The following is a 108,924-nucleotide window of genomic DNA, read 5'->3' as shown; positions in this document are numbered from 1 at the left end:
TTTTCAATGAGATAATAACTGTCATTGCGAGAAGGAACGACGAAGCAATCGCATGGAGTAGCTCTTAGTTGAAGATTTTGCGATTGCTTCGCTTCACTTTGTTTCGCTCGCAATGACATGCAAAAAAGTGGGATGCTCCCCACAGGGTAATAGTAGGAGATAAACTATTCTGTTAATCTAGTCGGATGATTGTTGTTACCTCACTAGACATTTCTGAGGCAGAGAATTAATTACACACATTATTTTCTTATTCACTGTTTCCTGGCTTCACCAAGTAAGTGAGTTTTGTCCAATTATTTAATACTTTACAAATTTCTTCTAAAATTTAATTTTGCATGAAAAATTAAGTTTTGATGTTCAATAAAACTTCCTAATGGGAATTATTAATTATTATAGTCTTTGAGACCAATTGTCGAGATGAGGTCAGTATAAATGATGGGTCTGGATTTGGCACTTGTGATAGAAGGATACCAAGTTGTTGAGCAACTATACTTTAGTTCTAGAACTGTTGTCTATCGAGGCATTCGCAATCTAGACCAGCAACCTGTAATCATCAAATACCTGAACCGCGATTACCCAAGCTTTAGCGAACTGTTGCAGTTCCGAAATCAGTACGCGATCGCTAAAAATCTTGACTTACCAGGTGTGGTTCAACCATACAGTTTGGAAACGTATCGCAATAGCTACGCACTAGTGATGGAAGATTTTGGCGGCGTTTCCCTGCAAGAATATACTAAAGCACGTTCGCTAGAACTCAGTGAATTTTTGGCGATCGCTCTTGAACTAGCTGACATTATTAACGGACTTTATCAGCATCGGGTAATCCACAAAGATATCAAGCCAGCCAATATTGTTATTCATCCCGACACCAAACAAATCAAACTCATTGACTTTAGCGTTGCTTCTCTACTGCCGAGAGAAACCCAAGAGATTAAAAATCCCCAAGTTTTGGAAGGTACCCTCGCTTACCTTTCCCCCGAACAAACTGGAAGAATGAACCGAGGTATTGACTATCGCAGCGATCTCTATTCGTTAGGAGTGACTTTTTTTGAATTACTTACGGGTCAACTTCCTTTCCAATCTAATGACCCAATGGAGTTGGTTCATTGTCACATTGCCAAACAACCTCCACTGTTAGAAGGTAGAAGGCAGACGGCAGAAGGCAGATGGCAGGAGGACAGCAGTTGCTCCACTTGGGGAGACCCCAAGACCGCACTGCCTCTAGAAGGCAGGAGGCAAGAGGCAGAAGAAATACCGCAAGTATTGTACGATATTGTGATGAAACTGATGGCGAAAAATGCTGAAGACCGCTATCAGAGTGCATTAGGATTGAAATTTGATTTACAAAATTGCTTAGAGCAACTCAAGACAACAGGCAAAATTGCAGACTTTCCAATTGCAAGTCAGGATGTATGCGATCGCTTCCTGATTCCAGAAAAACTCTATGGTCGTGAAACCGAAGTTGTAACCCTTCTACAAGCGTTTGACCGTAGCAGCGCTGGTAGTACAGAAATCATGCTAGTAGCGGGTTTCTCCGGTATCGGCAAAACAGCAGTTGTCAACGAAGTCCACAAGCCGATTGTACGGCAGCGGGGTTATTTCATCAAAGGTAAATTTGACCAGTATCAGCGCAATATCCCATTTTCGGGGTTTGTTTGGGCATTACGGGACTTAATGGGACAACTGCTTGCTGAAACAGACACCCAACTGAAGCAATGGCAGACGAAAATTCTCTCTGCCTTGGGCGAGAATGGGCAGGTGATTATTGAGGTGATTCCGGAACTCGAAGGAATTATTGGCAAACAACCTCCTGCTGTGGAACTTGCTGGCGGTGCCGCTCAAAATCGCTTTCATCTGCTGTTTGTGAAGTTTATTCAGGTACTCACAACCTCAGAACATCCCCTCGTGATTTTTCTGGACGATTTGCAATGGGCAGATTCTGCATCGCTACAACTGATGCAATTACTAATGAGTGAGACAGAAACTGGCTATCTCCTACTGATTGGTGCCTACCGAGATAATGAAGTTACCCCTGCCCATCCTCTGATGCTGGCAATCAGCGACATTAGTAAAACAGCAGCGATTGTTAACACTATCACTCTAAATCCCCTCCAGCCATCCGACCTTAACCATTTGATTGCTGATACTCTCAGTTGTTCGCCGACACTAGCAGCACCATTAACTGAATTGGTATATCGGAAAACCAAGGGTAATCCCTTTTTTGTCACCCAATTTCTCAAGGCATTGTATGAAGAGGGATGGATTACCTTTGATTCTCAAAGAGGGTATTGGCAAGGAGATATTGCTCAAATTCAAGCACTAACACTCACCAATGATGTTGTTGAGTTCATGGTGCGTCAAATCCAGAAGTTGCCCGCCACTGCCCAATCTGTTTTAAAACTAGCTGCTTGTATTGGTAACTCTTTCGACTTGGCAACCTTGGCCATTGTTTACGAAAAATCCCTAGCTGATACTGCCGTAGACTTGTGGAAAGCGCTGCAAGAGGGATTGATTTTACCAACCAGTGAAGTTTATAAGTTTTTCCATAACTCTGGTAATAGCGGTGAATCATGCCAATTACCGATGAACAGCGAGCAATTGCCTAATTATAAGTTTTTGCACGATCGCGTCCAACAGGCTGCCTACTCTCTAATCCCCAAGGAGCAAAAACAAGCAACTCACGTGCAAATTGGGCAACTATTGCTGAGTCATACAACCGTTGCCCAGCAAGACGAAAAAATATTTGAGATTGTCAACCAATTAAATATTGGTAAAAATCTCATTAGCGAACAAACACAACAGACTGAACTCGCCCAACTTAATCTCAAAGCCGGACACAAAGCCAGAACTGCTACTGCATATACAGCAGCGTTTGAGTATTTCCACACAGGCATTGCTTTGTTGCCACCAAAGCCGTGGCAAACACAGTATGAGCTAACCTTGGCACTCTACGAAGCTGCTACTGAGGCTGCTTATTTGAGCGGCAATTTCGAGCAGATGTCACAATTCGCGGCGGTTATTTTAGAACAAGCTAGCACCTTGTTGGATAAGGTCAAAGTCTATGAAATTAAAATTCAAGCAGCCCAAGCCCAACATCAATTTCTAGAGGCAGTGCAGATTGCCTTGGAAATTTTAGAATATCTAGGAATCAGTTTTCCCCAGCAACCCAGCGAATCGGATATTGCTCAGGCATGTGCGGCAACTAACTCGATTCTGGCAGGTAAGCAAGCGTTAGATTTAATTGCTCTACCTCAGATGAAGGAGCCGGAAAAGTTAGCTGCGATTCGGATTCTCACTGGTGTCTCTTCTGCTGCCTATGTTGTCGCTCCAACTCTTTTACCATTTATTATTCTTGAGCAAGTAAATTTATCAGTTCAGTATGGCAATACTTCATACTCGGCAAATGGTTATGCCTACTACGGACTGATGTTATGTGGGGTAATGGGAGAAATTGAGCGTGGCTATCAATTTGGACAGCTGGCACATTTGTTGCTCGAACAACTGAATGCCAAAGAAACGATCGCTAGAGCCTACGTAGGAGTTCACTGTAGCGTCTGGCATTGGAAACAGCCACTGAGGAACACCTTACCATTTCTCCGCAAAGGCTATCAAAGTGGATTGGAAACGGGAGATTTAGAATCAGCGACTATTTGTGCATTTGTTTACGTCATGCACTCTTGGTTTATCGGCAAAGAACTGGGCGATTTAAGCCAGGAGAGTGCTGCCTTCCATGCTCAACTAACTCAACTCAAACAGGAAGGACTTCTCAGCCATCTGACTATTTTTCAGCAAGCGATTTTAAATTTAATCGGCGATTCCCCTAAAGCATGGCAACTAGTTGGCAATGCTTTCGATCAAGAGCAAATGCTTCCCAGCATCCAGCGAGCGGGCGATCAAACGGCACTGTGCTATTTCTATATCAGCAAACTTTTACTCTGTTATGCGTTTGCTCAGTTCGATTTAGCAGTAGAAGCAGCGATCGCCATTGAAAATTACTTGGCTGGTGCTACAGGATTATTTTTGGTGCCAGTTTTTCACACCTATGACTCTCTAGCACATTTAGCTATTTATTCTGAGGTTTCAGAGGCGGAAAAACAAAGCATTTACCAGCGGGTAATCGCCAACCAAGAAAAGATGAAAAACTGGGCTGGTCATGTCCCAGAAAATCACTTGCACAAATATTATTTAGTGGAAGCAGAACGGCAGCGAATTCTCGGCAACAAAGCTGAGGCGATTGAGTATTATGACCTTGCCATTACTTTCGCTCAGAAAAATCACTACCTCAATGAAGAAGCTTTGGCTAACGAACTCGCCGGTCGCTTTTACTTGGGATGGGGCAAAGAGCAACTTGCTCGGGATTATTTGCTGAAAGCCTACTATGCCTATGCTCGTTGGGGAGCGAAAGCCAAGGTTGAGGATTTAGAACAACATTATCCCCAATTATTAGCTCCCGTGCTGCAACAAAATAGAACCCAGTTGATGCCTAATGTCACAATCAATCCGGCTGATAATGTCACTTTATCTCACCTAAGTTCTGGCAACTCCACGACTTGTAGCAACACTAGTGTGTCAGTTGCACTCGATTTGACAACACTTTTCAAAGCCTCACAGACACTCTCTAGTGAAATTCATTTTGATCGGCTGCTGGCCACATTGCTGTATGTATTGATTGAAAATGCTGGTGCAGATAAATGTGCATTCCTACTACTCAAAGAGGAAAGGTTGCTGATTGAAGCAATAACAACAGTTGGCAAGTCAGCAACAGTCACGCGATCGCTGCCTCTGGAAGATTCGCTGGATTTGCCTATTTCATTAATTAACAGTGTTAAACGCACCCTGCAACCTTTAACGATTGACAATGCCATTACCCATGCTTCAGGTATGGCTGATGCCTACATCATCCATCAACAACCCAAGAGTTTGTTTTGCACGCCGATTAATTATCAAGGCAAACTATTGGGAATTTTGTATCTAGAAAACAAGCTGACTGCGGGGGTGTTTACAAGCGATCGCATTGAAATCATCAATTTGCTCTGCACCCAAGCGGCGATCGCCTTAGAAAATGCCCGTCTCTTTCAACAAGCTCAGACTTACGCTCAACAATTGGAGCGATCGCTGGCCCAACAAAAGACTTTATTTCATGTTGTCAGCCAGATGCGAGAGTCTTTAGATTTGGATGCGATTTTCTGTGCAGTCACCCAAAATATTCGTCGCATTCTGAATGCAGATCGAGTTGGTATCTATCATTTTAATCTCGAATCGAAGTACCAATACGGCGAATTCATTGCTGAAGATGTCCTACCAGCATTTCCTTCTGCTCTAGCTATTAAAATTCAAGATCATTGTTTTGGTGAGGACTATGCAACTCTGTATAAAAACGGTCGTTTCTGTGCAATAGCTGATATCCAAACCGCTGATGTGCTGGACTGCCATCGAGCGATTTTGCAGCAATTTCAGATCAGAGCATCATTAGTGGTGGCGATTATGCAAGATCGGGATCTTTGGGGTTTGTTGTGCATTCACCAATGCGACCAACCCCGTCACTGGCAATCTTCTGAGATTCAATTTGCCAAGCAAGTTGCTGCCCAAATGGGGGTTGCACTCAAGCAGACAGAGTTGCTGATCGAAACTCGCCAGCAGGCAACCCAGCTAGAACAAACACTCCAGCATCTCCAACAAACCCAACTTCAGTTAGTGCAGAATGAGAAGATGTCAGCACTAGGGAATCTTGTGGCTGGTGTGGCTCACGAAATTAACAATCCCCTGAGTTTCATTATGGGGAACCTGGAGCCAGCCAAAAACTATGTCCGAGATATATTTGGATTAATTAATTTATATCAACAGAAGTTGCCAAATCCCGATCGGGAAATTGAGAAAGAAATTGCAGCAATTGACTTGGACTATCTCCAGGAAGATTTGCCGAAGTTACTAGATTCAATGACACTCGGTATTGACCGAATTCGCAATATCAGCATTAGTTTGCGAACTTTTTCTAGGGCTGACAAAGATTACAAAGTGCCATTTAATATTCATGAAGGCATCGACAGCACGATTCTGATTCTCAAGCACCGATTGAAAGCTAACCAAAACCGTCCGGAAATCGAGGTAGTCAAAGACTACGACCGATTGCCTTTGATAGAGTGTTTTGCCGGACAACTCAATCAAGTGTTCATGAATTTGCTGGCGAATGCGATCGATGCATTAGAGGAGTCAAATCAGGGACGCAGTTTTGCCAATATCCAAGCAAATTCCAATCAAATTAGAATTCAAACTCGTCTGGCAGAAGACGAACAGCATATTTTGATTCGGATTGCGGACAATGGTGTAGGAATGCTGGAAGCAGTGAAGCAACAGATATTTGATTATTTGTTCACCACTAAGCCAGTAGGTCAGGGAACAGGATTAGGGCTAGCGATCGCTCGCCAAATTGTCGTTGAGCGACATGGGGGAACGCTGAAAGTGGATTCTGTTCTAGGACAAGGAACAGAGTTTACGATCGTGCTTCCTGTGTTTTGCCACAAGTAGAACCTCAATGACCAAATAATTACTAATGATATTTTCCTAACAGAGCAATCGCTTTTTATCAAACTTGGATATTTCTGTGAAAATATCTATCCTATTGTCAAATTGGTATTAACAACAACAATTTTGCAATTAAAACCTTTTTAGGTTTGCAAAGATTTTGGGGTCTTGTCAGCTTTTGGCGATCAATAGTGGGCTGGTTTAGGCAGCTATGCTGAGGGCAGAGGGCAGAAGGTAAAAGACAAGAAGAAAACTCCATAAATCCTTGTGGTGCAAGGGTTACAGAACATCTGTATCAGAATCTTGTCTTGAAGTTGGATTTGAGCCTTTGTCACCAGTTCCACAAAGACAGGCACTCAGGTTTAAAACCCTTCTGCCAACTGAGCCTCCTCCTTTTGCCTTAAAGCGCGTAACCTTCCATCATCACCAAAAGTTGCCAATAACCAGATTTTGAGCTTATTTGGTTATAAATTCTCGTTCATTCATTATCGGGATTGATGTTATACCCTCTCTCAACTCGATTAATCGATCGGCATGAAGCATCGCTCTGCTGATAGCTTGATCCATGTCATAGTACTTATACTCGCCTAAACGTCCGCAGAATAAAACGTTTGGGCATGAAGCTGTACGCGCATAATAACGCTTGTATAGTAAATTATTCTTAGAATCAGGAAATGGATATTCATAAGCATCAGTATGGTCAGGACTATAAGGTGTCTCCGAAGTGATTACTGTACCTTTTATTCGCTGACTGTCCTGCTTTAGCATCATGTGTTTCCACTCAATATAGCGAATTTGCGAACCAAGCCTGTGAGATGGTGTATTGATTTGTCCTTTCGGATAGATAAATTTTGACTCAGGATAATAGATGTGTTCTCGGATTTGTCCTCTGTATGCTAACTTGCCAATATCAAATCCAAAATATTCATCAATGGGGCCAGTAAAAACTGTCTGAAATTTGGGAATAAAAGTATTGCGATGATTGAGATAGTCAAAATTCAAAATCAGAGGAATACCTTGAAGTAAATTAGTCATAAGACCTGTGTAACCATCAACTGGAATGCCTTGGTAGGACACATTCTTCAGTCGTGTGTCGTTGTCAGCATGAACAGTAAAACGTCCAGCTAGTTCGCTAGATAGGGTATGACTAGGGGCACCCCACTGCTTCTCAGTGTAGTTTTTTACAAAATTCATATAGACTACACGAGGCATTTTGGCTAGACAGGCTTCTTCAAAGTTGCTTGGTATTCCTGTGAATTCAGGCTTCCAATTAGCACCGCAATGCTCGTTAATGTATGTCTGGATAATTGGCCAATGTTCAAATTTGCTATCAATGAGAGTTAGAATTTCTGCCTCATATTTATAGAACTTTGAGAATCGGTTGACAAATTCCCACAGGCGTTTTGAGGTAGTTCGGAAGTAGTGGGGGCCGTAAGTATTAATCCTGATACCTGAGTGATGGAGGCGATCGTAAACATTTCCACCCAAATGAGAACGACGATCGACGACTAGAACCTTGAAGCCTTTGTCATGAAGTAATCTGGCGATAGTAGTGCCAGTAAGTCCTGAACCGACAATCAAGAAGTCTATTTGCATACAAATAACTATGTATAAGTTGCATTACCTGAAGCAGCTTTTAGCAAAAATATTTACATTCTCAGTTATTGTAAAAATACTTAGGAGTTAATTACAATTTTTATTGCTACTTTACATAAACTTTAAAAATATAAGTAAATTTGACTTTTAATTGTGAATATTAAGTAAAATATTCAATAAAAATTACTTAATCTTAATATATCTAGTATTTTATATACAGCTATTAAATGTACGACTTATTCAATCAAAGGGGGATAGTACTGAAATAAAACAGTACTAATACGGTACATATGATAGTTCGTTTTCTTTTACCACAAACAGTAATACTCAGGTTAGGGTTGTTAGTTGCTTGATAAAAAAGTTACAAATACTATATTTTCTCTAAATCTCTACATATTGTTATGTTTGACAGTAAATATATTGATGCACATAACAGTTTGCTATTTGAATATATCTCCTAAAAAGTGTTTTTTATAGCGTTAAAGATGACAAAAACTATTTACTTAATCCTGCTTTTAAAAAGTTATATAAAAGTTTAAAAACACTTGTTCAGTAGAAATAGACAAATAAAGTGGATAAATACTTCTTAAGTATGTGTTAAAGAAAACAACTAGGAAATATCATAGTATGCCATCTATAAATGAAGAAACATTACTCTTAGAATCTCGTTATGTCTTGGGTATGCGTGTAGATGCAACTAGCTATGAAGATGCAACTCAAAGAATTTTAGCTTGGTCGCAAAAGAGAGAAAGCAAATGTGTTTGTGCAGCAAATGTCCACATGACAATGGAAACCTATGACAATGTAAGATTTGCTCGAATAGTCAACAGTGCTGATTTGGTTACACCTGATGGAATGCCTCTGGTATGGGCTTTACGCTACTTTGGTTTCAAAAATGTATCAAGAGTTTACGGGCCAACTCTCACCTTACATGTGTGTAAAAAAGCAGCAATGAGAGGTATTCCTATTGCTCTCTATGGCGGTACACCAGAAAGTTTAGCTTCATTAGTCAAGTTTCTAGAACAACATTTTCCTGGTATCAAAATTGTCTGTAAAATTTCCCCACCTTTTCGTCAATTAACATTTGATGAAGATGCAACTTATACTAACCAAATTATTGAATCAGGAGCGCAAATTTTGTTTGTGGGTATTGGTTGTCCCAAACAAGAATTTTGGATTGCAGAACATAAAGATCGGATTCCAGTAGTGATGTTAGGTGTTGGGGCAGCTTTTGATTTTTATTCTGGTCGTATTAAGCAAGCACCAAGTTGGATGCAGGAAATAGGTTTAGAATGGTTATTTAGACTATTAATGGAACCAAAACGCTTGTGGAAGCGCTATTTAAAGCACAATCCTCGTTTTATAGTGTTTTTTCTTAGACAATTATTAGCTCAAAAACCTGTTTGGTAATTTGGCGAAATTGGCTTTTTAGAGACTCAAACTGTTCCTATAAATGTAGGAAACAGCAAACTATATTAGCGTATTGCAGTGGTTAACGTTGTCAGAAATTATTGCTTGCACAACACTTTATATATTTAATATGAATGTATAGTTGATGTCTTATCAAACAAGTTCAGTGTACTTGCTAATTAGAATGCCCCACGCATTGATAAAACAGCAGGAATAGTTTTTATAAGAATTTTAATGTCTAGCCAAAAGCTATATTGATTAACATATTCAAAGTCATGTTCGATCATGTAGCAAGCGTTATTGTTATGGCGGCGATCGCGAATTTGCCATAAACCCGTGATTCCCGGCTTGACTAAATGTCTGACTTTAGAAAAATTAGGGTATGGTTCAAGCATATGAATCATCAGTGGTCGAGGGCCAACTAAGCTCATTGAGCCTTCTAAAACATTCAAAAGTTGTGGTAACTCGTCAATACTTAGTTGACGTAGGCATCTACCTAAAGGTGTTACTCGTGGATCGTTGACTTTTTTCAGGAGGTTACCCGTAATAGCAGAATTAACTGCTAGATCCTGGGGACGTTGTGCTGCCCAATTTGTGTACATGGAACGGAATTTAAGGAAGTTAAATAAACTCTGTTTATACCCAAGACGTTGCTGAACAAAAAAAGCTGGGCCTTGAGAACTAATTTCTACACCAATTACAACAATAATTAAGAGCGGTGATAGCAGTAATATCAGCAGACTGGATACTGTAATATCAAAACAGCGCTTCAATAAAAGCTGAGACTTACAGTTTTTAATGTGATGTATTGCTGTTATCAAATCTGATTCACTAAGATCGGCAAGCTGGATGTCAGCAGTATTGATAGTTTCGGGATCAAACTTCATTACTTATCCTTATTTTTGATGTTGAGCAAACAAAACCTTAACTATATGTAGTAATAACTTAGTTTTTTAATATACAACAATTTTATAAACATAAACACTAGTTTTATTAAAAATTAAAAATAACTATGTATGCTGCCACTCATATAGCAATCTCATTCTTTCTCTGTAGTCAAAGCATTATTTGAGTTAGCAATCAATGGTCAAATTTTGGACTTTCCTAAGCTCAAAGAGTACGTTAATTTCTCACGAATGATTTAGGACTGCTATATCCCTCTTTTATCATTTTCGGGAGAGAATAATCTAGAATCCTTACAGCATAGGATTTTTACCAAAAATCTTGATTTCAGCCATTGTGTTAGAAAATAAATGCTCAAATGCTCGCTCTATCTACAGTTGAAAAATTGGCTACTATTTTTATTTTCCCAGAGTGACTAAAGAGGGATATCAATCTATGTTTCCTTGTTCTTGAAAGTGATTAGCTGCTTTTTGGAAATCGGCGATCGCACATCTAAAATTTATTTATTTAATTTTTAATAGATATAATTTCATAAGAATTCACGAAATTACAGTTCAAATAATTCTCTCCAGTTTCCACTATCTACTTTTGAATTTTTTAATTAACTCCAACAATTGTTGGTAATTATCTGTTTTTCCTTGTTCTAAATTGAAGTTATCTGCTTTTTGCAAATTTTTAAGCAGATCGCTCATTGCAAGACTCCTAAGATAGATCCTTTCATCTAATCAAAAGTAGTAGGTACAGCGCCAGATTAATGCTCAGAGATACCACATTTAATTAGATGGTAGGTTATTGAGAATCAGATAATGGATAATTTTACTGTCCTACGAATCCCTATATATCTAAAAAAATAGCTATTTTCAGCTTTTACCAAAGCATTGTCTGTTTTTGCAACACAACCTGAAAACAAGTTTCTACCTTAGGAAAGAGGTTCAATTATTTCAAGTCTAGGAGAATCTAAATAACTTAATAAATTTACAAAAAATTGTATTTTTCAATATTTATTTACAAATTTGAAAAATACAATTTTTATGAAAATCATTCACAGTAATTTGGAACATACCAGGAACCATGACTATGAAGCATTTCAATTTATCTAAATCTGTTTGGGCTAGTATTTTTACCATGAGTTTTACTGCTGTTGCTTTAACTGTGCCTGTTTCTGCTCAAACTAGTGGCTCTGGCACTGGCACAACAGGTACTGGTAGCACAGGAACTGGCACAACAGGCACTGGCACAACAGGCACTGGCACAACAGGTACTGGTACTACGGGCACAGGTACTACAGGAACTGGCACTACGGGTACTGGTACCACAGGAACTGGTACTTATGGTACGGGCACAGGTACTACAGGAACTGGCACTACGGGTACTGGCACAACAGGAACTGGTACTTATGGTACGGGCACAGGTACTACAGGAACTGGCACTACGGGTACTGGTACAACAGGCACTGATACCACAGGAACTGGTACTTATGGCACGGGCACAGGTACTACAGGAACTGGCACTACGGGTACTGGCACAACAGGAACTGGTACTTATGGCACGGGCACAGGTACTACAGGAACTGGCACTACGGGTACTGGCACAACAGGAACTGGCACTACGGGTACTGGCACAACAGGAACTGGTACTTATGGCACGGGCACAGGTACTACAGGAACTGGCACTACAGGCACTGATACCACAGGAACTGGCACAATAGACACTGATACCACAGGAACTGGTACTACAGGCACTGACGCGACTACAAGTGACCCCTCTTATCGAGGAACTAGCGAAGTGAGAAGCGATCGCAGCTTTGATTGGGGTTGGCTAGGTTTGCTAGGTTTACTAGGTTTAGCAGGTCTGGCTCGTAAGCGCGAAGAACCCAAAGCTTATCGCGATCCTAATGAAGTGACAAGTTCTAGATCTAGATACTAGATATTAGAATACCGAAGTTTTTTGATTAGCCTATTTATTTGCGCCGATCTACTTATCAAAGACTTATTGAAGCTTTTTAATTAACTCCAAAAGTTGTTGGTAATCATCTGTTTTGCCTTGTTCTAGATTGAGGTTGGCTGCTTTTTGTAAATCAGCGATCGCTCCTTTTTTATCTCCCAATTGATAGCGAGTAATTCCGCGAACTGTGTAGGTTGGGGCAAAGTTAGGATTAATTTTCAGGGCTTGGTTATAATCGGCAATTGCCCCTTGCTTATCTCCCAAGTCAGACTTAGCTACCCCGCGACCAGTATAAGCTGTAGCCAGTTTGGGATTAATTCGCAAAGCTTGGTTATAGTCGTTAATTGCTCCTTGCTGATCTTTCAATTGATAGCGGGCAAGACCCCGACCAGCATAGGCTTCGGCATAGTTGGGATTAATTTTTATGGCTTGGTTGAAATCTGCGATCGCCCCTTGGTTGTCATCCAGGTTATTCCGAGCAATTCCTCGGTTGTTGTAGGCTAAGGCATATTTGGGATTAAACCGCAAGGCTTGACTGTAATCTGCAAGTGCGCCTTTCTTATCGCCCAAGTTATAGCGGGCAAGACCTCGGTTATTGTAGCCATCGATATCACTGGAGTCAAGCTTGAGGACTTGGTTAAAATCAATAATTGCTCCCTGGTTATCTCCTAACAAATAGCGGGCAAGACCTCGGTTATTGTAAGCTTTGAGATAGTTGGGATTGAGTTTAATTGCTTGGGTATAATCTGCGATCGCTCCTTGAAAGTCTCCTTTATCGTACTTATCCCCAGCTTGAATATAGTAGTTGTCAGCTTTTGGTACTGCGGCTGTTGAAGTGCTGGGAGGACTAACGCCCATATCTACCCCAACTTGGGCTGATAGTCGCAAAAAGGTATTAATGGGAATGCCCAAATTAAAACCTGATTTGACATAAGCAACTGTGGGATTAATAGTAGAAGTTTCGATGTCTGCTTCATCTGCTCTACCATGAACTCCTACCAGTTCGCCTTTTTCATTCAACACCGGGCCGCCGCTCATCCCTGGTAACGTATTGTTAGTGTAGACCAAGGCATAACCATCACGCAGAGGTTTTGAGGCATTAGCAGTAATCCGTCCATCGGTGAAATTGTAAATCGTGTTGGAAATTGCTGCCGTCGCTTGGGGAAAACCTGCGACATAAGTGGTTGTACCTTCTGCGGATTCATTAGAGTTGCCAATCTTAGCAACAGAGTATCTTCGGCGACTGGTAAACTGCACAACAGCTAAGTCTACTTCTGGTAACTTTTTCACCGTACTGGAGATGAGCGGATGACGCTCACCATCTGGGGTGATGATTTGATATTTAGCTTGAGTATCGATTACATGTTTAGCTGTAAGGACAGTGTAAAAGTCGCCCTCTTCCTTAATAATTACCCCAGTTCCAGAGCCATTTTGATTGTCAATCTGCACGGTAATATCTTTAGCAACCTTTGCGACTTCAGCAGAGGAAAGCGCTACAGCAATTTGTGGTTGTACAAAGGCAATAGATACACCTATGATTGCTGGTGTCAGTGCATAATTAAATTTCATAATTCAATTTATTAAAAGCTTAGGGATTCTCTGAAGAAAGGCAGGAGTTAGAAGAGACGCGATTAATCGCGTCTGTACAGGAGTTGGGAGTCAGTTATTATTCTCTGTCTCCCTTGTCCACCTTGTCCCCCTCGTCTCCCTCGTCTCTACTTAGACCCAGTACAAGAACTATTAAAACTATAGGCTTCTTGCCAACGTCTAACATTTCCTTTGCCTATGGGGAAGACTTTGGTATCACCGTTAGCAAAAGTTAAACGTGCCCGAATTTCTTTCTCTGGTGCGGTTCTGAGCATATTAGCGGCATCGGGACTGATGGCAAATGACGTGTCTGTCATATACCAAGTACTAGAGCGTGTATATTTCGTATTGTTTTCGTATACGGTGTATGTGTATTTTCCGGAAAACCCTCTGGGTTTGGTAGCTTGGCTTTGAGTGAGTTGGAGAATTTGATCTCCAATGCCTAATTCTATGAATTTGGGAACGAGGTCTTCTAAATCGGCTTGACCATCAGGTGGAGCTGATTGGACGATCATTTTGACAAAGCACCCTTCGATTTTGCTGCCCCACAAGGAAACTAATACAAACCTGCCGGGGCGGGGACTATCAAAGGGACTTTTGAATAGACCTCCAGATCGATCTTCTCCGTGGCGATCTAGTACTACTTTCCCTAAAGCGGAATTGACAAGACTATCTTTGATATTGACAACTTCATCAAAAGGTAAACCACTACCAGCCCAACGCATTCCATCAACAGTATCTAGCCGATCTTCATCGATTGAGGTTTCGGCGATCGCACTTCCAACACACAAGTTAAGCAATGCTGGAGCCAATAATAAAGCGAAAAGGCTGGATTTTAAAAACTTTTGCAACATTGTATTTACACTCAAAATATAAAAGTTTGATATTTAACAACGTCTGCCAGGACAACCAAATCCGGCAGTTCCCTCTGAACCATCAATTGTGCGCGGTCTTCCGATTAGGGGAACATTAGAAGACGGGTCTGTAAAGCTTTTTGGTGGAACTTGTGTTATTGGCGGATTTTGAGTTGTCACTCCCAAATTGCTGCCTGTTTTGGAAGCAGTAAAGATTTTGATGGGAATTCCAAGATTAAAACCTACCTTTTGACCGTCATTATCTCTTGCGCCCCTGCCATGAATGCCAATTAAATGCCCATTTTCATCCAGTACGGGGCCGCCACTCATGCCCCGATGAGTATTGTTGTTGTAAATTAGGACGTAACCTTCCTGGGGCTGGGAATTTGTACCGACAATCTCTCCCCTGAGAACCAGCACGGTACGGGCTTCGATTCCTTGCACTGGTTCCGGTGCACCAGAGACATAAACGGTTGTGCCTTCGGTCGCTGCATCTGAATTACCGATGGTAGCAATGTTATATTTTTTACTACTAGTAAACTTTAATACTGCTAAGTCCACTCCTGGCAGTCGCTGAACGAGATTCGATTTAACTTCATATGTGCTGCGATCGCGAGTCTGAACTGTATAGGTTCCTGCTTCATCGACAACATGTCCATTGGTAAGAACGCTGTAAGTGTCACCTTGTTGGTGAATTATCACCCCAGAGCCAAGCTTGGGGCCACTAATTACGACTGTAATTTGTTTCGCAATATTACTGACATCTTGAGCAGTTAATGTGACAGCTATTTCTGGCTGCCCAAATGCGATCGCTATGCCAATAATTACTGATGTTATGCCACGGTCGAGCCTCATTATCTGACCTCTAATCAGCCTAATGTAATACACGAGATTCTTTGGTTTTTACGGATTTTGGCATTAACTGCACTACCTTCTCTATCGGCACAGCCCAACTCAGTCCAATAATCATCTGATGTAATCGTTCGGTTACGTTGGAGCCATCCTGAAATACAGAAGGAGCATCCCACAAAGGATAAGCGTGCATTCCATTCACACCCACCACCTCACCCCGATAATTCAAGAGTGGCCCGCCACTCATGCCGTTTTCGATATTATTGGTGTAGCCTAATTGATAGCCCCCCTCCAAAGGTTTGGATAGCACTAACGAAACCTTACCTGTAGTCAAGACCAAGCTTGTTTCCTGAGATTCCTCTTCAGTAGCGGGAAACCCCGCAGCGAACACTTCATCCCCAACTGCTGGACGAGAACCTAGGGCTGCCGCAGTATAGATAGTGCTTGGACTTTGGAATTGCAATAATGCCAAATCATTTTTCCCAAAGTTCCAGTCTTGAGGTAAATTAGCGGTATAAATGCTGCCATCCGGTGTTTGCACGCGATAGGGAGAGTCCCCTGCTTGCAGCACATGAGCGCTGGTTAATACTGTGTAAAATACACCTTGTTTTTGCAGTATAATCCCTGAGCCTAAGAAATCTACTGACAACACTTTGACAGTGATGGACTGAGCCTGGAGGTGAAGTTTTCTTGACTGAGAAATTTTGCAACCAGAGGTTGTGCATGGGGCAGAAACACTAACAACTGGTGCCGATGCCGATAGTATCATTGATAAACTGCCAATCAAGACAATCGGTGCCAATCTATGCCAATCCATCTGAGTTTATGGGTAATCCAAGGCTGCGAAAGCATCAGAGGGTATTACCCTAATCTTGAATGGAATCACTACTTGGCTCCTCTGTGGCATTATTTATGTACCGATCGAATTCAACATTCAGCGTGTCGCCACCACCACTTTCATTGAGGACATTTCCAGCCACTAAGCCACGACGATTCAATAGTCTTCGTACAGTATCTTTGGCACTACTGCCACGCTTGAGAGTAAATAACAAATTGTTATCCGTACAAGCAGCGTTGTAACTATTGGCAGCGCACACCACTGGTTCACCTCTGAGCGTCCCAGTTCTGATGTACTTGAGCGTACCGTTATCATAACTCCTTTGAAATCTACGAGATACCTCTTGACAGCGGCGTTCAACTGGCCAATCTCGGGAAAAGTAATCCTGGGAAATCCATTTAATCATCGGCACTTTCCGCCCATCTTGGGTACGAGCAAATGTTATCGGTATGCCCTTGCTCTTTGCACAGAAAAAGGTAGTGCCTCCCGCATAGCTAGGCTGATTGATGGTTGCACTTGTGGTAAATATAGTCAGAGAAGCTATTGCAACCCCTGTCAATCCTTGACTAGAGAACCTCAATCTCATAGTTAATGCCCAAATTCCTAAAAAATATTGAGTTTATTACTGAAACAGCCAAATTTAATTGACGGTCAATACTAAGTATTTGCTCCAGGAAACTGCCATAATAGGTTACATAGATACTGTACTACTAATTGTGTTACTTTGAGGTATAAGCAACTCTTCATGTGAAGGCTGTATGTTACATCTAAGTCAATATAATTTTTCATTTATTGATTGACATTCATCAGATAAAATGTTAAGTAAATAACGAGAAAACGCTTCAGCATCTCCAAACATAAAGTTTATAAGTATAAAAAGTAATGTATTTATATAGTAGTTGTACAATCTACACAAGATTGAAATAAACTGATTTCCTAATATATTCAATCATTTTTTACAAACTCTGTAGCTGTGAATATTTACTAGTCCATCACAGCGGAATAGGGAACTTTCAAAGAAAAATATCTTTTTGTAATTGTTGTTTGTTGAATGTTAACTGTTAACTGTTCGCAGTTAACAATTTCAAGCTAGATAATTAAGAAAATAGAGGTAAAATAATTAATATTGGTCAGTTTTAAATTGTACGAACAATGAACCAATGGTTTTCAGAAACGCCAGAAAGAGCTTTATTAAAAGCATACAAGGCTGCTCAGACAATTAAAAATATTGAAACAGAACATTTTGGTAACCAAAAAATATCTGCTGAGTCAGCAAATTATACCGAAAATGTCATGTCTTATTGGCAAGGATGTCTGGAGCAAAACTTAATTATTATTAAATTGAGGTTAGCAGAATTTCAATTTAGTCGTTCCATACTCAATCTTTCTAATCCAGCTTTGTTAGAAAAATTAAAATTTATTGATGAAGTCATAGATAAGTATACTTTTAGAAATGAGCCAGTTAACAATACTTCAGTTTCGGAAGATGTAAACGTTAACCAGGATGAAGCTAATAAACAATCAGATTCGTCTAATCTGACTAAAGTTCAGCCTATCTCTCAAAAAACGGGAGCATTTCCTCGATCTATTGGTAGAACGATTAATAAAATTAAGTCAGATTTTACTCCTCAAGCGGAAGAGCAATTTGTTAAGAATTATCAGATATCGAGAAATCGTACCAGAATTGCTTTAAAATTTTTGTTAACTTTAGTTATCGTACCTCTTTTAACGCAGCAGTTATCTAAACAAATTTTGATAAATCCGATAGTAGAACGTGTTAGAGGTCATGCTGAAACTCAAATTTTTATCAATTCGGAAATGGAAGAAAAAGCTCTTGGGGAGTTAAAGAGTTTTCAAGTAAAACTCAGGTTGGAAAGCTTAATTAACCAAGAATCGCCACTGTCTGTAGATGCAACTGAAGCAAGTTTGAAACAAAAAGCAATTGAAATAGCTGAGGTGTTTCGTCATAAAAGTAGTGAGGCTATTAGCAATGTGTTTGCTGATATACTCTCATTGATTGCTTTTAGCATAGTAATTGCTAATAGTAAAAGAGAAATTGTAATTGTGAAGTCTTTCATAGATGATACAGTCTATGGTCTGAGTGATAGCGCCAAAGCTTTTTTAATTATTTTATTTACAGATATATTTGTAGGATTCCACTCACCACATGGATGGGAGGTAATTCTCGAAGGGCTGGCAGAACATTTGGGACTTTCAGCAAGTAGAAATGTAATATTTATGTTTATTGCTACATTTCCTGTGATTTTAGATACTATATTTAAATATTGGATATTCCGCTATCTTAGTAGGTTATCTCCTTCAGCACTAGCCACATTAAAAGAAATGGACGAGTGATCGGGAATATTTGCGATCGCAATATGTAGCTAATCACCAGAGGTGCAAAGCTTGGATGATACAATCACAGAACCAACATGCGATCGCTTACTCACGCGTTATTCATCTCAGTCATGTAATTGACACGGCTATTCCTCAATGGCCTGGCGACCCTCCAGTAGAATTTACAACCGTTGCAAAATTGCCAGAGAATGGTTATTACTTGCGGTGTTTTTCTTTAGGAGAACATAGCGCTACTCATATCAATGCTCCTAACAGTTTTCACAGTTTCGGTGTGGGAATTGACCAATACTCTGCTCAATCACTGGTTGTACCTGCAATAGTCATAGATATCCATGAAGCCGCAGCAGTTTATCCTGACTATGCCCTCACTATTGCCGATATTCTGGTCTGGGAAGAAAAATACGGCAAGATTTCTCCTGATAGCTTAGTGCTACTTAATACTGGCTGGCAAGATAAGTGGTTGGATAAAAATGCATTCTTCAACCGAGATGCTCAAGGAATTATGCATTTTCCAGGGTTTGGCAGTGACGCTACCCGTTTCCTACTTCACGAACGGCAAATTGCTGGCATAGGAATTGATACTCATGGTGTAGACCCGGGACAGGATGATAGTTTTACCACTAACCGCCTGGTATTGGAACAACCGCGCATTGTGCTAGAAAATCTTACAAATTTACATCAGTTGCCACCTCAAGGTACTACCTTAGTTATTGGTATTCTTCGGTTGCGGGACGGTTCGGGTTCTCCTGCTGCTGTTTTGGCATTAGTGCCTTGATTTATCAGCCCTTTGGGCAAGGCAGTCCTAATGAAAAAATTTCACCGCTATGCATGAAAAAGGGAGAAGGGAGAAATTCCCCCTACACTCTCTTTCAAGTCAGATGGCAGAAAGCAAAGACAAAGAGATAGTATTTGTTTTTTGGTGATTCCCAGGATTGAGCCAAGAGGCCGACAATCTTGCCTCCTGCCTTTCTTCAAGTGTGGCAGTTCTCATTTAGATTGAGCTACAATGCACTCCACTAGGGCAGTGTAGGGTCTACTTAATACTCAGTTAGTAATGTTGCCTTATGAAGCAGCAGTAGTTCTGCACTATCCCTTTTAAGAAATTGGAATTTGATTATGACTTTGCTAACTTGCTGCAATTATATCGATGGTCAATGGTTGAGTGCCGCAGCAGGAACCATCCTAGAAAGCCGCAACCCCGCTTTAGTGCATGAAGTCGTTGCTACCTTTCCCCGTTCCCAAGCTGATGATGTGGATACAGCGGTGGCCGCAGCCCGCAAAGCTTACCACAGTTGGCGAAAAGTTCCTGCCCCAGCTAGGGCAGAGTACGTTTTTCGCGTCGGGGAACTATTACTCCAGCATAAAGAAGAACTTGCCCAGTTAATCAGTCGGGAAATGGGTAAACCCTTGACAGAAGCAAGGGGAGATATTCAAGAAGGCATTGACTGCGCTTTTTATAGTGCTGGTGAAGGGCGGCGACTATTCGGGCAAACTACGCCTTCGGAAATGCCTAACAAATTTGCGATGACGGTACGGATGCCTATAGGAGTTTGTGCCTTAATTACTCCTTGGAATTTCCCTGTGGCAATTCCTTGCTGGAAAGCCATGCCAGCTTTAGTCTGTGGTAATACGGTGATTCTCAAACCGGCGGAAGATACCCCAGCCTGTGCGACTAAATTGATTGAAATTTTTGCTGGCGCAGGTTTGCCACCCGGAGTAATTAACTTGGTGCATGGCGTAGGTGAAGAAGTAGGAAAAGCTTTAGTTGAGCATCCCGATGTTGATTTGGTGTCTTTTACTGGTTCTTCCCAAACAGGTGCTTATGTTGGTGCGACTTGCGGACGCACTCACAAGCGTGTCTGTCTAGAGATGGGCGGCAAAAATGCCCAAGTGGTGATGGAAGATGCTGACTTGGAATTAGCACTAGACGGTGCTATTTGGGGAGCTTTTGGTACTACCGGTCAGCGGTGTACGGCTACTAGTCGCTTGATTTTGCATCGCGACATCAAAGAAAAATTTACTACCATGCTCCACGAGCGTACTACTAAGTTACGCTTGGGTGCTGGCAATGACTCTGATACGGATATCGGCCCGATAATCAACGAAAGACAACTCCAACGGGTGAGCCAATATATGGATATTGCCCGTGAGGAAGGAGCAAAGGTATTAATTGGTGGGGAAATTGCCAGTGATGGCTCCCTCAAACATGGTTACTTCTTTCAACCGACCATTTTAGATTGTGTCACTCCCGATATGCGCGTCGCCCGTGAAGAGATATTTGGGCCAGTAGTAGCATTAATTGAGGTTAACTCTTTTGAAGAAGCGATCGCCATCCTCAACGATAGCAAGTATGGTCTTTCTTCCTCAGTGTATACCCGCGATATCAACCGAGCTTTTACTGCCATGCGCGATATCGAGGCAGGTATCACCTACATTAACGGCCCTACTATTGGTGCTGAGGTACACTTGCCCTTTGGTGGTGTTAAACAAACGGGTAACGGACACCGCGAAGCTGGAACTACAGCTTTAGATGTTTTCACAGAATGGAAGAGTGTTTATGTTGACTTTTCAGGAAGTTTGCAACGCGCCCAGATTGACAATCGTGGCTAATACCGTTCACGGTTTGAAAGATTACTAAAATATGAACCTTGACAATTAAATAAAGATTTTTCATGTTAAGTGATGTTATCTGAGCGGGTCATGCGATTGCTAAAATCCTGATTCTGTCGTTGGCCCTCTCAGATAGCTTACTGTGTAAGGTTTTAAAAAGATAAGTAAGATAGAAGAAAACTACACCAACGCTAATCAAAAACGTTCTTTTGATCGACTCTAATAAAGAGTTGATTTGACTACTACCCTAATGGGAACAAGAGGTGTAACGTGACAATTACCCTAAATCACACTATAGTGCCAGCATACGACAAAGAAGCATCGGCACGATTCTTTGCGCAAATCTTTGGTCTAAAGGTTGAAGCCCCTGTCGGTCACTTTGCTGCTGTGCATGTCAACGACCAGCTGACATTAGACTTTGCCGACAGAGAAGAATTCGAGTCGCATCATTATGCATTCTATGTCAGTGATGAAGAATTTGATGCCATCTTCGCACGGGTTAAAGATGCAGGTTTGGAATATAGTAGCGATCCCATGCATCAAAATAAAGGTCAAATTAATTATAGAAACGGAGGTCGTGGCTTTTATTTCTACGATCTTGATGGTCATAATTTAGAAATTTTGACCCGTGTGTAGAGATTTCACTTGAGTTCAATAGTGCTTAGTGAGAAATTAATCTAAATGAGTCACCACATAATTCGTAGTAATACTGTTCCTTTGTGAACCCGTACCAAACTGTCTTAAATCTCTGATTTTTTGGCACGGCAGTTGCTACAACAAATAGGCAGCCGCCCATGCGGCTGCCTCAACACGAGACCGGCTCTGCAACGCACTGGCTCGTTCTTAGCGGTTCGTTTTTGATAAACGAAAAATGGCTAATAGCTATTCGACAGTTAACGATTAGCTATTAGCCATTAGCAATAATTCAGCCTACAACCCTTTTGATTGTTCAGTAGCGATTGCGCTGACTTGAGTGCTATTAATTGTTGTTGCTTGCAAAATTGCGGTGTGGGAGATAGACGCGTTAGCCAGTTTAAACAGGGGATTTGACAAAATCCCTGCTATGGAAGTGGCGATTAAAGTAACTATCAGCCCCACCTGCAAAGGTCTGAACCCAGGCAAATTCCAACGCACTTCGGGATAATTCTTCACTACGTCGGACATTTCGTGTGGTTCTTTGACTACCATCATTTTGACTACGCGAATGTAGTAGTAGATGGAGACAACACTGGTAACTAAGCCCAGTAAAACTAATCCGTAAAGACCAGCTTGCCAACCAGCCCAGAATAAGTAAATCTTGCCGAAAAACCCAGCTAGTGGCGGAATACCACCTAAGGAAAGTAGGGAGATACTTAACCCCAGTGTTAAGAGTGGGTCTTTTTGATATAAACCTGAGTATTCGGCAATCTGATCCGTTCCAGTCCGCAGAGAGAACAGAATGATGCAGGTAAAACCGCACAGGTTCATGAACAAATAAACCAGCAGGTAAAATATCATGCTGGCATATCCTGCTTCAGTACCAGCAATCAAGCCAATCATCACAAACCCAGCTTGAGCAATGGATGAATAAGCTAGCATCCGTTTCATGCTGGTTTGGGCGAGGGCGACAACATTACCCAGGATCATACTGAGAACCGCAAGGGCGGTGAAGACAAATCTCCACTCATCAGCAACGAGGGAAAAGGTTGTCGTTAGTAAGCGGATGGCTAGAGCAAAACCGGCTGCTTTGGAACCAACAGATAAAAAGGCAATCACTGGAGTGGGTGCGCCTTCATAAACGTCTGGTGTCCACTGGTGGAATGGTGCAGCAGAGATTTTAAAGCCAATACCTGCAATGACAAAAACCAGGGCAATTACCAAACCTAAAGATTGACCAACGTTAGCATTAGCAATGCCATCAGCGATCGCCCTCAGTTCCGTTTGTCCGCCTGATAGTCCGTACAGCAGGGAAACGCCGTATAAAAATACTGCTGTACTAGAAGCTCCAATTAACAGGTATTTTAACGCCGCTTCATTGGAACGGGGATCGCGCTTGGTATAACCTGTTAGCAAATAAGAGGAAATACTCAGGGTTTCTAGAGAGATGAATATCATCACCAACTCACTAGCCCCGGATAAAAACATCCCTCCTAGGGTAGCAGTCATCAAAATGGCGATGAATTCTGCTAAAGCGGTGCCACTCTGCTCAACGTAGCGAATTGACATCAATATAGTCACAACGGCAGACAACGCCACGATCCCGCGAAAGATAATACTGAGGTCGTCACTGTTAAACTCACCGCTAAAGGAGATGGGATTGGGATTATCCCATTGAAAATACAGGGCGACAATCGAAGCAAGTAAACCTGCGATCGCTAAATATCCAATCCAACGTGAGGATGTCCGCCCCAAAATCAAATCAACAATCAAAACCCCTAAGAGGGTGACAATTACAATTCCCTCTGGCAAAATCGTTCCAGCATTTAACTGGGATGCAAGATTAGCAAAATCCATGAGATGTATAGGTTTTGGCGATTAGACATTAAGGCTAGCTGAGTTAATTCTATCTATTGTTCTTGGCCAAAGTTGCATTCAATTTTATATGTGAGCGTACAGACACGATTTCGTAAAAGCGACTGATCGCAGATGAAATGGCGCATCTGACCAGACATCGATACTATCTCTACTATCCTTACTATCAGATTAAATTATGCTAAAGTTTAGAACCGGAAAACTACATTTCAATAAATAAATCACTCTTTTTGGTTGTTGACGCATAATGGATTACAGATAATTATCAAAGAGTGATTTTCACACAAATAAGCAGGCCAGTTATTTACTGAACTGCTTATATACAAATATGCAGGCCAGTTATTTACTGAACTGCTGATTTTAAAATAATTTGCGCTTGGCAAATGCTTTTTATGCCTTTGCCTTGCTGAATGGTCTCAAGACTTAATACTGTCGCGAGTATCCACCACTATTTTTTCCCCAGCCACCACTACCGGAGCGAGTAGTTTTCTCCTCCCTTGGTCTAGCTTTATTTACTTTCATTACACGCCCCATCCATTCGGCACCGTCCAGAGCTTGAATGGCAGCATCTTCTGCGGCTGATGATTCCATTTCTACGAAACCAAAGCCCCTAACGCGACCCGTTTCCCTATCTGTAGGTAGTTGAACTCGCGTTACAGTGCCGTACTCGGAAAATACCTGAGTCAGTTCTTCTTGTGTGACGTTGTAGGATAGGTTCCCTACGTAGATTGACATGAAACTCTCCAGAATCCATTGATGCAGAGATGTTCATCCGGAGAGCCGCTTGCAATTATTACTAAAAACAAGAACCGTATCACCGAACTTAACTTCTCCAAATGTATGCTAGCACAACTTTTATAATTACCAAACTTGATTGTGTTCAGCTGTTCCTATATGTGGTAGGTGGTGTCCTTTTTAACTATATTTACTATTGATTAAACTTATTATTCAATTGAAAAATTAGGTTTGTATAGAAAATCCCTCTGGAGCAATTCCCCAATTTACCCAGCAAATCGCCTCCTGTGCTGATTTCGTATCAGGTGGAACTCGCAAAACATGAATAAATCCCATGCTAGGACAAGTCATTTTTAATAGATAAATTGGTTCTTCATCAACATCGGCATTGATTTTCAATAATGTATATTCAGCCCAAGTATCTAATTCTATTGCCTGTAATTCTTGGCAAATTCGAGCGTAACCAATACCTTGAATTAACACTCGCCGCAGTTCGGCATTTTTCTCTGTTAAAAGCCATTGAGTTTGCCATTGATGCGGTTGGATTTTGCCGTATTTTTCCGGCAAGGTAACACCATGATAAGAGTACAGGCTAAATCCATCGGTAAATTCAATGGCTGGTTCGCCTTCTGCGTGGAGGCGATTTTGGTTGTCGAAACGGAGTTGAAGCGGGCGATCGCATATAATTGCCACTTTCTCAAAAGCAAAAATCCAGCCACATTCTGTAATTAATGATTCAAAAAACTGAAATTTTGTTACATCACAATCAAAATTTAACACTTTAAAACTAAAATCATGTACGCTAGCTCCTATAGTTTTTTGATTTGGTTGCCAGCAGTATAAATAAAAATTCTCTACATGAGATTCTAAACGTTTTTTTAGAGAAAAGCATAATCGATTTCCAATCCGACTCTGTAATTTTCTCCAGGGTTTATTTAGTAGTTTTTCATGAATTTTAATAAGTAATTTGGGCTTGAGATGTCTATAGAATAGTCTATGTCCATCATTCCAACCGTTACTATGTAGCTCCAAATAAAGATGCTCGTATATTGTAGTATCTGCTATTCTCTGAAATATTGGTGATTTTATTAATTCGTCATGAAAACATATTTGCTTTCCTATCAGTTCTGGTAGTGGCTGAAAAAATTGTTGTTGCTTTTTTATTCGGCTTCTAGAGAATTTATTTAATCTACTAATAGTTGAAAATTCAAATTTCTGCTTCAACCGATCGATTTTATCCAGAAATATCTCACTAAAAGCAGCATACGGACTATCACAAAAAATAATGTCAGGCTCTTGGAAACCAAAGGCATTATAAGCAATTTTTAAAGCTTGAGAGGCTTTCTCTCGATCAATCCGCTCAGTTGAAAGTGCTACTTTTCGCCACTTCTCCCGATAAACTGGAATCAAAGCTTCTTGCTCAGGTGTAAGTTTATCAATCAGCGACATATCGCCAACCTTCAGGCTCGTATTCTCGCTGAATTTTCACCATCCAATGACCTTGAGGAATTGCAATGGCTTTATGTTCTTCATGAGTTAGCAACGCATTTGGTGAAAATACACGCAGATACAGCGTGCCATCTTTTTCTGATAATTCTGCTTGACCTTCAGAAATACTATGTTTGTGTCCCGTAACTTCGCCTTCTGCCAAAATTAAATGATGTATCTTTTGTCCTTCAACCTGCTGCACAGGCAATAAGATGACATCACCTTGACGAATTGCTTGCATAGTTTTCCCTCCAAGATAGGTATAAACTCCACTTCGCTTTTATTCTCAAGTTTGGTTTAATTTTGGCACAGCCTTTGTGGAAATGGGGACTAAGGACTGGGAACTAGGAAAATTACTTCCTCATCTCCCTCCTGTCTCCCCTCCTCCCCTGCTCCCCTGCTCTCTCACTTGCCAATCATAGAAGGTAACACCGTATTACACTTGCGGGGTATTTTAAAAACTGTAGTCGCCAATTATGACCCAGATAAGTTAAAGATTGAAATAGTTGGCAATTCAAACCCAGCGTTTCTCTAAGAAAGACTGCGCCGTAAGTAAGCGCGAATTTTCGCCCTAGCGAGCAGTTTGTGTAAGGATTAAATCACAGCCCTAAGCTTGATTGAAAAAGGATGAAGATGAAACAAGAAAGCGGTATTAGTCCCACAAAAGGATAAAGAATGGAAAATTTCATAATTCATAGTCTGGGTGCAACACCTTGCGCCTTTCATACTTCACCTTTTAGTTGACGTTTTATCTTGACATTTCGCCTAAATTGCCTCAATTTGACTGTTTAGCTTAGCAGCTACTCTTTTTCCTAAAATTTCCATGTCAACTCTCGTCATCGTCGAATCTCCAACCAAAGCTCGTACCATTCGCAACTACCTGCCAAAAGGCTATCGGGTGGAAGCGTCTATGGGTCATGTGCGTGACCTCCCGCAATCGGCTAGTGAAATTCCCGCCGCTGTCAAAGCAGAAAAATGGGCGCAGCTGGGGGTAAATGTGGATGCCGACTTTGAACCGGTATATGTAATCCCAAAAGATAAAAAGAAAGTTGTCACCCAACTCAAAGATGCGCTCAAAGATGCAGAAGAATTGATCCTGGCAACGGACGAAGACCGGGAAGGTGAAAGCATTAGTTGGCATTTGTACCAGTTGCTGAAGCCAAAAGTTCCCACAAAGCGGATGGTGTTTCACGAAATTACCCAAGACGCTATCAAAAAAGCTTTGAAAAACTGCCGTAACATCGATGAGCAGCTAGTTCGTGCCCAAGAAACGCGGCGAATTTTGGATCGATTGGTTGGCTATACTCTGTCTCCGCTGTTGTGGAAGAAAATTGCCTGGGGATTATCCGCTGGGCGGGTGCAATCTGTGGCCGTGCGACTTTTGGTAAATAAGGAACGCCAACGCCGTGCTTTCCATGAAGGTACTTATTGGGATTTGAAAGCTTACTTAGAGCAGCAAAAAAATCCCTTTACTGCTCAGTTGGTGACAGTGGCAGGCACGAAAGTGGCAACTGGCAGCGATTTCGACCCAGCAACTGGTAAAATCGCCGCTGGCCGCAATGTAGTATTGCTTTCCGAAGAGGATGCCGTAGCCCTCAAAGAACGCCTGACTGATAAACCTTGGAGTGTCACGGATGTAGAGGAACGCCCAGTAACGCGCAAACCCGCACCACCGTTTACTACTTCCACACTGCAACAAGAATCCAACCGCAAACTGCGCCTTTCAGCGCGAGACACCATGCGGATTGCCCAGAATTTGTATGAGCAAGGATATATTACCTACATGCGTACAGATTCGGTGCATTTGTCAGATCAGGCGATCGCCGCTGCTCGTAGCTGTGTAGAACAACTTTACGGCAAACAATACCTCAGCCCCCAACCCAGGCAATATACCACCAAATCCAAAGGCGCTCAAGAAGCACACGAAGCCATTCGTCCGGCGGGTAGCACTTTCCGCACTCCCCAAGAAACTGGTTTGAGCGGTCGGGAATTTGCTGTCTACGACTTGATTTGGAAGCGCACTGTTGCCTGCCAAATGGCTGACTCTCGACAAACTCAAATTACCGTACTCCTGCAAGTTGAAGATGCAGGTTTCCGTTCTTCTGGCAAGCGCATCGACTTTCCTGGATACTTACGCGCTTATGTCGAAGGTTCAGACGATCCCGAAGCAGCATTAGAAGATCAAGAAGTAATTTTGCCCAGCATGAAAGTTGGCGATCGTCCAGATTGTAAAGATCTAGAAGCAGTTGGTCATGAAACCCAACCGCCAGCTAGATACACCGAAGCTACTCTAGTAAAAACCCTAGAAAGTGAAGGCATCGGTCGTCCCAGCACCTACGCCAGCATCATCGGCACAATTATTGACAAGGGTTATACCCAATTGGTGAATAACGCTCTCATTCCGACTTTCACGGCTTTTGCCGTTACTGACCTATTGGAAAAACATTTCCCGGATATCGTCGATCCCAGCTTTACTTCTAAGATGGAGCAAACCTTGGATGACATTGCTGAAGGTCAAGTCGCCTGGCTACCTTACTTGCGGGACTTTTATTTGGGAGACAAAGGTTTAGAAACTCTGGTTAGAGAACAAGAAAATCAAATTGATGCCACTAAAGCTAGAACGGTAGAACTGGAAAATTTAGCAGCTAAAGTCCGTATCGGTAAGTATGGACCTTACATCGAAGTCGAAAATGGAGATGGTGTCGTCACTGCCTCCATTCCTAAAGACTTGACCCCAGCTGACCTTGACCCCAAACAGGTAGAAGTAATACTACGCCAAAAAACTACTGGACCTGACCAAGTTGGTCGCCATCCCGAAACTGGCGAACCAATTTACGTGAAAATTGGCACGTATGGTCCATACGTTCAGTTGGGTGATAAGTCCGATGAAAATCCCAAACCAAAACAAGCTTCCCTACCCAAAGGTGTCACCCCAGAAACTGTTACCTTAGAAATGGCTGTTGGTCTTTTGGCACTACCCCGAACATTGGGTGTACATCCCGTCACTGGTGGCAAAATCCAAGCAAGTTTAGGACGCTTTGGCCCTTATGTAGTTCATGACCAGGGTAAAGAAGGAAAAGACTATCGCTCCTTAAAAGCTGCCGATGATGTTTTGACAATTTCTCTAGAGCGGGCATTAGAATTATTATCCGAACCGAAAAAGGGACGTAACTCCAGTAATGGCAAGTCTAAGGCAGCCTTACGCGAATTGGGCGCACATCCTGATGATGGGTCACCAGTAAATATCTATGATGGCCCCTACGGCCCTTACATTAAGCATGAAAAAACTAATGTCAGTATCCCAGAAGGTCAATCGGTTGAAGACATAACGCTGTCTACAGCACTAGAATTGTTGGCGGCTAAAGCATCGACAACAAAATCTACTCGCAAAACTAGTAAATCAACAAGTTCGAGAACCAAGTCAACCGCTAAGTCATCAACGACCACTGCAAGAAAAAAAGATACAAAAGGTTAGCTCGTGTCAGTTGTTATTTGTGAGGCAGTGCCTTGGGGAGATATTGCGTTGGTGTTAGCCTAGCGGTAGCTACGTAGGAGCGTCGGCAGCCCCGTCTTGGCGGTTTCCGTCGTTAGCGCAGCTTCATAAAGAATTGGTATGAGACGCTAAAAGCGAACGAGCGTTACGAGCATCTGGGGGACTGCCGCAAGGGTTTCCAAGGCACTCCGTTGAAGTAACTGCCGTTGGCTTTGCCGACTTGTAGATGCTTCTGCGGCTACTCTACTTTTCTCCTAAGGTTGACGCTCTTGCTAGCTAGCTTGCTTAAGAGCAGGGGTACTAGAACGGCTTTGCCGAATGAGTTCTCCGAACGACTACCCGCAGGCTAGCAACTGCCTAAGCCGGAGGGTCAGTTGTTTTTTCCTATTGACTACTGACCACTAACGACTGAACTAATGACTATTGACTATTAATACAAAATACCCATCCTTGGTAGGATGGTGTCTTGTAGGTTGCTAATGTGATACTCTAAAAAGTAAGGGAAATCACAACACCAAATTTTTAGAAGTGGCTTATGCTCAAAATTAAGGTGTGTATAGCCCGCTTGCAAGCCAGAGGTGCAAAAATACGCTAGTTTTTGCGTAGCTGTTAACTAAAATTTGAGGTAGTATCTCAGGAGCAGTCAGTTCAATGGACTATATAGAAAAGGTGCTGGAAAAGCTTAAGGAATTGGCACGCAAGCTGATTGAGGCTCTACTCGGGCCAGAGGCTGAGCCGGAACCGGAACTGATTCCGATTCCTGTGAACGATCGCTCGCGTCGCCGCTAAAAGCTAAAAGGTACTGAACTTGACATTGCCACCCTTGAGCATTTTGGCGCTGCACGGGCCAAATCTGAATATGCTTGGACACCGAGAACCAGGAATCTATGGTTCTTTGAGTTTGTCTGAAATTAATCGTCTGTTAGAAGAAGAAGCATCAAAATTACAGGCGAGTATTATTTCAATGCAGTCAAATCATGAAGGGGTTTTAGTAGATACTATTCACGAGGCATTAGAGAAACACCAGGGGATTTTGATTAATGCTGGGGCTTACACACATACTAGTGTAGCGTTACGGGATGCGATCGCGGCTGTTAACTTACCTACAGTAGAAGTGCATCTCAGCAACATTTACCGCCGTGAAGAATTCCGCCATCATTCTTACATATCTCCAGTAGCTATCGGACAAATCAGCGGTTTTGGCGTTCAAAGCTACTTGTTGGGTTTACAGGCATTAGTGCATCATTTAAGAGAGAAAAGTTAGGAGTTAAGAATTAGGAGTTGAGAGTTAGCTGTCTTTCATTAATTTTTCACTTCTCACTTCTCACTCTTAACTCTATATAATTTATGCGCCACTCACTTGTAAGTCGGTTTAGAGGTACTTTACTGGGGGTATTACTGGGGCAAAGTTTAGCAAAAGACTACGAGTCTCAAAGTTGCTTTAGTTTAAGTAAAGTGGCGGTTTTGGGTACCGAGAGTTTGATTACTCTGGGCAAACTAGATTTAAATGATTGGCTAGAGCGTCAGCAACAAAAATCTCTTCATTTAGATACAAATGATGATGTCTCGCCACAAGCTATACTTGCCACAATACCAGTGGCACTTTTTTTTCACGAAAATAAAATCAAGCTGCGACAAAACTTGCTACGTGTGTTAAAAATCTGGGCGAATGACCCAGTTATTCAGGATGCAACACTAGCTGTAGGGTATGCGATCGCTCAATCTCTCACTGAAAACCTCGAACCTCGAACCCTGATCCCACAAATAATTTCTTTTCTCGGAGAAACGTCGACACCATTACCAGAGCAATTATTAAAAGTCAATGATTTGTTAGAGCAAGGAGCTGGTTTAGAAAGGGTGCAAGCCGAGTTAAGTCAAGAAGAAAAGTGGAGTAATGCTATTGCTATGGCATTTTACTGCTTTCTGAGTACCTTAGAAGACTTCCGTCTAGCAGTTTTGCGGGCTACTGACAATGGCGATGTTTGGAGGCAAGACGCTTGGCCTTTACGCTCGCAGATTATAGGTGCAATTACAGGAGCTTTATCAGGAGCTTACAACAGCACTGCGGGTATTCCCGTCAAGTGGCAGGTTTCGCTCTCGCCAGCCAATTCAACAGCTTGGGAACTGACAAGTTTTTCTCAGATGCTAAAATTGGCAGATGCACTTGTGGCTGTATGGTCAGGAGTGTATAGTATTGCTCCATATTCAAGCGAGTTTCAAAAAGAGGGATTTGTGATGTCTGAAGAACAAGCTCTGCTCTGTGTTTATGCAGCTCCTCGCGTTATCCGATCGCGTTAATGTTATTATCACCGTTTAATAGTATAGGTGCGAAATACTGAGTGTTACCAAACCAGTCACTGTCAAACTACAATTTCAAATCACCCTTAACCAATTCCGAACACTGAAACCTCGAACGCACCGCCACCCCTTAGAACTTTTCTTAGGATTGTCTTGTTTTGAGTTATCAAAGTAAGCAGCCAAAGGTAATGAAAACGCAGCGATTTTTTCAGTCTTTCAGCGAGCAATTGACTTACTGGCGACGACAGTATGAAGCACTACGCCGTAAAAGAAAGTTGCTTGGGACGCTGAGAAGTGAAAGTGGCAACAACCGACGTAGAGGACTTAAAAGGGATATTTTCAGTTATATAATTTTATTTTTATTAAAAATTAGTGGCAACAGCGAACACCAAAAACGAGAAATAGCGCTCGGATCGATGGCAAAATCAGTCAAAAATCACGGTGGGATTGATACATCAGGTTTAGGCTGGATTCATGAACAGCGCTCTTCCGTTGTTTTGGCGATCGCAATCGTATCTCTCACAGGCGTTATGGGGCACAAGTTGTACAACCAACCCCAACTGAAAGTCGGGACTCCCGCACCACAGACAATTAAAGCGCCCTATACTGATACCATAGAAGACAAAAAAGAAACTGACGCTCAGCGCAAAGCCGTTAGTAAAAGTTCTATGCCAGTTTTGATGATTGATACGCAAGTCACTGAAAAAATCAACCAAAATTTGCAACAACTTTTAGCTCGGGGCAACGAAATTCGTACTACTGCTGGGTCTTTTCCCTTTTTTGACACTTCTGTTTTGTCTGTATATATTCAGCATTATCTACGCTCTTGTTCTGTCTCGGAATGGCAAGCACTACTGGCGGCTGTAGAAAATACCAGCAAACAAAAGCTAAGATTGTCACTTCCCAAGCAGAAGATTAGAGGATTACAAAATTCTCCAAACTCCGTACTCCCCACTCGGAGTGCTGACTTTACTCAAGCATTAGCAGAACTAGAAGCTTACCGCGTTACGACTTCAGAGCAAAATTTGTCCTCTGTGATTATCCAAATTTCCCAAGCACGCCAAGCATACGCCCAAGCCAGCGTCCAATTTTTACAACAAGAGATTACCAACTCGGAATCAGAGACAATATATAACGAAACTATCCTTCTAGACTTGTTAGATGACGATTGGGCAAAAACACAAACGGGAATTCGCCAGAGTGCAGAACGGATTCTCACCCAAGGCATTCCCTACGGACTACCGCCAAGTATTTTACAAAATGCAGTAAGTTTACAAGTACAAGCACTTGTACCAAAAAACGCCGAACCATTGGCAACTAAATTGTTGTTGGCTGTGCTGCAACCAAATTTGAAGAAAGATGAAGAACAAACTAAACAACATGCACTACAGGCGGCTGCTGGAGTGACACCAGTGATGGTGGAAGTGCGGCAAGGCGAGGTAATTGTCACCAAAGGAAAGCTGATTACTGCCTGGCGCTTTGATGTCCTGGAGCATTATCAACTGATTCGCCGAGAGAATAACTGGCTAGGGTTGGCGAAGTTGGCAGGATTTGTGACGGTTGCAATTGGTATTTTTGTCTGGGTAGAAAAACGGTTTAAGTGCCAAGTGCGACAACGCGATCGCTTGTTGGTGCTGCTGCTTACACTAAGTACGCCAGGAGTGCTAGCGATGGGTATACCATATACAACCTGGAGTGCCGTAGGTTTGTTGTTGGGTAGCTTTTACAGACCGACTTTGGGTGTAACCGTTGTAGTATTAATGTTTCTATTACTACCAGTAAGTTTGGAAGTCAGCACGATCGCGCTTTTGGCTGGTGCGGCCGGAGGAATATTGGGCAGTTGCATAGCACAAAGACTGCGAACGCGTGAAGAACTGGCATTATTGGGTATTGCCATAGCTTTAACTCAGGGTGGTGTTTACCTAATTGCTAAGCTGATGGTTGGTGCAGCATTTGGAGTTGGTTGGTATCTCGTACTTCAAGAAGCGGGGTTATTTGCTCTGTCCGGTTTGATCTGGAGTATTGTGGCGTTGGGCTTAAGTCCTTATTTGGAAAAGCTATTTGATTTGGTTACCCCCATTCGATTAGCGGAACTAGCAAATCCTAATCGCCCCTTGTTAAAACGACTAGCCACTGAAACGCCTGGCACTTTTCAACATACCCTCTTTGTATCTACCCTTGCCGAAGCTGCTGCGAAAAAATTAGGATGTAATGTCGAACTCGTCAGGGCTGGGACACTGTACCATGATATCGGCAAAATGCATGACCCTCTTGGCTTTATTGAAAATCAAATGGGGGGGCCGAATAAACACGAAACAGAGATTAAAGACCCTTGGAAGAGTGCAGAACTGATCAAAAAGCACGTCACTGAAGGGTTAGTGATGGCACGAAAACACCTTCTGCCTACAGCAATTCAAGCTTTTATTCCCGAACATCAGGGAACGATGGCGATCGCCTATTTCTATCACCAAGCACAACAAATGGCCCAGGCAGATCCCAGCATCACAGTAAACGAAGCAGATTTTCGCTACGATGGGCCAATTCCGCAATCGCGAGAGACAGCAATTGTCATGCTGGCAGATTCTTGCGAAGCAGCGCTGCGGTCGCTCAAAGACACGACACCAGAACAAGCATTGACAATGCTCAATAATATCCTGCGTGCCCGCTGGCAAGACAATCAAATGGTTGATTCTGGACTAACGCGGGAAGAAATGACAGAAATTGCCCAAATTTTTGTAGAAGTCTGGCAGCAATTTCATCATAAACGTATTGCTTATCCCAAGTTGAAGCCTAGTAATGAGAAATTGGCTAAAGGCTAAGAATTGGGGACTGGAGATTGGAAAGAGACAAGGTAGAGTGGGAAGACAAGGGAGAGGTTTCTTGAATAATTCTTCCTTGTCCCCCCTTGTCCCTCCGAAGTTCGTCGTCCCTAATCCTCAATGTTTCGTACACCAGCCAAAATAAATTTAACCGCTTCTTGAGTATGCTGCTCAATCATTTCTGGACTCAGCAGCTGCAAATCGAGTCTAGTATGCTTGATATTTTCGTAAGCGTTGAAGTATAAATTACAAACCCCCACAATATGGAGGGTGGTAAGAAATGGATCGAGTTGACGAAAGCAACCTTCTGCCATCCCCCGTTCTAAAATCTCGATCAGATAGGCAAAATTTTCTTGCCAATTCCCCTGTTTGAAATACTTTCCCTGATTTTGGTTTGCTTCTTGAAACCAAAGCATCCCTCGGTGCGGGTGTGCAGCTTCGTAAGCGATCGCTTCCTTAACTAGCACCTTCAACGCCTCCTCCGGTGGGAACTGATCCAGATTTAGCTGTTGGAACCCTTCATGCATTTCCACTGCCGGACGTTGCAGAACAGCTTGATATAGCCCTTCCTTGCTCTGGAAATAGTAGTAGATCATCGCTGTGGTTACCCCTGCACCTTTGGCGATCGCTTCTGTCCGCGCCCCACTGAGTCCATGTCTAGCGAACTCTGCTTCTGCCGCATCGAGAATCTGCTTTTTTGTAGCCTCTGCATCCCGCACTTGACGCGGTTTTTTTAATGGGAGTTTTGACTGCGTTGAACGACCCACGGTTCTCTATCCGAATCACCAAAACATCTTAACTAAAAAATTGATTAGTAGTTGACATAGAAGATAGAATTTATTACATTATTAATTAACTAATTTTTTAGTTAGTTATTTTCTCAAAATTCAATAGCGTAGTGACCGAAATTGGCTGAACAATAACCCGTTAGCTTGGTTTTGCTCATCTGATTATCGGTGAAACATCAAAACTATCTTCAACAGCAGAGATAGAGACTTTGAAATAGTACAGAAATCAACAACATTTTAAATACGTTAGAGGCAACATGGAACCGATTCTACCTGGTGCGCCTTGGTTGATTGCTCACAGATCGATGCTAGGAGTGAATAAACCCCATAAAATCACCTTAAACACTCATGATTATGTCATTTGGCAAAATCAAAAAGGAGAAATATTTGCCATTGATAACATCTGTCCGCATATGCAAGCACCTCTATCAGATGGTTGGATATGTCAAGAGAGAGATACTATTACTTGCCCTTTTCATGCACTAGAATTTGATGGACAAGGCAGACTTTACAGAGAAGATAAAAAGGACACTCAGCCAATCACCAAGCCATTAGAGCTAATAATTAGCAACGATTGCATTTGGACGTATGCTGGATTTGAGCCAAAATTGCCCATTCCAGATTTGCATCAGAGAATAGTAGATGAATACGAATTTATTGGAGTATCTGGAGAAAAAAGTATTAAAGGTGACTTTTTGAGTAACATAATGGTTAACTATGACTATAACCACCAAAATGGTACTCATAAAGAACTATTTAAAATTACATCCTGTAATGTTACTTATTTTGAAGAAAAAGGATACTATGCCCAAGTCAAGCAAGAGCTAATAAGAGATAACAACACATTAGGAGAATTGCTCAAAAATCCTATTTTGGGAATTTTACCCAAAATCCTCACTAACACACTAGAATACGCTTTTCCTTCAACTACAGTTTTATTTGCAAAAACGCCTATTGGTAATATTGCTCAAATTCACATCCTTTACCCTGAAGTAGAAAAAAGAACTAAGACATTTATTTTGATGTATGTTCAGGTCGTCAATCCTTTAATGAAGTTCCTGTTTCAAAATTCAGTTTTACAAGCAGCAGCTACAGTTATTGAACAGGATACAGGTGCAGTAGAAAGTTTGTATCCCAAGCAAAAACCAAAAATTAGATTACCAAATGAAGAGATTATGTTTTATGCAGAAAAACTCTACCGGAATTGGTAATTATGAAGGATAAAATTTTATCCTTCATTCTTCATCTTTTTAGGGAACTAGAAAAAATAAATTATCCAATTCCTGCATCCAACACAAGTATCAAATTCTTCTCCCCTTGCTCTCCCTGCTCCTATCTTGGAGGATAATATTGTGGATTGATGGCTGGCGACTGATAGCCCGTTGCAGGCATAGTGCTTCCCATGTTATTGGGTATAGGAGTACTTATAACTGGAGGCTGATAACCGTTCAGAGGTATGGTACTTGTAGTGCTGTTGGGTACAGGAGTATTGATGATTGGAGACTGATAACCATTTGGGGGAACAGTGGTTGTATTATTGCTGGGTATAACAGGATTTTGGCCGAATTGCTGGTAGGCAGCACGAGAAATCGAGCTAATTAGTTTTTCAGCACGAGGATCGTTATTAGGGCGTTGTACCATCACAGCAGCTATGTACCGCTTGCCTGTGGGGGTGTCAACCAAACCAACATCAGCCAGCATTGTGCCAATATCGCCTGTTTTATGGTATATTCTCGCACCTGTTCCCAAACCAGATGGAAGTAAATTGTCTCTCTGTGTGCGACGCATAATATCGAGCATCAAATCCCGCGATCGCATACTTACGAAATTCCCCTGATTTACCATAGCCATCAAATTTGCCAATTCTCTGGGGCTAGTAGTATTTGTCCCTTGCAAATCCGGAAGTGCATTGCGAATCATTGTGGTTGTCAATCCCCAACTGCGGAAACGCTGATTTAGCGCATCCATACCTCCCAGCCGGGCAATCAGCATATTTGTAGCCGTATTATCGCTGATTGTAATCATTTTTGTGGCGACTTCCAGAGCGTTATACTGGGTTCCCAGTGGTTTGTATTGCAGTTGTCCAGAACCACCAGCTACCGTATCTTGTTGCATGGTTAGCATTTCATCCAGCCGAACTTTCCCAGCATCTACATCCTGGAAAAAAGCAACTAGAATTGGTACTTTAATCGTGCTGGCGGCAGGAAAACTGGTGCTACTATTCACGTCTACGTATCCACCAGTATCTAAATCAACTAAGAAAACCCCAGGTGACAGACTTGGGTTTGTTGTCGCCAAATTCTGTACCGCATCTTTTAAAGAGGTAACTTCCTGAGATAAGTATAAACTTGTACCCGTGGCTGGCGTACTTGGGGTAGGTTGTGGTTGAGCTTGACCAACATTATTGGTATTGGGTGCAGCAGGAGCTGGGGTCATGCGAGTAGCAGGGTCTAAAACTGACAATAGCGTACCGACAATTGCGCCCATCCCCACACCTACAATTAACAATCTCAGGGCATACAACAGAGTTCTTGCCATGGGCTTTAACCGCGTCTTTCGCGAAACTCGTCTGCCTATCTTTTGCAGGGGCTGCTTCTGTACTCGCACTGTTTTCATCTGCACAGTGCTGGGGTTTGCAGGTGGAATTTTGCCTTTCACATGAGGGATTGGTTTCACCGCAGTTGGCATAATTACCCCCACTTTTGCCCTACGGACTCCAGCAGCAACTGGGGGAGGCATAACATTATTGTTTAGGCGTGCTAGTGCTGTTTCCCCTACAGCAGCTCTTTGCTGCTTAGGAACTTTCACTTTTTTCGGTTCCGCTTTTTGGACTTTTTGCGATCGCTCGCGGCGGTTTAAGGGTTGACGCCGCGGGAAAGCTCTTAGTTTGTCACCTGACTCTGACACTATTACTCCTTGTGACCCACTCGACTTTTTTCCGGCAGACTCCCGACCCAAAACTCACTCCTGAAGCAGCTTGATGCGGAAATCACCTTTTGCTACTTGGTAGCATTTTCGTGTTTAGTTTAAGCTATATTATCTAGTTTGGGGAGATGATTGCGTAAAATATTAAACTATGATTAGAATTTTTTCTCATTCTGGGTTGTGAGTACTGAGTCAGTTGTCAGTTGTCAGTTGTTTTTATCTTCTTCTGCTTCTCTGCCCCTGTGCTCCTCTGCCCCCTTGCCCTCTTGGCTTTCTTCCAGTGCCCATTCTAACTGCCGCAAAATTCCTCGCAGCATAGCAACCTCTTGAGTTTGTAGTTGAGCGCGATTATAGAGTTGCCGGAATTTTTCCATGCGACTTGCTGCGGTATGTGGATAGAGATAACCAATTTTCAGTAGTAGTGATTCTAATTGCTGGTAGTATACCTCCACAAGTTCCAAAGGTGCGAATTCAGTTTGACTTGGGATTGGTGTTTCCGGTTGTTCTGTATTTTGTGATAGTTCATAGCAACAGATTGCCACAGCAGTAGCCAAATTCAAGGATGGATAATTTTCACTGGTAGGAATGCGAACAAACCGCTGGGCATAATTTAATTCTTCATTGCTTAATCCCCGGTCTTCTCTGCCAAAAATTAACGCTGCGGGTAGATCTGGGATTTCTAGTAACCAAGGTAGTGCTGTGCGGGGGTTTTCTAGAGGTGTTTGCCAATCACGCACACGGGCAGTGGTGGCGATCGCTCGGATGCATCCCTGCAATGCTGCTGGTAATGTATCTACTATGACCGCAGATTCTAGAATATCTTTGGCGTGAACTGCCATTCTCAGAGCTTCCTTTGATAGTAGATCGCATTGCGGGTTGACCAATACTAATTGATGTAACCCGAAATTTTTCATTGCCCGAGCGATCGCGCCAACATTAATAGGGCCAGCTGGTTCCACTAATATAATTCTTACCCCAGCCAATGCCATTATTTGCCTCCTAAAATTATTTCGAGAAATACTTTGAGGCTGATTTTCAGCATGGTACTTTTTGCCAAAAGTTGCCTTTTAAATCATTGTAGCTGTGCGATGATGGATAGCTGACACGTAGCGATCGCTTTACCAACTCACTCTAATAAAATTGTATGAATATTGCTGCTGTGCAGGCGAGCCGAAACAAATGTTCAGACAACGCCAAAGCACAGCGTTTTCAATTACAAATTATTCTGCAACCTTAGATGAGGACAACAACTGACGGCGACGCAGATAAGCTAACCCAGCTCCTGCAAGCAGTGTACTGCCTATTGTCATCGGTTCTGGTACAGCTTCGCCAGACCTAGGAGTTAACAAAAGAGCGCGTGTCTGACCGCTTTGATTGATTCCTGTACCGGCAATTTGTCCTTTTTCATTAATAGCGCTTGCCTCTATTAGTTTCCAATCCTGACTAGGGTTAATTACGGTGTTGAGATAAATTATGCCATTGCTACTACTCCACACAATAGGACTACCATCAAATGACCCCACCACTTGGCCAGAATCGTTGATATCAGTGGGGTAAAAGTAATACCCAATGTCAGTCATACCACTGGTAATACTCCACAAAAAAGTACTGTTATCAATCAGATTAAATTCGTCATCAAGGTTATATGAAGTCCCTACTACCTGACCGACGTTATTGATGAGACTGGCACCACTGAAATCTCTTCCTGGAAGAGTGCCAATTTCAGTTATACTGCCATCTATACTGCTTAAAAAAGCGCGCTCCCCAGGTGGATAGTATTTACCGATACTTCCTACCAACTGACCATTGTCATTTAGATCGTTAGCATATAAGTATTCATAATCACCTAGTAAATCATTGAGGTTGAGATAGTTTTCGCCTGTGCTTTGGCTCCAAACAAAGCTCATAGAGGTCAAACCACCCTGTACATTACCCAAAACCTGACCAGAATTGTTGATGGCTTTGCCAAAACCATCTTTGTAGTTACTACTTAATGCAAGACCAACCATGCCAGTGTCTTGGCTCCAAAAGAAGGGTCTAGATCCAGAAAGTATATATTCAGCAAAGTAACCATCAACGGTTCCTACCACTTGACCAGCATTATTGATATCAGAGGCGGAACTAGTAGGATACTCTGTTTGCAAGAAACCAAGGTCTTTCATACCAGTGCTTTCGCTCCACAAAAAGCCGCGCTGATAGCGATCGCCATATGCAGTACCCACTACCTGACCTAAATCATTAAGACCACTGGCATAAGTACGAGTCGCGCTCGGTAAGATACCGAGATCGGTAATATCATAGAGGATTGCAGCCATTGCTTTGGCGTTCATCCCCAGTGTCATCAGTGCAGCTATGCCACAAACAACAGGTAGCTTTTTAATTGCTGTTTCTAAAGTGTTCATTAGCGCCACGCAACTTGCTCCTCACAAAATGTCAACTTGGAATTTAAAGCCCAACTTTAGGTTTGAATATTAACAAAAAATAGACTACTACCTATTTAGGGCATTTTTCTATACCTTTTTGAGTGTTGTTTTTGTGCTAGCCTAGCGATCGCTATGTTAATTCATGCAAATTAAATGATGCAGAAGAAGATGTCCAACTGGATCAACCGTACATTCACAAACTAAATGTTGCTAATTTTAAACTACAAAAACCTTGTACAGCAAAGGTTTTTGTAGTTTATATGAGTATGCAAAAGTGACTAAAGCTTTTCACTGGTTTCACAAAATTGAGGTCGCAAAACCAAAGTTTTACATTTTAAGAGTCGTTTATTTTATTCAGTGAGAAAGTGTGCTATCAAAAGACTTCACGAATTAAATATCACATTATCGATAGCGACAATGTATTTACTTATGTAAGGCGTAAAATCCGATTAATGGTGGTATAGGCTGCATCAGTGTTGCAAAATTAATTGCGCTAGTCTGTTTCAGTGTATAACTAAAAAAATTAGCTACTAATCTTACATAATGAGGTTTTAGTTGTGGCGTTTGAGCCTGAAGACATTCTGGAGGGTGGCTGTACAATTGCCAAATTATTTGTCTGCGTTGACAACATTTATTTGTTAAAGCCAGCAGTCGGATTTGAACCGACGACCTTCCGATTACAAGTCGGATGCACTACCACTGTGCTATGCTGGCAAACTTGATTATTTCTTTTAAGCACTAACCAATTTCTCATTGTACCACAAGTGCGCTATTTGTCTAGCGATGAGTAAATCTCTTTCTGAAGTTGGGCTAGAATAACTGGAAATCTTGACTATTTTACTAATTTTTAGCTTCTAAATAGTTTCATCGCCCGAAAAAATTTAGGATTTTAATTACTGATAAAGTTGATAAATTAATATTCATAGCAAAAGCTAATTCAAATCCTGGGCTGAGTATACAGCTGTAAAGCTGTATTTTTTTGACACAGGTGAATAAAGGAACAGAAATATATAATTGTTCTTTACCGACTTAGAAGCATGGCAGCATTGATCGGACGAGATTTATTAAGTTTGGCTGACCTCAGTCCAACAGAACTTCAAGAACTCCTGCAATTAGCGACGCAATTGAAATCACAACAGTTGCAATTGCAGTGTAATAAGGTATTGGGTTTGTTGTTCTCTAAAGCTTCAACTCGCACACGAGTCAGTTTTACTGTGGCGATGTACCAATTGGGTGGACAAGTAATTGACCTGAACCCGAATGTCACTCAAGTTAGTCGGGGAGAACCCGTACAAGATACAGCACGGGTATTGGATCGATATCTCGATATTTTGGCAATTCGGACTTTCGCACAGCAGGAATTGGAAACTTTTGCTAACTATGCCCAGATTCCTGTAATTAATGCGCTTACCGATTTAGAACATCCTTGTCAGGTATTGGCTGATTTATTGACAATTCAAGAATGCTTTGGCACTCTTGCTGGCTTAACTTTGACTTATGTGGGCGATGGTAATAATGTCGCCAATTCTCTAATGTTGGGCTGTGCTTTGGTGGGAATGAATGTTAAAATAGCCACCCCTAGTGGATATGAGCCAAATGCTAGCATTGTTGAACAAGCACGAGCGAGCGCTAACAATAAAACTGAAGTAATTCTTACTCATGACCCAGAATTCGCAGCCAAAGGAGCTGCGGTACTCTACACTGATGTTTGGGCAAGTATGGGGCAAGAAACGGAAGTGGACGATCGCTTACCAATTTTTCAACCTTATCAAATTTCCGAGCCGTTATTGAGCCTTGCTGACCCAAAGGCGATTGTTTTACACTGCTTACCAGCCCATCGTGGTGAAGAAATTACTGAGGCAGTCCTTGAAGGTTCTCAGTCCCGAGTTTGGCAACAAGCAGAAAATCGCTTGCACGCCCAAAAAGCTTTACTAGCCAGTATCTTAGGGGCAAAATGAGGGACAAAAAATCAAGAATGAAAAACGATCAAAAATTAAATTTCATACTTTATTCTTCCAACTTCAAATTTTTATCTTGTTATGGGAGTTTTTTTGTAGTACTAATGTTCTAGAGACTATTTATATTTACCTCCCGACAAATTTATGGAACGTTTAACCGAAGCTCAACAAGAATTGTATGAATGGCTGGCAGAATACATCAGAATGCATCAGCATTCGCCTTCCATTCGGCAGATGATGCAGGCGATGAATCTGAAGTCGCCTGCACCAATTCAAAGCCGTTTAGAACATTTACGCACCAAAGGATATATCGAATGGACTGAAGGTAAAGCACGAACCATAAGAGTTTTGCGTGCTGTAAAACAAGGCGTACCAATTTTGGGCACAATTGCTGCTGGTGGTTTAATTGAACCCTTTACAGATGCTGTAGATCATTTAGACTTTTCTAATTTCTCATTGCCTCCCCAAACCTACGCTTTGCGAGTAACTGGCGATAGCATGATTGAAGATTTAATTGCTGATGGAGATTTAGTCTTTCTCCGTCCAGTACCAGAACCGGAACATCTAAAAAATGGCACCATCGTCGCCGCCAGAGTTGAAGGATACGGTACTACATTAAAGCACTTTTATCGACAGAGCGATCGCGTTACCCTCAAACCTGCAAATCCTAAATACAACCCTATTGAAGTTCCTGCTATGCAAGTGCAAGTGCAAGGTACTCTTGTCGGCGTTTGGCGAGGTTACAACTGAAGTATTAGAGACTGGAGACTAGGGACAGTTCAAAATTCCCCAATCACTAATCGCCCAATTTTTAGGGTTCATCACCTTTGTGTTTGACTTTTTATGTACCTGACGCAAAATCCAGTGCAGCAACTGCCCTTTTTTCGACTGCGAATACCATTTGTAGGCGAAAGTAAGGGCAGGTATCAAACTCAGCAACCATTACCAGGATGTCCAAAAGTTCCTTCATCTCTGCAATTGCGGCAGTATCAGCAACAAGCTATCACTAACTGGTTTGCCAACAATGGTAGAGGAACGCTAAAAATGGCTACTGGTAGTGGTAAAACTATCACAGCACTAGCGATCGCTTGTGAATTATATCAGCAGATTAATCTACAAGTCTTGTTGGTGGTGTGTCCTTACCGCCATCTCGTCACCCAATGGGCGCGAGAATGTGAAAAATTTAATTTACAGCCGATTTTAGCTTTTGATAATTTTCGTACTTGGCAAAGTCAACTTTCCACCCAAATTTATAATTTGCGTTCCGGTTCTCAAAAGTTTGTCACGGTAATTACTACTAACTCCACATTAATCGGAGATGGGTTTCAATCTCAACTCAAGTACTTTCCTCATAAGACTTTAATTATTGGCGATGAAGCGCATAATTTAGGCGCACCTAAGTTAGAAGAAAGCTTACCAAGGCGGGTGGGTTTGCGATTGGCTTTATCTGCCACACCGGAGAGGTATTTTGATGATGGTGGGACGCAATCTTTATTTGATTATTTTGGCCCAGTTCTTCAACCAGAGTTTACCTTGAATCATGCGATCGCTCAAGGTGCTTTGGTGCATTATCTGTATTATCCAATCCTTGTTGAGTTAACTGAAGCTGAAAGTATTGCTTATTTAAAATTAACCAAAAAGATTGGGCGATCGCTACTGTATCGAGAACGAGAAACTGGAGAATCACCAAATTTTGAAGACCATGAAGATTTAAAACCGTTGTTAATGCAACGTGCCAGATTAATTGGTGCGGCGGAAAATAAATTAACTGCTTTGCGAGATTTAATGGCAACTCGGCGCGAAACGACTCACACACTTTTTTATTGCAGTGATGGTTCGCAAGAGGCGGGACAACGTTCATCCTTACGCCAACTCAAAGCCGTTGCTAAAATTCTTGGGGTGGAACTAGGGTATAGAGTCAGCACCTACACTGCCCAAACTCCTTTAAAAGAAAGAGAAGTTCTACGGCGGCAATTTGAAAGTGGCGAGTTGCAAGGTTTAGTAGCAATTCGCTGTTTGGATGAAGGAGTCGATATTCCAGCAATTCAAACTGCGGTGATTTTATCAAGTTCCGGTAATCCCCGTCAGTTTATTCAGCGACGGGGGCGAGTTTTGCGCCCTCATCCAGATAAGGAACGCGCCACCATATTCGATATGATAGTGTTGCCACCAGACTTAGATAGAGAAACTATAGAAGTTGAGCGTAATTTGTTAAGAAAAGAATTGCGTCGCTTTGTCGAATTTGCTGATTTGGCTGATAACGCTGGCGAAGCAAGAATGAAGTTGCTGGATTTACAAAAACGCTATGGATTATTGGATATTTAATAGCAAGATATTTTAAATAAAATATTTTTCTCTTTGTGTCTTAGTGGTTCAAAATTTTTCTACCACTAAGGCATTAAGTCACAAAGTATATGTAAAGTTTTTCCTGATGTTTGAGAATATGGACATTAGAATGTGGGATGATAGGTATGATGTTAAATTATATTATAATTGAATGTACGCCAAATTTTTATAGCTACAAACATACAATTTTAAAGAATATTTAGATATAAATGATAATATCAGTAAATATCCCAAAAACAAAGCTCTTTTTGTCAAAATAATTTGAAATTTTTGAGCTACCGTTTGCAGAATATCAAGATACTAAAAATCGTAACTTTACCGATGTGAGGACAGGAATAGAGGCGGTTAGAATATAAAAAAAGCTATTTAAAAACCAAGATGTCACAAGAGGCGAATATCGATGATGTTCAGGAGCCAATTATTAGCGCTCCCCCAGAAGTGCGTCAAATTATTGAGCGAGTATGGAAGTTGGAAAAAGGCAGACTAGATAAAAAAAGTAACAGCCATATTAATGAGGAGATATTAGGCATTGTAAAGGAAGAGGTGCGATGAAACTAACTTCAATTAAATTGTGCAATTTTCGCTCCTTTTATGGTACAACGCCAGAGATGATCCTCGCGGTAGGAGATGTTCGCAATACAACAATTATTCATGGCAATAATGGTGCAGGAAAAACCAGTCTATTGAATGCTTTTACTTGGGTATTGTACGAAAAATTTAGTGCAGCTTTTGCCTCCACAGAGCAGCTAGTTAATAAGCGATCGATTACCGAAGCCCAAACAGGCCAAGCTGTTGAATGTTGGGTAGAAGTTGGCTGGGAACATGAAGGAAAGCGCTATCGAGTCAAACGTTCCTGTCGGGTTTATAAAAATGAAAGTGATTTTGAAGCCGGTAAAACTCAGTTAAGTATGTGGGTAGGTGAGGAGGATGGCAAATGGTATTTACCACCGCAGCAACCAGAGGATATAATTAACCAGATTTTACCTGCGAGTTTACATCAATATTTTTTCTTTGACGGCGAACGGATTGAAGAAATAGTTCGTTCTGACAAAAAAGCTGAAATTGCCGAAGCAACCAAGATTTTCTTGGGAGTGGAAGTTATCAACCGTTCCATCAGACACTTAGGGGAAGCTAAAAAAAATCTAGAAAATGAATTAAAAGCTATTGGTGATGCAGAAACTAAACAGCTTCTCAGACAACAAGAAAAGATAGAGAAAGACAGCGAACAAATTACCAAGCGGCAAACGGAGATACAACAAGAGTTAGAATATCAACAAACTTTTAAAAAAGAGACTATTAACCGTTTAAGAGAAATGATTGCAGCTAAAGAACTGCAAGAAAGATGGCAGAACTTAGAATCGCAAAAAACAGCGAATCAGGAAGAGTATAAAAAAACTAAGGAAGCACTGAAAAAGGTAATTTCTGCGCGTGGTTACACGGTATTGCTATCGGAAACCACAGCACAGTTTCGCCAAGTTTTTTCTGATTTAAAGGAGCGAGGTGAGTTTATATCAGGAATTTCGCGGGAATTTGTCAATGAATTACTGAACTCTAAAAGTTGTATTTGTGGTGCAGACCTAAATGTAGGAACTCATTCTCATGCAAACGTGCAAATCTGGTTAGAGAGAGCAAGTTCTTCCGCCATCGAAGAAACTGCGATTCGCATGAGTTATCAAGTGGATGAAATTGATAAACAAGCGACGGCTTTTTGGGAAGAGGTTGATAAGGAACAAGCAAGAATTAATCAGTTAAGGCAAACAATATCTGACGTTGAAGGTGAATTAGATAATATTCAGGAACGACTGCGCAAAGATGCCAATGAAGAAATTAGCAGTTTACAAAAACGCTTAGATGAAATTGAAAATAAAATTGATGAATTAAATAGAGAACAGGGAGCAAATCAGCAACAACTTGTTTACTTAAAAACAGAAATTGATGCCTTGGGCAAACAAATTGCTAAGCAAAAACTGAATGAAGAAAGACAAACATTGGCACAGCGACGGATTAACGCCACTCAAGATGCCATTGAACGGTTAACAGAAGTTAAGAATCGTCAAGAAAAACAATTTCGTCTGCAATTAGAAAAGCGGGTACAAGAGATATTTACTAAAATTTCAGTTGCTCCATATATTCCCAAAATTAGTGAAAAATATGAATTGACACTGGTAGAACATACAGCAGGTATGGAAGCACCAGTTGCAGCTTCTACCGGTGAAAATCAAATTCTGAGTTTATCTTTTATTGCCAGCATCATTGACAAGGTGCGGGAATGGAGTGAAAAGCGAAAAATGATGATGATTCCCGATAGTAGCACTTTCCCTATCGTTATGGATTCGCCATTTGGGAGTTTGGATGAAATTTCTCGGCGACATATAGCTAAGACTATTCCCAAATTAGCGAATCAGTTAATTGTGTTAGTTACTAAAACTCAGTGGCGGGGTGAAGTAGAAGAGGAAATAACAGACAGAATTGGTAGAGAATATGTACTTACGTATTACTCTTCCAAGCCAGATTGCGAACAGGATTATATTGAATTGGGTAGAGAAAGATATCCTTTGGTGAAGCAAAGCCCGAATGAGTATGAATATACTGAAATTACTACAGTTGAACGTGATGGGTAATGTCAGTTGTTAGTTGTTAAGAGTTAAGAGTTAACAGTAGTAGTCTAAAAAATTACTATGGAGTTGAAAAGACCCGCTACGTGCATCTAGTGCAGCGACGGGGACAAGGAGGTGAACCATTGATAACGTTGAAAATGCCACCAAAAGACAAACGGCAAATACAAGTAAACTTTTTGTATCCAACTGATTCTACTCCGCCGCAGGTTTTGACTGTGAAAACAGAGAGTTGATTTTAGCTCTGTTTTATCACTCTCGCCATAGTAAAAGCTGAAACCCCTGTTTAGATAGGGTTTCACTAATAGAGTTTAGTTTGAAGGTTTCTATTAGTTTGCGTAAACGCGTAGCGGTGAGGCAGTATGGTCTTGGGGTCTCGCTAAGTAGAGGAACTGCCGTTAGCGCAGCGAAGCGCGACGTTCGTGTAGCGTCTCCGTCAGGAGAAGGAGCGTCACCCGTAAGAGCTTCCGTCGATAGCAAAGTGCTGTTAGCGCAGCGAAGCGCAACGTTAGGAGTATCACCCGTACTGCTAAAGTAGAACCCGCAGGGTAGGGTCTTGGGGTTTTACGCCACTCCCTACCCTGCCGGAAGCCGCAAAGCGTCTACAAGTCGGGAGACCCGCCCACGGGGGCGGCTCCCCAAGTGGAGGAGGCAGTGCGTTGCTGAGCCAGCGCTGTGCGGAGGTTCCCGACGCTCGATAGCGCAGCGTTAGCGACGTAGGAACGTCTGACTCGCTACCGCTTCGCTATCCGTTGAAGCGACTGGCGTGTGGTTCCCACGGCAGTTCGCTCAAGTCGGGAAACTGGCCTAAGCGGCTGCCTCCCCGTTGTAGCAACTGCCGTCAACTGGCGTGGTTTCCCCCATGAACCACTGGCGTTAGCGATGAAGGGGCTTTACCCGGAGGGTTTGTCCCTTCATCGCTAATTTCCTTAGCAAATCTGAGTTTTATCATTCATTGACCAAGCTAATAATAAATCATCTTTGGGCGTTGCTGACAATTTGATTCCAATTGTTAACCACTTCCCGTAAACTCTCTGGCAAGTTATTTTGCGAAATATCGTTGTACTGTACCGTACCCTCTTGGCTGGTGAGAGTATAGGTGATGTAATCAGCTGCACCGCTGGGAGCGGGGTAACTTAGATTTTTGTATTCGCCAAATTCAGAGCGTTCTAGTAATTGCTCAAACTGTTGCACCTGTTGTATGGAAATACGGTGGACACTCCGCTCAGAATCATTAGCATCACCAATTCGCACGCGAATCAAACGCCCATCATTAAGTAACACTGTTTCGTAGGTTCTGGGAAACAAACCTCCACTAGAGATTTGCCTAAACACCACACCTCGATCTAATGGAGGTGGTAATTCACTAGCTGGAATTGGCACAGTCTCATCCGTATTACCGTTAGAGACTTGACTGTTGGTAATCTGATTCCAGGCTTTGACTACTACTTGTAAATTTTGCGGCAGGTTATTTTGTGAAATATCGTTGTACTGAACTGTACCCTCTCGGCTAGTGAGAGTATAAATGATGTAATCAGCAGCACCACTGGGAGCGGGGTAACTCAAATTTTTGTATTCACCAAATCTAGACCGTTCTAGCAATTGCTGAAACCTTTGTACCTCTTGACGAGAAATACGGCGCACACTCCTCTCAGAATCATTAGCATCACCAATTCGCACACGAATCAAACTTCCATCATTAAGTAAGACTGTTTCGTAGGTTCTGCCAGCAAAGCCACCACTAGAGATTTGCCGAAATACTACACCTCGATCCAATGGAGGTGGTAACTCACTGCTGGGAATTGGTACAGGTTGACCTGTACCATTATTACCAGTTGAGCTATCCCCACTAGCCAGCTGTATTCGAGAACCACTATTATCACTTAGGAAGACCAAGAGGTTGCGCTGATTATAAGGTTTTACAGATACTTTCCAGCCAGATAATACTATCGGATCGCAGAGATTGGGAAGATTTGAGCGAGAGTCCGAAGGACTCGCTTCGCGATCGCAACTACTAGCGAATTTTGTTCTTTTATATCCAACAATATTCAGCGCTTTTGTCGGCAAGCCTGTCAACACAGAAGCCTGACGCAAAATAGCATCGCCAATGACGGGTAAACCTTGTGCAGACAGTTGCATCATAGAAGCAGTTTCATCAGTTAGATAAATCCAACGGTCTTCCCCAGCTTCTACGACTACTTGCCAACCAGATATTTGTGCAGGAGGCGCAATACAATCAGCAGTTGGAGGACAATAAAAAAATGGCTGCCATGTTTTCCGTGTAGATTCAATAATATTCAGCGCTCCTGTTGGTAGCCCTGATACTTGGGAAGCCTTTTGTAAAATTGTATACCTAACTTTTTGGGGCAATTGGTTAACAGCATTTCCGCTAGCCCTTTCATTCAGCCTGATGACGGAACCTGTTTGGTTGCTGTGATAAACCAAAGTTTGGTCAACTGCACCGATGACTACCCGCCAACCTGGTGTCAAAGCAGCAATACATAATTCATTGATATTTCCTAATTCCAAACAGCCATCTCTCCAGGTCCGCTGTTGAGCCTGAATGATAGTTAACCGAGAAATTGGCAGTTGCAAACGTCTGGATGCAGCTTGTAAAACAGTATTTTTTACAGACGCTGGCAATTGACTAGGCGAGTTGTCTGAAGAAGTATTTTCCGAACCTAAGCGTAAAGAACGCCCGTTGCTATTGGTGTGATAAATCCAGTTTTGTCTATTATTAGATACCACAACCCGCCAACCAGGAACTAACGCTTGGGTGCAGAGTTCATCTGGTTGAGGCAGTTCCAAGCAACCATTGCGCCAAGTTTGTTGACTATAGTTAATAATTTTCAGTTGACTGGTGAAAATTCCCTGTCTGCGAGCTAAATCTCGCAATACCGCGTTAGCTACTGGACGTGGCAAGCGATTTGATTTAATGTTTTGTTTAAGAACTTCATTTGTTGTCTCTGGTAAGAGGTTAGTAGAAGCGGCTGTGGCATTTTTGATAAAGGTTAACCCACTACCAATAGACAAAATGCTAGTCAAAATTAAAGCAGTAACAATTCGGGCTTGGTTGGCGGTAGAATAATTTTTCAACATAATTTTATGGTAAGATGCTGACATTAATAATTTAGTCAAAATTTACAATGACTAAAAACTAATATCTAGCGATTAGGAACAAAAGATAAAGTAATCCCAAGACCGAAGTAGTCGGGATCAATTATTATCTGTCTTCTGAAGCAGATATGAAGATAGACGCTGATGTAAGTATTGTTTGTTCCTTCCAATTTACATTGTCTTCACAACCTACGCGTGTAATTAAGATTAAAGCAATTTCTATATTGTGTTTACTTTGGCTTGCGTCGCCACTCCCCCATAGCACCAATAATGGCTGTACCGCCAAGAGTCAGAGGTTCGCAAACAAAACAAATTTGCCTTAATTTGTAAAGCTGCCTAGCGTCCCTGAAATATAAGTTACTGCTAGAATTGGATGCTAGATCGCAGCAAGTTATATGAATGTTGTGTAGAAATTAAACCATTTAACTGCAATTATACAATGCTGTTAACTCCAAACCAGACATTGAAAACAGTATCAGGCACTAAGAACTGGACTTTCGATTAACTGATTGTTAGAGACATCGATTCTAATAGTGCTAGCTGCCCAGTTTTTCATATCAGGTGCTAACCAAACTAGCTTGCTGAGAATTTCATCATTTACCCACAACACTAGAGGAAAGCGAAAACTTTTCCGAAACTCATCTCGCATGAGATTAGTACTGATGACTAATTGATTAATGGCTACCACAGATTCTAAACCCTGTATAACCAAAGCTTCAGGTTGGGAAGCACCAATCGTATTTGTAATAGTTGTGTAAAGTGTCTCTACTGAAGGTGATAGGGTAATTTCTTGGATATCTACCGCTGAAAACTCTTTTAACAAACTCAGTATTTGCTGCTGTTTATTCACAGAGTTACAACACACTAATATTAGTGCAAACTCTCCAGTAGCAACCATTACAGCCCTTGCTAGTCTTTGGATAGCTGCTGTACTGAGCGCCTGGTTGTTTTGAGAGTTACCTAAGCTTTTCATGATAAACCCTGTTTTTGGTTTTCAAAGTTGCATGTGATAACAGTACAATTACTTTTACAATAGTAATTTTTATTATACGTAGCGAATTTACAATTTAGTTTAAATTTATCTTTTATAACACTTAGCATAATCTTAGAGATGCATCAGTAAGTCAGCAAGAGGTGTATTACCCCACATTTAGGGATAAGAAATAGTGTAGTAATAATAACAACTTAATGCAAGCGCCATAGGATATAAGGGTAAAAAATTTAAACAATCAAAAGGTATAACCCGATCGCAAAAATTAATCAAACTCTTAATCAGTAGACAGAAACGCAACTTCTGTCAAAATATACCAGTCATGGTTCATGTTTTCTTTTCTGATAGCTGTAGCAATTTATGCAAAATTTTGTAAAGTGGTGTGTGAAGTTTCTAAAGTGGAAAATTATTTCCAATAGAAAGAAGGCGTTATTTATCGTGATGCTGGCCTTGAGCATGGTAGCTACGGTAACATTATCGTTACCTTTGAATGCTCAAACGACTCCGCGATACCTTCGGGGGGCTACACCAACGTTAGCAACTGAGTTAAGAGGAGTGTGGTTAACAAATATTGATAGTGATGTGCTATTTGAAGGCAATCGTCTCAAGAATGCTTTACAAACACTTGATGAATTAAACTTCAATACCATCTACCCTGCGGTTTGGAATTGGGGATATACACTCTATCCCAGTAAAGTTGCAGGTAAAGTGATTGGGCGATCGCTCGATCCTACACCTGGACTGCAAGGGCGAGATATGCTCAAAGAAATTGTCAGCGAGGGACATAAAAAAGGGTTAACCGTGATTCCCTGGTTTGAATTTGGCTTCATGGCTCCCGCTGATTCCCTCTTAGCCAAGAATCGTCCCCAATGGCTCACCAACCGCAGCGACGGTACGCGGATTGTCAAAGAAGGCACACATAACCGCGTTTGGCTAAATCCCTTTCGCCCAGAAGTACAACAATTCATCCAAGATTTAATCATTGAAATCGTTAGAAACTACGACATCGACGGCATTCAATTTGACGACCATTTTGGCTTACCATCAGAACTAGGCTACGATCCCTATACAGTGACGTTATACAAAAAAGAACACCGTGGTCAAGCTCCCTCAAAAAACCCTAAAGACCCAGAATGGGTGCGCTGGAGAGCTAACAAAATCACCGACTTCATGAAGCGGGTATTTTCAGCCATCAAAGCCAATAAAAAAGATTGCCTAGTTTCCGTTGCACCTAATCCCCAGCGTTTCTCCTACGAATATTTTTTAGCAGACTGGCAGAGATGGGAGCGGATGGGACTGATCGAAGAGTTGGTATTGCAGATATATCGCAACGATCTGAATGTCTTTATCAGTGAATTAGAATACCCAGAAGTCAAAGCAGCACGAAGTCATATTCCCGTGAGTATCGGCATTTTAGCCGGCTTGAAAAACAGAGCGATACCAATGGAACAGATTCAGACACAAGTGCAAAAAGTACGCGATCGCAACTTTGCTGGAGTCTCCTTCTTTTTTTATGAAACTCTCTGGAACCTGAGCCAAGAAACAGCCCTCAAGCGTCGCTCTGGCTTCCAGCAAATCTTCCCCACACCAACAACTTACCCAAATTTGCTTACAGGTTGGACACCGTAGGAGGACAAGGGGAGATGAGGGAGACACAGAGACGCGGGGACGCGGAGACGCGGGGACGCGGGGACGCGGGGACAAGGTAGATAAGGAGAATTTCTTCATACCTGCCTAGCTTGAAAATAGGGATTGGGGATTGGGTACTGGGAACTGGGTACTTAGGATGGGGTCAGTGGTCATTTGAGATTTTTCTCCCCCTGCTTCCTCTGCCTCTCTGCCCCTCTGCCCCTCTGCCTCCTAACTCCTAACTCCCTATTCCCAACCGCCCAGCTAAGCCGGGAGTTAGGGGTAGGAGAATGGTAATCATTAAGAATAGAGCCAAAAGACCTAAGGCGGCTCTGGCATCATCAGGTTCGCTGATTTCATTCAAGCTAGGGCGTTCTAGATCCCGTTGTAAGAATAAAATCGCGATCGCCCAGTACAATGCCAAAGGATTACCAAGAGCCACTAGCCCTAACAAAATTAAAGTTGCCAGCGTTGTCCGTCCTGCGGTTTTGCGTCCGTAAATTGCCTGAACAATGCGACCACCATCTAATTGTCCTGCGGGCATTAAGTTGAGGGCGGTAATTACTAATCCCAGCCAACCAATCACTACTAAAGGATGAACATTCACTAGGGGCGACTGTAAAGCGGAACCCAGGACAACTCGCGCCAAGCTACCCACCAAAATTGAACCTTGGAAAAACTGATTGGGCAATTGAAATAAACTGCCTGGGTGCGAAAGCAACAAGCCGACAATTAGCATTAATAAAGAAGCAATACCACCAACAGCTGGCCCTGCTAAAGCAATATCAAACAATGCCTTGCGATTGGGTACTAAAGACTCAAAGCGAGTAATTGCACCAAAAGACCCTATTTGCACAGCAGGCAAAAAGAAGGGCCAACTGAGGCGGACTTGATGACGACGTGCAAGTATCCAATGACCGATTTCATGAGCTACCAAAATCGTCAAGATGCCAGCACCTATAGGTAAAGCTTCTGTAAACCGTTCTGGATTGGCGAATAAATCAAAATTTTGCAGTAATCCCGCAGTTTCAAAACTGGTGGCGATAGTTGCTACAGCCAAGATACCTGCAAAGACTTTTTGGGGTAACGTTGTTGAACGTGGTTCATTTCTGCTAGGTAAAACAATCACCACAGGTCTTCCGTCTGTATTTTCCGTTAAAAACAGACGATATCGATCGCCTAATCTTTCTTTTAAACTGGTAGTGAGACGGTTATAAACCTCGTCTGGCTCTCCTCGAATATTACCTTTAAAAATAGCTCCTTCCTGGTAAGCGATCGTTTCTGTGGCAAAAAATGTATCGATACCGAAAATGCCTTTAATTGCGTTCAAGTCCTCTTCTGGAATTGGCAATACTTCAATTTGCAATTCTGCAATTACTGGCTGTGAGTTATTTTCTGCTGGTGGTGAGGAATCAGCGGCTAGTCTTTGTGTTGCTCGCTGTCTGAGTATGGCATCTTGCCCCGCCGAGCGCAATTGTCTTCCCAAGAAGATGTACAGTCCAGCGGAAGCCACTACTAAGAATAATATTCCAACTATATTGATGTAAATTCCTGTGGCAAATAACCCAAAGAATAACAGCCAGGGAGCCATTAACACCACAGACTGCAACCAGGCTAAGATTCCCAGTTTACCAAAAGGTCTGGCGCGGTAAAAGCCCCAACCCAAAATACCCAAAGCTACCAGCAAAATAGTCCCAATTATAGGAGTCTCTGAGGAAGTAAACATTTCCAAACCCTTCGCTGTGAAAGACCAAGCCCGAATAAGTCAGGTGTTATAGATACACTTACACTTATTAATCTATAACGAGGGTTGTAGTCTGCCAAATTTGGAAATGGCGTGATTCCCCAACTCTTCACAACTCAGGTAGGAATTAGTTGTCAGTTGTGAGGCGGGGCGTTGGGGATTACAGTGATGTCCTCCCCAACGGAGTAGTTCCCCAAGTCGAGTACAGAAGTGGTTTGGGACACTTAGGGATGGTTCATAGCGATCGCATTTAAAATAAGTAGTAGCAGAATTGATACAAAGACTTACAAAGATTGCATAGCCTAGAAAACCGTAGACTAGACTAGTAGCACAGGTCAATATTCAAAGGAATTTATGATGAGCGATCGCGACTATACATTAATCCTTGATAAAAGCGGTAGTATGTCCACTCCCGACCAAGTTGGCGGTAGAAGTCGATGGGAAATAGCCCAAGAGTCTACTCTCGCTTTGGCAAGGAAGTGCGAGCAGTTCGATCCAGATGGTATCACTGTGTATGTGTTTTCTGGAAGATTTAAACGCTATGACGATGTAACCTCAGCCAAAGTCGCACAGATATTTCTAGAAAATGACCCATCTGGCACGACAAACTTAGCAGGTGTACTCCAAGATGCACTCAATAATTACTTTCAACGTAAAGCTGCGGGTAAAACCAAACCCAATGGTGAGACAATCTTAGTAATTACTGATGGCGAACCAGACGATCGCAAAGCCGTATTTGAGGTAATTATTCAAGCCACGCGCCAAATGGATCGTGATGAAGAATTAGCAATTTCAATTATTCAAGTAGGTTCAGATGCCCAGGCTACTAAGTTTCTCAAGGCGTTAGACGATCAGTTGCAAGGTGTCGGTGCTAAATTCGATATTTGCGATACTGTCACTTTAGAAGACTTAGAAGAGATGAGTCTCGCAGATGTATTAATGAATGCGATTACTGATTGATTAATAGTCAAAATTCTAGAGTCAATTGACTCATAAGTGGAGAATTTATAAATGTTAGAAAATCGAGACTACACTTTAATTATTGATAAAAGTGGTAGCATGGCAACCCCAGACCAAAAGGGTGGTAGAAACAGATGGACAGCAGCCCAAGAATCTACCTTAGCTTTAGCTAGCAAGTGCGAGCAATTCGATCCAGATGGTATTACTGTTTATGTGTTTTCTGGAAGATTTAAACGCTATGAAAATGTCACATCGGCTAAAGTAGCACAAGTTTTTCGCGAAAACGACCCCTCTGGGACTACAGACTTAGCATCTGTGTTGAAACACGCAACTGATGATTACTTTCAACGCAAAGGTTCAGGTCAAACGAAACCAAATGGTGAAACAATTTTAGTTGTTACTGATGGCGAACCGGACGATCGCAAAGCTGTAATGAAGGTAATAATTGAAGCTTCTCGCCGTATGGATCGAGATGAAGAATTAGCGATTTCTTTTATTCAAGTCGGTACAGATCAGCAAGCTACCCGCTTTCTTAAAGTTTTAGATGATGAACTTCAAAGCGCTGGAGCTAAATTTGATATCTGTGACACAATTACAATGGATGATATGGAAGATTTAAGTTTATCAGAAGTTCTACTTAATGCCATTACTGACTAGTGCAAAAAGGTAGGAGGTAGAAGGCAGGAATTATTTTCTTTGTCCCCCTCATATTCCCTACTGCCTATTCAAAGCTTTCTATTATCACTAATTAAGTAATCACCGTTACCACATGTAAAATAATGGATACCATTGATAAGCTGTTAGCTCAAATCAAAGCTGAATATGATGAAGCAAAATCTGAAAAGCAACAGCCAAAAATAAATGTAGTAAAACCATTCGTGCCACCGCCGCCAAAATCGGTATCTTTAGTAGATAATTTGTTGGCGGAAGTCCAGGCTGATTTTGCAGCACAGGATAAAGCTGAAGAGTTAAGAAGACAGCAAGAACTAGAACAAGAACGAATTCGACAAGAAAAAATTAAAGCAACAAAACTAGAAACTTTGAAAAATCAAGCAAAAGAATGGTTAGACAAATTAGACCCATTCTCACCTGAAGGACTTTGGTTTGAAAGATTTTCTGAAAGCTATCCCTCAAAATTAGAGGCAGCAATTGAATATTTACAAAGTAACGAATAAACTCAAAATTAGTTCAATTTAATTTAATGATTCTGCTTACCATTTATTTGAGATAAATAATGCTGAACGGCCCATTCATGCATTGCATAGAGAATCGGTTGCAGACTAACTCCTAAGGGTGTTAATGAGTATTCTACCTTTGGAGGAATTTGGGCGTAGATTTCTCGATGGATAATACCATCTTCCTCCATTTCCCTTAGTTGCTGGGTGAGCATTTTTTGCGTAATTCCGGGTAACGCTCGCTGCAATTCACCAAATCGTTTTACGCTTGTCATTAATTCTCTAATAATTAAAACCTTCCAACGTCCGCCAATCACCTTTATGGTGGTTTCTACTTCACAAGTCAGCCTGCTATAATCTTCTGCTTCAGCTTTCATAGTTACTTTTTAGTAAGTATCTTACTTTTAAGTGCCTACTTTTCATATTAACTTTATTTAGTTTAAAGTCTATTCGGCAAGTTTTTTGTACGTTGACTATAGAAGTCTGAAGTTTAAAGGATGAATGATGAAGTAAGAACTTGGTATATGCCTCACCCACAAGTGGCGCTAAATCCAGCAGTTATTTTCAATATTCATGCCTTATCCCTTGATGCGTAGGGCGATTTCCGGCTTCATATTTCAGCTTTCCATATACCTAATAGGCACAGTTCTGGTTGGAAAATTTATGGCAAATATCCTCCACATTGACACTAGTCCTCGTGGTGAACGTTCTATTTCGCGATCGCTCTGTTATGAGTTCATCACATCCTGGAAAGATACTCATCCTGGCGATACGGTTATTTACCGAGATTTAGGTCACAATCCCGTTCTTCATGTAGACGAATCATGGATTGCGGCTGCTTTTACACCACCTGAAGCACGCACACCGGAACTAGTTGAAGCAATTAAGGTATCTGATAATTTAGTTGACGAGTTTTTAGCAGCCGATCGCTATGTCTTTGGCGTGCCAATGTATAACTTTAACATACCCTCCACGTTTAAGGCTTATATTGACCAAATTGTACGTGTAGGTCGCACCTTTACGTTTGACGAAAATGGATATAAAGGTTTAGTCGATAGCAGCAAAAAGGTATTGATCGTCACAGCACGTGGAGGTGCTTTTTCCCCCGGAACGTCCTTTGCTGCTTATGATTATCAAGAACCCTACCTCCGTGCGATTTTCAGCTTTGTCGGCCTCACAGATATTACCTTTATCTATGCTGAAAACCTCAACTCTGGTGATGATGCGCGCCAACAGTCTCTAGCCGCTGCTAAGGATGCGATCGCCCAAGCTGTAGCTAATTGGTAATCAGATGATATCTTGACAATTAGCCGATATTTGCTTAAATGAGGTTATGGATATCAAGCATTCGATCGAGCAAAAATTTGCAATTAATAATGGCAATCCAACTTAATTTCCCGACCACTACCAGCACTACTCTAACTACCTATCAAGGAGGGTCGTGAAGTCTTGCTGACATATAAAGCAAAGAAATCGATTCACCCCTCTAGGCAATTCCTTGAGGGTTTTTTATTGCTCGAAGTATTATTTGTGAGAATTCAACTTGTCAGACTGGAAAGATAAAGACATGAACCGTTGCCGTCACTTCGTCATAACTATTACTACCACCACTACTATCATGCTTGGAGGGACGTAATGGTATTTATTGCGAGCAAATACGCAAAACTATCACCCCCTCCCGACAATAAATTGGAGGGGTTTTTTATTGCTTAGTCATCACATCACTATCAGCATTTAGGTGATTGAAACTCGATAAATCAACAACAGGAGAATAATTATGTACGACCATCGAGAACTTGCAAGAGTAATGGATTTGTTCCATTTTGAAGAACACAGCCCAGGTATGGTTCTCTGGCATCCTATGGGTTTGCAGGTATTCCGGGCGATTGAAAACTTTATGCGCTGCCTTTACGAAGCTTATCAGTTTGAAGAAGTGCGATCGCCTCTGGCTTTAAGTCGTGTTCTTTGGGAAAAATCAGGTCACTTGGAAAAATTCCTCGACAACATCTTTGTTGTCGGTGGTTTGGAAGCAAACGAGAACGAAGACTTAGCCCGGATTTCTCACAAGTGAGAAATCCGGGATGATGCAACTTTAGCAATAGTCAAAGGTTTGGAGCAAACTAACAGGCGCGATGAATTGCAAAGGGTGCTGCACAGTCCAAGTTTTTCAGTCGATGGTGCCACGGGAAAGATTCAGTTTTTACCATCAGGCGATTACTATCAGCACTTTTAGAGGCTGAGGCATAACAAATCAAACTTTCATCACTCTAGCTTAATTGCTAAACAGCAGAGGCGATCGCAACATAGACTCAACATACTAACAGAATAAGACAACCACAGTCAAAAATGGTAAATATACAGTTATTTGCATGATTCAAATCAGGATTCACTAGCCCGGAAGGTAAATAGAACAGATATATCAAATTATTCAGTGTTAATTTATACTATTTTCAATTTGCATAGTCGTTATACTCATTCTCAGGTTCTACCTGGGAATTACGAAGTGGCTTTGCCACTTCTTTTTGTAAATAGGGTAGCATAGCAACAAAGTAATCAAAAAACTAAAAAGTACATTGCTTTTTAGTTTTTTATTTAACTTTTGTTAATCGTTAGACAGTTCATCCCGCCATTTTTCGCGCTTTTCCTTCATCTCGACATCTTGCGATCGCGCTAATTTCCAAGTCTTCCACATCAAGGGTTTCTGTCTTTCCAGATGATTGATAAACTGCATAATCGACATATCTGCCTTGATTGGGGTTTTTAAATCAAACTGAATTGTTTGAAAAATTCTAATATCAGCCTTGATGAAATCTTTACCCACAATCTTAGTTAGCCACAGTATAACTCGATTATGTAACCAACCAAAAATTCCTTGACGTTTCCTAGTCATCGCAATAGTTTGAGCTTCAGTTTTTCCTCCTTCTAGAAGACGCATAGCGAACATAACGTGAATATAAAGAGAATCAAAACTAAGTGTTACTATACCAATAGTGCCATACCAGTAGCAAATACTATAAGTGACAGGATTTTTGTAGAAGGGACGGATAAGTTTAATCAAAAAAGAATCTTCACCACTATATGTAGTATTGCTGAAGATAATAGCATTCTGATTTAGTTCATCTTTTTCAAAAATAATTTCTGATAGGAGTTTGTGAACTGTATTGAAGTGTTGAGCATCGATAGCATTAATCCCGACTACATTGGGATGACAATTCATCACTAAGCGGGGGCCAAAGATAACATCACAGTCCTTATGTTCCAACTCTGGAATAAATGGTAAAGGTTGTTGTGGATATTCTCCAGTCCAAACCCAAATCATCCCGTACTTTTCAGCAGTAGGCCAAGTTTTTAACTTCATAGGAAGTGACTCATCCAAACATGGAATATCAACACAGATTCCTTGAGCATTAAACTTCCAATGATGGAATAAACAGCGTAATTCATTACCCTCGACTTGACCTTCAGCAAGGTGAGCGCCCATGTGAGGACAATAGGCATCAACAGTCACTACTCTTCTGTCTTTACCACGGTAAATCGCTAGTTCTCTACCCAAAAGATTTACAGGTTTTACTTCACCTATCTCCAAATTTAAAGACTGTATTACCCAATACCATCCTTCAATAAAACGTTCTGGGTTATTAAAAGTTTTAGGTTTACGCTTTGAGCTAGCAGGCTGCGAATTAACATTCATTTTTAGAGTTTCACTTGAAGTGAAGCGGTTGATTTAGAATTAACACGAAAATATAGTGAAAACAGTTATTTTTAGTACTTTGGTAGATAGTTATATTATTTTTAAATAAAATTGATAAATTTAAAGTGTGAATAAATACTGAAAAAATATTTATTAATTTGCTAATAAAATGTAAATTATACAATTCCTTTTACTTTTGTAGGAGTAGCAAAACTTTCTCAACTGATTTAACTGCACCACTCCTTACTCCGTATCACAACGAGGTAGCTTTTGATTGAAACTTACGCAATCTGAGAGCATTAGTCACAACAGAGATTGAAGATAAAGCCATTGTTGCTCCGGCGATAATTGGATTGAGTAACCAACCAAAAATAGGGAAAAGAATGCCAGCTGCAACGGGAATATCAATGACGTTATAAATAAAGGCAAAAACGAGATTTTGCTGAATATTGCGGATGGTAGCGCGACTGAGTTGAATCACTGTGACAATTCCTTGCAAGTCTCCAGAAACAAGAGTGATATCGCTAGTCGCGATCGCTTCCGCAGTTTGGCGATTATCTCCAGTCAGCATTACTACTTCTAAACCTAACTTTTGTAGTGCTTTTACTGCTGCGGCTGATGAGAGTTTGAGGGCATCAGTAATACCTTCATCTACTTAAGACTTGTCATTCTGTAAAAGTGTGTGCTATCAAAGCTATATAATCACATTTGTAAAAATTAACCTGTTGTTTTCCCCACAAATCTGGGACAACGACCATCCAAACCAACTGAGACGCGGCTGCTGAACCCATGTCTCCCTAATCTCTTCAAAACAAAGAGTCTTTTTTTAGACTCCCACGGAGTTTTCATGCAGCCAAAAAATCTTCAACGTCTTCTGCGTGCTTTAGCACGTCAGGGTCTAGATGTAACTTACAGCAATTACACTTATTCTGTCCGTTTAACAAATAATGTCGATGCCCCATTAGCAGAAGTGCTATTGCCCGAAGGCTTCCCCATAGAAGCTAAGGCACTAAAGCAGTTAGCAAATCTGGCAAACGTTCGTCACCCAGCAGGTGGATGCATCTGCCGTGCCTGTGCCACACCTGATTTTCACCCTGGTGATGCTGGTGTTGCTATTGGTTCGGTTGTAGAAACTGTAGGTCAAGTTATTCCTGCGGCTGTGGGTTCAGACATCAATTGTGGAATGCGCCTACACGTCGCCGATTTGACAATCGATAAATTCCTTGCAAAGCGCGACTTCTTCGTAGAACGAATGAAGGGGGATTACTTCTTCGGTACGCGTGATGTGACTATGACTGCTCATACAATGCGAGCTTTGTTTCAGTATGGTGTTCCCGGTTGGTTAGATGCCGTGCTGGATCGGCCTACAGGCAGTGTAGTCAAGTCCAATCTAGAGCAACTTGCCCAAGAGAGCGAACGCATCTTCTTAGGTGGTTCAATGGATGGTGACTGGAAACTTGCACCAGAAGAATTGGTTCCAAATGATGGACTGGTGCGCGATGGTGGACTAGCAACCATCGGTTCTGGCAACCATTTTGTGGAAGTGCAACGAGTTGATAAAGTTGAAAATCGCGCCTTAGCCCATGCTTGGGGAGTGCGCGAGGGACAGCTAGCTTTCATGATTCACTCAGGTTCTCGCAACGTGGGTAAGTATATTGGCGGAATGTGGCGAGATAAAGCTAGGGCGACTTGGCCAAAAGGTTTAAAGTACCCAGAATCTCAGATTTTTCCACTTTCTGTTCATTCCCACCCCGAACTAGTTGCCAGTTACCTACAAGCTGAGGCGACAGCCGCTAACTACGGCTTTGTCAATCGCCTTCTGTTAGCGGAACTGCTACGTCTGCGTTTGCGGGAAGTGTACGGTGATGTGGAAGCACCTTTAGTTTACGACTTGCCGCACAACATCACTTTGCCAGAAGATCGGGGATGGGTAACGCGTAAGGGTGCTTGTCCTGCCCACACAGGGCAACCTGTAATTATTCCTGGTTCAATGGGTGCTTACTCTTATCTCATGGTAGGCAAAGGCAATCCAGCGTTTTGCAATTCTGCGTCACATGGTGCAGGAAGAGTGCGATCGCGTTTTGACCTCAACCGCAGAGGTGCATCTCAAAGTGAGGCAGAACTCGGATTAACCGGGGTAGACTGCATCACTCTCCGCGAAGAACGCAGAATTGAGGAAGCACCAGCTGCTTATAAACCAATTCAGTCTGTAATTGATGTGCAAGTAGAGGCGGAAATGGTTGATGCTGTAGCGCGATTGAGTCCTGTTTTAACGTTTAAAGCGTGAGTAAAAATGTAGATTCAGTGTTTAAACCTTTCTAATTTCATTGATAACTCCAAAACCATGATTTTGGATAATCTTTAAAGTTGCGAGTACTGAGTTAAGTAAACTCACTCAGTACTCAAAATTCAGCAGTGAATGAGGTCAGGACACATCTAGCTATTGCTAGATGTTAAAGTTTTCTAGGAACCTTAACCTACAACTGTTAAACCAAGAGATTTACTTGTGGATGCCATACTAGAACGATCGCACGCACTCAAACAAGATTTAGTTGATTTTGTCCTTGATGCTGAAGGAGAGCTAGCACAAGCACTAGAAACTTATGCTGCTGCACAGTTACGCCGTGGCAGTGGAGATAGTACACAACAAGACTTAATCGTTGACAGCTTTATTACAGAAGGAAAAGTCGGCGATAAGTCACCGCTAGAGATATTTATAGAAAACCATCCAGATTTATCCGAGAGCGATCGCAACCTGATCGGCAGATGGCATCATAGTTTTATTGGTTTATTTGCCATTACTCAAATCCTAAGCGATGGCTTTGAGTTAACGAACTGGTTGACAGATAAACATTACATTGTCAAGCCCAACAATCCCCAAACATTACAGGCACTATCTCGCCTGAAAGCGGCAGAAATCTTACTAACTCGCATTTCTCCTGTCACCGACAGCTACTGGACATTTTCCGGCCCCTACACACAGATGGGTAAGTTGGGTAAACCGAAACTTGCTGTAGCTATTGGTAATTTCAAAGATAACTATAAAAATAGTCTTTACAGCGATGCTCCAGATTTACTAGAGGCAGCTTGGGAATCTGTAGCAGAATATCATCAGCAGTTTGTTGACTTTTTTGCCACTGATGAAATCACGCTACCTGGATATCAACTGAATAAAAAAATAGCTGAATTCCAAGAATTAATTACTGAGAAACGCTTGGCAGCAGCAGGACTTGATACATCTAAATCTCTGAGCGAGATGGCAGTAGAAGCTGGTGTTGGTGAAGAGGAAATCAAAGCAGCAGCTGAAGAAGTTGGTGCTGACTCAAAAGTAGTTTCTCAAATTTTCAATGATAAAAGTGGCAAGAGCAAAATGGTGATGCCAAAAGTTGATTTACCTGCCGAACTCAAGAAAGCAGAACAGGTAACAGCTCTTTCTCATCCCCGTTGGGGTCAAATGTTTTTACCAACGTACAGTAAAATACAGGCTATTTTGTCAGCCGATGACTGGCAAAGTATTGAAGGCGCTGAAAAACTAATTCGCTTTTATCTCACAGATAAAACTATTAACACTTTTATCTGGCATCGGTTAGCCCAAAAGTACCCAACTCAATTAGAAAAAATATTGCAAGCTATTCTGCAACGTCCAGAATTTAGTTTGGAAAGTGACTTGAATCAACTTTTGCAAGAATACGACAAACCTATCGAGCCAGAGTTACCAGAAATCGCTAGTGTGCCTATACATCTGCACAACTTATTTCAAGAAGCTGTTACAGAAGTTAACAAATCTAAGCCCAAGGGTAAGGGGCAAAAAAAGGCAGCCAAGGGTTTTCAATAAAGTTAGCAGACAGGAATAAGGGACTGACAAATAAAAAATATACCATCATATCATGTCCGACTTAATACTTATGTCATTGCGAGCGTTCGCACAGCGTCTCCCTTAGGAGAAGCGCGGCAATCCCAAAGCCTTGCGATTGCTTCATTTCACTTCGTTGCATTCGCAATGACATATCGTAAGTTATTTGCCGAACTTGATATCACTCTTGAAGCTGGGGAGGCAGTGCGTTGTCGGGGTTCCCACGGCAGTTCCTACCTTGTGGGAAGCCGCACAGAGCGCGTCTAAAAGTCGGCAAAGCCGCCCACGTGGCTGCCTCCCCGTTGTAGCAACTGCCGTGGAGCTGGGGAAGCTGGGGAAGAAGAATCTGATAATAGTCTTGCTTGTAGAAAATTGGATAATTTATTTTTTGGAGTTCCTTTATACTAAGAGCGCATGTTTTTTCAGTTCGTCTAGGGAAACAACTTCCAAAGCTCTAGCATGGGTAGATGAGAGAATAACGGGTGGAGCAACACCAGCCTCTAAAGCTTCTTGCCAGCGAGAAGCACACAAACACCAGCGATCGCCTGGTTTCAGACCAGGAAAATTATAATCAGGAGCAGGTGTACTGAGGTCATTACCCCGTGACTTAGTAAACTCAAGAAATTCTGCTGTGACTTGGGCACATACAACGTGCGAGCCAAAATCTTGACCGCCTGTACGACAAAAGCCGTCGCGGTAATATCCAGTCATGGGAGAAGTACAGCAAACCTCTAGGTTTGTACCGATTACGTTTTTAGCCTCTGTCATTGTCAACTCCTTCTGGCTTGAGCAATAGCTGTTTTGGCATCCGCATCAATTTTACCGAATAACTTTTTAGTCCTGCTAGGAGGGAGAGCAGGGGGACGCGGGGACGCGGAGACGCGATTAATCGCGTCTCTACTCCTAACCCTCCATAAGCAGGGTCGTGTTTTAGAGATGAACTCTCCATTTACGGATTTCCTCCTCATAGCATTGAAGTATTTTTGGGAGTCTTTCCGATTTATCTTTGTGTAGAACTACTAAATTTTTCAGTAAATTCCGAGAAATTACTTGAAATGGGGAATAATTCCGACAACTCCATAGTGACGTTTTTATAAACCTCGGTGACAATTTGAGGAAAATAGGAGAACAATAATGTCTGAAAGTAAATCCAAGTTTTTCATTCCTGCTATCGGTGCTGCGGCAGTTGTAGCAGGCAGTGTGGTTGCTTACATGTATTTAAAAGGGCCTTCTGGAGATAGCTCAGGCGCTCTAGGTAGTGCTAAACTAGTACCTTCTACAGCACTCATGGCAACTTATATTACTACCGACTCAGAAGCCTGGGAGAAGTTGCAGCAGTTTGGCACTCCGGAAGCACAAAAATTACTAGCAAAAAGTCTAGAAGATTTTAATAAAAATACATTTAAAGGCAGCGACATCTCTTACGAAAAAGACATCAAGCCTTGGGTTGGTGGTGTAATGTTTGCAGTACTGCCACCAAATGCAGCCAAACCCGCGCAGTTGAGGGAGCCTTCTAATCCAGCGAATCCGCCCATAACATTACAGCAAGAACCAAAGATTTTAATGGTAGTGGGAATCAAGGACAAAATCAGCGCTTTGAATTTTGCTAAGAGACTAAAAGAACAGAAAAACGTCAAAAGCCAAGAATCTGACTATAAAGGTGAAAAAATTACAGAAACTATAGAAAATGGGAAACCAACATATAGCGCAGTTTTAAATAATAGCCATATAGTATTGGCTCCTGAAAAGCAAGCTGTAGAGAATGCTATTGACACCTATAAAGGACAGCCTTCCTTTGCAAGTAAAGAAGGTGCAAGCAGTATTCTTAGCAAAGGTGTAGATGTGAAAAACACCCTAGCTCAAATTTATGTACCAGACTACGCAGGTATGGTACAGCAATTAATAGCTGCAAGTCCCCAGGCAAAACAAGTACCTCAACAAACTCTAGCGCAGTTGAAACAGGTAAAATCGATGGCAGCGGCTGTTGGTGTTGATGATGCAGGAGTGCGGATGAAAGCGATCGCCAATTTAGATCCGCAACTCAGCAAATTCCAGTATCAAACGACTCCTGCCAACATAGTGGCTCAATTTCCCATTGAGACCTTTGCTCTAGTTAACGGTAAAGATATTAGTCGTAGCTGGTCAACGATAGTAGAACAGTCAAAAGAGTATCCAGAATTACAGCAAGCACTCCAACAGATGCGGGGACAATTACAAACAGTCAATATCGACCTAGATAAAGACATTTTCGGGTGGATGAATGGAGAATTTGCTTTTGGTGCCATTCCATCTAATCAAGGTGTATTAGCGAGTTTGGGTTTTGGAGGAGCCTTATTATTTGACACCAGCGATCGCAAAACAGCAGAAGCCACCTTTACCAAATTGGATACCCTTGCCAAAACACAAAGAATCAACATCACCCAAAGAAAAATCGGTGGCAAAGACGTAACTGAATGGCAAATACCCCAACAAGGAGCCTTATTAGCTCATGGTTGGCTAGACCAAGACACGGTATTTTTGGCGATTGGTGGCCCTGTTGCTGAGTCCATTACAGCTGGTAAAAATCAATCTCTTGAAAATAGCGAAACCTTCAAAGCCGTTACTGGTTCTTTGCAAAAACCCAACGGTGGCTACTTCTATCTAGATATGGACAAAACTGTATCCCTAGTAAATCGTTTTGCGGCACAAGGCCAATCCATCCCGCCTGAAACTAGGGCTATCCTGAGTTCGATTCGTGGTGTTAGTGCTACTGCCACCAGCCCCGATAAATCCATCAGTCAATTAGAGATGTTGTTAGCTCTTAAACCAAATACTGCAAAGTAGAGGGACTGGGTAAGTTATCAGCAATCAGTGGTCAGTTGTTAAAGCTTTTGGGTTAGGGAAAAGGAGGATATTTTCTTTTCCCTTTCCCTCGGCGGAGCTTCCCCTGTTTCCCCTGCTCCTTCATAAAACTCGATCGCTGCGAGATTCTAAAGTATTTGTCAGCCTGTCTAACGCACCAGTCAGTCTTTCTTGAGCTGTGAGATTAGCATCTGGTGGGGGGTCAGCGGTGACTTCTTCTTGCCTTTTGAATTTTTGTAAAGCTTGAATAGCCACAAATAAAATTAGGGCAACGATCGCAAAATCAACTATTGAGCCAAGAAACTTACCAATAGCAATTCCCGGGCCAATCGTGATTGTCCTCCAGTCTTTACCACTTAAAGCAACTATAGGGTTGATTAATGGCATAACCACATCTTCAACAAAAGAGGTGATAATCTTGCCAAAGGCGGCACCAATGATTACGGCAATCGCCAAGTCAACTACATTACCTTTGAATGCAAATTCCTGAAAATCTCTAAAAAAGCCACCGACTCTTCTTCTTGCTCTAGCCATACTTGACTCTTAAAAAGCTTATTGTAGTTTTATTAGCTGCTAATTTTACATTAAATAACCGTCCTCCATGTGAAGAATGCGATGGGTTATATCGAGAATCCGATTGTCATGGGTGACGAGTAAGATAGTACAGCCTTGTTCTTTGGCAAGGCTTTGCATTAATTCCACTACATCCCGTCCTGATTTCTTGTCTAATGATGCTGTGGGTTCGTCAGCGAGAATAATTTTGGGATTTGCTACCAAGGCACGGGCGATCGCAACTCTTTGCTTTTGACCGCCAGATAAATTTTCTGGGTAATAGTTAACGCGATTTCCTAATCCTACTGCTTCAAGCATTCGTACTGCTTTTGCTCGTCTTGCTGTCCAAGACAAATGCTCGTGCAGTTCCAAAGACATCTCAACATTTTGTCGTGCTGTCAAGCTATCCAAGAGGTTGTATGACTGGAAAATGTAGCCAATCTGCCGCCGTGTTTTGATTAATTGGTTTTGCCTAGCGCCACAAAGTTCTTGACCAATTACCTTTAAGCTACCGTGCTGGCAAGAACGCAACGCACCAATCAGCGACAGCAAGGTGGTTTTTCCTGACCCAGATGGGCCAGTCATAATTACTATTTCACCTGGGTAAATATCTAATTTGATATTAAATAGAACTTGTTTGCGTAAGCTTCCTTTACCAAAAAAATGATTAATATTGCGAATAGAAATGACAGGTTCACCAGTAGTTAGTTGATTTGAATTAAAATTATTTAAAATTTGCATATTGATACCATTTATGTAAAATTTTATTCTCTTGATATTAATTGCGAATTACGAATTATTAAAATATGTCTGCTGGGTCTGCCGAGTTTAATTTTCGCATAGCAATCGCCCCAGAAATTACACACATGATAATCGTCAATATCAAAACTTGAATTACACGCTCAACAGTTAGAAATAGTGGTAATTTTGTTGTAGTTCGAGTCAATGTATACATGCCAAAAGAAATCAAACAGCCAGGAATATAACCAAGTACGGCTAATATCAATGCCTCTTGAAATACCACAAATAGAAAGTAGATATTGCGAAACCCCATAGCCTTGAGTGTGGCATATTCAGCTAAATGATCGATAACATCGCTGTAAATAATTTGGTAAACAATAATCACACCAACCAGAAATCCGATGGTTACACCTAACGAGAAGATAAAACCAATTGCACCACTCTCTTGCCAATATTTCTTCTCAAAATCAATAAATTCTTGACGGGTGAGGACTTTTATATCATCCGGCAGGTAAGATTGCAACGCTTTAACTACTACATTGGCATCGCTACCAGCTTTTAGCTGAATTAGACCAAGGTTGACTTTACCTGCTTGCTGTGTCGAAAAAATTCGCAAGAAGTTCTGGTCACTGGTAATTACGCTGGCATTAGCTACAAAAGATGCGCCTACCTCATACAAACCTGCAATTGTAATTTTACGTGCTTGCAGTTCTGTGGTGACAGATTTACCTTGAGCTATTTGAGCGATCGCTTCTTGGTATTTTCCATTGGCATTGCGGTCAAACAAAAAAGTGTCTGGATATTTAATAACATCCAAATTTTGATTGACCTCTGGCAAGTTGAACGCAGGTTTTTCTGGCTTAAAGCCTATAACTAGAATTGATTCATCAAGTTTAGTTTGCAAGCTTTTCCAAACTCCTAAACGGATATATAAAGGATTTACTGATTCCACCTCTGAAAAATTCGCAGCTTGGAACAAACGACGACGAGGAAAAGAACTCAGTAGTCCCAAGTTCTGTGCTTGGCGGCTAATAACTACCAAATCTGTTTGTAGGAGTTCATGAAAACGGGTATTACTGTCATACAAAGCAGACTGAAAACCCAGCTGCATCAACATTAGAAAAGCAGCGAATGTAATTCCACAAAGAGCAACAATAAAACGTCCCCTTTGTTTCATTAGTTGTAGCCAAGCTAATGGAATTTTGCGTTTAAACATAGGAATTGGGGACTGGGGATAAACAAGAGAATAACAACTGACTAATGACTAATTACAAATCAATTTCAACGTTGACTTGAAGATTTGTGAGGCTAGCTACTTGTCTACTAGCAGCTTTGTCTAAACGGATTTTGGCTTCAATTACTCTGGCATCTGTTGCGGCTGTTGGATCGGTGTCTAAGACATCTTTCTTCGCTACTGTTAAACCAATGCGATCGACTGTTCCGCTTAACTGGCCAGGAAAGGCATTGCTGAGACTGGTAATGCTGGCAGTTTGACCAGGACGAATTTTGGCAATATCACTTTCGTAGATTTCTGCTACAACGTACATGCGATCGGTTTGACCGAGTTCCACAATTCCCTCGTTACCTACTGTTTCTCCGGGATGAGCTTGAATCCGCAGAATTGTACCTGCTTGCGGTGCCCGAATATATGCCAAATCGAGTTCGGCTTGAATCTTTCCCACTGTAGCCACAGCACTATCTACCTCTGCCTGTGCTGTTGCCACATCTGTGGGACGCACTTCGGCTGTTTTATCCCAAGTGGCTTTGGCTTCTTGGATTTTGGCAGTGAGTGTACGTTTCGTTCGCTCTAAGTCTGCTTTGGCACTATTCAATTGCTCTTGGGCAGTTCTCAGAGCGAGTCTGCGACTATCGAGTGCTGAAGCTGCGATCGCTCCTTGTTTGTAAAGAGCTTGATTGCGACTAAATTCGATGTCTGCGTTCTGTAATTCTGCTTCTAAGCGAGCGATAGTAGCTTTTTGGCTTTGGATTTCGCCTTCTAACTCTGCTTGTAAATTCCTCACGTTCGCTTGTATCGCTGCTAGTTCGGCTGGTTTTGCCCCTGCTTTTACCTGAGCTAAACGGAATCGGGCGACTTGGACTTGCTTTTGTGCTTCGAGCAAATTGGCTTGCAAGCGATCGCGATTATCTAAAATAGCGATGATTTGTTGCGATCGTACCAAGTCGCCTTCATCAACTAACAATTTAGCTACACGACTACCACTACCAATGCTGGGATTAGTAGGAGCAGAAATTTGAATCACTTCACCTGCTGGCTCTAATCTTCCCAATGCATTAACCTTAGAAGCAACTGGCCGCTTAACTTGTGCAACGGCTACTGAACGTTTAGTGGTAGCTGATATCCGGGCTAAATAAAATACTCCCGCCCCTATTCCCAGCATACAGACAATACCCAAAGTCACTAACCAACGCAAATTGGGTGGGAATAGAGAGGGTTTACTAATTTCCTCAGAATCTTGCAACATCGTTCTTTAAAATTTCCTCACGATGAATATCTAATGGGTTTGGATATAAGTCTTATTCACATTTTTTTGTGCAACCTGTTCATACTTAAAAAAGCCAGGATTGAGTATGCCATGAGGATCGTATTTCCTCTTGATTTCATTGACTTTAGGCCAGTAATCGCCAAATTGGAGTCGCCATTGTGGCAAATCAAATTCTACCCAAGTAGCCATATATCTTTTGCCACCCATTTGGAAACCAAGGTCAGTAAGTGAATTTAACTGCTCTATAACAGGCTTTACCTGTGATTTGGGAATAGTAGGATACATTCCCAACCCAATAATTAAATCTTCATCAGGTAAAGGGAACATGGGCATTTTAGTATTACCAGACACTAGACAAAATGAACCTACAGGTACAGTCCGAAAGTCCATGAAAGAAGGTAGACGTTGAAGAGCAACCTCAATGTATTCTTTAGCCACAGACATTGGTAGCAGAACATCTATCCAAGAGTTAGCAGTCTCCACAGGATGAGGAATTTGTGCTATTGGTTGGATGAATTTTTCAAAAGTTAGGTCTTCAGTATAGATATGACGATAAAAATTTAATTCCGAGAGTAATTTCTCTTCGTTTATATCATTAACATCATCCACTTCTATAGTGATTTGCATTCTGTAAAACCACTGGATTAGAGGTTTTATTCCCTTTTCACTTGCCCGAGAAAATCCGAGTAAGCAGGGAGAGAATAAAGATACTAAACCGTCAATACGACCTTCTGAAATTAGGAAAGCTTCATCATTCAAGAGATGATCTAAGTCATCATAGCAAAGGAAATAACTGCGAGTGAAGGGGCGGTATTTTCTGAGTCGATTTTGTACTTTAGTAATGATACCAAACTGCCCATAACCGCAAAGAACGTGATAGAAAAGTTCGCTGTTTTCTTCTGGCGTACACCAGACAATATCTCCGGTTCCGGTAACAACTTCTAAACCCAAACAATTATCAGCTTGAGATCCGTAACGAAAAGAACTCAAACCTAAACCACCTGCTGAGAGAGTGCCTCCTAAAGTTACTTCAAAGTTATTTGTCAGCACAGGAGGAATTACACCATATGGTATCGAAGTATCAACTACTTGCTTCCAAGTAACACCAGCATCAGCTTTGTACCAAAGTTCATCCGAGTGGAACTCATCAATTTGATTCAGGTTCCTCATATCTAAGAGGATTCCACCTTGGTTCAAAGATTGACCACTTAATGAATGTCCCGCAGCTCGTGATGAAATGGTTAATTCTTGCTCAGCAGCATACTTAATAGCTTTAGCAACATCAGTGGAATTTTGAGGACGAACAACAATTTGAGGCTGTTTTTGAATAATACCGCCAAAATCCTGAGAAACTGCCACTAAATCAGCTTCTTTATTGCTAACCTTACCTTCAATAAGATGATTTAAATCGGAGATAATACTATTCATGTAACTTTAAAAAAATGGTAAAAAAGCTATATCAATCCTAAATTCTTTAAAAAATCCTTTTTATTTCTTATCTTTGTTCCTCTTACCTTCGCATTCTTTGCGTTCTATTCTGCGGGAAGCCACTAATGCGTCTATGCGGTTCGTTTAAAAATATCAATTCATTTAGAAATGGTATCTTGGAAATTAATTTCTAAACCGCATTCTGAGCATCTTAATACCAATTTTAATCAAGCTAGGAACCAGTCCAAATAGCTCTATCATGCGATTTATTAATTTGGAATAAAAACTTTGCATGTGTGTACTTGATGCTATTACCTTCTTTGTAGGTCTTTCATACTTAAATACACAAACACAGCTTCCTTCTGCTTGTTTACTAAGAATCGCAGCTTTCATACCAGGGAAAGCTCTTCTAGTTGCTTCCTGTTCCATTTCACAGAAGACACGACACGGATTATCGAAACCATATTCTTTAGCGATCGCCAAAACTGGGCAGACTCTTTGAATTTCTAGTGCTGCATCTATTTCATTCTGAGAAACATCGACTATTTCCATAACAAAGCCCATCAATCCCAGTAACGGAGCGGCTTTCTTAAAGCCTTGAGCTAGGGTATTGTTCTCAATAAAAGTACCCATTAACGCCTTTTGTTGCTCGGGATATTTTTCCATCATTTTTTCAAAAGCGGCTTCATCTCCCAGTTCTTCTACGAGATTTCTATATCTTTTAAATCTATTTCTGAACAGCTTCATGGCTTTCGATTCATCAATATTGATGATATCTTCCATGCGTAAGTTACCTGTAACCAGTTCAGTTTCAGTTTTCATTTCTTTCTTGTCCAACATTTATCACGACTAGTAAATTATCAAAATAATTCGTAATTCGTATTCTCCAAAAATCAAACAAATAACTTAAACTAAAAACTCACACCATCAATTAGGAATTACCCTCTGGGTGACGCTCACAAGCTCGCTAACGCTGCACTAACGGAAGTTGGGACTCGACGGTAACCGGAGCCACTCCGGTCTTGGGGTCTCCCCAAGTGGAGGATGTGGCATCCAAGACTCCGACTTCCTCATGAATTACGAATTACAAATTACCTACTGGCATACACACAAAGCCAAATTATTCCGAGAAGCATATACCTGCAAGCATTGAGACAGATTAATACAATATCTATTTCGAGTTCATTCGTTATAGATTTGTTGTACTGCCTCGTCAATTTTGCTTTTTGTTGCCTCACATCCACCGATTTTGTTTTTCTCATCTCACCCACCAATGACTATCTGATGTTCTCTACTGAGTCGTCTTGATTAATGTGGCTTCAATTCCAAATAACGATCGGTATCAAAAAAGTTATAGCCACTCTCGAGGATTTTTTAGCACTTCTTTCAGCATTGCTTCCTGACTACCAGGGGCGGGTTGGTCGTCATATTCCCAACTGGCAGCGGGAGGCATACAGTTAAACACACTTTGCTGCTTGACCATACCGCTTGCTAGACCAAAACGAATACCGCGATCGCAAGATAAAATAAACTCCACATAGCGCCCACGCACAAGACGTTGCCAGTACTTATTCTTCTCTGTAAAAGACATATCCTTACGTCTTTCTACAATCGGCATATAGGCCGGTATAAAAGCTTCAGCACAATTTGTAATAAATGAAAGAAGTTTTTGTGAATTACCTTTGTTGAGATGGTCGAAGAAAATTCCACCTATACCTCGGCGTTCACCACGATGTGGGATGTGGAAGTATTCATCACAAGACTTTTTAAAGCGGGGGTAGTAGGAAGAATCGTACTTGTCGCAAACCTCTTTATGTACTCGATGAAAATGAACAGCATCTTCCTCGAAAAGATAGGCCGGTGTGAGGTCTGCTCCGCCGCCAAGCCACCAATAAACTGGTTTTGTACCGTTATCGATCTGGAAATAGCGGTAGTTAACATGAGCAGTAGGTGCCATCGGGTTATGAGGATGAATCACAAAGCTAGAACCTGTAGCAAAAAAGCGATCGCCTTTATTGGTCGTTATTCGATCTGCTGCTTCTGACGAGAGAGCACCTGATTGCTGAAAAGACATTCCAGGTGGTAATTCACCCTCTATCGCTACATAGTTAACTCCCACCTTCTCAAAGACATTGCCATTGTGCAGAGACCGATCGATATAGATAGTGTCCTCACTACTTTCGCCAGGTGTCCAGATGCCTTTGCGATCGCGAGTCCAAGACTGTTCGATGAACCTTTTACCATCTAAAGTTTCCAGAGCTTGACAAGTGTTCTCAAACATCTGTCTGAAAGACTTATCGATTACCCCGCGCATTGTTGGTTGTTGTGTCACCGATTTTTCTAGGACATGGGTCATGATTATCTCCTCACTCACTATTGACGAAGTCTTGTCCTTTTGCAGTTAAGTCTTTGTTGGTATGCAATAGGCTGCTAGTGTGTTAGTCACTTTCTGGGGAAAAAGCCATATTACGTCCAAAATTGCTAGATGATGCTGTTAAGTGCTTTTGAAGAAACTGGCGAAAAGTAATATCTAAAGCGTCAGCAGCAACGTGAAGCTCTTCTGATATTTTGGGCATTAGTTGAGAATCTAAAGTTGCAACTACTACTGTGTCTTCTTGAGCAAGTTTGTGGTCAAGCTTCCTGAAAAAACCATCCAACCAAGGTATGGGTAAAATATTACGATATAAAACGCGTTTTACTAAAGTATTTTTGTCATCAATAGGAAGGTGAGCAACTAAAATACCAAACTTGATATCAAAGCTATTACCTCTACCAATGCTAATTTCTGCCAGGGTAACATTGGGCAGGTACAAGGTCAATCTTGTTTTCAATTCTGGGCGACCACCGAGTAAAAAATTTAAAAAACTTTTCGACTTACCTAAAGATTCATAATTAACTTTGGCAACTGCACCCCAATCGTATTTATCGACTTTATACTTAATAGTTTTATTGATAGGAATTCTTTGTCCAAATGATTTTCTATGGACTGCGATAACATGGGTAAAGTCAAGATTAGCCTCCATGAGACGAGCATAGTTAGCATTATCTATACCCTCATCGTATACAGGACGCATATTCTCAACCATGTATTTCGGAAAAGTTGGTAAAGAAGGACGTTTTTCTTCTGGCAAGTCTCCATAAAATAGCCAAATAAAACCATATTTTTCTTTCACGGTGTAGCTATCTACACTAGCTTTTTTAGGAATAGGCGTTCCAGTTTCATTAGAAGGTATTTCAATGCATTGACCATCAGCTTGAAATTTCCATCCATGATAGGGACAACGGATACAGTCGTCTGCAACCCAGCCCAGAGATAAAGCAGCACCGCGATGAGGACATTGATCTTTGAGAGCTACGATTTGTCCTTGAGAGTTGCGGTAGAGGACAAATCTCTGATTTAACATCACAATTTGCTTGGGTTGATCGGTAACTGCTGAGCTAAATTCACAAGCATACCAGAAGTTTTTCAAAGTCTTTTCCTCCTGTTTTTGTTAGAGATATTGTCTTGATACTTTAAAAGCAAATTGCACTCAAAACTTTTATCGAATCTAAATAGATAGTGCGCGGAGGAAAATAATTTTGCAGTCTTATTTACAGCTTTATTGCCTTTGATGTGAGCTTTTTTTAGTATGGCTCAGCAAAGCCAAAATACTTATGCGGCAAGTCTATGTTTCAAAAGTAATTTTGTCAGATTTATAGAGAAGGCTTGTATTTAGATTTACTTGATTTGAGTTGACAGAAATACAAAAAAATCTCTAAATTCGATGCTGTGTAAGATATCAATCTAATTCATTAACGAAGTGTAATTAGGTCTATTTTAGAGTTATATGATGTACTTTTATTCGGTTGTAAACCCCAACCCATAGCTAAATATTTCTGGCGAAGTTTACGATAGGCAAGGGTCAAAGCATCAGCAGGAACATGGACTTCGGTTGATAGAGTCTCAGGTATTAATTTGGGATATTGGGATTCAGTTACCACCCTATCTTCCAAGCCAACTCTATGGTGAAACTTCACGAATATCTTATCTGCCCAAGAATGGGTAAAAAAATTACGAAACTGAATTCGCTTACTAATGGTCGTGTTTTCATCAACAGGAATGTGGACAGCGTAATTGATCATTTTGCCACGACCAAAGTCACTTTCAATCTTAGTTATATTGGGGAGAAAGAAGCTAGTTCTTGCATTTAATTGTGTGCGTGCTGGACGAAAGAAGGATTTAAATATACCATCTTTGGGCTTAGTGTAATTTTTGTATGTAATTTTGGCACTTATACCCCAATCTTCATCTTGAACCACATAGTCTTCTACTCTTGGATCTTGTGCAAATCCCGCCCCGAAGGAATTAGCATGAACTGCATACAAGTGAGCTGGGTCAAGAGCGTTTTCTATGACTCGAGTATAGTGAGCTTTCATTTCATATTCTAAGTAAATAGGATGCATAGTCGAGTCTTCATATTCTGGCAATGGAGGAATTAGTGGGTACTGTTCTTCTAGTAAGTCCCCATAAAACAGCCAGACAAAACCATATTTTTCTTGCACTGGATAGCTGTTGACGCTAGCTTTTTTAGGGATGGGTATTCTAGGTGCATTGGAAGGAATTTCTATACATTGACCATCAGCTTGAAATTTCCATCCATGATATGGACAACGGATACAGCCGTTTTCTAGCCAGCCCATAGATAATGCAGCACCACGATGGGAACACTGGTCTTTCAGCGCTACGACTTGCCCTTGCGAATTGCGATAGAGAACGAATCTCTGATTTAACATCACAATTTGCTTGGGCTTGTTGGTAACAGCTGGGCTAAATTCACAAGCATACCAGAAGTTTTTTAGCACACCTAAGCTCCTACTATCTTAAATAAACAGGTTATTTGAAAGCAACTTTTTAACGGAAATACTAATCTCTAACTCAGTTTCTATGTTTTTGATATGAGGTGCGTTCGGTAATGAATATAGGTTAGTGAGTGTTTCAGCAGTCAGCATAAGGGCTAAGGCCGAATAATGCTCAAACATATCCTGAATAATGCGTACAGGCTATTTGCCAATGATGTGGTTTACAAATATCGTCTGTGGTTTGTTGGAAAAAAATCATCTAGTTTCACGTTGGACTACAAGCAGTGATTCCACGAGAGTTAAGTTAAACTCAGCCCATTTTGGCTTTGTTCGCTTATTTCGATATTTATTTACCCCTTGTGACACTTTCTAGCGTCTGTTGCTTTTGTTGTGTGCCTGTCTTTGGGTATAGATGATAGCATACCAATGCACCAGTGCATTAGTCAACCAATGTATAATTTTGCTCTATGAACCATTGCACTAATAAACTAGTGAATAAGTTCATAAATCGGAGTATAGTGTGGCACAAGGAGAATCTTCAATTAGGGTTTACCTATCGCCTGAAATAAAAGACAGGTTTAAAACAGTTTGCTTTTTTAAGGGACTCAATATGTCTGACGTTACAGCTGAACTCATTGAAAATTGGTTAGCCAAAAATGATATAGAACTGCCAACTTCACAGAAAAATTCTTCCACTGCCAAAAGCAAACTCTCCCCAAAGCAAAAAGAGTGAAGGGTTAGCATGACTAGGGAACAATTAGGCCTCCGAGAAACCGACCAACACTACAGTGATTTTTTGACTGACAGTAACAGGGCAGTAGGAGGAACAAACTAGAAGTCTTGCTAATATTTTTTGATTTTAAAGACAACTATGTTTATAGTCCAATCAGAAGTAACAATCAAAATTAATGAACTATCCCAAGACAATATGATGTAAAGTTGCTGGGAAAACTTGACTAACCCAGTAACTACTCCCAATGAGTAGCTTCGCCAGCAAAACCATATCCAACACAAAAAGTCTTTTTGTGGGGATAAACAACTAAGCCAAATGCAGTTGTAGAAACGTGTTACTTCACGTCTCTACAACCAAATCTACTCTGAGAGTTTTACAGTTGTTTAGCGTATTGTGAAAAGTTCAGGTGATAATAGAGACTTTACCAGTGTCGATATCGTAACAAGCGCCAACAATTTTTAGTTTGCCTGCGTGCAGCAATTGGGCCAAAATCATTGAGTTCTGTTGCAATTTTTCTGCCTGATATTGAATGTTGGCGATAACTGCATCATCATTGCGATCGCCAGCCCCAATTGTTAAATTTACTTTTGCTAAAGCTGGTTTGATGCTCTCGACAACATAGCCAATTCTGCCAGGAAGAGGAGCGTTTTTGATGGCCTCTGCCACTGCACCGCATCTTCTATGACCCAGAACTACAATCAACTGCGTACCCAGTACAGCTGTAGCATATTCTAAACTACCTATAGCCATGTCACTAGCTACATTACCAGCTACTCGGACGACAAATAAATCCCCAAGACCTCGATCAAAGACAATTTCCGCAGGTACTCGAGAATCTGCACAACCGAGTATAGCGGCAAAAGGATACTGTGCTTTGGCAACTAATTGTAGATGTCGTAGTGATTGGTGAGGATATTTAGGTCTTTGATGTAGGAATCTTTGATTGCCATCCAGCAGATATTTTAAAGCTTGATTAGAGTTTACTGGATTAGGGTTAGCTGGATTAACATCAGCGATCGCAGTGTCTTGTTTACCCCAAATCAGGCTACCACCGAAAGCAGTAGCTGCAATGGCACAGCCTCCTGTACCTGCTAACTTGAAAAAATCACGTCGCCCGATAAATCCATTAATTCGAGTCATTAATCTACCTGACAACAGTTTGTTGGCCGGAAGATATCAGACTCAACAAGGATGCAAGAGTAAGCTCTTACACGGTTTAAGAGTCATTTAATTTTTGTCAGAAGTCAGAAGGTAGAAGTTATTCTCTTTATCTCCGCGTCCCCCTCATCTCCCTCAATGACCCTTACCTGCTCCCAGATACAATTCACCGACTTTAGGATCGTTCAACAATTCTTGACCAGGGCCGGAGATGGCATTGCGTCCAGATTCAAGTACATAACCGCGATCGGCCATTTCTAAAGCTTTACGAGCATTTTGTTCGACTAGGACAATTGCTGTACCGCTTTGGTTAATTTGTTTAATCTGCTCAAATACTTGCGTTACTAGAATTGGCGATAAAGCAGCAGAAGGTTCGTCCAATAGCAGCAAGCTAGGTTCCAACATTAAAGCTTTGCCCATAGCCAGCATTTGGCGTTCCCCTCCGGAGAGAGTACCAGCACGTTGATGACGGCGATCGCTTAATCTGGGAAACATGGTAAATATTTTATCTTTGAGGGGCTTCAGCGGAACGTTACGAACAAAAGCTCCCATTTCTAAGTTTTCTTCAACACTAAGAGAAGGGAAGACATTTGCAATTTGCGGTACGTAGCACATTCCTCTTTGGACAATTTGATTTGACTTTAGCCCAGCAATATTCTCACCTTTAAAAGTAATTGTGCCTGTATGGGGTGTCAATAGCCCAAAAATGGTTTTTGCCAAAGTTGATTTACCAGCGCCATTGGGGCCAATTACTGTAACTAATTCACCTGGTTCAACAAGGAAATTCACACCTTGTAGGATATCTACATCTTTAATGTATCCGGCGTGGACATTTTGAACTTCTAGTAGTGGAGCCGAATTGTTTAGTGAACCTGACATAAAATCCTTAGACAGAGTTGGGTGTCCGGATCTGCTCGCAGAACAGTATCAGACGCGACAAAAACTTTTTTACCAATAAATACATTACCAAATAGTTCAACCAAAGGACTGATAAAGCTGGAATTCACAACGACCTTTTGTAAATTCTGTAAGCGAACTAATGAACTTTTTTCTGTCACAACTGTAAGAGGATGTTTGAAAAGTCCCTGGTGATGTATCAAATAGTTTTAGATCCCCCTAAATCCCCCTTGAAAAGGGGGACTTTTAAGAAGCTTTCCCCCTTTTTAAGGGGGGTCTAGGGGGGATCAACAAGTGCCTAAAATCACAGCTAACGACTTTTCAAACACCCTCTAAGCTTTGCTGTAATGTTTCATCACAGCAAAGCTTAGAATCCAAGCTGATAAGAAGCATCCCAATACTGGAAATTTGAGGTTTTCTAGACTTAACAGACATTACTCACTCCTGACTAACTCAAGCTTGGCAGACAAGTTTAGAGCTATTGCTCGCTTGTTTAGAATTTATTGTTTCACTTAGCTTGCAGTAGTGCTTATATCTAGAATTTCAGTAAAAATAATAGACTATGAACCAATTGCTGAAGTGCATAAGGGATTTTGGCAAGAAGGAGTACTTCATGCCTGAAAATCACCAAATTGCTTTGGATAGGAGTATTTTGGCATCACACCTTACTTCTACTGAAAAAATAGATTACCCTCTAGATTAAGATACTTATGTATACTTTCTCATGGCAGAGATCGCTCAATTAGAAATTATTGAGCTTTTACCCTCTTGGTACACCGCACTGTAAAGTAGATTCCCATTAAAGATAAAGCCGCTAAGCTAGTAGGTTCTGGAATCCGAATTGGTTCGTCTGAAACGGTAATTTGAGCTGTTGCTACCTCACCATTGTCACCTACCTCTCCGATATAAAGGTATAGTGAACTTCTTGTAGAAACGGGACTTGTGAGGTTAAATCCGACTTGACCGCCATCACCTAGGCTAGCGTACCCAAAAGCATTAGTATTCGTTACGGAATTGCCATCAAAGTTTTGTAATGTAGCAACCGAGTTATCAATACTATCACCAGTAGTACCAAATAAATTACCAGATAAAGCTGGATTAGCAGTAGGACGCTTGGTTCCTGGAGTAAAAACGGTTCCGGTTGGACTAAAATCAAACAAATTTAACCCTGTGATGCTGTTGATGCCTGAAGCACTACTAATCGAGGTTCTGCTAAGCTTGATTGCGTCTAAATCAAAGCCGCTAAATTTGCCAGGTTCGCCACCAGTACCGATGTTACTATCACCAATTAGGATAGAACTGATATTATCAAAGCCAATATTGGAAAGCTGGGCACGGTAAACAGCAGTTCCTTGTGGATTACCACCAGTCACGCCTGATAGCTTTGTAAAGGATAGATCGAATGTTGCAGCTGTGGCACTTTGAATGGACATCAGGCTCACTGCTACAGTAGCCAGACTAAACATTAAGAACTTTGAATTAGTTACAATACCTAGTCTTTTCATGAGTTCGAGATATCATTTGCGTAGTGTGCGTGAATTTCACATACCTTTTGACGCTAGCTCAGGTGCTACTTGAGGTAAGTAACTAGATAGGTTACTCAATTTTTACAAAAAACCAGTTAAAATTTTATAAATTTTTTATATAACTTATAACAATACAGTAAATTTTTGGTGACTGGGGACTGGGTAAGAGAGGGAAAAGTTAAAGGGCAAAGGGATAGTTCTTTTCTTTTCCCCTTTCCCTTTTCCCAATCTCTGATACTCTGTACCAGAATCGCGTTCCTCTTGCCACCAATCAATCTATGATATGGTGTGGAACTCCGACCTCTAGAATTCCTGCTTCACTACGCTATCGTCGCAATAAGTTGAACAGAGATTTGTACCTGAAAGTATGATTACGGAGTTTTTTGCAAATCTGGTCGTTCTTCTGGGACGATCGCATCTGCTACAGGGCAAACTTGAATACAGATGCCACAATCAATGCAGGTAGCAAAATCAATCCAGTACCAATCTGTTCCCTTAACATTTTTTCCCGGACCTTCATGGATGCAAGCTACTGGACAGGCATCTACGCAGTCAGCGACACCTTCACAAACATCAGTAACAATCGTGTGCGGCATTTTCTCGATTCCCTCTCTTCTGAGTCAGCTTTTTCTAGCCTAACAGGGGATGGAGAGCAGGGGGAGCAGGGGGAGATAAAAATCCTAACTCCTGCCTTCTGCCTTCTGCCTCCTGCCTTCTAACGCAATGTCTCAATTATTGGTAAGCCGTCAGTTTTGATCCAAGCGATTTGGGCAATGCCGCGATCGCGTCCATATTGCCGGATGGCTTGGGCATCTCTGCCACCTAAATCTATTTCCACTCGCACTAGATGAGTGGAATCGCGCAGTTTTTGCGCGTAGGCAAAGGCGGCAGCATCAGCAGTTGGTGTCTCTGGTACTACCAACCAGTTACTAGCAGGGATTGCCTGTGGCAATTGCTGAGTAGATAAGAGAACTTGGTATAAATCTTCGATGTTGAGTACAAAACCAATTCCAGGAATATCTTCTCCTTGGGGATGATATAGTCCCAGAAGTTTGTCATAACGACCACCGCGTCCCAAAACCTTCGCTTGCGATCCTGTATCGCTGACTACTTCAAATACTATGCCGGTATAGTAGTCGATGGTTTGAATCAAACTGAGGTCTAAGATTACAGGGAATCTCCCTCCTGATTCTAATAAATCTACCAGAGATTTTAGGTTATTTACTGCTTCTTGTTGGTCTACGTCTAAACCAAGGCAGTTGACTTTTTGCAAGACATCCGCACTCGTGCCGCGTAAATCCAGCATGATTCTGGCGCGATCGCGCAGTTCGTCGCTCAGAGGCAGAGTATCTATTGTAATGCGGTCGAGATGGGCGATCGCACTCCGGACTTGAGCTTGAAGATGAGCAGGAAAGGCATCAAGGAGCGATCGCGTAATTCCCGCTTCCCCCAAAATTAAATGCCAACCCTGCAAACCCAATGCTGATAAACAATTGCTCGCTAACAGCAGTACCTCTGCATTCGCCAGCAATCCGCCTACACCCAACAACTCAACCCCAGCTTGATAAAACTCTTGCTGACGATTGTGCCTGTTTTCCCAAGTGCGGCGGAATACGTTGGCATTGTAGTATAGTCGCTGCGGATAACGGCGATCTGCCATGCGCGTGACAACCGCACGAGCGATCGAGGCTGTCAATTCTGGCCGCAGTCCTAACTCTTCATCTTGTCCATTTTGCAGTTGAATTACCATTTGGCGATGAATTGCTTCTCCCGCCATCAGGGTATCCATACGTTCCAGCGTCGAGGTGATAATCCTGTGATATCCCCAACGGTGAAACACCTGCTGTAACCTGTCTTCAATCCAGCGTTTTTGAGCCACATCTAAAGGTAATAAATCCCTGGCTCCCGCTGCTGGTTGATACACCATTATTTTTTCTTCCCACCAAACAAACCACCAAATAAACCTCCACCTCCTGATTTATCTGGTTGTTTAGTTCCAGTATTCGGAGGTGAAGTCACTTTAGAGCCACTGGATTGTTGCCCTAAAGCCTTCTCTATTTTAGGTTTCCATGTCGTCGCTACTTGGTCATTGGGGTCTAATTTCAAAGCATTGTCAAAATGAATCTTGGCCATCTTCAGCTGATTCTGCTTTAAATAAACCAATCCAATCAAACTATGACAGCGACTACTCTTAGGTTCTAGCTTCAGAGCATCCTGTAACTCGACCTTGGCTTGGGCAAATTGATTTTTGTCGATCAAACTTTGAGCGCGGCGAATATATTGCTCAGCGACGGAATCTTCTTTTACTGGTGGAGGTGGAGGTGGAGGGGCCGCTGGTGTGTTTGTTTGTGAAGTACCTGAGTTACTTGTGGGTTTAGCAGATGGCGGCGGTACTGCGAAGGCTTTACCAGCACTTCGCATTAAGTAAACTAAATTCAACTCGCTGACTTGGGAAATGACTTGAATGGATTGCTGCAACGATTCATATTGAGTTTCCGCAATTTTAGCGATCGTAGTTTTATAAAGATGATCGATATTTGGGGCAGCAGCTAGCTGTCTAGCTAAATCGGTATTCAGTTCCACCGAAGCAGATTCTTGTACTAAGCGCTTGCCCATTTGAGACAAAACTACAATGTATTCGGTGCGAGAGCGTTCTCCAGTCAGTTTTTCGTAAGCTGGGTTAACCAACTTTGATAATAATTCGCTGGCTAGCTGCTTTTCTGTGGCAGTGGTCATAGCACTGCTATCAGGGTGCAAGCGGCGGGCGATTTGAAGATAGCGTTTACGTATATCTTTCACATCTGCATCAACCGAAACACACAAAATTGCGTGATGGTCTATGAAATCATATTTAAACAATCCACGATCTATTTTTAATGACATATAGCAGTTTTGCACCAAATGAGCCGTTAGATTTGTTCTAGTTTAGTTTGCCCAATTGGCAATCCGGCAGTAGCAAATTTTCGGTAGTCAGGAAAAGCAATTTACGTGTAGTGAGTTCCGTAGATGAGGACGCAGGGATACGGAGACTGGAAGACGCGGAGATTAATGTTTCGCCAGATTTTAGAGAAATGGTATTAGATCGCACATTGTGCAAGGACAAGAAGAAGGAATAAATGCCTTGTTTGTAAAGTTATAATAACTTTCTTTACATTCAATAATGTTCTTAAATTCCTTTAATGTCATTAATTTAACCTAAATATTTGGGGATTCAGTACGTTAATTGCTAGCTAGCTTATGGCTGTTGAGTCAAGCGATCGCTTATAAAAATCTTTGGAAATGAGACAACTACGCTAATCAAGCTGGTAAGTATAGGGTGCGATCGCCTCAAATGTAACTGCTACTAGATGCAGACATTAGCATTAAACACTTTTAGGAGTAACCAAATAATTACATTAATGGCAAACACTAAAAGCTCAAAATTACTGAGTAGTCAAGCAACTTTAGAGGGCAATGAGACAGTGCTGGCTAAACCTTACCAAGTTATACCTGGGTATGATAGTCCTTATCCCCTTGGACTGACAAACATCAATGGTACTCTCTATTTCTTTGCTTCTTTTAGTTTAGGTGACAACTCCGACTACATAGGTGTTCGCTTGTGGAAGAGCGATGGCACAAAGGCTGGTACCATCCCAGTCAAGGATGTCTACAGTATTTCCGCAGTCCGGAATGAGGGCGTTGAACCCGATGCGTGGACTAATGTCAACGGCATCTTTTATTTTCTGAAATTTACTACATTGTGGAGAAGTGATGGTACTCCAGAGGGTACTGTTGCAGAAGTCGTTTTTCCTAGCACCGTTGGTATGTATTATGCTCGATTCCTGGCAAACATCAACGGCACTCTCTATTTCTCTGCTCCTAACCCCGATTCTGAGGAATACAATTATGATTTGTGGAAGAGCGATGGCACCCAAGAGGGGACTTTCCGACTCAAAGAATTATACCCTGACAACAGTTTCGTTAATATTGACTCATTAATAAACATCAACGATACACTCTATTTTACTGTTAGTAAGACATCTGACGACGAAGAAGGCAACTCTTTCAGGCAAACTTCATTATGGAAAACCGATGGCACTACTGCTGGTACCGTCCCCTTGAAAGAATTCAGTAGTGACATTTATTTCTACGAGCTGATAACGGTTAACAATATTCTCTATTTCATTGCTGGCCCTACTGGAGACTCTCAGTCCCCTGAGTTGTGGAAAAGTGATGGCACTGAAGCTGGCACTGTCAAAGTCAAAGACATCAATGCAGGCAGTCTGATAAACTTCAACGACACTCTCTACTTCGTTGGTGACGACGGTATCAACGGTTATGAGTTGTGGACAAGCGATGGTACAGCAGAAGGCACCGTCCTAGTTAAAGATATTAACCCAGGGTCATCTGGTAGCAGTATCGGTAGCACTATCTTTTCCATTACTGAGTTCAAAGACGCTCTTTACTTTGTTGCTGATAACGGCACCTCCGGTAAAGAGTTGTGGAAAAGCGATGGCACAGCAGAAGGCACCGTTCTAGTTAAAGATATCAACCCAGGGTCATCAGATAGCAGTATCTTTTTCTTCACTGAGATCAATGGTACTCTCTATTTCTATGCCGATGACGGCACCTCCGGTAGAGAGTTGTGGAAAAGCGATGGCACCGCAGAAGGCACCGTCCTAGTTAAAGACATCAACCCGGGGTCTGGTAGTTCTACCATTGTCAAAGATGACGTTGAGCAATCCTTCCAGCTGATAAGTGTTAATAACACTCTCTATTTCTTAGCTGATGACGGCACCCACGGCGGGGAGTTGTGGCAAAGCGATGGCACAGCAGAGGGCACTTTCTTGGTAGAAGATATCAACCCTGGGGCTGGTAGTTCTGATATCTTCGAGTTAACCAACGTTAATGGCACCCTCTATTTCAATGCCAACGGTAGATTGTGGGCATTGAACACTAACCCCCCCGTAGCTAGCCCCATAGTTAGTATTACTGCCCTTGATGCAAACGCTGCTGAAACTGGCAACGATCCAGCCGTCTTCCGTATCAGCCGCACTGGCGATACTAATAATGCGTTAACTGTCAAATATAATGTTGATGGTACTGCTACTAACGGCCAAGACTACAATCAACTCAACGGTTCTATTACCATTGCCGCAGGTCAATCTTTTGTAGACCTCAGCATCACACCGCTAGCTGACACCTTCCCAGAAGATAGTGAAGCTGTTACCATCACTCTATTCGATAAATACTACCAGTACTATATTGTAGATTCATCTAGTAATGCTGCTAGTGCCACCATCGCTGATGATAGCAGTACCGTGGTACTGACTGAACCCTACCTAGTGAAGGATATCTTGCCAGGGCCTGGTGGTTCCGATATCTCTTATCTGACAAAAGTCAACGAAACACTCTTTTTCACAAGATTCGATGGCACTTACTATGAACTGTGGAAAAGTAATGGTACTAGTGCTGGCACTGTCTTTGTCAAAGACATCTCTCAGGATTATCTCGTAGAACTGACAAACATTAACGGCATCTTTTATTTCGTTGACTATGAAAATGCAACGCTATGGAAAAGTGATGGTACAGAAACTGGCACTAGTGTGGTCAAAAATTACACTCCTAGTAATGGTTATGCAGTCGTCTCTGGCTTGACAAACCTCAACGGAAGTGTCTATTTCAATGTTTCTACTTTTAATAACTCTGACCCCGACAGTTCTAAATCCGAATTGTGGAAAACCGATGCCACTGCTGCTGGTACAGTCTTGGTCAAAGATATCGGTGCTGGCAACCTAACAAATTTTAACGGCACACTCTATTTCACTCTTTTCAATAATGGTTGCGAGTTGTGGAAGAGTGATGGCACTGAAGCGGGTACTGTATTCGTCAAAAAAATCACCTCTAGTTCTGATACTCCTAACAATATTAGAAGTAGTTTAATCAAAGTAAACGATACTCTTTACTTCGATGTTTACGATCGCTCTGGAAAAAATAATGGCTTATGGAAGAGCGATGGCACAGCAGCGGGTACTGTATTCGTCAAAAATATAAACCCTGATATTAATAATGTTGACTATTTTAACAATGCAACCAATGTCAATGGCACTCTCTTTTTCACTGCCTACAATGATACCTACGGTAATGAGTTGTGGAAGAGTGATGGTACAACTGTTGGCACTGTTATAGTTAAAGACATCAATCCGGGATCTAGTTTTGGCAATTTTTCCAACTTGTCCAACGTTGACGGCATTCTCTATTTCACGATTGACGACAGGTTGTGGAAGAGTGATGGTACAGAAGATGGCACTGTTTTGGTCAAAGATATTAATCCTGAGTCTGATGATTTGGGCGATGAAGTTATCTACAATTTGATCAATGCTGATGGCACTCTTTATTTCTCTGCTGACGACGGCATCAACGGTAGAGAGTTATGGCAAAGTGATGGTACAACAGTTGGCACTGTCCTGGTCAAAGACCTTAATCCTGGGGCCGCTGATTCTAATCCCTACAACCTGATTTACTTCAATGACACTCTCTATTTCACTGCTGACAACGGTATCTACGGTAGTGAGTTATGGGCAGTTAAAAATGACAATGTTATCAACGGTGGTGGCAGTCGTGACCCGTTGACTGGTACTGCTGGTGACGATCGCATCATCGGCGGTACTGGTAGCAAAACAATTACAGGCGGTGCTGGTGATGATGAATTTGTCTACACTAGCATTCGTGAAGTCGGTCAGCGCATCACTGATTTTACAGTTGGCAGCGACAAAATTGTGCTAACTCAATTGCTGGATAGTCTTGTTTCTGGTGGCTATAATGGCAGTGATGCAATAGCCGATGGTTATGTGAAACTGGTACAAGGCAAAACTGCAAACAGTACTATTTTACAAATTGACCGCGATGGTGCGATCGGGTCTGCCATCTTCAGACCTTTCATTGAGTTAGACAACGTGACCCCACAGGCGATGAATAACCTCAGTAACTTCGTATTCTAGAGATTCCCTGATTTCCAAGCTGACAATGGTGGAACTTGTAGTAGTTCGCGACTGAGGCTGTCATGAATATAACCATTAGTAGCTAGAATTCTACCTGAGTTGATTTTGAAGGAAGCACCATCGTAGGCAGTGACTTTACCACCTGCTTCTTGTAACAAAATTATCCCAGCGACGATATCCCAAGGAGATAGTCCCCGTTCCCAATAACCATCGACACGCCCACAAGCAACATATGCCAAATCAAGCGATGCTGAACCGCTTCGCCTGACTCCTTGAGTGAGATGGGTGAGGTGAGCAAATTCCGCATAGTTGTTGTCAGAAGTTTCGCGGCGATCGTAAGCAAATCCTGTTACCAGCAGACTTTTACCTAGTTCTGAGGTTTGGGAAACATTGATCGGACGGCGATCGCGTGTTGCTCCCAAGCCAGCCGCAGCCTGGAATAGTTCATCATGAAACGGGTCATAAATGACACCGACTTGCGGAACGCCGTTAATTAATAGCCCAATGGAAACCGCAAAAGCTGGGTATTGGTGGGCATAGTTAGTTGTGCCATCTAAGGGATCGATCGCCCAGAGGTATTGATTATCTTGATTGCCTAGTTTGCCTGATTCTTCAGCCAGTATGGAATGCTGGGGAAAATGACGACGCAAAACTTTTAAAATTACCTCTTCTGAGGCTTTATCCGCAGCAGTGACTAAATCTCCAGGTCGTCCCTTTTCAGTAACGGCATCTTCTAATTTACCCAAGTAACCTTTTAACACTGCACCCGCAGCTAGCGCTGCTTCCGTGGCAATATCCAGAAAATTTTGTAGTTGAGTCATTTAGTAGAGACGCGATTAATCGCGTCTGTACAGTGGTCAATGGTCAAGAGTCAATGGTCAGTTGTTATTGGTCATTAGTCAATACTTGGTGAAAAACAACTGACAACTGACAATTGACAACTACTTAACGATTCAAACGGCGAAACTCAGCGGGTGTGATACGCATGGGGTTTTCTGAGTTCCAAATTCCTTGTCCCATGAGTCTAGCCCATTGTTGGGCACGTTCTAAGCGCTGGTCATATTTATGATTAGGCGATCGCCCCACGAATAATGCATACCCTTGTTTGACGACTTCTTCGTTCAACAACTTGCGATCTTTCCATACATAAGCCAAAGTCCGTCCAATTTTGTCTTTTGCTTCGATATCAAACTCTAGGATTACGGGCTTTTCTGTATTACCAATCAACTTTTCTAGGACTTGTTTTGCGCCATCTCCCCAAGGACGCTGACGCAAATCTGGTGCATCAATACCAATTAATCGCACTTGGGATATGAGATTTGGTTGTTCAGCCATACCTAGCACTTCCAAACTTTGTCCACTCACCACCCGCGCTACCTTCACCTGGGCCTGATTATTTTCAGACTGACTTTTGGCTTGACAACTCACTAGTAGTAATATGCAAGCCAAAATGGCAATTTTTCGCAGCCAAATGCCAAAACGTATAAACGCATTAATTTGAGTCTTTACGTTTAAATGCATGTTAGCGATCTCAACTTGAGAAACCAAAGCACAACGCTGGTTCCTGTGCGGGAACAAATTTCTAGTCTTCATCTAAGGGTAAACCCGCCTTAACTCTCCCCCTAGCAAAATAGCGCCCGAACTGGAGTTCATAGACTTCATCTTCATCTTGCGTCTCCACCTCCAAGTCAGAACGGGGGTAACTCACACACAGCAAAGCATAACCTTGCCGACGCAACTCTGGCGACAATCCGATTGCTTCTGGTTGGTAAATATCTCCAGACAGCACCCTCACAGCACAAGTGGTGCAAGCCCCATTACGGCAGGAAAAAGGCAATTCCACCCCTTGATTTTCAAAAGTGTGCAAAATGTAGCGGTCTTCTGGCACTTGCAGGGTGTGTACTTTGCCAGTGGCGCGATCGCGAACTCTAATCGTGTATGTACGGGACATCTTGATTTGGGATTTAGGATTAGAACTTTCAGATTAAATCTAAAATGTCTTCTTTTATCTTTGCATTTTCTGGAATTTTAGAGTAAGATGGTAAATCGTGACAACTGGAGAGATGGCCGAGTGGTTGAAGGCGCAGCACTGGAAATGCTGTTTGGGGGCAACTTCAACGAGGGTTCGAATCCCTCTCTCTCCGTTAATCCTTTGCCCTACAAGCATTCTAGCCATTGTCAGGCAATCGGATCGTTAAAATTATTGGTTGAGTTGGTTTAAGTAATCAATTTTCTTTATTTACATAAGCTTTATTTATCTATTCATAAGCAGTGCTAGAGCTTACTTACATGGATTGATGCATTCGAGATGATGGCAACCAAAACGTTGAGTCATCATCGCAGATAATTGTTGGGAAGCTTGACCATCAAGATTCAATTGTTGCTTGATGTTTTCATAAGTCTCTCCTTGGGCTATCCGCTTTGCCATTTGCTGAAACTGTGCCCAACTTAAATCACTATCAACAAAGGCTTTGGCAAGGATAATTACCAACTCTTCATAATCATTGTCTTCCAATTTCGTCATCATCCGGTGTTCAATGTGAAGCGAATCATCAAAGCAGTAATACCAGGATTTTGGTTGCTGCTTGACTACCATTGTGAAAAAATCCTGCTGTTTAGAGAGGTTAACAGCACGATCGCCCTCGCTACACACCATTAATGTCGGAGCAGCAATACGGGTTTGTGCCTGTTTTAAAATCTTCTGTGCCAATTCTAGAAATATTCGTAATGCCTGAAGACGAAAACCTTTATAACCAAAATTGCCAGGTGCGTCTTTGTTAAACCATTCAAAGTAAATTGGTAGGATTTCGATCAGCCAATCAAAGAATAAATAATGACTGCCCAAATAAGGCGTGAACAATAAGGCGCGCTCAATCTCTTGGGGATGTTCTAAAGCTAACCACCCAGCTAAGGTTCCACCCGTTGATAATCCTCCGACTACGACTTGTTGACCTAGGGTTTTTGCAATCTGCAACCACTTCAGTACAAACTGTTGATAAGTCTGAGTGTCTGTTGGTAGTGGCGGAGGATTTTGGCGATTCCAATCACCTGAGAGTCCATGACCGGGTTGTAAGGGAATCAGAACATTGTATCCTTTGTTGAAGAAGGCTTTACCGAGCGGCTCAAATTGGTAAGGGCCTGCTGTGAAACCATGCAAGAACAGACAAACCTTTGGTGTAGCGTGGGGATGAATGAAGAATTTTGAACGACAAGCTTCGTTCTTGAGTCTGGGTGTGGACTCTGATTGATGAACTTGTTCAAGAATTTCTACTGTCTTGCGAATGGCAACTTCCATTTCTGCGTATATTTGTAATTTGCTGAACTCAGTAAGTTTCCTGAATATAGCAGATGACATCTTATCGAGTTAATCTGTCAGAAGTTACAAACGTTCCAAAGGGACTTAGCTGGAGACGCGGGGATGCGGGGACAAGGAGGAAAATGCCCCCTCATCTCTCTACTCCCCAATATGGGTTTTTACTGATTCAACAGGTCAATGAGTTGCTCAAGTAGCAACTTAGCTATATAAAAGTTCATTAACTGTGATTGCTCATAACGCTCTGGGTAGCTCATCTTACGCCCTTCCAGTGTGAGCCGAATTAAAGCAGATTGCTCGTCTGTGGGTACTCCCATTTCATCTAGTGCAGAACTAAAGGACTGAAAGTTTGCAAAACTAGGAGGCTTTAAACCTCTGTGTTCTTTCATCTGTTGAAGTGCCAAGTATGGAAATGCCATCAACGATGTTATAAATGAGGTTTTGTAACCTGGATTACCAGTTGGCTTGATGCCATACCTACGGCATAAGTCGCGTAATTCTTGGATGGTTTTGATTTCAAGTTCAGAACGCGTAAACATAGAATAGAATTACCTCTTGATAAAAGTGGTATCGGTGGGTAACAAGTTTCCTAGGCTAGTGCCCACCAAATTAAAACTCTATTCTTTTGTTCACGGAAGAATCAAGATATATTTATAGTTCTCAACAATGCCTAACCCCAAGGGTAATCCACAAAACTTTGAACCAATTAAATCAACTAGAGAAGAACCGCTAACACGCAATCTTAATTTTCGTGTCACCGAAAAGATGAAAGAAGAAGTACAACAACAAGATGATCCTCCTGAATTTTGCCGTCAAGCAATCCAGAAAGCACTAGATGAAAAGAAGGCAAAAGATAAGTAGGTTTTAAATATTAATTTGATAATGCGATCGCCCATACATATGTGAGTCATAACATGGGGCGATCGCTTTTATATTTTGATACAGTCTAAAATATGCAATTAAGGCAAGTTTGAGTGTTTTAACGTAAGTAAGCAAGCAAAATGGCAAAATATGCATTGCTGATTGGGGTTAGTGAATATCAATCTCAAGAGATAAATCTGTTACATGGTGTTGTTAAAGATATCCAAGCAATGCAGCGTGTTTTGCAGAACTCAGAGATAGGCGGGTTTGATGAAGTCAAATTTTTACTTAATCCTGATTCCATCACCATGCAGTCAGAAATTGAGCAGTTGTTCATGGAAAGATGTCAAAAAGATGACATAGTAATGCTCTATTTTTCTGGACATGGCTACAGACATGAAGATGGGAATCTGTTTTTTGTCGCCCACAACACCCAAATCAACCCCCAAGGCTTACCGAGGATTGCAACAGCAGTAGATGCCAAGTTTATCCATGAACGTTACATGAGCCGCAGCAAATCCCAGCGACAAGTGCTAATTCTGGACTGCTGCTTTAGCGGAGCATTTGCTGAAAGCATGAGTGCTAAAAAACTTGTTTCTCTTAGTATTAACGATGAAATTGCTCAACAATTAGGTGGTGAAGGCAGAGCTGTGTTAACCTCCTCAACAGCAACACAACAATCGTTTGAAGATTCGGGAGGTGGAGTTTACACCCGTTATCTGGTTGAAGGGATTGAAAAAGGCGCAGCTGACACTGACAACGATGGTGTGATTACAGTCGCTGAACTGCATGAATATGCCAAGGGCAAAGTGCTAAAAGCAAAACCAGCAATGAAGCCGGAAATCTTTGCAGTTCGGGAAGGTTATACAATCCGTTTAGCAAAAGCACCAGTAGGCGATCCGCAGTTAGAGTATCGCAAGGAAGTAGAGGGATGCGTCAGGAATGGTCGTGTCTCAGTTGTGGGGCGCAGGGTTCTGACTCGTAGGCAAAAGGAATTGGGATTACAGTCTGAAGTTGCAGCGGCTATAGAAGAGGAAGTTTTAAAACCATTCCGTGAGTTTGAGGAAAGCTTATGGGAATATGAACAATGCTTGGCTGAGGCTTTGGAAGAGGAACCAGTTCTCAGTGATGGGACTCGTGAAGATTTGAAGCGATTTCAAAAAATTCTTAAACTTCGAGATGAGAATGTTGCACCCATACACCAACGTTTGGAAGATGACCTCAGTTCAGAAAAAGGTATAAATTACGACAAGCTGCGGGACTTTCTAAAAGCAGGACAGTGGAAACAAGCAGACCATGAAACCTATCTGGTAATGGTTAAGGCAGTAGGACGTGAGAAAGGTGACTGGATTAGGGACGAAGAATTTTTAAACTTTCCTTGTATCGACCTCCGCACGATTGACCGCTTGTGGGTAAAATACAGCAATGGACGCTTTGGCTTCAGCGTTCAAAAAGAAATTTATTTGAGTGTTGGCGGCAAGCCCGACGGCAAGTATTATAAAGAAGCTTGGGAAAAGTTTAGCGATCGCGTCGGATGGAGAGTGAATAGTACCTGGATTGACTACGATAAAGTCACTTTTGATACTTCAGCACCTATGGGACACTTACCTTCTGGGGCGGATGGGGGGCGGATGGGTGTCAGGGGTCTCTTCTCTCGCATCGAGACTTGTAAAGTGTAACATTTAAGGCTTTTTGAAGTTTATAAATATTTATTACAGCCTTCTTTTCAACGAAATAATCAACATTTCATAGATCCGATACCTAGCACTGAGGGCTTATAGCAGTTCGCCTCAATAGCAGATAATGTACATGATTGCTCATAATACACAGAGCATAGACTTTAAACTCATACTTTTGCTGGGCCTTTTTGATAGCATAAAGTAAAACTTCACGGCATTCAAACCGTGTCAAACGAAATTCCCGGTTATTACAGCGCGTAGTGATGTGATAACAAAAACCTAATTGAAAATTGCGTAGAGGACGGGCCATTGTGAAAGTACAGAAAATTCATATCCCTCATTTATAGCAATGAATTTAACGTATACTTAGCTCTGGTTTTAAGAATATTTAGTTGGTCAACTTGTGCCAGTAAATTCATACATGGCTTTATTTACAAACGTACTTGGACTGGTTGTAAACCAAAGCAGTCCTAAATCAACTGAAATGAATGACCAAAATAGCTATAATTCTTGATACTATATGTCTCGCTTATATTCTTCTAACAATTGTGGAATGTAATCGTACCCATCTACACCAATAATGGCGATAATCTTAGTTCTGTGTTGCTGTAAGAAACTTTGAAAACTCTCTACTCCTATTTGACCTTGTAAAATTGTTAACAAACCTGCTGGTTGCCGCCATTCATTAGAGGCAATTTGCTCTAAAAGATACATTCCTAAGCTACCTGTATAAATAGCTTTTTCAGAATTTTGCAGACGATAATAAGCATCTGCTAAATAAGCTAAATTCCGTCCTTGAAGATACAAGTCACCGGAAATTTGTGCTGTCTTAAAACCATTTTCTAGATATTTAATAGCAGTTTCTAGTTGTGCAATCACTAAATAAGCAATGCCTAAACTACTAAAACATAAAGCTTTACTTTGAATATCTCCTAGTTGTTCCGATAACTTTAAACCTTGTTCTAAATAATTAATTGCTGTTTCATAGGTTTCTGGTTCTAGCTGTTCCTGCTTTTGGGCTTCCATGACTTCGCTGTAACCCAAATTCACTAGTGCATTTGCCTCTCCTGTCCGATCGCCTGCTTGGCGACTCAAGATCAATGCCCTTTGGCTGTTGTTAATTGCCTCAGTATAATTTTGCTCTTGCACACAAGTACGGCTTAAGTGATTGAGATTGGCGATTTCACAGGGGCGATCGCCTGCATTTCTGGCTATCTCTAGCGCTTGCTGGTGAAACTGGATAGAACGTTTGTATTGTCCCAAAGCACGTTGCGAAGAGCCTAAAAGTGTCAAAATTCGTGCTTTTTCCTGGGTTTTCTCAACTTGTCGCAGCGGTTCATCCAGATAATCTAAAGCATCTCGCAAATAATTACCAGAAAAAGAAGCGAAAATCCCACCGTAAAGAGGAAAATATGGACGCAGAGCAAAGTTTCGCAGAATCTGGAGCATGATTTGAGAAGCCCCATTGCTGTACGCTGGCGTACTACCAAAACCATTTGCTAACTGACTCCAAATCACTGCAAATGTCAAGAACGTAGAAATCGACAACTTTGAGCCTGCCTGGACGTTGTAAGCTTGTTGGTCGAACCAGTTGACTAGCCCCCGTTGCACGTACTGTAAAACCAATGCCATTTCAACCCAGTCACTCAGAGTCATACTGCCTTGCTGTTCGGCAAATTCAATGGCAGATTGTTCCATTGCTAGAGTGTGAAACAGTGCTTGAGGCAACTCACTTTTAACTTGCTTTGCCCAAGTTGCCCAAGGGCCATGTTCTCCAGGTACGCCGCCAAATCCCAGATCGCGATTTTGCTCGTACATCCAACTGAGCAAATGGTCTTGTAGTCGCTGCCATGCGGCTAAACCACGGGTAATACCTTGAGATAGTTGCTGTAAATCAGAATCTGCCTGAGCGAATTGTTGTAAAGCTTTTGACAACTGTTGTAGTTGTTGGACATTCAATAGCTGTTTTTGATTCGGGTCAGTAAAACGTAAAAATGTCGCCAGACGCTCATCCGGTGCAGCTGTGGTAATTTCTCTAGCAGCAGTGGCGATCGCTTCTGTGGCTTTGTTTTGCTCTCCATAGCGTTGCCATTGGGTTTGAATGGTCTTAATTGCCCTCAAACTCCGGGTAGCCTTGGCTTTTTTGAGTTCATCTTTTTCACTATCTACTTGGCTTTGGATGGCACTGAAGCGATCGCTCAAAGCCAACTCAAATACTTCACCAGTACCGGAAGTGATACCTTTTTGCAATTTTTGATACACCATTTCTCCAGAGCTAATCTTTCCCTGGAGGGTAAGTTGGATAATTTCGTCGATGAGGGCGAGATAGCGATCGCGCAATGGCAGAGATTCTGACACGTTAGCTGCTGAAGAAGGTCACGTCAATTCCCATTCTAGTGTCGTAGAGGAGATTAGGAATAAGGAATTGCGGGTTAGGGGTAAATAATTCTCGGTTAGTGTTGAATCGTCCTTAATCATTTGTCCTTGGATGAGCTTGATTGGACTGGTTTTTACTTATACTTTCTATTAAGTTTGCCAAGTTCGGATTTGACTGTTGGAGAGTTCTAATCGCAATTAAATAATCCATTATTTTGTCAGCTAACAATCAAGCGATCGCTCTCAACTTTATCATTCAACCAACCATACTCTGGGTTAGGACAATCCCAACGAACACGAGCTATGTAGTGCCGTTCAGACTTTGTACCACACTCAGGACATCTGCCAGTCAACAGAGGCTACATCGGATTGCACCTATATTAAATATTAAACAGGCTTATTAGTTTAAAAAGGTCAAAGGAACACTCATGACTACTAATACCAATTTACAAGGCGATACGGGTAACGCGATCGAACAATTTAATCAACAAGACAAAGAAATATTCCAATGGACAAAGCAGTGGTATCCAGTAGCAGTTGTAAATTTCCTAGATCCATCTCGCCCACATGCAATACAGTTGCTGGGAAAGGATCTTGTCTTGTGGCGAGACAGTTTTAGCAAATGGTCTTGCTTTGAAGATTCTTGTCCCCATCGACTAGTTCCTCTTTCGGAAGGGCGTGTTGAGTCTGATGGCACACTTTTATGTGCCTACCATGCTTGGCGTTTTGATTCACAAGGAAACTGCGTTAGTATTCCCCAGTCAAAAGATCGGCAAACATCTTCTCAGCACTGCTCAAACTCAAAGTCATGTGCTGTTACCTATCCAACACAAGAACGCCAAGGTCTACTATGGGTTTGGGCTGAGTCAGGTTCTCAAGCGCAGCTTGAAAGCCAATTAAGAACACCACGAATTATTCCAGAGCTTGAGGATATATCCGATAAAGTAGTACATCTGTTTTGGAATATCCGCGACCTACCCCATGGATGGGACTTTTTTATGGAGAACGTAGCTGACCCTGCCCATGTACCTGTCTCTCACCACGGTCTTGTCGGCAATCGGTATCAAGATGCTAATTATTATGACATGCTTTGCATCAAGCAGATGTCTACTCAAGAAGGATTTTCTTTTAAAATCACACCGACTGCGCCCACAATTGAGCAAGCAGTTCATGACTTCCAACCACCTTGTCATATGAGAATTGTCTCTACTTCTGTTGATGGTGGCAAACTCATTCTGGCATTATATGCAAGCCCGACCCGTCCGGGATGGTGTCGTCATATTGGCTGCCAGGTGTTAGTTAAGAATGAGGCGGGAAAGATGCCTAAAGGGTTAGGAATCTTTGGTCTACCAATGCCAACTTGGCTAGGTCATGTTTTGTCATCCCTATTCTTACACCAAGATATGGTGTTTCTTCATTACCAACAGACAACTCTAGCCAAATACCATAACAGACGATGGCTGGATACAGTTTATACACCCAATCCTCAAGATAAAATGGTAATTACGTTTCGCCAGTGGTTGGAGAAAAAAGCTGGAGGTAGTATCCCTTGGGCTTCTGGGTGTAACCCCAATCTTTCTCTAGAAGAACTAGAGAAGCAAAAGCTTTTTGATGTCTGGACAACCCATACCCAACATTGCCAAGTTTGCCAGGATGCTCTGAAAAATATTAAACGCCTTTATGTATCGGCTTATGGGTTGGCTGTAATTTTTTTGTGTTTAGCTGTAATTGTGGATGCAAGGGCTATAGCGGTAAAGGCTGCGCTAGCAGTTGTAAAGCAAATGTCCACACCGCTTTTAACGGTTTTTCCTCCTACAGGATTCTGGTGGGCGCTTGGAGGCGCAGCACTATTTGCAGTGGTAGGATACTTGTTTCAGAAATTAAGCCGACTGTTTTATGTTTATGAGTTTGAACACAGCCACAATGACTGATATGTAAATAAGTAGAAGGCAGAAGGCAGAAGGGCAGAGGGGTAGAGGGGCAGCTGACAGGTGTAGGTTTTTTACGTTTTGTTCCTAAAACCCTGGTTTTAGGGTGTAAGGGTGTGGGGATGTAAGGGTGTAGGGGTAGAAGAAATGATGATTAGAGCGTTAGTTTTATAGTCATTACTCATTGCTTGATTAAAAACCTACACTTGTGAGTAGAGGGGCAGAGGGGCAGGGGAGATGAAGGAGAAATTTTTCATACATTATTGGTATAAGTAAATCGTAATGGCTACTTAACACTGCTAGAACTGCTTGGAAAATAACTTTTTATGAACACAGCTGCTTGGTATTACTTCCACGAATTACGCAATTACTTGCGATTGCGCCAATGGTGAGTTATTACGGAAACTTACGCTCTCGCACTTCCACAGTATAATCCTGCACGGCTTTGGTAATTGTCTCGCGCAAATTTGTATAAACTTTGACAAAGGGTGGGTGCTTTTCAGAAAGACCAAGGACATCAGAGGTGACTAAAATCTGTCCGTCACAGTGGGGACCTGCACCAATACCAATGGTGGGAACACTCAATTTTTGTGTAACTAGGTTGGCCAAATCTGCGGGGATATGCTCTAACACTATAGAAAATACACCCGCTTGTTCGAGAGCGATCGCTTCATTTAAAATTCTCTCTGCTGCTTCTTGGCTTTTCCCTTGTTGACGCAACCCAATTTGATGTACTGATTGGGGTGTCAAACCTACATGACCCATTACCGGAATTCCCGCCTGTACCAACCGAGCAATAGTTTCTACCATCGCTGGATAGCCACCCTCCAACTTGACTGCTTGAGCACCGGTTTCCTTAAGTATCAGCCCAGCTGAGTGCATCGCTTGTTGGAAGCTTTCTTGATACGTTAAAAATGGCAAATCTACAACAATTAATGCTCGTTTAACACCACGGCGTACAGATTTGGCATGGAACAGCATCTCTTCTAAGGTAATTGGCAGTGTTGTTTCATACCCTAAAACTACTGCCATTGAGTCTCCCACAAGGATTAAGTCTACACCAGCAGCGTCGAGGAGTTGGGCGATCGCATAATCCCATGCGGTCAATGCCACAATTGAACGTCCCTGTTGTTTCCATTGAATTAATTGCTGGGTAGTGATTGCCATGTTCAATTAGGGATTAGGTATTGGAGACTGGGACTGGGTATATAGGTATTGAGGACTACTAGGGATTGAGTATTGGGGATTGGTATTGGGATTAAGTTTAGAAGATTAAGTATTAGGAAAACTCTTACCTAGTCCCCAGTCCCCAGTCCCCAATCCCTACTTCACAGCGCGACTGAAAGCAAGATGGGGTTTTGCACTGCCCATTTTGGGCATTAACCAAGCCAGACCTTCACTTGTGCCAATCCACAATTTATTGCCGACATCAGGCACAAGGGTTAAAACCCGGCTCGAAGGAAGTCCGGCAACTTCACTGTCTAATACAGCTCCTGTATTTGGATTCAATCGTAACAAACCATTGTTAGTACCGACCCAGATACTACCATCTTTCGCAAAGCACACTGCTGTAACATTACGCCCACGCAAGCGAGTTACAGACCTTAGCACTGCACCAGTTTTGGGATTAATAACTAGCAAATTATTCGGCATTCCCGCCCAAATTAATCCTTCAGGACTGATAGCTAAGGCTTGTACTGTCGTTCCTGGTAAATCAGCGATCCGTTTCACGATCGCAGCTTTAGCGCTATCAACCCGTACCAGTCCATCAAGAGTACCGACCCAAACATGACCTTCAGCATCTAAAGTCATGGCATTGGCACTGACACCAGGCAAATTTTTTAATGTTGTCATAATTAAGCCTTGGTCGGGACTAATTAAAGCTAAACCATTATCAGTTCCTGCCCACAAATAACCCCGTTTGTCAAGCAACAGCGACAACACCCGCTTGGAAGGTAAAAATAAATTCTGTGCTGTAATTTCGCTCGTGCGGGGGTCAACTCGCATCAGCCCCTCATAACTTCCCACCCACAAACGTCCGACTTTATCTTGAGCTAAAGCACCAATAGCGACATTTGGTAAACTAACACGAGCTAAAATTTTCCCTGTGTTGGGGTCAATCCGCGATAATCCCCGCCAAGAACCCACCCAGAGATTGCCTGCAAAATCTCCCAGCAAGTTGTTAACACGATAATCTACGTCTAGCGATCGCTCTTCAATTCTCCGTTCATCTGGTAAAGGGTCTACTCGTGGCGGCGGTGCAGCAGCTGGATAAGAAGGGGTTAACTCGGATGGTTTAATGTCGGGGGTTTTTTTTGACGGCAGATTACTACTATTTTTTTCTGCACTCGCTGGATTTGCCATTACTACAACGCCAATGCTTGGCAGAGCCATCAACCCCAGCAAGACAGAAGTAATCAATAAACTATTACGCTTGTGAAACAATACCACGGTCTTATTTCCTTTGAAAACACTTTCCTTTTGGGGTTGGAAGCGCGAAGCGTGAAAGAAATAGCTTTATACGCTACGCACGACTTCCTCAACCCTCTGTGAATAGCCAATACCTCAATAGGCTTTGGCTTGATTTCAGTGTTCCCCCAATTTGATTAAATTGCACTTTTAGGAAAACTTTGTTATCTGCTGATATTCTTCTGCTTTTAAACGTAATTAGAACTAGTAGAATACTCGCTCAAGTTTTTTAATCAGGACTGACACAACAATAACTAATCGTTGCGTTGATGGAATGCATTCCCGTTCGCGTTATCGTTTCCGTTCTCGCAACACCTCTAAGAGAACAGAATGAAAACATGTTACCTTTCCGTAACTCCTGAAAGTTTTAGCTTCAGACAGATAAAGAAACGGTTATTGTATAAAAATTAATGCTTACAAACAAAGAATTAATAATAAGTTATGAAAACTAAAAAAATTATTCTTTAAAATTCCATATAAGTATATTTTAGAAAATCTAACCAGTATTTACCTTTCACTTCATGATGAATATTTTTTGTCAATATATAGATGCTACAATTCTCCAAGGAAAATTATCGGTTCTTTATTATTAGATTTTTTTAATAAATAAATTGACTTTTAAAATTTCTTTGCTAAGATACAGATAGAATTTTTAACAAACTAAGTTTTATTGCTTTACATTGTTGTATTATTGATTTGATAGACTTTTATTTGCTCCAACTAAGCGATCGCAGTACGCCAACTCAGCTTTTCGGACAATTTGATATAGGATTGAGCAGTGGTGATTTAGGAGCTTTTGGCAATGGCATTGATACTTTTGCTTTAAAAATTAATGTAATCACGAAAGAGCAAACAGCACTAGCAGTTCCTGAACCTTCAGCTAGTGGTGCGTTATTAATTTCAGCAATCTTAGGGCTAGCTTTGTCTCAACAACGAAAAGCGAAGAAACCATCCAGATTACTATAATACTATTTACGCATATGAAAAAAGAATTATTTTTCATATTTAGTTTTATCAAGATTTATAGTGTATCTTTTCGTTTGCCTGTAGAGCGATAAATACTTTTAATAGTAATAGAATAATTAGTATTTAATATAAAATAATCAATACTAAACCTTAACCAGAATATTGTTAAACCTTAAAAAGCAGAAAATTTATTCTTAATTGTAGACAAATATTATACTTTTGGACTTAAAACCCAGGTAAAGACGGCCATAATTCGGTTTTTAAAAGGCAAAATATAGAGGCTTGAAGTTATTATAGCTATCTGATATCAATTGTGAAGTTATCTGTTATTTTAGCGTCTTAATATTTCGCTAAAAGTAACTTTCACAAATCAGATATAACTGGTATATTGACAATTTTTTAGACTCTAAAAACTTTTAATAAAGTTTGAAGCTTCGTTGTTCAATTATCAAATACAGCTATTTTAAATCAAGTTATATTTGCCTCTTAATAGTCGAAATTTTAATTGGCGTTCCAATTTTGCAAACGTAACCTAGCGAATAGAATTCGCCGCTATACAAGCGAAGTTTGATAAACAATCTAGTCTTTAAGCTTTGCTTATGTAGCCAAATAAGTGTATTGCTGACATTTTTGCACTGCAAGAGAGTTTCTATACCACTTGCTTGATATTAGTAAATCCGTCTACTACGGTGGTTGTCCAGCTTATTTTGTAGGGGTTTCAAGGTCGCTCGTTGCACAAATGCTGTCCACACTTCCAGTCACAGGGAAATTTGCAGCTATTGGAATGCTTGCTGAAGTTTCAAGAAATGAATTAAGGAGAAAATCTCATGGTTTTGCGTTATTACGGCTACACAATCGGAGACACTGATGCTGACCCTAGCTTAGCTGGAAACCAGTTGCAGGTTTTTCGTTTCGCTATCCCTCCTGCTGGATCGTCTGGTGTTACTGTTATTCCTGAGCTAGTAGGCTTGGTTACTGTTCCAACTAGTACTTCTGCTAGCTTTGAACTAGAAGGTTTAGGAACTAACCCCGTTAGCAGAAGGGTCAGTGCAGTTAACGAACCAAAACCAGGTACAGATCCCGATCTCGCTATTCGAGTTGGCCCTGTTGATAGACCTTTTGGTTCAGCATCTATAGTGACTCCAACACGTACTCCATCTAACCTAAATCGTTTTGGTACTGAGTCAGGTGCTGACTTTGGGCGTGATTTCTCAGTAAGTTCTCAGCCAGTTGTTCTTTACAACCTTAGCTCAAATGACGATCCAGATGAGGGGCCAATAGGAAGCTCTCTTTACAAAATCACTACGTCTACTCCTGGAACTATTAGCCTTGTAGACAGTACTCCTACTGCTGCTGAAATAGCGGGAACTACACCCACTAATCCTGGAAAATATGCTGATGGATTAGCTGTTGATAATCTCATGCCTGGTCGTTATCGCGCTCTTGCTAGCGATATCAGAACTACAGATGACGCTGCAAGTGACCCGACCAAGAACAACCTTTACAAAGTCGATTTGCTTACTGGCCAATTATCTGCTCCGATCGCCCTTTACAGTAGTTTGGCAAACAACAGACCTCTTGCTCTCAACTTAGATTCTGGACTTGCATTTACTAGAGTTTCCACCTCAAATCCTGGTGGTCAAAGACTGGTAGCTTTGCTAGAGGACGGAAAAGTTATAGCAATCCAACCTACAGACTCAGTTGTAAATGGCATCACAAGATACGGTTATCTAGATGATTTCAATGCAGCAGGTCTAGGCATAGGTGATGGCAGAGCAAGTGCCTTCTTACTTGGTCGAGTTGATTTTGCTGCGGCTGGCGGAATTGCTGGAGCAGATTATGAAGGCTTTGCAGCTGTTTACGAGGATTCTATTACTGGTTAATCCTTTTGAAATGACACACCTTTTAGTTGGCTAGTTGAAAATTTGACTTTAGCCTAACTAAAAATATCTCTTATATCGATCCTCTCTAACCCTTCTAACTTGGAAGATAGGGTAGAAGAGAGGATCGTATAAGCTTTGGCGACTGACCATATATCGTATAAATATGCAACGCTTTAAATTTTTATTAAGTCAAAAGTGAGTGGAAAATTTGTTTTGTTCGGTTACTTGATGAGATTTTCCATAAAATGTATTTTTTGCAACATTAACAATTCAGTATTCATTGATTTCCCTAAGCCTCTTACTTATCTCCCTTTCAGCTTCCATACAGTTAGAGATTACTTTTGTAAATTATTCTTAACAAAATGTTTAAAACTTTATGTAATAACAAATTTAAATAAATAAGTTAAAAACTTTCAAAGAATAACTTATTGAATTCTTGATATATTGTGAGACAAGTTACAAATTACGTGGTGTGCAATTTTTTTATCTTTCATATATCACTCCACTGGATCTCCGTCAAGCAAATTCTCTCCCAGCATTGATTCCTGTCAATAGGGAAGATAGCAGAAGTACGAAAGCGGGAATGTGTGCTAGCAAGCTCACTCACCCAATAACCCCGATGTGTAGGGGAATAATCAAATACTTGCCGCAGAATATGGAGTTTTTGCCGAAACTGAGAAAATTTAGTGGGGTAAGAGGAAGAGATAAAAGAGAATTTTTATTCATGGGATGAGGGAAAAGCAGAAGCAATAGGTTATGCACCCCTAAGTGGGCAGAGCATTTTTAACTAAAATGTTTGTCGCATAAAAATGGCTACCCTCTGCCAGAGACAACCTCTAAAAAAGAATTTTTCCTTAATCTTTGCCCTAATGTTGGGGGGAATGAATGGGGATGAGAGGAAGTTGCACGGAACGTAATTTGATCGGTAAAAAGAGTGAGTTCTTGGAAGGGAATTATATGTCTTACGCTCAAACGAAGACTCAGTCAAAATCTGGGTATCAAGCCGGGGTTAAAGATTACAGACTAACTTATTACACACCCGATTACACACCAAAAGATACAGATATTCTGGCGGCATTCCGGGTTACACCCCAGCCCGGAGTTCCCTATGAAGAAGCAGGTGCGGCGGTAGCGGCTGAGTCTTCTACTGGTACTTGGACAACTGTATGGACAGACTTGCTCACCGACCTAGATCGCTACAAAGGTCGTTGCTACGATATCGAACCAGTTCCCGGCGAAGATAACCAATTTATTGCTTACATTGCCTATCCTCTGGATCTGTTTGAAGAAGGTTCCGTAACCAACATGTTGACCTCGATTGTAGGTAACGTGTTTGGTTTCAAAGCCTTGCGGGCACTACGTCTAGAAGACTTGCGGATTCCTGTAGCTTATCTGAAGACCTTCCAAGGTCCTCCCCACGGTATCCAAGTTGAGCGCGACAAATTAAACAAATATGGTCGTCCTTTGCTGGGTTGTACCATCAAACCCAAGCTTGGTTTGTCTGCTAAGAACTACGGACGCGCTGTATACGAGTGTTTGCGCGGTGGTTTGGACTTCACCAAAGACGACGAAAACATCAACTCTGCACCATTCCAAAGATGGCGCGATCGCTTCTTGTTCGTTGCTGAAGCCATCCAAAAAGCTCAAGCAGAAACTGGCGAAATCAAAGGTCACTACCTGAACGTTACCGCCCCCACCTGCGAACAAATGTTGCAACGGGCTGAGTTCGCTAAAGAACTCAAACAGCCCATTATCATGCATGACTACCTGACCGCAGGTTTCACCGCTAACACCACATTAGCTCGTTGGTGTCGTGACAATGGTTTGTTGCTGCACATTCACCGCGCGATGCACGCCGTTATCGACCGTCAAAAGAACCACGGTATCCACTTCCGCGTTTTGGCTAAGACTCTGCGGATGTCCGGTGGCGACCACATCCACACCGGCACTGTGGTTGGTAAGTTGGAAGGTGAGCGTGGCATTACAATGGGCTTCGTTGACCTATTGCGCGAAAACTATGTTGAGCAAGACAAGTCTCGCGGTATCTACTTCACTCAAGACTGGGCTTCTATGCCTGGTGTAATGGCAGTTGCTTCTGGTGGTATCCACGTATGGCACATGCCTGCACTGGTAGAAATCTTTGGTGATGACTCCGTTCTACAATTTGGTGGTGGTACTCTTGGTCACCCATGGGGTAACGCTCCTGGTGCAACCGCTAACCGCGTTGCCTTAGAAGCTTGTATCCAAGCTCGTAACGAAGGTCGCAACCTAGCTCGCGAAGGTAACGACGTTATCCGCGAAGCCGCCAAGTGGTCTCCTGAATTGGCAGTTGCTTGCGAACTTTGGAAGGAAATCAAGTTTGAGTTCGAGGCAATGGATACTGTCTGATATCTAGTTAGGAGTTAGAAGTTAGGAATTAGGAGTTACATTAATTCATAACTCCTCACTGATAACTCATAACTTTTGAGGGCTGGGGTCAAGCATGAATCTTAAGCAAATTGCGAAGGACACAGCCAAGACTCTCCAACGCTACCTGACATATCAGGCGTTGAGAACAGTACTGGCACAGCTGAGCGAAACAAATCCTCCTCTGGAACTTTGGCTGCATAACTTTTCCGCCGATAAAATTCATGATGGAGAAGCATACATTGAGCAACTGCTCCAAGAAAAGCCAGATTTAGGATTGCGGATTATGACTGTTAGAGAACACATTGCCGAAGAAATCAGCGAATTCCTACCAGAAATGGTTCGCACTGGTATTCAGCAGTCCAATATGGAACAACGTCGCCAGCATTTAGAACGCATCACGCAACTCAATTTATCAAACCCCAGTCCGGAATCAGAACAGCAAGCAATCTCAGAGCCGAATTTGGATAACTCATCGAGTTAGTCAGTCAACTCATTAGTAAAAATCTCAAACCATCATCAACAACCATGCAAACTCTACCAAAAGAGCGTCGTTACGAAACCCTTTCTTATCTGCCTCCCCTCTCTGATGCTCAAATTGCCAAGCAGATTCAGTACATCCTGAGCCAAGGTTACATTCCAGCGGTTGAGTTTAACGAAACTTCTGAGCCAACAGAATTATATTGGACAATGTGGAAGCTGCCTTTATTTGGCGCTAAAACTACTCAAGAAGTGCTGAATGAAGTTCAATCTTGCCGTTCTCAATATTCCAGTAACTACATCCGCGTTGTGGGTTTTGATAACATCAAGCAGTGCCAAATTCTCAGCTTTATTGTTCACAAACCCAGCAGATATTAAAAAAGACAAAGGGTCAAAGAGAAAATAAATTTCTTTTTCCTTATATCTTTTAAACTCACTTAAGATGAGAGAGGTAGAATTAACTATCTCTCTTTTTTAATTACTTCTGATTCCTGACTTCCTAACTAAGAACGTATTACAGAAAATTGAGAACTACTATAAATGAATTTACTACATATACCACAAGCAAGAATTTGTTTTGTTGGTGATTCTTTTGTTAATGGTACCGGAGATCCAGAATGCCTGGGTTGGGCAGGCAGAATCTGTACTAAGGCTAATAAACAAGGTTATGAGATAACATACTATAATTTGGGAATTAGAAGGGACACAAGTACTGATATAGAAAAGCGATGGTTCCAGGAAGTATCAGTTCGCTTACCCAAAGAATATTATGGCAGAGTAGTATTTTCTTTTGGTCTAAATGACACAACAGTAGAGAACGGTAAAACTCGTGTAGACTTTATAGATTCAATCAGAAATACCCGTAAAATTTTAAGTCAGGCTAAACAAATATATCCTGTTTTGATGGTTGGCCCAGCACCATATGCAGAACAGGAAGACTCCCAGAGAAATAAGAGAACTAGCGATTTATCTAAACAATTTGCTTTGGTTTGTGAGGATTTGGATATACCTTATTTAGATGTTTTGCCAATACTGGAAAAATCTAATATTTGGATTGATGAAGCAAGAGCCAATGACGGCGCTCATCCCAAAGCAGGAGGTTATGCAGAATTTGCCAGAATTGTGGAAAATTGGGATGCTTGGTTAAATTGGTTTCCTTAAACTTCCTATTTAAAGACTTTCTAAAAATGTAGCTTTCTTTTGTCACTCTCGGAAAACAATAATCGAAGCAAGATTCTGAAACTTTGATTGAGTCAAGCTTTGAGCCTTTATTTTCTAACAGTAACTAAAATTTATAGCCAAAACTTAGAAATTAAAGCCTCGAAAGGCTT

General features: G+C 41.7%; 86 protein-coding genes, 2 tRNA genes and 2 pseudogenes. 41 read left to right on the top strand and 49 right to left on the bottom strand.

Annotated elements, in window-relative coordinates; translation table 11 throughout:
* The first annotated feature begins 432 nt into the window (after positions 1-432).
* Positions 433-6,525 carry an AAA family ATPase gene (locus RMY31_RS11605; protein WP_322662639.1) on the top strand — a complete coding sequence of 2,031 codons (6,093 nt, stop codon included), beginning with the start codon at positions 433-435 and terminating at the stop codon, positions 6,523-6,525.
* A 453-nt stretch (positions 6,526-6,978) separates the two neighbouring features.
* Here RMY31_RS11605 and RMY31_RS11600 read toward each other — a convergent pair whose 3' ends face one another.
* Positions 6,979-8,118 carry a UDP-galactopyranose mutase gene (locus tag RMY31_RS11600; protein ID WP_322662642.1) on the bottom strand — a complete coding sequence of 380 codons (1,140 nt, stop codon included), beginning with the start codon at positions 8,116-8,118 and terminating at the stop codon, positions 6,979-6,981.
* A 627-nt stretch (positions 8,119-8,745) separates the two neighbouring features.
* Between RMY31_RS11600 and RMY31_RS11595 the strand changes: the two genes are divergently transcribed.
* Positions 8,746-9,528, top strand: a complete 783-nt coding sequence (locus RMY31_RS11595; protein ID WP_322662644.1) for a WecB/TagA/CpsF family glycosyltransferase — start codon at positions 8,746-8,748, stop codon at positions 9,526-9,528.
* Positions 9,529-9,707: 179 nt separating this feature from the next.
* On the opposite strand, the gene RMY31_RS11590 is transcribed toward RMY31_RS11595, so the two are convergent.
* Positions 9,708-10,415: a sugar transferase gene (locus RMY31_RS11590; protein ID WP_322662646.1), complete on the bottom strand. Its 708-nt coding sequence runs from the start codon at positions 10,413-10,415 to the stop codon at positions 9,708-9,710.
* Between the two features lie 1,093 nt (positions 10,416-11,508).
* Here RMY31_RS11590 and RMY31_RS11585 point away from each other — a divergent pair.
* Positions 11,509-12,357 (top strand): WGxxGxxG-CTERM domain-containing protein, encoded by an 849-nt coding sequence (locus RMY31_RS11585; protein ID WP_409877841.1) that lies wholly within the window; start codon positions 11,509-11,511, stop codon positions 12,355-12,357.
* Between the two features lie 63 nt (positions 12,358-12,420).
* On the opposite strand, the gene RMY31_RS11580 is transcribed toward RMY31_RS11585, so the two are convergent.
* From RMY31_RS11580 to RMY31_RS11560, 5 genes are all read right to left on the bottom strand, one after another.
* Positions 12,421-13,944: a tetratricopeptide repeat protein gene (locus RMY31_RS11580; RefSeq protein ID WP_322659614.1), complete on the bottom strand. Its 1,524-nt coding sequence runs from the start codon at positions 13,942-13,944 to the stop codon at positions 12,421-12,423.
* A 146-nt stretch (positions 13,945-14,090) separates the two neighbouring features.
* Positions 14,091-14,816 (bottom strand): hypothetical protein, encoded by a 726-nt coding sequence (locus tag RMY31_RS11575; RefSeq protein WP_322659616.1) that lies wholly within the window; start codon positions 14,814-14,816, stop codon positions 14,091-14,093.
* A 33-nt stretch (positions 14,817-14,849) separates the two neighbouring features.
* On the bottom strand, positions 14,850-15,671 hold the full coding sequence (locus RMY31_RS11570; protein ID WP_322659618.1) for a serine protease: 822 nt from the start codon (positions 15,669-15,671) through the stop codon (positions 14,850-14,852).
* Between the two features lie 19 nt (positions 15,672-15,690).
* Complete coding sequence (locus tag RMY31_RS11565) at positions 15,691-16,485, bottom strand: serine protease (protein WP_322659620.1); 795 nt, start codon at positions 16,483-16,485, stop codon at positions 15,691-15,693.
* Between the two features lie 49 nt (positions 16,486-16,534).
* Positions 16,535-17,092 carry a COP23 domain-containing protein gene (locus RMY31_RS11560; protein WP_322659622.1) on the bottom strand — a complete coding sequence of 186 codons (558 nt, stop codon included), beginning with the start codon at positions 17,090-17,092 and terminating at the stop codon, positions 16,535-16,537.
* A gap of 566 nt (positions 17,093-17,658) precedes the next feature.
* Here RMY31_RS11560 and RMY31_RS11555 point away from each other — a divergent pair.
* The 4 genes from RMY31_RS11555 (at position 17,659) to RMY31_RS11540 (ending at position 22,110) form a co-directional block, all read left to right on the top strand.
* Complete coding sequence (locus RMY31_RS11555) at positions 17,659-18,861, top strand: proton extrusion protein PcxA (protein WP_322659623.1); 1,203 nt, start codon at positions 17,659-17,661, stop codon at positions 18,859-18,861.
* A gap of 55 nt (positions 18,862-18,916) precedes the next feature.
* Complete coding sequence (locus RMY31_RS11550) at positions 18,917-19,639, top strand: cyclase family protein (RefSeq protein ID WP_322659625.1); 723 nt, start codon at positions 18,917-18,919, stop codon at positions 19,637-19,639.
* A gap of 338 nt (positions 19,640-19,977) precedes the next feature.
* Positions 19,978-21,474: an aldehyde dehydrogenase family protein gene (locus RMY31_RS11545; RefSeq protein ID WP_322659757.1), complete on the top strand. Its 1,497-nt coding sequence runs from the start codon at positions 19,978-19,980 to the stop codon at positions 21,472-21,474.
* A 270-nt stretch (positions 21,475-21,744) separates the two neighbouring features.
* Positions 21,745-22,110, top strand: coding sequence for a VOC family protein (locus RMY31_RS11540; RefSeq protein ID WP_322659626.1), 366 nt, complete (start codon positions 21,745-21,747; stop codon positions 22,108-22,110).
* Positions 22,111-22,404: 294 nt separating this feature from the next.
* Here the strand turns inward: RMY31_RS11540 and RMY31_RS11535 are convergent, their stop codons facing one another.
* The 4 genes from RMY31_RS11535 to RMY31_RS11520 form a co-directional block, all read right to left on the bottom strand.
* Complete coding sequence (locus RMY31_RS11535) at positions 22,405-23,967, bottom strand: NAD(P)H-quinone oxidoreductase subunit N (RefSeq protein WP_322659628.1); 1,563 nt, start codon at positions 23,965-23,967, stop codon at positions 22,405-22,407.
* A 441-nt stretch (positions 23,968-24,408) separates the two neighbouring features.
* On the bottom strand, positions 24,409-24,720 hold the full coding sequence (locus RMY31_RS11530) for an RNA-binding protein (protein WP_322659630.1): 312 nt from the start codon (positions 24,718-24,720) through the stop codon (positions 24,409-24,411).
* 225 nt (positions 24,721-24,945) lie between these two features.
* Positions 24,946-26,169 carry a DUF6745 domain-containing protein gene (locus RMY31_RS11525; protein ID WP_322659632.1) on the bottom strand — a complete coding sequence of 408 codons (1,224 nt, stop codon included), beginning with the start codon at positions 26,167-26,169 and terminating at the stop codon, positions 24,946-24,948.
* Positions 26,156-26,449, bottom strand: a complete 294-nt coding sequence (locus tag RMY31_RS11520) for a hypothetical protein (RefSeq protein ID WP_322659634.1) — start codon at positions 26,447-26,449, stop codon at positions 26,156-26,158. The genes RMY31_RS11525 and RMY31_RS11520 overlap by 14 nt, the downstream gene beginning before the upstream one ends.
* A 582-nt stretch (positions 26,450-27,031) precedes the next feature.
* Here RMY31_RS11520 and topA point away from each other — a divergent pair.
* From topA to RMY31_RS11495, 5 genes are all read left to right on the top strand, one after another.
* On the top strand, positions 27,032-29,683 hold the full coding sequence (gene topA, locus RMY31_RS11515; protein WP_322659636.1) for a type I DNA topoisomerase: 2,652 nt from the start codon (positions 27,032-27,034) through the stop codon (positions 29,681-29,683).
* A 687-nt stretch (positions 29,684-30,370) separates the two neighbouring features.
* The gene (locus RMY31_RS11510; RefSeq protein WP_322659761.1) at positions 30,371-30,490 is read left to right on the top strand and encodes a DNA topoisomerase I; all 120 of its coding nucleotides are present in this window, start codon (positions 30,371-30,373) and stop codon (positions 30,488-30,490) included.
* 25 nt (positions 30,491-30,515) lie between these two features.
* Entirely contained in the window at positions 30,516-30,965 is a 450-nt protein-coding gene (gene aroQ, locus RMY31_RS11505) for a type II 3-dehydroquinate dehydratase (RefSeq protein WP_322659759.1), read from the top strand.
* Positions 30,966-31,048: 83 nt separating this feature from the next.
* The gene (locus RMY31_RS11500; protein WP_322659637.1) at positions 31,049-31,999 is read left to right on the top strand and encodes an ADP-ribosylglycohydrolase family protein; all 951 of its coding nucleotides are present in this window, start codon (positions 31,049-31,051) and stop codon (positions 31,997-31,999) included.
* Between the two features lie 188 nt (positions 32,000-32,187).
* A complete protein-coding gene (locus RMY31_RS11495; RefSeq protein ID WP_322659639.1) occupies positions 32,188-34,818 on the top strand; it encodes an HD family phosphohydrolase in 2,631 nt (876 codons plus the stop codon).
* A 110-nt stretch (positions 34,819-34,928) separates the two neighbouring features.
* Here RMY31_RS11495 and RMY31_RS11490 read toward each other — a convergent pair whose 3' ends face one another.
* Positions 34,929-35,585, bottom strand: coding sequence for a TetR/AcrR family transcriptional regulator (locus RMY31_RS11490; RefSeq protein ID WP_322659641.1), 657 nt, complete (start codon positions 35,583-35,585; stop codon positions 34,929-34,931).
* 278 nt (positions 35,586-35,863) lie between these two features.
* Between RMY31_RS11490 and RMY31_RS11485 the strand changes: the two genes are divergently transcribed.
* Complete coding sequence (locus RMY31_RS11485) at positions 35,864-36,817, top strand: Rieske 2Fe-2S domain-containing protein (protein WP_322659643.1); 954 nt, start codon at positions 35,864-35,866, stop codon at positions 36,815-36,817.
* Between the two features lie 121 nt (positions 36,818-36,938).
* On the opposite strand, the gene RMY31_RS11480 is transcribed toward RMY31_RS11485, so the two are convergent.
* From RMY31_RS11480 to RMY31_RS11465, 4 genes are all read right to left on the bottom strand, one after another.
* Positions 36,939-38,513, bottom strand: coding sequence for a serine hydrolase (locus RMY31_RS11480; protein WP_322659645.1), 1,575 nt, complete (start codon positions 38,511-38,513; stop codon positions 36,939-36,941).
* A 224-nt stretch (positions 38,514-38,737) separates the two neighbouring features.
* Entirely contained in the window at positions 38,738-39,520 is a 783-nt protein-coding gene (locus RMY31_RS11475) for an RNA methyltransferase (protein WP_322659646.1), read from the bottom strand.
* 231 nt (positions 39,521-39,751) lie between these two features.
* A complete protein-coding gene (locus RMY31_RS11470; RefSeq protein WP_322659648.1) occupies positions 39,752-40,933 on the bottom strand; it encodes a DUF3466 family protein in 1,182 nt (393 codons plus the stop codon).
* 663 nt (positions 40,934-41,596) lie between these two features.
* Positions 41,597-41,668, bottom strand: a tRNA-Thr gene (locus RMY31_RS11465).
* Positions 41,669-41,991: 323 nt separating this feature from the next.
* Here RMY31_RS11465 and argF point away from each other — a divergent pair.
* The 6 genes and pseudogenes from argF to RMY31_RS11435 form a co-directional block, all read left to right on the top strand.
* Positions 41,992-42,912, top strand: coding sequence for an ornithine carbamoyltransferase (gene argF, locus RMY31_RS11460; protein ID WP_322659650.1), 921 nt, complete (start codon positions 41,992-41,994; stop codon positions 42,910-42,912).
* A 144-nt stretch (positions 42,913-43,056) separates the two neighbouring features.
* Positions 43,057-43,662 (top strand): transcriptional repressor LexA, encoded by a 606-nt coding sequence (lexA, locus tag RMY31_RS11455; protein WP_322659651.1) that lies wholly within the window; start codon positions 43,057-43,059, stop codon positions 43,660-43,662.
* 93 nt (positions 43,663-43,755) lie between these two features.
* The gene (locus tag RMY31_RS11450) at positions 43,756-45,237 is read left to right on the top strand and encodes a DNA phosphorothioation system restriction enzyme (protein WP_322659652.1); all 1,482 of its coding nucleotides are present in this window, start codon (positions 43,756-43,758) and stop codon (positions 45,235-45,237) included.
* 399 nt (positions 45,238-45,636) lie between these two features.
* Positions 45,637-45,810, top strand: a complete 174-nt coding sequence (locus tag RMY31_RS11445) for a hypothetical protein (RefSeq protein WP_322659653.1) — start codon at positions 45,637-45,639, stop codon at positions 45,808-45,810.
* The gene (locus RMY31_RS11440) at positions 45,807-47,879 is read left to right on the top strand and encodes an AAA family ATPase (protein WP_322659656.1); all 2,073 of its coding nucleotides are present in this window, start codon (positions 45,807-45,809) and stop codon (positions 47,877-47,879) included. The genes RMY31_RS11445 and RMY31_RS11440 overlap by 4 nt, the downstream gene beginning before the upstream one ends.
* Positions 47,880-47,938: 59 nt before the next feature.
* Positions 47,939-48,109: pseudogene (locus RMY31_RS11435) on the top strand (DUF3370 family protein); the annotation flags it as partial.
* A gap of 739 nt (positions 48,110-48,848) precedes the next feature.
* Here RMY31_RS11435 and RMY31_RS11430 read toward each other — a convergent pair.
* Positions 48,849-50,015: a hypothetical protein gene (locus RMY31_RS11430; RefSeq protein ID WP_409877842.1), complete on the bottom strand. Its 1,167-nt coding sequence runs from the start codon at positions 50,013-50,015 to the stop codon at positions 48,849-48,851.
* A 1,450-nt stretch (positions 50,016-51,465) separates the two neighbouring features.
* On the bottom strand, positions 51,466-51,963 hold the full coding sequence (locus tag RMY31_RS11425; RefSeq protein ID WP_322659659.1) for a hypothetical protein: 498 nt from the start codon (positions 51,961-51,963) through the stop codon (positions 51,466-51,468).
* 378 nt (positions 51,964-52,341) lie between these two features.
* Between RMY31_RS11425 and RMY31_RS11420 the strand changes: the two genes are divergently transcribed.
* Positions 52,342-53,610: a glycoside hydrolase family 10 protein gene (locus RMY31_RS11420; RefSeq protein WP_322659661.1), complete on the top strand. Its 1,269-nt coding sequence runs from the start codon at positions 52,342-52,344 to the stop codon at positions 53,608-53,610.
* A gap of 238 nt (positions 53,611-53,848) precedes the next feature.
* Here RMY31_RS11420 and RMY31_RS11415 read toward each other — a convergent pair whose 3' ends face one another.
* On the bottom strand, positions 53,849-55,336 hold the full coding sequence (locus RMY31_RS11415) for a site-2 protease family protein (RefSeq protein WP_322659663.1): 1,488 nt from the start codon (positions 55,334-55,336) through the stop codon (positions 53,849-53,851).
* Between the two features lie 149 nt (positions 55,337-55,485).
* Between RMY31_RS11415 and RMY31_RS11410 the strand changes: the two genes are divergently transcribed.
* The 4 genes from RMY31_RS11410 (at position 55,486) to RMY31_RS11395 (ending at position 57,489) form a co-directional block, all read left to right on the top strand.
* Positions 55,486-55,608 carry a hypothetical protein gene (locus tag RMY31_RS11410; protein WP_322659665.1) on the top strand — a complete coding sequence of 41 codons (123 nt, stop codon included), beginning with the start codon at positions 55,486-55,488 and terminating at the stop codon, positions 55,606-55,608.
* A 100-nt stretch (positions 55,609-55,708) separates the two neighbouring features.
* Positions 55,709-56,314: a VWA domain-containing protein gene (locus RMY31_RS11405; RefSeq protein WP_322659667.1), complete on the top strand. Its 606-nt coding sequence runs from the start codon at positions 55,709-55,711 to the stop codon at positions 56,312-56,314.
* A 51-nt stretch (positions 56,315-56,365) separates the two neighbouring features.
* A complete protein-coding gene (locus RMY31_RS11400) occupies positions 56,366-56,971 on the top strand; it encodes a vWA domain-containing protein (protein WP_322659669.1) in 606 nt (201 codons plus the stop codon).
* Between the two features lie 122 nt (positions 56,972-57,093).
* A complete protein-coding gene (locus tag RMY31_RS11395) occupies positions 57,094-57,489 on the top strand; it encodes a salt stress protein, Slr1339 family (protein ID WP_322659671.1) in 396 nt (131 codons plus the stop codon).
* A gap of 23 nt (positions 57,490-57,512) precedes the next feature.
* On the opposite strand, the gene RMY31_RS11390 is transcribed toward RMY31_RS11395, so the two are convergent.
* Positions 57,513-57,866 carry a winged helix-turn-helix transcriptional regulator gene (locus tag RMY31_RS11390; protein ID WP_322659673.1) on the bottom strand — a complete coding sequence of 118 codons (354 nt, stop codon included), beginning with the start codon at positions 57,864-57,866 and terminating at the stop codon, positions 57,513-57,515.
* A gap of 286 nt (positions 57,867-58,152) precedes the next feature.
* Between RMY31_RS11390 and RMY31_RS11385 the strand changes: the two genes are divergently transcribed.
* Together RMY31_RS11385 and RMY31_RS11380 are read left to right on the top strand one after the other, a co-directional pair.
* Complete coding sequence (locus RMY31_RS11385) at positions 58,153-58,776, top strand: FMN-dependent NADH-azoreductase (RefSeq protein WP_322659676.1); 624 nt, start codon at positions 58,153-58,155, stop codon at positions 58,774-58,776.
* A 490-nt stretch (positions 58,777-59,266) separates the two neighbouring features.
* Positions 59,267-59,560: a hypothetical protein gene (locus RMY31_RS11380; protein ID WP_322659678.1), complete on the top strand. Its 294-nt coding sequence runs from the start codon at positions 59,267-59,269 to the stop codon at positions 59,558-59,560.
* A gap of 531 nt (positions 59,561-60,091) precedes the next feature.
* On the opposite strand, the gene RMY31_RS11375 is transcribed toward RMY31_RS11380, so the two are convergent.
* Positions 60,092-61,180 (bottom strand): aromatic ring-hydroxylating dioxygenase subunit alpha, encoded by a 1,089-nt coding sequence (locus RMY31_RS11375; RefSeq protein WP_322659683.1) that lies wholly within the window; start codon positions 61,178-61,180, stop codon positions 60,092-60,094.
* Between the two features lie 253 nt (positions 61,181-61,433).
* Positions 61,434-61,826: pseudogene (locus RMY31_RS11370) on the bottom strand (cation-transporting ATPase PacS); the annotation flags it as partial.
* Between the two features lie 201 nt (positions 61,827-62,027).
* Between RMY31_RS11370 and RMY31_RS11365 the strand changes: the two are divergent.
* Both RMY31_RS11365 and RMY31_RS11360 read left to right on the top strand, forming a co-directional pair.
* A complete protein-coding gene (locus RMY31_RS11365; RefSeq protein ID WP_322659685.1) occupies positions 62,028-63,467 on the top strand; it encodes an RtcB family protein in 1,440 nt (479 codons plus the stop codon).
* A 219-nt stretch (positions 63,468-63,686) separates the two neighbouring features.
* Positions 63,687-65,015, top strand: coding sequence for a hypothetical protein (locus tag RMY31_RS11360; protein WP_322659687.1), 1,329 nt, complete (start codon positions 63,687-63,689; stop codon positions 65,013-65,015).
* Between the two features lie 417 nt (positions 65,016-65,432).
* Here RMY31_RS11360 and RMY31_RS11355 read toward each other — a convergent pair whose 3' ends face one another.
* Together RMY31_RS11355 and RMY31_RS11350 are read right to left on the bottom strand one after the other, a co-directional pair.
* The gene (locus RMY31_RS11355) at positions 65,433-65,801 is read right to left on the bottom strand and encodes a DUF2237 domain-containing protein (RefSeq protein ID WP_322659689.1); all 369 of its coding nucleotides are present in this window, start codon (positions 65,799-65,801) and stop codon (positions 65,433-65,435) included.
* Positions 65,788-65,982 (bottom strand): hypothetical protein, encoded by a 195-nt coding sequence (locus RMY31_RS11350; RefSeq protein WP_322659691.1) that lies wholly within the window; start codon positions 65,980-65,982, stop codon positions 65,788-65,790. The genes RMY31_RS11355 and RMY31_RS11350 overlap by 14 nt, the downstream gene beginning before the upstream one ends.
* Positions 65,983-66,167: 185 nt before the next feature.
* On the opposite strand from RMY31_RS11350, the gene RMY31_RS11345 reads away from it, so the two are divergent.
* Entirely contained in the window at positions 66,168-67,856 is a 1,689-nt protein-coding gene (locus RMY31_RS11345; protein ID WP_322659693.1) for a DUF3352 domain-containing protein, read from the top strand.
* A 120-nt stretch (positions 67,857-67,976) separates the two neighbouring features.
* Here the strand turns inward: RMY31_RS11345 and mscL are convergent, their stop codons facing one another.
* From mscL to RMY31_RS11300, 9 genes are all read right to left on the bottom strand, one after another.
* Positions 67,977-68,408 carry a large conductance mechanosensitive channel protein MscL gene (gene mscL, locus RMY31_RS11340; RefSeq protein WP_322659695.1) on the bottom strand — a complete coding sequence of 144 codons (432 nt, stop codon included), beginning with the start codon at positions 68,406-68,408 and terminating at the stop codon, positions 67,977-67,979.
* A 45-nt stretch (positions 68,409-68,453) separates the two neighbouring features.
* Positions 68,454-69,167 carry a DevA family ABC transporter ATP-binding protein gene (locus tag RMY31_RS11335; RefSeq protein WP_322659697.1) on the bottom strand — a complete coding sequence of 238 codons (714 nt, stop codon included), beginning with the start codon at positions 69,165-69,167 and terminating at the stop codon, positions 68,454-68,456.
* A gap of 58 nt (positions 69,168-69,225) precedes the next feature.
* The gene (gene devC / locus RMY31_RS11330; RefSeq protein ID WP_322659699.1) at positions 69,226-70,383 is read right to left on the bottom strand and encodes an ABC transporter permease DevC; all 1,158 of its coding nucleotides are present in this window, start codon (positions 70,381-70,383) and stop codon (positions 69,226-69,228) included.
* Between the two features lie 52 nt (positions 70,384-70,435).
* Complete coding sequence (locus RMY31_RS11325; RefSeq protein ID WP_322659701.1) at positions 70,436-71,650, bottom strand: ABC exporter membrane fusion protein; 1,215 nt, start codon at positions 71,648-71,650, stop codon at positions 70,436-70,438.
* 30 nt (positions 71,651-71,680) lie between these two features.
* The gene (locus RMY31_RS11320; RefSeq protein ID WP_322659703.1) at positions 71,681-73,099 is read right to left on the bottom strand and encodes an FAD-binding oxidoreductase; all 1,419 of its coding nucleotides are present in this window, start codon (positions 73,097-73,099) and stop codon (positions 71,681-71,683) included.
* A gap of 183 nt (positions 73,100-73,282) precedes the next feature.
* Positions 73,283-73,921 carry a hypothetical protein gene (locus RMY31_RS11315; protein WP_322659705.1) on the bottom strand — a complete coding sequence of 213 codons (639 nt, stop codon included), beginning with the start codon at positions 73,919-73,921 and terminating at the stop codon, positions 73,283-73,285.
* Positions 73,922-74,450: 529 nt separating this feature from the next.
* Positions 74,451-75,455 (bottom strand): oxygen-dependent coproporphyrinogen oxidase, encoded by a 1,005-nt coding sequence (hemF, locus tag RMY31_RS11310; protein WP_322659707.1) that lies wholly within the window; start codon positions 75,453-75,455, stop codon positions 74,451-74,453.
* Positions 75,456-75,537: 82 nt separating this feature from the next.
* Positions 75,538-76,569 (bottom strand): aromatic ring-hydroxylating dioxygenase subunit alpha, encoded by a 1,032-nt coding sequence (locus RMY31_RS11305; protein WP_322659709.1) that lies wholly within the window; start codon positions 76,567-76,569, stop codon positions 75,538-75,540.
* Between the two features lie 322 nt (positions 76,570-76,891).
* Positions 76,892-77,941, bottom strand: coding sequence for an aromatic ring-hydroxylating dioxygenase subunit alpha (locus tag RMY31_RS11300; RefSeq protein ID WP_322659711.1), 1,050 nt, complete (start codon positions 77,939-77,941; stop codon positions 76,892-76,894).
* A 517-nt stretch (positions 77,942-78,458) separates the two neighbouring features.
* Here RMY31_RS11300 and RMY31_RS11295 point away from each other — a divergent pair.
* Entirely contained in the window at positions 78,459-78,671 is a 213-nt protein-coding gene (locus tag RMY31_RS11295; protein ID WP_322659713.1) for a plasmid partition protein ParG, read from the top strand.
* A 402-nt stretch (positions 78,672-79,073) separates the two neighbouring features.
* On the opposite strand, the gene RMY31_RS11290 is transcribed toward RMY31_RS11295, so the two are convergent.
* The 6 genes from RMY31_RS11290 to RMY31_RS11265 all read right to left on the bottom strand — a co-directional run bounded on the left by RMY31_RS11290 (position 79,074) and on the right by RMY31_RS11265 (position 85,135).
* A complete protein-coding gene (locus tag RMY31_RS11290; protein WP_322659716.1) occupies positions 79,074-79,811 on the bottom strand; it encodes a carbonic anhydrase in 738 nt (245 codons plus the stop codon).
* A 153-nt stretch (positions 79,812-79,964) separates the two neighbouring features.
* Positions 79,965-80,708, bottom strand: coding sequence for an ABC transporter ATP-binding protein (locus RMY31_RS11285; RefSeq protein ID WP_322659718.1), 744 nt, complete (start codon positions 80,706-80,708; stop codon positions 79,965-79,967).
* 767 nt (positions 80,709-81,475) lie between these two features.
* The gene (locus RMY31_RS11280) at positions 81,476-82,159 is read right to left on the bottom strand and encodes a PEP-CTERM sorting domain-containing protein (protein WP_322659720.1); all 684 of its coding nucleotides are present in this window, start codon (positions 82,157-82,159) and stop codon (positions 81,476-81,478) included.
* A 464-nt stretch (positions 82,160-82,623) separates the two neighbouring features.
* A complete protein-coding gene (locus tag RMY31_RS11275) occupies positions 82,624-82,848 on the bottom strand; it encodes an indolepyruvate ferredoxin oxidoreductase subunit alpha (protein ID WP_066380485.1) in 225 nt (74 codons plus the stop codon).
* 119 nt (positions 82,849-82,967) lie between these two features.
* On the bottom strand, positions 82,968-84,179 hold the full coding sequence (locus RMY31_RS11270) for an ATP phosphoribosyltransferase regulatory subunit (protein ID WP_322659723.1): 1,212 nt from the start codon (positions 84,177-84,179) through the stop codon (positions 82,968-82,970).
* Positions 84,179-85,135 carry a J domain-containing protein gene (locus RMY31_RS11265; RefSeq protein WP_322659725.1) on the bottom strand — a complete coding sequence of 319 codons (957 nt, stop codon included), beginning with the start codon at positions 85,133-85,135 and terminating at the stop codon, positions 84,179-84,181. Before RMY31_RS11265 ends, RMY31_RS11270 begins: the two co-directional genes overlap by 1 nt.
* Before the next feature lie 515 nt (positions 85,136-85,650).
* Here RMY31_RS11265 and RMY31_RS11260 point away from each other — a divergent pair.
* Complete coding sequence (locus RMY31_RS11260) at positions 85,651-89,232, top strand: ELWxxDGT repeat protein (protein WP_322659727.1); 3,582 nt, start codon at positions 85,651-85,653, stop codon at positions 89,230-89,232.
* Here the strand turns inward: RMY31_RS11260 and RMY31_RS11255 are convergent.
* From RMY31_RS11255 to RMY31_RS11245, 3 genes are all read right to left on the bottom strand, one after another.
* Positions 89,229-90,053 (bottom strand): inositol monophosphatase family protein, encoded by an 825-nt coding sequence (locus tag RMY31_RS11255; RefSeq protein WP_322659729.1) that lies wholly within the window; start codon positions 90,051-90,053, stop codon positions 89,229-89,231. The two genes, RMY31_RS11260 and RMY31_RS11255, sit on opposite strands and share 4 nt — an antisense overlap.
* A 124-nt stretch (positions 90,054-90,177) precedes the next feature.
* Entirely contained in the window at positions 90,178-90,753 is a 576-nt protein-coding gene (locus tag RMY31_RS11250; protein WP_322659731.1) for a thermonuclease family protein, read from the bottom strand.
* 61 nt (positions 90,754-90,814) lie between these two features.
* A complete protein-coding gene (locus tag RMY31_RS11245) occupies positions 90,815-91,183 on the bottom strand; it encodes a 2Fe-2S iron-sulfur cluster-binding protein (protein WP_322659733.1) in 369 nt (122 codons plus the stop codon).
* 106 nt (positions 91,184-91,289) lie between these two features.
* On the opposite strand from RMY31_RS11245, the gene RMY31_RS11240 reads away from it, so the two are divergent.
* Positions 91,290-91,376: transfer RNA gene (locus RMY31_RS11240), tRNA-Ser, on the top strand.
* A 137-nt stretch (positions 91,377-91,513) separates the two neighbouring features.
* Here RMY31_RS11240 and RMY31_RS11235 read toward each other — a convergent pair.
* Positions 91,514-92,527 (bottom strand): alpha/beta hydrolase, encoded by a 1,014-nt coding sequence (locus RMY31_RS11235; protein ID WP_322659735.1) that lies wholly within the window; start codon positions 92,525-92,527, stop codon positions 91,514-91,516.
* Positions 92,528-92,706: 179 nt separating this feature from the next.
* Positions 92,707-93,084, bottom strand: coding sequence for a hypothetical protein (locus RMY31_RS11230; RefSeq protein WP_322659737.1), 378 nt, complete (start codon positions 93,082-93,084; stop codon positions 92,707-92,709).
* Between the two features lie 127 nt (positions 93,085-93,211).
* On the opposite strand from RMY31_RS11230, the gene RMY31_RS11225 reads away from it, so the two are divergent.
* Positions 93,212-93,406, top strand: coding sequence for a hypothetical protein (locus tag RMY31_RS11225; protein WP_322659739.1), 195 nt, complete (start codon positions 93,212-93,214; stop codon positions 93,404-93,406).
* Between the two features lie 140 nt (positions 93,407-93,546).
* A complete protein-coding gene (locus RMY31_RS11220; protein WP_322659741.1) occupies positions 93,547-95,085 on the top strand; it encodes a caspase, EACC1-associated type in 1,539 nt (512 codons plus the stop codon).
* A gap of 82 nt (positions 95,086-95,167) precedes the next feature.
* On the opposite strand, the gene RMY31_RS11215 is transcribed toward RMY31_RS11220, so the two are convergent.
* The 3 genes from RMY31_RS11215 to RMY31_RS11205 form a co-directional block, all read right to left on the bottom strand.
* Positions 95,168-95,395, bottom strand: coding sequence for a transposase (locus RMY31_RS11215; RefSeq protein ID WP_322659743.1), 228 nt, complete (start codon positions 95,393-95,395; stop codon positions 95,168-95,170).
* A 206-nt stretch (positions 95,396-95,601) separates the two neighbouring features.
* Positions 95,602-97,443, bottom strand: coding sequence for a tetratricopeptide repeat protein (locus RMY31_RS11210; protein ID WP_322659745.1), 1,842 nt, complete (start codon positions 97,441-97,443; stop codon positions 95,602-95,604).
* 236 nt (positions 97,444-97,679) lie between these two features.
* Positions 97,680-97,814, bottom strand: coding sequence for a hypothetical protein (locus RMY31_RS11205; RefSeq protein WP_322659747.1), 135 nt, complete (start codon positions 97,812-97,814; stop codon positions 97,680-97,682).
* A 75-nt stretch (positions 97,815-97,889) separates the two neighbouring features.
* On the opposite strand from RMY31_RS11205, the gene RMY31_RS11200 reads away from it, so the two are divergent.
* Positions 97,890-99,392: a Rieske 2Fe-2S domain-containing protein gene (locus RMY31_RS11200; protein ID WP_322659750.1), complete on the top strand. Its 1,503-nt coding sequence runs from the start codon at positions 97,890-97,892 to the stop codon at positions 99,390-99,392.
* Positions 99,393-99,785: 393 nt separating this feature from the next.
* Here RMY31_RS11200 and panB read toward each other — a convergent pair whose 3' ends face one another.
* On the bottom strand, positions 99,786-100,556 hold the full coding sequence (gene panB / locus RMY31_RS11195) for a 3-methyl-2-oxobutanoate hydroxymethyltransferase (RefSeq protein ID WP_409877840.1): 771 nt from the start codon (positions 100,554-100,556) through the stop codon (positions 99,786-99,788).
* 156 nt (positions 100,557-100,712) lie between these two features.
* Positions 100,713-101,840 carry a two-component regulator propeller domain-containing protein gene (locus tag RMY31_RS11190; RefSeq protein WP_322667269.1) on the bottom strand — a complete coding sequence of 376 codons (1,128 nt, stop codon included), beginning with the start codon at positions 101,838-101,840 and terminating at the stop codon, positions 100,713-100,715.
* A 714-nt stretch (positions 101,841-102,554) separates the two neighbouring features.
* Between RMY31_RS11190 and RMY31_RS11185 the strand changes: the two genes are divergently transcribed.
* From RMY31_RS11185 to RMY31_RS11160, 6 genes are all read left to right on the top strand, one after another.
* Positions 102,555-102,824 (top strand): PEP-CTERM sorting domain-containing protein, encoded by a 270-nt coding sequence (locus tag RMY31_RS11185; RefSeq protein ID WP_322667271.1) that lies wholly within the window; start codon positions 102,555-102,557, stop codon positions 102,822-102,824.
* Between the two features lie 827 nt (positions 102,825-103,651).
* Complete coding sequence (locus RMY31_RS11180; RefSeq protein WP_322667273.1) at positions 103,652-104,707, top strand: hypothetical protein; 1,056 nt, start codon at positions 103,652-103,654, stop codon at positions 104,705-104,707.
* Positions 104,708-105,664: 957 nt separating this feature from the next.
* Complete coding sequence (locus RMY31_RS11175) at positions 105,665-107,095, top strand: form I ribulose bisphosphate carboxylase large subunit (RefSeq protein ID WP_322667275.1); 1,431 nt, start codon at positions 105,665-105,667, stop codon at positions 107,093-107,095.
* Positions 107,096-107,189: 94 nt separating this feature from the next.
* The gene (gene rcbX / locus RMY31_RS11170) at positions 107,190-107,597 is read left to right on the top strand and encodes a RuBisCO chaperone RbcX (RefSeq protein WP_322667278.1); all 408 of its coding nucleotides are present in this window, start codon (positions 107,190-107,192) and stop codon (positions 107,595-107,597) included.
* A 44-nt stretch (positions 107,598-107,641) separates the two neighbouring features.
* Positions 107,642-107,971: a ribulose bisphosphate carboxylase small subunit gene (locus RMY31_RS11165; protein ID WP_322667281.1), complete on the top strand. Its 330-nt coding sequence runs from the start codon at positions 107,642-107,644 to the stop codon at positions 107,969-107,971.
* 162 nt (positions 107,972-108,133) lie between these two features.
* Positions 108,134-108,754: a GDSL-type esterase/lipase family protein gene (locus tag RMY31_RS11160; protein WP_322667282.1), complete on the top strand. Its 621-nt coding sequence runs from the start codon at positions 108,134-108,136 to the stop codon at positions 108,752-108,754.
* The last annotated feature ends 170 nt before the right edge of the window (positions 108,755-108,924 follow it).

Origin of the sequence: Dendronalium sp. ChiSLP03b (genome assembly GCF_034531165.2) — a bacterium.
Taxonomy (GTDB): domain Bacteria; phylum Cyanobacteriota; class Cyanobacteriia; order Cyanobacteriales; family Nostocaceae; genus Dendronalium; species Dendronalium minutum.
Note: the sequence above shows the minus strand (reverse complement) of the source record. Positions and strands in the feature narration are given on the sequence as shown.

Bases quoted from the DNA above. Each gene is read 5' to 3' on its own strand.
- RMY31_RS11425 (WP_322659659.1), bottom strand. From the start codon at position 51,963: ATGAAAAGCTTAGGTAACTCTCAAAACAACCAGGCGCTCAGTACAGCA.
- RMY31_RS11355 (WP_322659689.1), bottom strand. From the start codon at position 65,801: ATGACAGAGGCTAAAAACGTAATCGGTACAAACCTAGAGGTTTGCTGT.
- RMY31_RS11225 (WP_322659739.1), top strand. From the start codon at position 93,212: ATGCCTAACCCCAAGGGTAATCCACAAAACTTTGAACCAATTAAATCA.
- RMY31_RS11180 (WP_322667273.1), top strand. From the start codon at position 103,652: ATGGTTTTGCGTTATTACGGCTACACAATCGGAGACACTGATGCTGAC.
- RMY31_RS11575 (WP_322659616.1), bottom strand. From the start codon at position 14,816: ATGTTGCAAAAGTTTTTAAAATCCAGCCTTTTCGCTTTATTATTGGCT.
- RMY31_RS11470 (WP_322659648.1), bottom strand. From the start codon at position 40,933: ATGAACACTTTAGAAACAGCAATTAAAAAGCTACCTGTTGTTTGTGGC.
- RMY31_RS11175 (WP_322667275.1), top strand. From the start codon at position 105,665: ATGTCTTACGCTCAAACGAAGACTCAGTCAAAATCTGGGTATCAAGCC.
- devC (WP_322659699.1), bottom strand. From the start codon at position 70,383: ATGTTTAAACGCAAAATTCCATTAGCTTGGCTACAACTAATGAAACAA.
- RMY31_RS11165 (WP_322667281.1), top strand. From the start codon at position 107,642: ATGCAAACTCTACCAAAAGAGCGTCGTTACGAAACCCTTTCTTATCTG.
- mscL (WP_322659695.1), bottom strand. From the start codon at position 68,408: ATGGCTAGAGCAAGAAGAAGAGTCGGTGGCTTTTTTAGAGATTTTCAG.
- RMY31_RS11590 (WP_322662646.1), bottom strand. From the start codon at position 10,415: ATGAAGTTTGATCCCGAAACTATCAATACTGCTGACATCCAGCTTGCC.
- RMY31_RS11580 (WP_322659614.1), bottom strand. From the start codon at position 13,944: ATGAAATTTAATTATGCACTGACACCAGCAATCATAGGTGTATCTATT.
- RMY31_RS11230 (WP_322659737.1), bottom strand. From the start codon at position 93,084: ATGTTTACGCGTTCTGAACTTGAAATCAAAACCATCCAAGAATTACGC.
- RMY31_RS11335 (WP_322659697.1), bottom strand. From the start codon at position 69,167: ATGCAAATTTTAAATAATTTTAATTCAAATCAACTAACTACTGGTGAA.
- RMY31_RS11420 (WP_322659661.1), top strand. From the start codon at position 52,342: ATGCAAAATTTTGTAAAGTGGTGTGTGAAGTTTCTAAAGTGGAAAATT.
- RMY31_RS11245 (WP_322659733.1), bottom strand. From the start codon at position 91,183: ATGTCCCGTACATACACGATTAGAGTTCGCGATCGCGCCACTGGCAAA.
- RMY31_RS11235 (WP_322659735.1), bottom strand. From the start codon at position 92,527: ATGGAAGTTGCCATTCGCAAGACAGTAGAAATTCTTGAACAAGTTCAT.
- RMY31_RS11395 (WP_322659671.1), top strand. From the start codon at position 57,094: ATGGATACCATTGATAAGCTGTTAGCTCAAATCAAAGCTGAATATGAT.
- RMY31_RS11290 (WP_322659716.1), bottom strand. From the start codon at position 79,811: ATGACTCGAATTAATGGATTTATCGGGCGACGTGATTTTTTCAAGTTA.
- RMY31_RS11605 (WP_322662639.1), top strand. From the start codon at position 433: ATGATGGGTCTGGATTTGGCACTTGTGATAGAAGGATACCAAGTTGTT.
- RMY31_RS11315 (WP_322659705.1), bottom strand. From the start codon at position 73,921: ATGAAAACTGAAACTGAACTGGTTACAGGTAACTTACGCATGGAAGAT.
- RMY31_RS11215 (WP_322659743.1), bottom strand. From the start codon at position 95,395: ATGGCCCGTCCTCTACGCAATTTTCAATTAGGTTTTTGTTATCACATC.
- RMY31_RS11255 (WP_322659729.1), bottom strand. From the start codon at position 90,053: ATGACTCAACTACAAAATTTTCTGGATATTGCCACGGAAGCAGCGCTA.
- RMY31_RS11390 (WP_322659673.1), bottom strand. From the start codon at position 57,866: ATGAAAGCTGAAGCAGAAGATTATAGCAGGCTGACTTGTGAAGTAGAA.
- RMY31_RS11495 (WP_322659639.1), top strand. From the start codon at position 32,188: ATGAAAACGCAGCGATTTTTTCAGTCTTTCAGCGAGCAATTGACTTAC.
- RMY31_RS11445 (WP_322659653.1), top strand. From the start codon at position 45,637: ATGTCACAAGAGGCGAATATCGATGATGTTCAGGAGCCAATTATTAGC.
- RMY31_RS11385 (WP_322659676.1), top strand. From the start codon at position 58,153: ATGGCAAATATCCTCCACATTGACACTAGTCCTCGTGGTGAACGTTCT.
- RMY31_RS11535 (WP_322659628.1), bottom strand. From the start codon at position 23,967: ATGGATTTTGCTAATCTTGCATCCCAGTTAAATGCTGGAACGATTTTG.
- RMY31_RS11200 (WP_322659750.1), top strand. From the start codon at position 97,890: ATGACTACTAATACCAATTTACAAGGCGATACGGGTAACGCGATCGAA.
- RMY31_RS11560 (WP_322659622.1), bottom strand. From the start codon at position 17,092: ATGAGATTGAGGTTCTCTAGTCAAGGATTGACAGGGGTTGCAATAGCT.
- RMY31_RS11595 (WP_322662644.1), top strand. From the start codon at position 8,746: ATGCCATCTATAAATGAAGAAACATTACTCTTAGAATCTCGTTATGTC.
- RMY31_RS11260 (WP_322659727.1), top strand. From the start codon at position 85,651: ATGGCAAACACTAAAAGCTCAAAATTACTGAGTAGTCAAGCAACTTTA.
- RMY31_RS11570 (WP_322659618.1), bottom strand. From the start codon at position 15,671: ATGAGGCTCGACCGTGGCATAACATCAGTAATTATTGGCATAGCGATC.
- RMY31_RS11530 (WP_322659630.1), bottom strand. From the start codon at position 24,720: ATGTCAATCTACGTAGGGAACCTATCCTACAACGTCACACAAGAAGAA.
- lexA (WP_322659651.1), top strand. From the start codon at position 43,057: ATGGAACGTTTAACCGAAGCTCAACAAGAATTGTATGAATGGCTGGCA.
- RMY31_RS11450 (WP_322659652.1), top strand. From the start codon at position 43,756: ATGTACCTGACGCAAAATCCAGTGCAGCAACTGCCCTTTTTTCGACTG.
- RMY31_RS11380 (WP_322659678.1), top strand. From the start codon at position 59,267: ATGTACGACCATCGAGAACTTGCAAGAGTAATGGATTTGTTCCATTTT.
- RMY31_RS11600 (WP_322662642.1), bottom strand. From the start codon at position 8,118: ATGCAAATAGACTTCTTGATTGTCGGTTCAGGACTTACTGGCACTACT.
- RMY31_RS11160 (WP_322667282.1), top strand. From the start codon at position 108,134: ATGAATTTACTACATATACCACAAGCAAGAATTTGTTTTGTTGGTGAT.
- RMY31_RS11365 (WP_322659685.1), top strand. From the start codon at position 62,028: ATGCAGCCAAAAAATCTTCAACGTCTTCTGCGTGCTTTAGCACGTCAG.
- RMY31_RS11270 (WP_322659723.1), bottom strand. From the start codon at position 84,179: ATGGTGTATCAACCAGCAGCGGGAGCCAGGGATTTATTACCTTTAGAT.
- RMY31_RS11320 (WP_322659703.1), bottom strand. From the start codon at position 73,099: ATGAATAGTATTATCTCCGATTTAAATCATCTTATTGAAGGTAAGGTT.
- RMY31_RS11345 (WP_322659693.1), top strand. From the start codon at position 66,168: ATGTCTGAAAGTAAATCCAAGTTTTTCATTCCTGCTATCGGTGCTGCG.
- RMY31_RS11265 (WP_322659725.1), bottom strand. From the start codon at position 85,135: ATGTCATTAAAAATAGATCGTGGATTGTTTAAATATGATTTCATAGAC.
- RMY31_RS11375 (WP_322659683.1), bottom strand. From the start codon at position 61,180: ATGAATGTTAATTCGCAGCCTGCTAGCTCAAAGCGTAAACCTAAAACT.
- RMY31_RS11415 (WP_322659663.1), bottom strand. From the start codon at position 55,336: ATGTTTACTTCCTCAGAGACTCCTATAATTGGGACTATTTTGCTGGTA.
- hemF (WP_322659707.1), bottom strand. From the start codon at position 75,455: ATGACCCATGTCCTAGAAAAATCGGTGACACAACAACCAACAATGCGC.
- RMY31_RS11280 (WP_322659720.1), bottom strand. From the start codon at position 82,159: ATGTCCATTCAAAGTGCCACAGCTGCAACATTCGATCTATCCTTTACA.
- RMY31_RS11485 (WP_322659643.1), top strand. From the start codon at position 35,864: ATGGAACCGATTCTACCTGGTGCGCCTTGGTTGATTGCTCACAGATCG.
- RMY31_RS11565 (WP_322659620.1), bottom strand. From the start codon at position 16,485: ATGGATTGGCATAGATTGGCACCGATTGTCTTGATTGGCAGTTTATCA.
- RMY31_RS11475 (WP_322659646.1), bottom strand. From the start codon at position 39,520: ATGGCATTGGCTGGGGTAAGAATTATATTAGTGGAACCAGCTGGCCCT.
- RMY31_RS11550 (WP_322659625.1), top strand. From the start codon at position 18,917: ATGATACAATCACAGAACCAACATGCGATCGCTTACTCACGCGTTATT.
- RMY31_RS11520 (WP_322659634.1), bottom strand. From the start codon at position 26,449: ATGCAAGCAATTCGTCAAGGTGATGTCATCTTATTGCCTGTGCAGCAG.
- rcbX (WP_322667278.1), top strand. From the start codon at position 107,190: ATGAATCTTAAGCAAATTGCGAAGGACACAGCCAAGACTCTCCAACGC.
- panB (WP_409877840.1), bottom strand. From the start codon at position 100,556: ATGGCAATCACTACCCAGCAATTAATTCAATGGAAACAACAGGGACGT.
- RMY31_RS11585 (WP_409877841.1), top strand. From the start codon at position 11,509: ATGAAGCATTTCAATTTATCTAAATCTGTTTGGGCTAGTATTTTTACC.
- argF (WP_322659650.1), top strand. From the start codon at position 41,992: ATGGCAGCATTGATCGGACGAGATTTATTAAGTTTGGCTGACCTCAGT.
- RMY31_RS11525 (WP_322659632.1), bottom strand. From the start codon at position 26,169: ATGTCGCTGATTGATAAACTTACACCTGAGCAAGAAGCTTTGATTCCA.
- RMY31_RS11250 (WP_322659731.1), bottom strand. From the start codon at position 90,753: ATGCATTTAAACGTAAAGACTCAAATTAATGCGTTTATACGTTTTGGC.
- RMY31_RS11440 (WP_322659656.1), top strand. From the start codon at position 45,807: ATGAAACTAACTTCAATTAAATTGTGCAATTTTCGCTCCTTTTATGGT.
- RMY31_RS11350 (WP_322659691.1), bottom strand. From the start codon at position 65,982: ATGGAGAGTTCATCTCTAAAACACGACCCTGCTTATGGAGGGTTAGGA.
- RMY31_RS11275 (WP_066380485.1), bottom strand. From the start codon at position 82,848: ATGCCGCACACGATTGTTACTGATGTTTGTGAAGGTGTCGCTGACTGC.
- RMY31_RS11220 (WP_322659741.1), top strand. From the start codon at position 93,547: ATGGCAAAATATGCATTGCTGATTGGGGTTAGTGAATATCAATCTCAA.
- RMY31_RS11500 (WP_322659637.1), top strand. From the start codon at position 31,049: ATGCGCCACTCACTTGTAAGTCGGTTTAGAGGTACTTTACTGGGGGTA.
- RMY31_RS11325 (WP_322659701.1), bottom strand. From the start codon at position 71,650: ATGTTGCAAGATTCTGAGGAAATTAGTAAACCCTCTCTATTCCCACCC.
- RMY31_RS11555 (WP_322659623.1), top strand. From the start codon at position 17,659: ATGAACCAATGGTTTTCAGAAACGCCAGAAAGAGCTTTATTAAAAGCA.
- RMY31_RS11400 (WP_322659669.1), top strand. From the start codon at position 56,366: ATGTTAGAAAATCGAGACTACACTTTAATTATTGATAAAAGTGGTAGC.
- topA (WP_322659636.1), top strand. From the start codon at position 27,032: ATGTCAACTCTCGTCATCGTCGAATCTCCAACCAAAGCTCGTACCATT.
- RMY31_RS11405 (WP_322659667.1), top strand. From the start codon at position 55,709: ATGATGAGCGATCGCGACTATACATTAATCCTTGATAAAAGCGGTAGT.
- RMY31_RS11430 (WP_409877842.1), bottom strand. From the start codon at position 50,015: ATGATGCAACTGTCTGCACAAGGTTTACCCGTCATTGGCGATGCTATT.
- RMY31_RS11285 (WP_322659718.1), bottom strand. From the start codon at position 80,708: ATGTCAGGTTCACTAAACAATTCGGCTCCACTACTAGAAGTTCAAAAT.